The organism is Microbacterium sp. C5A9, assembly GCF_022627955.1.
Classification (GTDB): domain Bacteria; phylum Actinomycetota; class Actinomycetes; order Actinomycetales; family Microbacteriaceae; genus Microbacterium.
Genome location: NZ_JABXGD010000002.1, coordinates 1 through 112,840, shown reverse-complemented (window position 1 = coordinate 112,840; position 112,840 = coordinate 1). Strand labels below are relative to the sequence as shown.

Genomic DNA, 112,840 nt, shown 5'->3' with positions numbered 1-112,840 from the left:
GATCGACCTTTCGTGTGATGCCGTGGATGGTGTGTGCGTGCATGCGCGTCTGCGCGCGGGGAACAGCACACGCGCCTCGGGCGCTCCTCAGTATTCGCCTCTCCGAAACGGCATGATTCACCTCATCGGGGTGAACTTCGTGCGGCGCCCTCGACAGGCTGACTCCGCGGACGCGGAGGCATGAGAAAGCCCCCCTCGCGGAGCGCGAATCGCCCTGTTACCCTGGCGGCACTCGGGGGAGATCCGGTGCGCGCTATTCCAAAGGGGCATGCTGTGACCACGATCGAACAGCCGATGAGCGCGAGGCGCACGCGGGGACTCATTCCCGAGCTCATGATCCACCATCTCCGCAGACCGAGACTCGACATCTCGTTGGCTCTGCTGCGCGACGGCGGTGCCCGCATCCTGACCGTCTGGAGCGCGGCGGGATCCGGCAAGACGGCACTCCTCACCGAATGGGCGCAGCGGCTCGACTCCGCGCACCATGCGGTCCGCTGGCTCGACAGCCGCGGTTCCTTCGACGAGGAGCACCCCGTCCTCGACGACGAGTGGGTCTTCGTCGACGACGCGCATCTCGTGGACCCCGGCGTCCTCACCCGCCTGCTGGACAGCGCTGTGGGCACGGGGCGGCGGGTCATCGCGGCCGGACGGTTCCAGCCCGTGCACAGCCTGTCGTACCTGGCCGCCGCAGGAACCCTCGTGGAGGTGCGCGGCGATGAACTCGCCTTCACCCCCGAGGAGGCCTCGGAGCTGGCAGGCCTGCACGGCGTGCATCTCGGCAGAGCCACCTCGACGGCTCTGGTCACTCGCACCGCGGGGTGGGCCACGGGCATCGCGCTGGCGGTGCCGAAGCTGCTCCACGGCGATGTCGACGACGTCATCGAGCGGTTCGTCGCCGATTCGCGCGCAGTGGGCGACTTCCTCTCGGCCGAGATCCTCGACCACAGCAGCTACGACGAGGTGGAGACACTCATCGCGGGAGCGGTGTCGGAGTCGCTTCCGGGCGAGCTTCTCGTCGAGCTGACCGGGCGCGCGGACGCGCAGGTGATCGCCGGCAGGTTCGCCTCGGAGAACTCCCTGCTGACCGTGCGCGACGAACGGGTGTCGTTCCATCCCGTGCTGTTCGCGTTCCTCCAAGCCGAGGGACGACGACGGGATCCGGCCGCTCACCGCGACAGTCACGGCCGTGCCGCGCTGTGGTACGCGGCGCGGGAGCATCCTGTGGAGGCACTCGGACACGCCCTGCAGAGCGAGAGCGCGTCGCTGATCCGGGGGATGGTGGAACGCTTCGGCCTCGACCTGGTGCTCGGGGGCCACGGTGCGCTCGTCGGCCAGGCTCTGCGAGCGCTCCCCCGCGGCACCGAGACCCTGGGCGTGATCGTGGCGCGTCTGCTCCTGCAGATCCCGTTCTCGACGGACCCGCTGCTCTGGGCGCGACTGATCGAGGATGCCCGCCAACACGACCATCCGAGCTATCAGCGCACCCCCTGGCCGACCGCGCTCGAGGCCATCGAGTGCTTCCCGCCCGACGGCGTGTGTCGCACGGCCGAGCTGCCCGACCTCCGGGCTCCGCGCCATCTCGCGGCCCGGGCGACGTCGCTGCCGCTGGATCTGCTCTGCACTCTCGCCGAAGCGCAGATGCTGAGAGTCGCAGGCGAGACCCGCGATGCGCTGGCCGCGGCGGGACGAGTGGTCGAGTCCGCCGGCACGACCGGATATCAATGGCTGCAGCTGCACGCCGCCGAGCTGTACTCGAACTGCGCGATCGAGCTCGAGGAGTGGGAGAAGAGCTCGTCGATGGAGGAGCGCGTGGCCGAGCGAGGCATCACGCTCGCTCCGGGCATGACTGATCCGGTGCGCGCCGCGGCCGTCATCATCCGCGCCAGCCGCGACTACCAGCAGGGCGAGCCGCTCTCGCGCGAGCTCGACGACGTGGTCGCGTCGCGGGGTGGAACCGCCGATGCCATCGCCGTGCCCGCACGGGTGCTCCAGCTCCTCGAGACTCTCGACGCCGCCGACGACCCCCTCGACGCCGCCGACGAGCTGGAGAGCATCCTGCACGCGTCGGGCTCGCGGTTCCGGCGCCTGGTCGCCGCCGCCTCTCTGCAGATCGTGGCTCTGCGCGTCGCGCAGGACGAGCTGCCCGTGGCCGTCGCCTTCGCGGACTTCACCGAGGAGATGCTCGGCGACGACTGCCTCGAGCTCGCCAATCTGCGTTTCGTCCTCCGTGATCCGTCCCACCCCGAGCGCGAGGCGGAGCTCACCCACGCGATCGCCCGCGGTGCGCGCTGCTGGCATCCGAACGCGGTGGTGGGCGCATCCGTGCTCCTGGCCGAATCCGCCCACGCCGCCGGGCGCGACCACGTCTGCATCTCGCACCTGACGACGGCCCTCACACATGCCAAGCGATTCCGCACCGTGCGCCCGTTCCTCCTGCGCGGCGCGGCGGGAGCCCGACTGACCGGACTGTACGAGGGACGCTTCGGGCATCTCAACCCGCTGTCGTCCACCGTGGCACGCCTCGCACGCGTGGCACCGGCCGGCCCCGGCCTCACCGTGGCGCTCACGCCGAAGGAACACGACATCCTCGTCGAGCTCCCGGTTCATCAGAGCGTCGCCGACATCGCCGCCGGGCAGTACCTGAGCGTGAACACCGTGAAGACCCACCTGCGCAACATCTACCTCAAGCTCGGAGCCACCGGTCGCACCGAGGCGGTCAAGCGGGCGACCGAGCTCGGACTCCTCTGACCCGAGCGGTCCCGCCTGACCGCTCTCTCGAGCACATTCACCTGGGACGGGTGAAGTGCCCGGAGCCACGGTGCATGACGATGGGTCGCATGGGGGCCGCGGACTCACGCATCAAGCACTACGAGATACGCCTGCCGTACGCGCGCTCCGACACTCTCGCCGCCGCCTTCCCCGAGCTCGAGGCCGTGCAGATCGACCCGAGCACGACGCTCCTCTCCGGCCCGATCCGCGATCAGGCAGAGCTGCACGGCCTGCTCATGCGCATCGCGGGCATGGGCCTGGAGATCACCGAAGTGCGCCAGAAGCCCTGAGACTCCGCTATGCAGCCTGATTCCGGTGGGAGGACGACTCATCCTCGTCCCGCCGCTTCGCTGCTCCCGACCCGAGGGAGATCGTCGACAGGAGACCGAGGGAGAGGAATCCCGCGGCCGTCCACGCGGCGAATCGCGTGCCGTCCGAGAACGCCGCTTTGGCGTCGTCCGCGATGTCGGCGGTGTCGGGCTGAGCCTCGAGTCCGCTGATCGCCGCACCCGCGCTGTCGACGACGGAGGCCACGATCTGATCCCGCTGCTCGGCGGGCAGGCCGCGCGCGTCGAGGGAGGACGAGAGGATGCCGGCCGTGCTGGTGAACAGCACCGTGCCGAGCACGGCGACACCCAGCGCGGCTCCGAGCTGCCGAGAGGTCGACTGCGTGCCCGATGCCGCACCGCTGTCCGCCACCGGGACGTCGGCGAGAACGACTCCGGTCAGCTGCGCCGTGGCAAGCCCGACACCGAGACCGTAGACGAAGAGGAACGGGATGAGCGGCACCCAGGACGCATCCGGAGCGATGACGAATCCGACTCCGGCGACTCCGATGATCTCGGCGAGGAGACCCGCGCGCACGACCCAGACCGGTGCGATCTTGCCGCTCGCCGCACCGGCGGCGCCACTGGCGACGAACGACCCGCCGGCCAGGGCCAGCAGCAGCAGCCCCGTCTGCAGGGCGTCGAAGCCGAGCACGAACTGCAGCCACAGGGGCAGCGCCAGAATGATGCCGAACTCGCCGAGCGACACGACCGTGGCGGCGATGTTCCCGTTGCGGAACGACGGGATGGAGAAGAGACGCAGCGCGAGAAGCGTCGACGCTCCCCGGCGCTCGCGATGCACGCCCCAGCCGATGAAGGCGATGAGCGCGACGACGGCGAGAGCGAAGGCGAGCGGGATGGGCGACAGATCGAACGGCCAGGACCAGTCGCCGATCTGGGGGCGCTGGTCGACGAGCCACCACCCGTAGGTGCGCCCCTCGATGAGCGCGAAGACGAGACTGCCCATCGTGATCACGGACAGGACGGCCCCCACCACGTCGATCTTCGAGGTGCGATCGCTGCGCGACTCGGCGACCGTGAGCAGGACTCCGATCACGATGATGATCCCGAGCGGGATGTTGATGCCGAATGCCCACCGCCACGAGAAGGCGGTCGTCAGCCATCCGCCGAGCAGCGGACCGACGGCGGCCATACCGCCGATCGTCGAGCCCCACACCGCGAAGGCGATGCCCCGCTCGCGCCCGCGGAACGTGGCGTTGATGATCGACAGCGTGGTGGGAAGGATCATCGCCCCGCCGACGCCCTGGGCGAGACGGGCGAGGATGAGCATCCCCCCGTCGGGGGCCAGTGCGGCGAGGACCGACGATGCTGCGAACACGACGACGCCGATGACCATGACGCGCCGTCGGCCGAACCTGTCGGCAAGACTTCCGAACACCAGCAGCAGCGCGGCGAACACGAGGGTGTACGCCTCCTGCACCCACTGCACCTCGGTCGAGGTGATGCCGAGATCGTCGACGATCGCGGGGATGGCGACGTTGACGATCGTCGAATCGACGATGATCAGCGAGACCGCGATGCTGATGAAGACCAGACCGACCCAGCGCAGACGTTCGTACCGTTCCATGACTTCTAGCTTAGCTAGCTAAATCGTCGGAGGGGTCGAGATCGCGCACGATTCGTCCTTCTCGCAGCCGAACCGTGCGATCGGCATCCCCGAGCAGGGCCGCATCGTGCGACACGCAGACGACCGCGACCCCGCGACCCGCCTCCTCGCGCAGCACCGAGCGGATCCGCAGCGCGCTCTCGGCATCGAGTCCCGTCGTCGGCTCGTCGAGGAGGAGGAGATCGGCTCCCCTCGCCAGACCCTGCGCGAGCAGAGCCCGCTGCTGCTGCCCGCCGGAGAGCGCGGTGAAAGGGGCCGATGCGAGACCCTCGACCCCCAGCCGCTCGAGGGACCGATCGATGAGCCGGCCCGCGTCGGCGTCGATGCGACGCCACCAGCCGAGGCGCCCCCACGCCCCCACGCTCACGACGTCGCGCACTGTCACGGGCAGGCGGGGCGGGATGTCGGCGCGCTGCGGGACGAAGGCGACGGCGCCCGAGACCGACCGATCACCGAACCTCTGCTCACGGGTTCCCGCCACCACCTCCAGAAGCGTGGATTTGCCCGCACCGTTCGGCCCCGCGATCACCGTCAGCACGCCCGGCGAGATCTCGAGGTCGACGCCGCAGAGCGCGTCTCGTCCGTCGAAGGCGACATGGATGTTCGTCAGCCGCGCGAGCGGGCCGGCAGCGACAGGCGTGGAAGGCATACGTCAAACATACGAGTTTGATAATCATTATCAAAAACATCTAGGGTCGGTGATCGTGACCGTCTCCCCCTCCTCCGTCGTCGCTCCGTTCGACCTCGACTTCGTCCAGCGCGGCATGATCGGCGGCGCTCTCGTCGCGATCCTGTGCGGAGTGGTCGGCACCTGGGTGGTGATCCGCGGCATGGCCTTCCTCGGGGAGGCGCTCGCGCACGGCATGCTTCCCGGAGTCGCCCTCGCGACCGTCTCCGGTCTGCCGGTCCTCGTCGGCGGTGCCGCCAGCGCGATCGCGATGAGCCTGGGAATCGGTGCACTCCAGCGACGCGCCCGGCTCTCGTACGACACCAGCATCGGGCTGCTCTTCGTCTCGATGCTCGCGCTCGGGGTCATCGTCATCTCCCATTCCGGGAGCTTCGCCACGGATGCCACCGCCATCCTCTTCGGTGACATCCTGGCCATCACCGAGACCGACCTGCTGCTGCTCGCCGCCGCAGCGGCCGCGGGCCTCGCCGTGGCCGTCGCGTGCCACCGCTCGTTCGTCGCGCTCGCTCTCGACACCCGCATCGCCTCCGTGCTCGACCTTCGCCCTCGGCTCGCCCAGGGCGCGCTCGTGGGCCTGGTCACTCTCGCGGTCGTCGCGTCGTATCAGGCTGTCGGCTCGATGCTCGTCGTCGGGCTGCTGCTGGCGCCCGCGGTCGCCGCCGGCCACTGGACGACGCGTATCCCGAGTCGGATGCTCCTCGCCGCACTCTTCGGCATCGCCGCGGTCGTCCTCGGCCTCCTCGCCTCCTGGTATCTCGCCACCGCCGCCGGTGCATCCGTCGCCGCGACGGCGATCGTGCTCGCCGGAGCGTCCTGGGCGGTGAGGGCCACGGTGCGTGGCGTCCGCCCGCCGGCCCACACCGCCGAGCCTGCACTGTCCCGATGACCCTGCACTGTCCCGATGATTCCGTGCCCCTCCCCCGTCGAAAGGCTCCTGTGAGTTCCCGCAACACCCGTATGACTCATCGAATCACCGTCGGCACCGTTCTCGGCGTCCTCATCCTCACCCTCGTCTCGTGCGCCGAGCAGCCGCCCTCCGCGCAGCAGACCGAGTCGAGCGCCGATCCCACCGGTGCAGGTCACGGCGCGATCGCCGGGGCCGAGGAGGTCGCCGAGCCCCCACTCGCACTCACCACGATCGACCCGGACGGCACGGTCGCGCACCTCGATCTCCTCGATGAGAGCATCACGGAGATCGGCGAGGTCTCGCAGGCGTCGGCGATGACGACCGACGGCCGCTACCTCTTCGCCGACACGGGCGCCGGCGTCGAGATCGTCGACAGCGGCGTGTGGACGTGGGATCACGTCGACCACTTCCACTACTACCGCGCCGCACCGGCGCTGCTCGGCGCGGTCGAGGGCGAGGGGCGAGCAGCGATCGCCACCACGAACAGCTCGACGTCGGGCGGCACGGGCATCTCGTTCGCCGCGTCGGGTGACGCCGTGCTGCTCGACACCGAGGCGCTGTCGAAGGGCGAGGTGCGCGAGCTCTTCCGGCTCGACCGCGACCCGCACGACGGGCTCGTGGTTCCGGTGGGTTCGTTCGCACTCGTGACCGACGCCGAAGGCGGAGCAGCGACCACGGTGGTCGGCTACGACTCCACCGGTGAACGGGTGGGTCTCGAGCAGCCGTGCATCGCCCCCGCGGGCACCATCACGACGCGTGTCGGCGCCGTCATCGGGTGTGCCGACGGCGCACTGCTGGCCTCTGTCGATGACGGCGCCCTGAGCATCGAGCGCATCCCCTTCCCCGACGGCGCAGCCCCCTCATCGATCGGCGCCTTCGCCAACCGAGAAGGTCGCCCCACCGTCGCCGCACTCGCCGCGCCGACCGACATCCGCCTGCTCGACACCCGCGAGCGCGCGTGGACGCTGCTCACGGCGCCTGCACCCCTCACGCAGGTCACGGCCGTCGACGACGAGGGCGGCCACCTGCTCGCCCTCGCTCAGGACGGCCGGATGCTGGTGCTCAGCGCCGACGACGGAACCCTGCTCGCCGAGACCGCACCGCTCGTGGCCGAGTCGTTGGCGAGCGGCAGAGCTCCGACCCTCATCGCCGACCAGCACCGCGCCTACCTCAGCGCACCGGCCGAGCGACGGCTGTACGAGATCGACTACGCCGACGACGCACGCATCGCTCGCACGTTCGACACCGCCACCGAACCGGCCTTCGTCGCCGAGACAGGACGCTGACGCATGCGCACCATCCGATTCCTCGCCGCCGCCGCGACGCTCGGCCTCGCCGCCCTCGCGCTGACGGCGTGCGCCCCCGATGCGGACGACCGTCCCCTGGTCGTGGTCTCCACGAACATCCTCGGCGATGTCGTCGGCGAGATCGTCGGCGACCAGGCGCAGGTGGTGACCCTCATGAAGCCGAACGCCGACCCGCATTCCTTCGAGATCTCCGCGCAGGAGGCGGCCACCCTGCGCGGAGCAGATCTCATCGTCTCGAACGGCCTGGGACTCGAAGAGGGCCTGCAGCAGCATCTCGATGCCGCCGCCGCGACGGATGTCCCGCTGTTCGTGGCCGGCGACGCGATAGAGGTCCTCGACTACAGCGTGGGCGATGCCGCGGGCATGCCGGACTCCCACTTCTGGACGGACCCGGCCCGTATGGTCGACGTCGTCGACGCCCTCGAACCCGCCCTGGCCGCGATCGGCGGCATCGACGAGTCCGCGCTCGCGACGAGTGCGGCCGGGTATCGCTCCGAGCTGACGGCGCTCGACGACGACATGGCGGATGCGTTCGCGAGCATCCCGGAGTCCCGGCGTGCGCTCGTGACCAACCATCACGTCTTCGGGTATCTCGCCGAGCGCTTCGACTTCACGATCGTCGGCGCCGTGATCCCCGGCGGCACCACGCTCGCGGCGCCCTCGGCATCAGACCTGTCCGATCTCGTCGATGCGATCGAGCAGACCGGCGTCCCGGCCGTCTTCGCCGAATCCTCCTCACCCGACCGGCTCGTGCAGGCGCTGGCCGCCGAGGCCGACATCCACGTCGACGTGATCGAGCTGTTCACCGAGTCGCTGACCGACGCTGACGGCGGCGCCCCCGACTACCTGACCATGATGCGCGTCAACACCGAGCGCATCACCTCCGGTCTCACGCGCTGAGACCTCCACCACGAAGAAGGAAACACCGAATGAAGACATCCTCTTTCCGGCGCGCGGCCCTCGGCGTGCTCGCCGTCGGCACCGTCGTCGCCCTCGCCTCGTGCTCCTCGCCGACCGGCACCGAACCGGCCGCGGGCGAGGCCCCGGAGCAGGAGGCCGGCCCCCGCGTCGCGGTCTCGTACGACGGCGGCATCCTCGTGCTCGACGGCGAGACGCTCGAGACCGTGGCCGACTTCGAGTCCGAGCCGTTCACCCGGCTGAACCCCGCCGGTGACGACCGCCACGTCATGGTCACGATGAGCGAGGGATTCCAGGTGCTCGACACCGCGGCGGGCTCGAGCGACGAGGCGGAGCTCACCGACTCGATCTTCGCCGCCGACACCCCGGGACACGTGGTCCGCCACGGAGGGAAGACGATCCTGTACGCCGACGGGACGAGCGACACCACGATCTTCGACACCGCCGATCTCGCGGGCTCCGACGGGCTGCCCGACACGCGCACGATCGAGGGCGTCGAGGCGCACCACGGAGTGTCGGTCCTGCTCGAGGACGGCACGTTCCTCACGACGGTCGGCAACGCCGACGGCCGCAACGGCATCGTCGTCCGCGACGCCGACGGCGCCGAGATCGCGGCGTCCGATCAGTGCCCCGGCGTGCACGGCGAGGGCACGGCCGCACACGAGGCCGTGGTGTTCGGCTGCGAGAACGGCGCCCTCCTCTACACCGACGGCGAGATCACCAAGCTCGCCGCACCCGACCAGCCGTACGGCCGCATGGGCAACGCCTGGGTCAGCGAGACCAGCCCGATCATCGTCGGCGACTACAAGAACGACGCCGACGCCGAGGGCTACCTGCTGAGCGCCGTGACGCTCATCGACACGGAGGCCGAGACCTACGAGGTCGTCGAGCTGCCCGAGGGCGTGGAGTACACCTTCCGCGATGTGGTGCGCGGGCCCGACGACCTCGCGTACATCCTCGCCTCCGACGGCTCGATCCACGTGCTCGACCCGGAGACCGGCGAGGTCACCGAGAGCTTCCCGATCGTCGACGCGTGGGAGGGCCCGGCCGAATGGCAGGACCCGCACCCCGCCATCGTCGTCGCCGGCGACATCGCCTACGTGACCGAGCCCGCGGCGAACAGCGTGCACGCCGTCGACCTGACGACGGGCGAGGTGCTCGCCAGCGCCGAGCTGGACGTCACCCCGAACGAGCTCGCCCCCGCGGCGGGCTGACACTCGTCGAGATCCCCCGACGCGAACGACGACGGAGGGTGGGGCGCATGCGCCCCACCCTCCGTCTGCTGCGGGAGCGACCGTCACTGCCGAGAGGTGTGGTCACTCTCTCGAGGCACCCAGATCATGCGCACACCGCCTCGCGCCAGCATGAGCACGATGATCAGCCCCGTCACGGCGAAGAACCCGCCGAGGTACACGGCGTCTCCGAAGAGCACGTCGACGAGCTCCAGCACCACGAACTTGCTGCCCGGCATGAGGACGAGGAGCGACGCGATGTTGACGACGCGCACCCAGACCGAGCGGGCGTCGCGGATGCGCGCGACGATCCGCTTCTTCACCGTCGTCACCACCTCGAGCACGACCTTGAGCAGCACAGCGGTCAGGAGCGACAGGGCGAACGATTCGGCGATCACCTCGGGGAAGAACTGCACGAACACGCCGAGCACGACGAGGTAGACGAAGACGTCGACGAGGTCGATCGGGCGGATGCGCACGGCTCTCAGGCTAGCGCCGAGAGCCCGCTCCCGGAGGGCATCCTCACTTAGATTGTGCACAACTTAATCGCGTGCAATACTTAGGTTATGGCCGTGACTGATGAGATGGTGTGCTTCTCGCTGTACTCCGCCGCCCGCGCGACGACGCAGGCGTACCGCACCCTGCTCGCGCCCTGGGGGCTCACCTATCCGCAGTACCTCGTCCTCGCGATCCTGTGGATCGAGGGAGACCAGACGATCGGGTCGCTGGGCGAGGCGATGCAGCTCGACTCCGGCACGCTGTCGCCGCTGGTGCGGCGCCTCGAACAGGCCGGCTATGTGACCAAGACCCGCCGCACCGACGACGAGCGAGTCGTCGTCGTCACGCTCACCGAGGCGGGTCGTGCACTGCGCACCGACGTCGCTCCCGTGCACGTGCGGGTGGCGGAGCTGGCGGGAGTGCAGGACGACGCCGACCGCCACCGCCTGATCGCGGAACTGAGAGAACTCACCGCGCGACTGCAGGGCACCGAGAACGCAGCGAGCTCGCAATCGGACCGGCGCGCCACGGCCGCCGCTGTCACCCACGACCACTGACCACCCACCCGGAAGGAATCCACACGATGGACGCTCTCTACACCGCTGAAGCACTCGCCACCGGAGCAGGCCGAAACGGCCGCGTCGCCACGAGCGACGCGCGACTCGACTTCGAGCTCGCGATCCCGAAGGAGATGGGCGGCAGCGGCGACGGCGCCAACCCCGAGCAGCTCTTCGCCGCCGGCTATGCCGCGTGCTTCCACTCCGCCCTGCAGTCCGTCGCACGAGCCCAGAAGGTCACGCTCACCGACACCTCGGTCGGCGCCCGCGTGCAGATCGGCTCGAACGGCGAGGGCGGGTTCGGCCTCGCCGTGCAGCTCGAGGTCGTGATCCCCGAGCTGCCCCACGAGCAGGCTCAGGCTCTCGCGGATGCCGCTCACCAGGTCTGCCCCTACTCCAACGCGACCCGGGGCAACATCGACGTCCAGATCACCGTCACCGACGACTGACCCCTCTTCGCCCGCCTCACCGATCCCACAAGGAGACCCCCATGCGCGCACTCATCCACGAGACCTTCGGCACCCCGGAAGACGTCCTGAAGGTCGAAGAACGACCCACGCCCCAGCCCGGCCCGGGCCAGGTCCGTCTGAAGATCGTGCTGTCGCCGATCCACAATCACGACCTGTGGACGATCCGCGGCACGTACGGCTTCAAGCCCGAACTGCCCGCAGCATCCGGCACCGAGGCGCTCGGCATCGTCGACGCACTCGGCGAGGGCGTCGACACGCTCACGGTCGGCCAGCGGGTCGCGACCGGCGGCACGTTCGGCGCCTGGGCGGAGTACGTCGTCGCGAACGCCGCCGGACTCATCCCCGTGCCCGAGTCGCTGGATGACGAGAGCGCCGCACAGCTGGTCTCGATGCCGTTCAGCACCATCAGCCTGCTGCAGTTCCTCGATGCGAAGCAGGGAGACTGGATCGTGCAGAACGCGGCGAACGGCGCCGTCGGACGCATGCTGGCACAGCTCGGTGCCGCCCGCGGCGTCAACGTCGTCGGCCTCGTCCGTCGCACCGCGGGTGTCGACGAACTGCGCGAGCAGGGCATCGACAACGTCGTCGCCACCGATCAGGACGACTGGCGCGACCAGGTCAGCGCGATCACCGGCGGCGCGCACATCGCGTTCGGCATCGACTCGGTCGGCGGGTCGTCGGCGGGCGACGTGCTCTCGCTCCTCGGCGAGGGTGGCACTCTCGTGGCATTCGGCGCGATGAACTCCCCCACCATGGAGATCGCATCCGGCGACGTCATCTTCAAGCAGGCGACGGTGAAGGGATTCTGGGGCAGCAAGGTCATCCAGACCATGGACGCCGCCACGCGCGGCGCACTGTTCGGAGAGCTGATCCAGCGGGTCACCGAGGGCACTCTGACGCTCCCGGTCGCCGGTGTCTTCGACGCGGCGGATGCCGCAGACGCGGTCCGCGCGAGCAACACGGCCGGCCGAGTCGGCAAGGTCCTCCTCCGGTTCTGATCGTGTCGGGGCGGGCAGCAGCCCGCCCCGAGACTCCCCGGTGCCGATGTCCGTGGTCACGCCCATACTCGGCGTCATGGAGATCACACTCACGCAACCGGCGGGACTGGTCGTCAGTCCTGCATTCAGCCATGTGGCCGTCGTCCCGCCCGGCGCGACCACCGTCTACGTCGGCGGCCAGAACGGCGTCGACGAGAGCGGCGCCCTCGTCTCGACGAATGCCGCGGAGCAATCGCTCCGAGCCGTCCAGAACGCCCGCGTCGCCCTCGAGTCCGCGGGCGCCGGTCTCGACGACGTCATCAGCTGGACCATCCTGATCCACCAGGATGCCGACCTGCGCGCCGCGTACGGCGCCGTCGCCTCGACCCTTGCACGAGACGGCGCTCCTCCCCTGGTCACGGCTGCTCTCGTCGCAGGGCTGGGCGTGCCCGGGGCTCTGATCGAGGTGAGTGCCGTCGCCGCGGTCATCCGCGACTGATCAGGTCGGCGCGCGGCTCAGATCCTCCCCCTCACCGGTGTCCGCTCGGTCGCCGCACCGCCCTCGGGCACCGACATCTCGGCGCGGACGCCGAGCAGCCGCACCTCGCGCTGGCGGTCCAGGGTGGCGCCGAGCGCGAGCGCAGTCTCGATGACCTCGCCGCGGTCCGTCGTCGGCCTGGACAGCGTGCGACCGAACGTCCTGGTCTCGAACGGCGCATAACGCACCTTCACGTGCACGCGCACCACGGGGCGGCCATCCGCGGCGCAGTCGTCGAACGCATGACCGGCCAGCTCCGACAGCGCGGCCTCCACCTGCTCAGACGTGGTCAGGTTGTGCGCGAAGGTCGTCTCTCGGCTGTGGCTGCGCGCCACCCAGGGTGCGTCATCGACCGTGGCCGGCCCGACCCCCGATCCGAGTCCGTGGTACCAGACGCCCATGCGCGGGCCGAACTCGGCGGTGAGCAGCTCGCGATCGGCATCCGCGAGCTCACGCACCGTGGCGATGCCGTGTGCGGCGAGTCGCTTCTGCACCTTCGGCCCGACACCCCACAGATCGCGCGTCGATCGGTCCCCCATCACCGCGAACCAGTTCTCCTCCGTGAGACGAAACACACCGCGAGGCTTGCCGAATCCGGTGGCGATCTTCGCCCTGACCTTGTTGTCGCCGATGCCGACGGAGCAGTGGAGCCCGGTCGCATCGAGAACCGCGACCTGAGCGGCACGCGCCACCGCATCCGGGTCATCGGTCTCGACACCGAGGAAGCACTCGTCCCAGCCGATGATCTCGAGCACCACGCCGGGCAGGGCGCGCAGCGCCGACATCACCTCGGCGGACGCGGATTCGTACGCCGCGTGATCGACGGGGAGGAACACGGCGTCCTCCGGAGCCTTCCGCGCGGCCACCTTCAGCGGCATGCCGGAGCCGATGCCGAACGCGCGTGCTTCGTACGAGGCTGTCGACACGACTGCACGCTCGGTGGGATCGCCCCGCCCGCCGACGATCACCGGCACACCCGCGAGCTCGGGTCTGCGCAGCACCTCGACCGCGGCGATGAACTGATCCATGTCCACGTGCAGCACCCAAGAGGCCATGCATCGAGTGTGGGGGCTGCCAGCCGGCTTGTCACCCCACGAGAGCGCAGAGGGAGGTCAGGCGACCGCGACGCCGATGGCGGTGGCGATCACGGCCAGCAGAGGCAGCGTGCCCTGCATCGCTGCGGCACGCACCTTCGTACGGTCGGAGAGCACGAGCACCAGGGCGGCGGCGAGCATCATCCCGGTACCCGCGAAGACGAGGGTCAGTCCGACGGTCGAGAGTCCGATGATGACGAATCCGACGCCGAGCAGCGCGGTGAGAGCCAGGAACAGGTTGTAGAAGCCCTGGTTGAAGGCGAGCGCCTTCATCGTGATGGCATCCGCCTCGGTCGGGACGCCGAAGATCTTCCTCGTCTCGGGCTCGGTCCACTTGAGGGACTCCAGCGCGAAGATGAAGACGTGGAAGGCCGCCGCGGCGGCGGCGAGGACGAGTCCGACGATGAGCATGATCCGATCGTATCGGCCGCGCGGCCGCGTCACTCGTCAGACGAGGAAGATGGGCAGGAGTCCGGGATTGTGGGCGTGCACCAGCACCGCGAAGACGACGGCGTCGAACAGGAGGTGCACCGTCACGACGTACGCGAGCGAATGCGTGCGCAGGAAGATGAACCCCTGGAGCAGCGCGAACGGGATCGTGAGCAGAGGGCCCCATTCCCGGTATCCCAGCTCCCAGAGGAACGAGACGAACACGATCGCCTGCAGGACGTTGGCCAGCACATCGGGGAAGTGCCGCCGCAGCAGCGCGAACACCGTGCAGATGAAGAAGAGCTCGTCCCAGATCCCCACCGCTCCCACCCCGACGAAGAGCCGGGCGATGAGATCGGGAGTGTCGACGACGGGCCAGTTCTGATAGACCCCGCTCGTGATGAAGTAGAACGGCAGGATCAGCCACCCGAGCACCAGCACCGCCACCAGCCAGCCCCACTGCAGACGACCCCAGCGTCTGTGGGTGCGCCACGGGAAGCTGATCGCCCGGTCGCGGAACACGAAACGCGACACGATGTACGGCACCGCGACGGCGCCGCCGAGCGCGAGCGTGAACCGGAGCATCGCGAGGTTGTCGAGTTCGGCGGCGAGCGGGATGACGCTCACGATGAGCATTCCCAGAGCGATGAGCGACAGGTCACGGGTGAGCGAGGGCTCGCGTCGGGTGCCGTCGATCGGGCCCGTCCAAACGGGACGACCTCTCTCGACGAGCCACGCTCCGCCGACGCCCAGCGCGAGCAGCGCCCAGCCGAGCCATGGCACCTGCACCACGAAGAACGCGGGCGCCGCAGCGCACACGAGCAGCGCAGGGACGACGTCGGGCCAGGTCGTCGTGCGCCGCACGTCGGTCACGCGCGCGACTTCCGCCGATACGCGAGATCGCGGATGTCGCGCCCCTTGGCGATCCCCTTGCGCTCGAACGCGGTCATCACCCGTCCGTCGAACCGATCCGCCCACTCCCCCTCGAACGCGCGCTCGAACAGCGGGTCGGCGTCGAGCACCTCGCGCATCTGCAGCGCGTAGTCCTCCCAGTCGGTGGCGAGTCGGAGCAGCCCGCCGTCACGCAGCGCGCGCGCCGCGGTGACGCCGAATCCCTGGCGCACGAGTCGGCGCTTGGTGTGCTTCTTCTTGTGCCACGGGTCGGGGAAGAAGATCCACACCTCTGCGGCCGCCGCTTCGGGGAGGTACGACGAGAGGACCTCCGGTGCGTTCGCCTCGACGACGCGGATGTTGCGCGCGCCCTCACGATCGGCGTCGAGCATCGTGCGGGCGAGGCCCGCACGGAAGACCTCGACGGCGAGGAAGTCGTCGCCCGGCCGCGACGAGGCCGCGGCGACGATCGCGTGCCCCTGTCCCGAGCCGATCTCCACGTACAGATCCGCCTCTCGTCCGTACTCGGCGGCCGGATCCAGGCGGGCCTCGGGGTGCACCGACGTCCACGCCACGTCCCTCGGGACGTCGAGCAGGTAGTGCGGGCCGAGCTCGTCGAAGGCGCGCTCCTGCGCGTCGGACATCCGGCCGCTGCGGCGCACGAAGGACACCGGTTCGTCGCGGAAGGTGCGGGGTTCGGGCATGTGTCCAGGGTAGTCGGCGCCGCCTCGCGTCACCGACCGGCCGTCACTCGGGCGGAGCCGTCACGAAGTCGATGAGCTCCTCGACTCGGCCGAGCAGCGCCGGTTCGAGGTCGCGATACGTGTGCACCTTCGACAGGATGTGCTGCCAGGCGCGACCGGTGTCGCCCTGCGTCTCGTGGGGCCACCCGAGAGCGCGGCAGATCCCGGTCTTCCAGTCGGTCCCCCGAGGCACCTCCGGCCATTTCGCGATCCCCAGCGCACGCGGCGTGACGCACTGCCAGACGTCGACGAAGGGATGCCCGACGATGCGCACGTGCCGTCCGTGGCGCCCACGGGAGACCGCCTCGGCGATACGCGACTCCTTGGACCCCGCGACGAGGTGGTCGACGAGCACCCCGTACCGTCGAGACGCGCTGGGAGGCTCCGCCTCGAGCAGTTCGTCGAGCAGGTCCACTCCCTGCAGGAACTCGACGACCACGCCCTCGACGCGCAGATCCGCCCCCCACACCTTCTCCACCAGCTCGGCGTCGTGCTTGCCCTCGACGAGGATGCGACTGGGCAGGGCGATCCTCGCCCGCTGGTCGGCGACCGCGAACGAGCCGGACGCCGTGCGCCGGGCGCCCTGCTCCTTCGGAGCAGGGACCGTGAGTCGCACCGGTGAGCCGTCGATCAGGAATCCTCTGCCGAGGGGGAAGAGCCGCTTGCGCCCGAGCCGATCCTCGAGCTCGACGTTCCCGCCCTGCACGCGCGTGACCGCGCCGCAGTAACCGTCCTCCGCGACCTCGACGACGAGATCGGCCTCGGCTGGCACCTGGGGCACGGGCTTCGTCGCCCGCTCCCGCCATCCCGCAGCGAGCACATCCGATCCATACCTGTCGTCCATGCCCTCCAGCGTATGTGCCTCCGCTGAGGGCGAACGGCGATCGCCCCTCGGATGCTGTCGCGTGTCGGGCTGTGTGCATAGACTCGTGACATGGGGCTCGGCTGCCGGTCGGAGGGAACACGATGAAGACACGGTGGCTGGCGCTGGCCGCACTCACGGCGGCGATCGCGGCCGGAGCACTGTCGGCCTCTGCGGCATCCGCGACTGATCCCGTCACCCTCGATTCCGGCTTCGTCACCGACGATGCCGGCGTCTTGACCACAGCCGACGAGCAGGCCGTCGAAGAGCGGCTGCAGACCCTGAGCGAGAACTCCTCGGCCGATCTGTTCGTGGTCCTCGTCGATGATTTCACGTCCCCCTCCGACAGCATCGAGTGGGCGGACACGGTCGCCGAGAACAACAATCTGGGCCCGGAGCAGTACCTGCTCGCCATCGCGGTCGACGGACGCAGCTACTACATCTCGGCCGCCGCCGAGGGCCCGCTGAGCGACGGCAAGCTCGACGACGTCGAGCAGAAGATCCAGCAGCTCGCCTCGCAGGAGGACTACGCCGGGGCGATCGTCCTCGCCGCCGACGAGATCCAGGGAGACGGCGGGGCCGGAGCCCTCCGCGTGACCCTGATCGTGGTCGCCGTGATCGCCCTGGCCCTCGTCGTGTGGCTCGTCATCGCGCTCGTCCGCCGGTCGCGACGCAACGCCGAGATCCGCCGGCGCGGAGCGATGCCGGAGACGCCCGACCCGAACGATCCGTTCTCCACCCTCACGGACGAGCAGGTGCAGACTCAGGCCGGCACCGCACTGGTGCAGGCCGACGACGCGATCACCTCCAGTCGTGAGGAGCTCGGCTTCGCCGTGGCGCAGTTCGGCGAGGCGGCGACCGTCGAGTTCAGCGGAGCGGTCGAGACCGCGAAGGCGAAGATGTCCGAGGCGTTCGACCTGAAGCAGAAGCTCGACGACGAGATCGAGGACACGGTCCACGATCGCCGAGCCTGGCACATCCGCATCATCGAGCTGTGCGACGAGATCGACGACGTGCTCGACGAGAACACGGAGGCGTTCGACGCGCTCCGCAAGCTGGAGCAGAATGCTCCTCAGGAGCTCGAGCGCGTTCGCGCCGAACGCGCATCGCTCGACGCCGTGCTCGCGACCGCCGAGCCGTCTCTGCGCGCTCTCGCCGCCACGTTCGACGCCTCCGCCCTCGTCACCGTCGCAGACAACCCTGTCCAGGCACGGGAACGCACAGCTCTCGCCGATCGCTCGATCGAGGCCGCGGCACACGCGATCGCAGCCGGCCGCACCGGTGAGGCGGCGTTCGCGATCCGCACCGCCGAGCAGTCCATCGCCCAGGCGACCCAGTTGGTGCAGGCGATCACGACGCTGGGCACGGAGCTGGCCGACATCGATGCGCAGGCGCAGGCGCTCATCGCCGAGCTGCAGGGCGACATCGCGACCGCGCAGCAGCTGCCCGACACCGGCGGCGCGATCTCGTCGGTCGCTGCGGCCACGGCGCAGCAGCTGCAGCAGGCGCAGACTGCTCTGACGGGAGCGCAGCGCAGCCCGCACCGGGTGCTCGAGGCTCTCACCGCGGCGAACGCGCAGATCGACGCAGCCATCGCTCAGGGCGCGCAGGCCGCCGAGCGGGCGCGACGTACGCAGCAGATGCTCGAGCAGACGCTCTCCCAGGCGGGCTCCGAGATCCGCGCGGCGCGCGAGTACATCGAGACCCGACGAGGCACGGTGGGATCCACCGCGCGGACGAGACTGTCGCAGGCCGACGCGAGTCTGACCCAGGCGCTGAACCTCCGCCCCTCCGACCCCGAGGCCGCGCTCGCCGAGGCCGGGCGAGCGCTCGACCTCGCGCGACAGGCGACCGCCTCTGCCCAGTCGGACGTCGCGTCGATGAACCCGAGCCGCTACGAGAACGACGGGTGGGGCGGCGGGAGCGTCTTCGGCGGAGGAAGCAGCTCCGGCGGCTCCGGTCTCGGCGGTGACATCCTCGGCGGGATCATCGGCGGTCTGCTGTCGGGCGGCGGCGGCGGAAGATCCTCGCGCAGCAGCGGCTGGCGCTCCAGCGGCGGCGGCGGGTTCCGCAGCTCCGGCTTCGGTGGCGGAGGCGGTCGATCCAGTGGCCGCAGCGGCCGCTCGGGAGGACGACGCTTCTGAACCGCACACCCGCATCCACCCCCAGGCATCGATACCGACCCTCTGAAAGGAACACAGCATGACCAAGCAGTCCATCTTCGGACGAATCTCGACCCTCGTCCGCGCGAACATCAACTCGCTGCTCGACTCCGCGGAAGACCCGCAGAAGATGATCGACCAGCTCGTCCGCGACTACACCAACAGCATCGCCGACGCCGAGTCGGCGATCGCCGAGACGATCGGCAACCTCCGTCTGCTCGAGCGCGACCACGAAGAGGACGTCCAGTCGGCGACCGAGTGGGGCAACAAGGCACTCGCTGCGAGCCGCAAGGCCGACGAGATGCGCTCCAGCGGCAACGCGGCCGACGCCGACAAGTTCGACAGCCTCGCGAAGATCGCGCTCCAGCGTCAGATCAGCGCGGAGCGCGAGGCGACCGGCGCCGAGCCGCAGATCGCGGCGCAGACCGAGATCGTCGACAAGCTCAAGTCCGGCCTCAACGGCATGAAGGACAAGCTCGGCGAGCTGAAGAACAAGCGCAGCGAACTGCTCGCCCGCGCCAAGGTCGCGGAGGCGCAGACCAAGGTGCAGGACGCGGTCTCGTCGATCAACGTCCTCGACCCGACCAGCGAGCTGGGCCGTTTCGAAGACAAGGTCCGCCGCCAGGAGGCGCTCGCGCAGGGCAAGATCGAGCTCGCGGCGTCCAGCCTCGACGCGCAGTTCGAGAGCCTCGAGGACCTCGGCGAGCTCACCGAGGTCGAGGCCCGGCTCGCCGAGCTGAAGGCCGGCGGCTCCGCTCCCCGCGGAGCGATCGAAGGTTCCTGACTCATCGCGCGGATGCCCCGGAAGCCGAGTGCTCCGGGGCATCCGCTCTTTCACAGCTGGAGGCACTCCATGGTGCGATTCCTCGTCGTCCCGCAGTGGCAGGGGTCACCCGCCGCACGCGCGATGCTCCTCGTCGACGGCGCATCCGCGATCGCGGGCGACCTGCCTCGAGCCGCCACGACCGTGCTCGACGTGCCGGTCGAGGCCGGTGAGTCGCTCGGCACCGGTGTCCGGCGGCTGAGTTCACTGCTGCGCACGCGCGACCAGGTCGCCGAGGCCGCGGCCGCCGACACGGTCGTGATCGGCGGCGACTGCAGCGTGACCGTCGCCGCTCTCGCCGCTCTGCCCGGCGGGACCGACGACCTCGCGGTCGTGTGGTTCGATGCCCACGGCGACCTGCACACACCTGACACGTCACCGTCCGGCGCGTTCTCGGGCATGGCGCTGCGGGCCGTGCTCGGCGACGGCGAGCCACAGCTCGCGCTGTCCCCCGGGCTGTCGCGCGATCGGGTCGTCACGGTCGGCGTTCGCAACCTCGACGACGCCGAGGTCGAGGTGTTCGACGATCTCGTTCACCTGTCCGTCGAGGATCTGACCCGCGTCGACGCGCTCGCCGATGCGGTCGACGCCACCGGCGCGCGCCGGGTCTGGGTGCACATCGATGTCGATGTTCTCGATCCCGCGGAGCTCTCAGGGGTCTCCTCCGCGGTGCCCTTCGGCCTCTCTCCGGCCGCCGTGGCCGCGTCGATCCGATCGCTGCGCGAACGGGTGCCCCTCGCGGGTGCGACGATCGCAGGGTTCGCACCCCGCTCCCCCGCAGATGCCGTCGATGATCTCGGTGCCCTGCTGCGTCTCGTCGGGGCCGTGGCATGAGCGACGACTGGCGTCCGACCGCCGAGCGCATCCTTGCGGAGGGCCGACGATTCGACCGCCGCATTCCGGCCTTCCTGCTGCGTTCCCCCGTCAGTCGTGTCGGCTACTGGTGGGGCACCGCCGTCGGCTGGATCTGGGGGTCGCTGTGGAGCACAGGGCCCGTCGAACGGCGGGCGGGCCTGTGGATCTTCCGTGGGATGCCGCAGTGGACGTTCAACCGCGGCGGTGTGTGCGTGGGAGGATGCTTCCTCACCGGCGATGCGCGCCCGACCGACGCCGTGCTTCGCCACGAGGCGGTGCACAAGGCGCAGTGGCTGCGCTACGGCGCTCTCCTGCCGGTGCTCTACCTGTTCGCAGGCCGCGATCCGCTGCGGAATCGCTTCGAGATCGAGGCCGGGCTGGAAGACGGCAACTACGTGCGCCGCCCCCGGGCTCAGCGGTCTGCGGAGAGAAGCCCGAAGCGCTCCGGAGCATAGATCGCCGCAGGGGCGATGCCGAGAGATCCCGTGAGGTGCTCGACGATGTCGGCCGTGCCGAGGTACCCGCCGAGCAGCGTGACGTGCGTCTCGAGCTCATCGTCGCAGAGCATCTCATCGGCCCACGCGCAGGTCGCTCGCGCCAGGGCCTGGCCCTGCGAGCAGGAGCGTCCGGTGCCGGGGGCTCCCGATCGATCGCCCCGCGCGAGCCACGTCACGGTCATGCGCGCCGGCGCGTCGATGGTGCGGATGTCGGCAGCCTCGGGGACCTCGATGAACACCCGACCTGACGCGCAGAGCGGGAGCGTCGCGAGGAAAGCCTCGAGTTCGAGCAGCGAGTTCTCGTCGGCCGTCACCAGGTGATGCGCACGCCGACGTGCGGCACGGCGCTCTGCGCGCGTGCTGCGGGTATCGAGGGAGGTGCTCATGATGCCTCTATCGTACACCAGGAGAAGGGTTGCCTAACCTTTGTCAGCCCATCCCGTCGACACGGGTTCACACGGGCTCGACGAGAGCCTCGCGCAGCGCATCGAGTTCGGCGTCCGTCATGCCGTTGGCCCGAAGGTAGTCGGCCGCTGAACCCCATCGCGCATCGATGCCCTCGAGAAGCGCACGCATCACGGAAGCGGGCGACTCGGTCGCGAGCGCGATGGCGTGCACGGCCTCGGGGTGCTGGGAGCGGAGGTAGGCGACGATCCGCCGCGACCGCTCCGGCGGCAGCTGCGACTCGGTGAGCGCGTAATCGGCGACGATGGCGTCCCGGTCCGCCTCCACGGCCGAGAGAGCGAGCGCGACGGTGACACCCGTGCGGTCTTTGCCGACGGTGCAGTGCACCAGGGTCGGATCACCCTGGGCGATGATGCGGATCGCCGCGACGAGTCGATCGCCGCTCTCCTCGAGCAGGTGCAGATACAGCTCCTCGAGACTCGTGTCGTCCTCGAAGAACGACCGGACCGAGCCGAGGAACAGCGGGAGATGGGTCGTCTCCGGACCGGGGATCTCGGTCGGTTCGACGGCGACCTCTTCGCCGTCACGCAGATCGACGATGTGCGCGACGCGTTGCCGGAGCGCCTCGGCCCCCGCCGTGGTCGCGCCGGAGAGCTGCCCGGAGCGCATCAGGACGCCGGACCGGATCCGGCCGCCTCGCGCCGGCATGCCGCCGACGTCCCGGACGTTGTTGACACCGTCGACGTGGAGGACGGTCACGCCTGGGCCTGCCGCTCACGCGGGGGAACGGGATAGCGACCGGCGATCACGATGCGGTTGAACGCGTTGATCGACACGCACGCCCAGCTCAGCGCCGCGTACTCCTTCTCGGTGAGCACGCTTCCGACCCGGTTGTACACCTCATCGGAGATGCCGTCCTCCGAGATGAAGGTGAAGGCTTCGGCGAGCTCGAGCGCCGCCCGTTCGCGGTCGCTGAACACCCCGCTCTCCCGCCAGGTGGCGATCTGCATGAGGGTGTCCGTGTCGAGCCCTGCGGCGAGCGCGCGGTCGACGTGCAGGCGCGCGCAGAAGCTGCATCCGTTGAGCTGAGAGCAGTGGATCATGACGATCTCCTTGAGCCGATCGTCGATGCCGTTGTCGGCGCAGATCGTGCCGACCGTCCGCGCGAAGGCGTCGAGCGCCTGGTAGGCGGCGGGCTCGGTCTTGGAGAGGTGCACTCGCGTCTCGCTCATGCCTCAATGATATTCCGTCATGTGCACTCGTCGTCGATGACGCGGTTCATCGCGCGAGATCATAAACACAATCACAGAGAGCCACACAGCAGCAAAATCGCAACCATGTGACGCCGTATGCCACGCATTCTGCTCCGGCATTTCCCGCGGACCCCATCCCCAGAGCAGAATATCCAGGTGGCGATCGACATCTCCGAGTTCAGCTATCTTCCCTCGCAGGCCGAGCGCCTAGGCGTGACCCCTCCCCACGCCGAACGCGTGACGCACCGGCTCCCCGACGGACGTCAGCTCAGCGCGATCCGCTACGGCGCAGAACCACCGCGCATCACGCTCCTCCACGGCGCGGGCCTCAACGCCCACACCTGGGACACGACGATCCTCGCCCTCGGCCTGCCCGTGCTCGCCGTCGACCTGACCGGGCACGGAGACTCCTCGTGGCGGGACGACGCGGACTACTCCCCTCGCACCCTCGCCGTCGACGTGGCCGATGCTCTGGACGAGTGGACCGACGCCCCCCAGCTCGTCGTGGGGCAGTCTCTCGGCGGCCTCACCGGGGCCGCGCTCGCAGCTCGCCGCCCCGATCTCGTCGCCGCGCTCATCGTCGTCGACATCACCCCGGGGATCGACACGTCCGCGGGTCCCGCGGCGCTGCGCGAGTTCTACGCGGGTCCGACCGACTTCGCGTCGCGCGACGAACTCGTCGATCGTGCGATGTCGCTGGGTTTCGGCGGCACCCGGTCCGAGACCGAGCGCGGCGTCTTCCTGAACACGCGAGTGCGCGACGACGGTCGGATCGAGTGGAAGCATCACTTCGCCCACCTCGCCGCGCAGACGCTCGCGGCGCACCATGCCGGCGACGTCGCCGCGCCGTCGCCTCTGAGCTCGACCGGGTGGGAGGATCTGGCGCTGACTTCGGCCCCGGTGACCCTGGTGCGGGCGGAGCGCGGGTTCGTGAGCGCCGACGACGCACAGGACTTCTCGCGGCGACTGCCCCACACCGACGTCGTCAGCGTCGATGCGACGCACAACGTGCAGGAAACCGCTCCGGTCGAGCTCGCCGCGCTGATCGCCGCCGCCGCATCCTCATTGTGACGATTCTTTCCGGACCGACCCTCCCCTGCTCCGTCCTTCCCTAGGCTCGACCCAACGGCACACAGCAACTGCCGCACCGAGAGGAAACACCCCATGTTCCGACGCACGAGACGTCTCGCGCTGATCTCCGCGATCGCGGCGAGCGCCGTCATCCTCAGCGCCTGCACCGGCACGGCCGAACCGGAGGCCACGGCCCCGGTCGGCGATCCCGACCCCGATGCCACCCTCCAGGTGGGTCTCGTGCTCGAGCCGACCAATCTCGACATCCGCCACACGAGCGGAGCGGCGCTGGAGCAGATCCTGATCGACAACATCTACGAGGGTCTGGTCAGCCGCGACGAGTCGAACGAGATCGTCCCGCGCCTCGCGAGCGACTACGAAGTCTCCGCCGACGGACTGACATACACGTTCACGCTGAACGACGGCATCGCCTTCCACAGCGGCACGCCGCTCACCTCGGCCGACGTCGTCTCCTCCTACGAGGCCGTCCGCACGGACGCCACGCTTCAGGGCAACGCCGAGTTCGCATCGATCGCGTCGATCACCGCACCGGATCCGGCGACCGTGCAGATCGTGCTGTCGGCCCCGAACCAGAACTTCCTGTTCTCCCTCACCGGTCCCGCGGGCCTGGTGTTCCAGACGGGAGACACCACCGATCTCAAGACCGCCGAGAACGGCACCGGCCCCTTCACCCTGAGCCGGTGGAGCAAGGGCAGCGCCATCACCTTCGCGCGCAACGACGCCTACTGGGGCGAGCCTGCCGGCGTCGCAGAGGTCGAGTTCCAGTACATCCCCGACTTCTCCGCCGGAGTGAACGCCGCACTCGACGGCGGCGTCCAGGTGCTCACCGCGGTGGATCCCAACCTGGCATCGCAGCTGGAGGACTCGTTCACGCTCACGACGGGACGCACGACCGACAAGGCCACCCTCGCGTTCAACAACGCCAAGGCGCCGCTCGACGACGTCCGCGTGCGGGAGGCCCTGCGGCTCGCGATCGATCATGACGCGCTCGTCGAGGCTGTGGGCTCCGGCACGACCCTCTACGGTCCGATTCCGGAGCTCGATCCCGGGTACGAGGATCTCTCCGACGTGATCTCGTACGACCCGGAGAAGGCCAAGGAGCTCCTCGCCGAAGCGGGCCAGGAGGACCTCGAGCTGACGCTCACGATCCCCACCTTCTACGGAACCACCGTGCCGAAGGTGCTCATCTCGGACTTCCAGAAGGTCGGCGTGACCCTGAAGGTCGATTCCGTCGAGTTCCCGGCCTGGCTGGAAGACGTCTACACCAACCACGACTACGACCTGAGCTTCGTGCTCCACGTCGAGCCGCGGGACTTCGGCAACTTCGCGAACCCCGAGTACTACTTCGGCTACGACAACGCCGAGGTGCAGGGACTCTACGCCGACGCACTCGCCGAGGTCGACCCCGACAAGTCGGCAGAGCTGCTCGCCGAGGCGGCGCGCATCGTCTCGGAAGACCATGCGGCCGACTGGCTGTACAACGGCGCGACGATCACGGCGGTGAGCCCTCTCGTCTCGGGCTTCCCGCAGGACTCGATCAACTCGCGCATCGATCTCGCCGGCGTCACCGTCGCCGCGGAGTGACGGCGATCCACCCCTCGTGATCCGCTATGTGCTCGTCCGAGGAGCCCTGCTCATCGCAGGGCTCCTCGTATCGAGCCTGCTGATCTTCCTGACACTCCGGGTCTTCCCCGGTGACGTCGCACAGCTGATCGCGGGAACGCAGGCGTCACGCGCCGAAGTGCAGGCACTGCGGGAATCCCTCGGGCTGGACCGCCCGCTGCCTGCGCAGTACCTCGAATGGATCGGCGGCCTCCTGCGCGGCGATCTCGGAACCTCGCTGCTGTCGGGAGCGTCGGTGGGCGAAGAGCTCCTGCTCAAGGCGCAGGTGACCGTGCCGCTCGGGATCATGTCGCTCGTGATCGCCGTCCTGATCGCCGTGCCGTTCGGAATCCTCGCCGCCGTGCAGCGGGGTCGCCGCGGCGGCGCAGCTCTCAGCTTCGGCGCCCAGGCCCTCGCCGCCGTCCCCGTCGTCTGGGCGGGCATGATGCTGATCGTCGTCTTCTCCGTGTGGCTCGGCTGGCTGCCCCCTCAGGGCTTCCCGCGCACCGGATGGAGCACTCCCGGCAAGGCCATCGAATCCCTGCTGCTGCCGGCGCTCACGATCGGGATCGTCGAGGGCGCGATGCTGATGCGCTTCGTCCGCAGCGCCACCCTGCAGGCGGCGACCCAGGACTTCGTCCGCACCGCGGCAGCGAAGGGGCTGACCCGCACCCGCGCGCTGGTCTCGCACGGCATCCCCGCGGTCGGTCTGTCGATCATCACGGTGCTGGGCCTGCAGGTGGCGGGGATCATCGTCGGGTCCGTCGTGATCGAGCAGCTCTTCACCCTTCCCGGCATCGGTCGCATGCTGGTCGCCGATGTCGGCACCCGCGATCTCGTGAAGGTGCAGAGCGAGCTCCTCGTCCTCACGGGCTTCGTCCTGATCGTCGGGTTCCTCGTCGACCTCCTGCACCGGACGATCGACCCGCGACAGAGGGAGTCATGATGCCCCGCTGGCTCCCTCGGCTCTGGCAGACACCCACGGGCCGCTTCGGACTGATCGTGGTCGCGGTCGTCGCCGCCACGGCGCTCGTCTCGGTGTTCTGGACGCCGTTCGACCCCCAGTTCTCCGACGTGCGCGCGCGGTGGTCGCCTCCCGGATGGCCGCATCTGCTCGGCACCGACGACACGGGTCGCGACATCCTGAGCGTCCTCATGGCGGGGGCCAGGACGACGGTCTTCGTCAGCGTGGGCGCGGGCGTCATCGCCACGCTCGTGGGCATCGCGTTGTCCGCGCTCGGGGCGCTCACCGCGCGGTGGATGCGCGAGACCGTGGCGGTGCTCGTCGACATCCTCATCGCCTTCCCGGTGCTGCTGATCGCCATGATGATCTCCTCGGTCTGGGGCGGGTCGCTGTGGGTGGTGATCTGGTCGGTGGGAATCGGATTCGGCGTCAACATCGCGCGCGTCACCCGCCCCGAGCTCCGCCGCGTCCAGCAGAGCGACTTCGTGCTGGCGGCCCGCGCGTCGGGACTCACGAGCGGCCAGAGCCTGGTGCGCCATCTGCTGCCGAACGTCGCCCCCGTGTTCATCGTGCAGCTGTCGTGGTCGATGGCCGTCGCCGTGCTCGCCGAGGCAGGACTGTCGTATCTCGGCTTCGGGGCGTCCGTGGTCGACCCGAGCTGGGGGCTGCTGCTGTCGGACCTGCAGCGCTACATCGGAGTCCATCCGCTGTCGGTCATCTGGCCGGGACTCGCGATCACGATCACCGTCCTCGCCCTCAACCTTCTCGGCGACGGGCTCCGCGAGGCGACCGACCCCACGCTCCGGCACCGCGCCGCCCAGACTCACACCCCGGCGGTGGTCGCATGACCGGCGCGGTCCGCGCCGCCGGTCTCGAGGTGCGCGACCTCATCGTGGAGATCGACGGACGACGAGTGGTCGACGGAGTGTCCTTCGACGTCCCCGACGGCAGTCGCCTCGGGCTCATCGGCGAATCCGGGTCGGGCAAGTCCCTCACCGCGCTCGCGATCCTCGGCCTGCTCCCCGAGGGAGCCCGCGCCTCGGGGAGCATCCGCTGGGAGGGAACCGAGCTGATCGGCCTCCCCGACCGCGAGCTCGCGAGGCTTCGCGGCGACGAGATCGGCATCGTGTTCCAGGAGCCGCGCACCGCGCTGAACCCGATCCGCACGGTGGGCAGGCAGATCGCCGAATCGATCCGGATCCACGAGGGCATGGGCCGCCGCGAAGCCCGTGCTCGGGCGATCCAGGAGGCGGCGCGCGTGCGTCTGCCCGACCCCGAATCGATCGTCGACCGCTATCCGCACCAGCTCTCCGGAGGTCAGCGCCAGCGGGTCGCGATCGCCATGGCCCTCGCCTGCCGTCCTCGCCTCCTGATCGCCGACGAGCCCACCACCGCTCTCGACGTCACGATCCAGGCCGAGATCCTCTCGCTGCTGCTGCGCCTGGTCGACGACGAAGGGATGTCGCTCGCGTTCATCACCCACGATCTCGCCGTACTGGCGCAGGTGGCCACCGACGGCGTTGTCCTCGAGCACGGACGCGTCGTCGAGCACGCGCCCGTGAGTGCGCTCCTCAGCGCGCCCGCGTCACCCGTCACGCAGGGCCTGCTGCGCGACGCCACCGCCACGCTGTGGCGCCCTCAGGGAGAAGCACGATGAGCCTGGTCGAGGCACGGGGGCTCCGTCGCGACTTCGTCGTGCCGAAGAGATCGGTCTTCGAGCGCACCCGCACACAGACCGCGCTCGCCTCCACCGACCTCGACATCGTCGAAGGGTCGTCGGTGGGCATCATCGGCGAGTCCGGGTCGGGCAAGTCCACGCTCATCCGACTGCTGCTCGGCCTCGATCGCCCGACGGCCGGACGTGTGAGCGTCGACGGCAGGACGGTGGAGGCATCCGCACCCGCGCGCTCGCTGCACTGGTTGCGTCGCCAGACCGGCCTGGTGTTCCAGGATCCCTACGCGTCTCTCGACCCGCGCATGACCGCCGCGCAGATCATCGCCGAACCGCTGTGGGCTCTCGGCATCGATGCAGACCACCCTGCCCGAGTGCGCGAGGTGCTCGCGCAGGTCGGGCTCGAGCAGGACATGGCCGACCGCTACCCGCACGAGTTCTCCGGCGGGCAGCGCCAGCGCATCGCCCTCGCCAGGGCCATCGTGCATCGTCCGCGCATCCTCGTCGGCGACGAGCCGCTGTCCGCCCTCGACGTGACGGTGCGAGCCCAGATCCTCGAACTGCTCATCGAGCTGCGACGCACGACCGACCTGACCCTCGTTCTGGTGTCGCACGACATCGGGGTGGTGCAGAACCTGTGCGACACCGTCGTGGTGATGAAGGACGGGAGCATCGTCGAGCGCGGAGCGACGACCGACGTGCTGCTGCGTCCGACACACGACTACACGAAGACGCTCCTCGCGGCGATCCCCGTCATCCCCGCCGCCGAGGACTGACCACACACGACGGGTCGGTCAGCGCCCCGAGCCCACTCCGAACAGGCGGCGTCGCCGGGCCGGACGCAGCGCCCGTCGCATGTACACCGTGCCCAGGTCACGGCCGAACTTGTGTCCGACTCGTCCCATCCGCCCCGCTTCGACGAAGCCGAGCTTGGCGTGCAGACGGATCGACGCCTCGGCCTTGGTGTCGCTGATGACAGCGACCATCTCCCGGATGCCGAGCTGCTCGCACGCATCGATCAGGGCCTGGAGCAGGGCGACTCCGAGCCCCTTCCCGCCCGCGCCCGGACCGAGATAGATCGAATCCTCGACGGTGAAGCGGTAGGCGTTCTTCCCCGCCCACGGCTGCGCGAGCGCATAGCCGATGACCACCCCGGTCGGCGAGACCGCGACGAGGAAAGGCAGGTCGAGCTTGCTCAACAGGGCGAACTTGTCGCGCCAGTAGGGGATGCTGCTGCGCCGCTCGTCCAGCGTGACCACCGAGTTGCTGACGAAGTGGTTGTAGATCTCACGGATGTGCGGAAGATCAGCCGATCGCGCCGCGCGGATCGTGTACGAGAAGATCTCGGGCGCGGACTGAGGGCGCAGATGGCGCGGCAGCACACGGCGGCGATCACCGGGCTCGAACTGCATGCGATCAGCTTAGGGGCAGCTCCCCGTCGACGCGCCAGTCCACGGGCGCCGCTCCGTGTTCCTCCAGAAGCGCGTTGACGCGCGAGAACGGACGCGAGCCGAAGAATCCCCGGCTCGCCGACAGCGGAGACGGATGCGCTGAGGCGATCACCGGGCTGGACCCGAGCATCGGCTGCAGCTTGGCGGCGTCTCGCCCCCAGAGGACGGCGACCAACGGCTGCTCCCGCGCGACGAGGGCGCGGATGGCGAGCTCGGTGACGGTCTCCCACCCCCAGCCCCGATGCGATGCCGCCTCTCCGGGGCGCACCGTCAGCACCCTGTTGAGGAGGAGCACACCCTGGTCGCTCCAGGCCGTGAGGTCGCCATGGGGCGCAGGTGGGATGCCGAGATCGCTCTCCCGCTCCCGGTAGATGTTCGCGAGGCTGCGGGGCAGCGGGCGAACGTCGTGGTCGACCGCGAAGGACAGGCCGATCGGGTGCCCCGGGGTCGGATACGGGTCCTGCCCCGTGATCAGGACCCGGACATCGGCGAGCGGTCGCCGGAAGGCGCGGAGCACATGCTCCCCCGCAGGAAGATAGCCGCGCCCCGCGGCCTGCTCGCCGCGAAGGCGCTCACCCAACGCGGTGATGACATCCTGTGCCGGGGCGAGGGCCTCTGCCCAGCCCCGGTCGATCGCCCCCTCGTCGGCGAGCTCGGCCAGCGTTCGCGAGGTCATCGATCAGTCGACAGGTCGCACGCGCAGCGGACCACGGGCGAGCAGATGGTTCGCCGACTGCGCCACCGGGCGCATGGTGACCAGGTCGAGGTTCACGTGTCCCGGCGCGTCCAGCGCATACGCGATCACGTCGGCGACGTCCTCGGCGAGCAGCGGCGCCTCGACCCCCGAGTACACGGCTTCGGCAGCGACCGTGTCGCCGCCCAGACGGTTGAGGGTGAACTCCTCGGTGTGCACGAGCCCCGGCGCGATCTCCGAGACGCGGATCGGCTCGCCGTTGAGCTCGAGGCGCAGGGCGTGCACGAGCATCGACTGCGCGGCCTTGGCGGCGTTGTACCCACCACCGCCGGCATACGCCACCTGCGCCGCGGTCGAGGTCACGAAGAGCGTGTCGGCGTGGCCGTCCGCCGACGCCGCGAGCCGCAGCAGCGGCAGCAGGCCGGCGACCAGGCGCTGACTCGACAGCACGTTCGCGTCGTACATCCACTGCCAGTCGTCGATGGAGCCGTCCTCGATGCGATCCGTGCCACGTGCTCCTCCCGCGACCTGCACGAGAGCGTGCACGGGCCCCGAGGCGCGGAGCTCGTCGACGAGAGCGGCGACCGAGTCCGAATCCGTGAGGTCGCACGCGATGGTCGACGCACCCGTCTCGGCCGACAGCGCGGCGAGCCTCTCGGCCCGGCGTGCGACGCCGACGACCTCCCACCCGCGGGATCTCAACGCGCGAACCGTCGCCGCCCCGATCCCCGAGCTCGCACCTGTCACCACTGCACGCCTGATAGCCATGCCTCCACCGTACGATGTTCCGGCCGCGAACGCCGGTGCGCGCGGTCGGGTCGTGATTTCCGGTCATCGTCGTCTCTGCGGGCGTCGCCGATGAGCACGACGGCCACGCCGATCCCGCAGAGCAGGAATCCGACGACCGTGACGGCCGTGAGCGCTTCCCCCAGCAGAAGGCCTCCGGCGAGGGAGGTCGCCGGAGCGATCAGGAACAGCAGCGCCTGCAGCACGGTGATGCCCACGCGTCGCAGCAGCCACCAGTAGAGGCCGTAGGCCGCGAGAGTCGGGAACACCGCTGTGAGGATCACGGCGAGCCAGAACGACGCCGTCATCGGAGGAACCAGTGCGCCTGTGGCGGCGGCGATCACCAGCAGCAGCACCGCCGTCACCGCGACGTGGATCGTCAGCGTCAGGAGCGTCCCGGTCTGGACGGCCGATCTCCGCTGCAGGAGCGTGCCGACGATCAGGCACACCATCGCGACGACGGGCAGCAGATACGCGACGGGCGACGCCGACGACGATCCGAACTGGGAGCGCACGACCAGCAGTACCCCGATCGCGCCGATCCCCAACCCCACCCACTGCGCACCGCGCACGCGCAGCCCGAGGACAGGACCGACGAGCACGGCGACGACGAGCGGCTGCACGGCGTCGATGAGCGCGACCGTCCCCGTCGCGATTCCCGCCGCGACGGCGCCGTACACCGCGACGCAGTAGCCGAACTGCGCGAAGAGTCCGATCACGGCCTGGATGCCCAGGTCACGGCGTCGCACGCCCTTCGCCGCGCCGGTGAGCAGGGCGACCGCGACGAGGATCAGGGCGAGCGGCACGAAGCGCCAGACGAGGAGGGTCAGCGCGGACACCTCCACAGTGGCGAAGGCCGGGATGAGGAAGCCCGAGCTCCAGGTCACGACGAAGGCCGCTGCCGCCGAGACGGTCACGACCCCGTGAAGTACACCGATCTGTTTACTCATGTCTCGACTATACAGACTGGTATAGTCGAGACATGAGCACGCCCGTCCCCGAACTGGTTCCCCTCACCCCGGGAGGCCAGCGAGTCCTCGCTGCCGCATCACGCCTGTTCTACGAGCACGGCATCCATGCCGTCGGCGTCGACACGATCGCCGAGGCCGCCGGCGTCACGAAGAAGACGCTGTACGACCGCTTCGGATCGAAGGAGGCGCTCGTGGTCTCCTACCTGCAGCATCGTGACGCCCGGTGGCGCGACCACGTGGCCGCAGAGCTCGCGCGGGTGCCGGAGCCGGGGACGGACAGAGTGCTCGCGATCTTCGATGCCGCGATCTCCTGGTCGGACGAGAACAGCCCCAAGGGGTGCAGTGCGATCAACGCCCGCGCCGAGATCGGCGACGGCAACGACGACCACCCGGTGTTCCCCGAGGTGTCCCGCCAGAAGGTCTGGCTGCTCGACCTCTTCGACGAGCTGTGCGCCGAGGCCGGGGTGCCCGATCCCCGCGCGATGGCGCAGGCGATGATGCTGCTCTACGAGGGCGCGATCGTCACCGTGGGCATGGCGACGTTCGCCGAGCCGTTCGTGATCGCCCGCGGCTGGGCGGCGGCGCTGCTGGCTCGGGCCTGAGCGGTCGGGGCACTCACCCCCGTTCGGGGCCCGTTCATTACGTCACATTTCCCACTCGCTGTTGACAGCCGGCGATATTCCGTACTCTCGCTTGCAACGGCATCAGCCGAATCGACCGTCCAACAGTTCCAGGGGGAACACATGTCCGCACCCGAGACCTGGCGTTTCGAGACCAAGCAGATCCACTCCGGTGCTGCTCCCGACCCCGTGACCAAGGCCCGCGCCACGCCGATCTACCAGACCACGTCCTACGTGTTCGACAGCGCGGACCACGCGGCGAACCTGTTCGCCCTCGCCGAGTTCGGCAACATCTACACCCGCATCCAGAACCCGACCCAGGATGTCCTGGAGCAGCGTCTCGCCGCGCTCGAGGGGGGCACCGGCGCCCTCGTCCTCTCCAGCGGTCAGGCTGCGTCGACGTTCGCGGTCCTGAACATCGCCCAGGCCGGTGACCACATCGTGTCGTCCAGCTCGATCTACGGCGGCACGTACAACCTGTTCAAGTACACGCTCGCGAAGCTCGGCATCGAGGTCACGTTCGTCGAGAACCAGGATGACCCCGAAGAGTGGCGCCGCGCGCTCCGTCCGAACACGAAGCTGTTCTTCGCCGAGACCATCGGCAACCCGCAGATCAACATCCTCGACATCCGCACCGTCGCCGACGTGGCGCACGAGGGCGGCGTGCCGCTGATCGTCGACAACACGATCGCGACCCCGTACCTGATCCGCCCGTTCGAGCACGGCGCCGACATCGTCGTGCACTCGGTCACCAAATTCCTCGGCGGCCACGGCACCACGATCGGCGGCGTGATCATCGACGGCGGAACCTTCGAGTGGTCGAAGAACGTCGAGCGCTTCCCCGGACTCACCGAGCCCGACCCCTCGTACCACGGTGCCAGCTACACGGCCGCCGTCGGCGATCCGCTCGCCTACATCATCAAGGCCCGCGTCCAGCTGCTCCGCGACCTCGGATCGGCCATCGCACCGCAGAGCGCCTGGAACCTCATCCAGGGCATCGAGACGCTCTCGCTGCGCATCGAGCGCCACGTGCAGAACGCGCAGGAGATCGCCGAGTGGCTCGACGGTCGCGACGACGTCGCGTCGGTCAACTACTCGGGCCTGCCGTCGTCCCCCTGGTACGCAAAGGCCAACGAGTACGCCCCCAAGGGCGTCGGCGCGGTCCTCTCGTTCGAGCTCAAGGGCGGCGTCGAGGCCGGTCGCGAGTTCGTGAACAGCCTGTCGCTGTTCAGCCACCTCGCCAACATCGGCGACGTGCGATCTCTCGTGATCCACCCGGCATCGACCACGCATGCGCAGCTCACGCCCGAGCAGCAGCTCACCGCCGGCGTCACGCCGGGCCTGGTGCGCCTGTCGGTCGGCATCGAGAACATCGACGACCTGAAGGCCGATCTCGACGAGGCCCTCGCCGCGGCACGCCGCGTGTCGGAGGCGGCTCGCGCCTGATCCGACCTGCAGACGACGGAAGTGCCCCGGGCTTCGGCCCGGGGCACTTCCGCGTTCACGGGTGACGTGAGAGACCGATCTGCTGGGCTGTCACACAGACGCCCCCGACGAGAATGGAGAGCCTGCCCGGAGGAGCCATGATCGACACTGCACCGAATCCGACCACCCGTCGGCGCTCGTCCGCTCGTGCGGGGCGCGTCATCGCCGTGGCCGGCCTCGTCGTCGTCGCTCTGGTCGTGTGCTCCTGGATCCCCGGAGTCGTCGGCACCGCCGCGGCCGCCGCGCTGCCGTGGTGCGGGCTCATCCTCGGCGTGCTCGTCGTCCTCGCGCTGATCCTGGCGCGCCGTGTGACGCTGATACTGCTCGCCCCCATCCTCATCTGGGCTCTCGCCCTGCTGCCGTCCGCACCCGGCCTCGCGGCGGCCGCCCCCGCGCAGAGCACCCCGATCCAGATCGTCAGCCAGAACGTGCGCGCCCACTCCGGCGGGGCTGCGGCCTCGGCGACGGGGATCGCCGACTTGTCGGCCGACGTCGTCGCCCTGACCGAGCTCGACGCCGACAGTCTCCAGGCCGCGCGGGAGATCCTCGCCCCCGACTACCCGCACTCGTACGCGATCGGCACCGTCGCCGTCTGGAGCCGCTATCCGATCGCCGAGGCCGAGGGGCTGACTCTCGGCCTCGACTGGAAGCGCGCCCTGCGCGTGGTCGTGAACACACCCGACGGCGACGTCGCCGTGTACGTCATGCACGCCGCGTCCGTACGCCCGGGCGTGCAGCAGGAGCGCGACACCATGCTCTCCGGCATCGCCGACGCGGTCGCCGTCGACGAGGCAGAATCGATCGTGGTCGTGGGCGACTTCAACGCCGCATCGGCCGACCCCGCCCTCCGCGCCGCCCGCTCGCAGCTCGACTGGGTCCGACCGACCGACGGGACCCTCGGTCTCACCTGGCCTGCCGCACTGCCCCTCGCCCGCATCGATCACGTCTTCGTCCGAGGGATGACCGTTCTCGCGTCGACGACGGCGCGGGTCGGCAACAGCGATCACCTCGCAACGGTCACGACCCTCAGTCCGTGACGCCGTCCGAGAGGACTCTCGCCCCACGGCACACCCGGGAACCGTAACGTTCGTCCGAGCGGCCGCGCGCCACGCGAGAATGGGAGCATGGACTGGCAGACGACCTCTGAAGACACGGTGCCCTCGGCGCCCGTGACGGAGGCCGACGTCCGTCTGCTCCGTGCACGACCACCCGCGACCGGCGCCTGGCGCGACGGAGACCCCGTCGGCGCACGCCGTTTCGCCTCCTTCGGCCCCTTCGACACCGAGAACGGCTCCGAGCTCCCGGGGATCCGACTCGCCTACGAGACGTGGGGCGAGCTGAACGCCGCACGAGACAACGCGGTGCTGGTTCTGCACGCGCTCACCGGTGACAGCCATGTCCGAGGCGATGCCGGCGCCGGGCACCCCACCGCGGGCTGGTGGGAGGACATCGTCGGACCGGGCGCTCCGGTGGACACCGACCGCTGGTTCGTCATCGCGCCCAACATGCTGGGCGGATGCCAGGGCTCCACGGGGCCGGCGAGCATCGCGCCGTCCGGTTACGAGTGGGCATCGCGCTTCCCCTACCTGACGATCCGCGATCAGGTCGCGGCGCAGGTCCGGCTCGCCGACGCCCTCGGCATCGACACCTGGGCGGCCGTGATCGGCGGCTCGATGGGGGGGATGCATGCGCTGGAGTGGGCCGTGACGCATCCGCAGCGCGTCGAACGACTCGCCGTGCTCTCCTCTCCCCCTGTCACCACCGCCGATCAGATCGCGCTCAATACCGTGCAGCTCGAGACCATCCGCATGGATCCGCGCTTCCAGGGCGGCGAGTACTACGACCTCGCCGACGGTGACGGACCTCATCGCGGCCTCGCACTCGCTCGCCGCATGGCGCTGCTGAGCTACCGCAGTCCCATCGAGCTCAATCAGCGGTTCCAGCGCTCGTGGCAGTCCGGGGTGTCGCCGCTCGGCCACGGAGGACGGTTCGCCGTCGAGTCGTACCTCGACTTCCACGGCAACAAGTTCACCCGACGCTTCGATGCGAACAGCTACATCACCGTCGTCGAGGCGATGAACTCGCACGATGTGGGTCGCGATCGGGGCGGCGTCGAAGAGGCGCTGCGCACCGTCACGGCGACCACCCTGGTGCTCGGCATCGACAGCGACCGGCTGTTCCCCGTCGACGGACAGCATCGCATCGCCCGGAGCATCCCGAACACCCTCGACGGCGCCGAGGCCGTCGTGCTCACCAGCGACTTCGGGCACGACGGGTTCCTCATCGAGACCGAGGCCGTCGGCGGTCATCTGCGCAGGCTGCTGGCCGCCTAGCTCGCTCCGTGCTCCCGCCCGCCCGGGTCTTCCCGGTCGGTATCGACGAGCCGCCACGGCAGCACGCCCGTCTCGAGCCGCAGCGAATCCCAGACGAATGCCGTGCCGGCGTCGCTCCGCTCGGCGCGGGTCGCGAACGACCGCACCGTGCCGGCCGCGTCGAGAGCAGCGCGAGCACTCGCGAACCGACTCAGTCCGTGCAGCGTCATCCACGTCGGAGGATAGAGCAGCAGCTCTCCCGCACCGTGACGCGCCAGTGCCTCGGCTGGGGTGACCCAGGCGGTGTCCGCCACCTCGTCGGGTGAGGGCGCGAGGGGCGCCTCCGGCGCCTCGGCGAGGAAGAACCACGTGCGGATCCGCGCCGGAGCCTCCGCCGGCGGTTGCCAGCGGGAGAGCGCCCGCACCGCTCCGGTGATCGTGAGCCCGACCTCCTCGAACGTCTCGCGGATGCCCGCGCGGCGGGCGTCGTCCTGCTCCGCCGCACCCGACCACCGGTCGACGGCTTCGACCCTGCCTCCGGGGAACACCCACGCTCCAGCGAACGATCCGCGGTCCGGGCGCCGGATGAGCAGCACCTCGACACCCACGGCCCGCGCACGCAACAGCACCACGGTGCCCGCGACGGGCAGCTCATCGGCGTCGCTCATCCCGTCACTCTACGGGTGGGCTCCGCTCAGACCGATGCCGGGGCGGCGCGCCGGGAGTCGACCCGGTACGACACGAGCGCGATGATCAGGCCTGCGACCGCGAGAAGCGCGCCGGTCCACGACGGAGCGGTGTACCCCCACCCGGCGGCGATCACGACGCCACCCAGGAACGCCCCCAGGCTGTTGCCGATGTTCAGGGCCGAGTGGTTGAGGGCGGCGGCGATCGACTGGTTGTCTCCCGCGACGTCCATCAGCCGCGTCTGGATCGTGGGGCTGAGCACCGAGCACACGAACCCGACGACGAACACCAGGATGCTGAGCGTGACGATCCAGAACGACAGCGCCCCGAGAAGCCCGAGAACGAGCGCCAGGACGGCGAGGCCGATCAGCAGCGTGCGCCGCAGATCGATGTCGGCGAGGTGGCCGCCCACGATGTTGCCCGCGGTCATGCCGAGCCCCATGAGCACGAGCACGATCGGCACGGCCCATGCCGGAGACCCGGCGACATCCGTGACGAGCGGTGCGATGTAGCTGTACACCGCGAAGAAGCCGCCGAATCCGATCGCTCCGATGCCGAGTGCGAACCAGACCTGCGGGATCCGGAACACCCCGAGTTCTTCTCGCATCGTCCGTCCCGGTGATCCCGGATGCTCCGGCACGAAGAACACGATGCACAGAGTCGCGAGCGCGAACACGAGCGCGACGACCGCGAACGCGGCGCGCCACCCCCACTGCTGACCGAGGAACGTGCCGAAGGGCACGCCGACCACGTTGGCGATCGTCAGGCCGGTGAGGATGAAGGCGACGCCCTTGGCGCGCTTGCCGGGGCCCATCACGTCGGCTGCCACCAGCGCGCCGATGCCGAAGTAGGCGCCGTGCGGCAGACCGGCGAGGAATCGCGATGCGCCGACCAGCTCGAAGGTCGGCAGCACCACTGTGAGGGCGTTGAACAGCGTCAGCGCGAGTGCGAGACCGATCATGACGCGATGCCGCGGGAACCGCGCGACGAAGCCCGCGATCGTCGGAGCACCGACCACGACGCCCAGTGCATACAGCGAGATCAGCCAGCCGGCCTGGCTCAGAGCGTCCTCAGGGCTGGCGGCCCATTGGGTGGGAAGCAGCTCGGTCGCGATGTCGGGCAGCAGGCCCATGATCACGAACTCTGTCATGCCGATGCCGAAACTGCCGATGGCGAGGGAGAGGAGCGCCCACTTCGCCGCACCCCTCGATTCAGTCGAGGGATTCACCCGTCGATTCTACCGGCCGTCGGACTCCTCGATCGCCGACTCCAGACGATCGATCTTCGCGTCCAGCTCGCCCGAGTACCCCGGGCGGATGTCCGCCTTCAGCACGAGCGAGACCCGCGAGCCGAAGGGCAGCACCGCCTCGGTCGCCCGCTTGACGACGTCCATGACCGAATCCCAGTCGGGTCCCTCGATCTCGGTGAACATGCTCGTGGTGCGATGAGGTAGACCAGACTCGCGCACGACCTTCACCGCAGCGGCGACGGCGTCGTGCACGGAGGCGTCCGAGCGGTCGGAGCCGTCGGCGGGGGTGCCGCTCGGTGCGACGGAGAAGGCGATCAGCATGGTGTCATTCCTTGTTTCGGGTGGGGCGGGTGTCCAGGGCGGGTCTGTGGGCTCAGGCGGGGCTGTCGTGTCGAGCGGGGCTGTCCTCTCGCGCGTGGCGCGGCGACGGCACGGCGACGAGGGCACGGATGCCGACGACGAGTCCGACCACGAGCAGGATGTTGCGGACGGTCAGCGTCGCGATGGCGATGACGTCCGCGCGCAGGAGTGCGTCGTAGGTCAGCGGATACACCAGGCAGGTCAGCGCGCACAGCCCCAGCACGATCACGGCCGGCGCCGTCGCCCTCGTCCGGTCCCACACGAACCACAGGATCACGGGTGCGATCAGCCACGTCTGGAACTGCGGTGACCCGACCTTGTTCATCACGATCAGGACGAGCACGAGGCTCAGGGCGAGAGGAGGGAAGAGGCGCGAGAACGAGGCTCCTCGCATCGTCTTCAGCGCGCCCACCACCGCCACCGCTGCGACGAGCACGACCATGAGCGGGGTGAGCACCGCCGCGACGGCGTCTGCTCCCGGGGCGACGATCTGGAAGGTCAGGATGTCGAAGCTGTACTCGATGCGGGCGGCGCCGCCGGGCACGAGCCAGAGGAAGGGTGTCGCCGCGACGGCTTCGATCTGCAGGCCGCGGCCGGTCTGCGCTGTGAGGAAGCCGAAGAGCTCGGTGTCCGCGCCGAGAAGGACGAGCACGCCGATGACCCCCGCCGTCACCGCCGCCGCGGTCAGGACGATCCGCAGACGACGCCGCGAGGCCACGACCGCGGCGAGGACGAGAGCGGCCGGCCAGATCTTGATCCAGGCGCCGACGGTGAGCAGCGCGGCCACGACACCGGGACGACGCGTCAGCCAGAGCCCGCCGACGACCGCCACCGGCACGGCGATCGCATCGATGCGGTACAGCGCGATCGGTCCCAGCAGGAGCAGTCCCGCGGTCCAGAACCACGCGGCCGTCCGTCGCGGCGGAGACGGCGCGCGCCCGACGAGCGCGGCGAAGGCGAGCGCGTCGAGCACGGTGACCAGCACCGCCCAGGCGATCAGATAGGCGCCTGACGCTCCCAGTGAGGTGACGAGCGGAAGGGAGATGGCCTTCGCGATCAGCATCGGGACGAGCGCGAGCTGAGGATAGACCCAGGTCTCGGTGATGCCGACGATCGGGCCACCGCTCAGCGCCGATGTCGCCCACGGCTCGTAGACGAGCACCACATCCCCCATCGGCTGGCTGGGGTAGAGCCATCCCGCGACGGCGACCGCGACATGCACGGCGACGAAGGCGGTCCACAGGGCGACGACCTGCGTCGTCGTTCGACGGGTCACGCGAGGAGATCCGCGAGGGCACGAGGAAGCGCCTCGGCCACGTCGAGGGCGACGATCGGACGGCCGGGTCCCGCCCCCTCGTCGGCGGTGCCGGAGGCGATACGGGCCGCGTGGCCGTGCAGCCAGGCCCCGGCCGCGGCGACCTCGACGACAGGCGAGTCCGGGTTCGCGGCGAGCAGTGCGCCCAGGACTCCGCCGAGCACGTCGCCGGTTCCCGCGGTCGCCAGCCACCCGGTCCCCGCCACGACCCGGATGACGGTCCCGTCGGCGGCGGCGACGAGCGTCTCCGCGCCCTTGAGCAGCACGGTCGACTCGAGGGCTGCGGCCATGCCCCCGGCGGCTGCCTCCCTGTCCGCGTCGTCGGGGAGGCCGAGCCGCTCGCGCAGCCGGTCGAACTCGCGTGCGTGCGGCGTCAGCAGCAGCGGCGCCGCAGACCCGGGCGCGAGGTCCAGCGCACCGGCGTCCACGACCACCGGAACCCCGCCGTCGAGGATGACGCGCAGCTCGCGCTCCTCACCCTCGGTCCGCGCCCCTGGGTCGATCCCCGATCCGATCACCCACGCGCCGACTCGCGCGCCCTCGGCATGGCGGGCGACGACGGTCTCCGGGCGCCGCGCGATCACCGCATCCGCCGCACGCCCCGCACCGATGTAGCGGACGAACCCGGCGCCCGCACGCCAGGCGGCCTCGACGCCGAGCACCGCGGCACCCGGGTACGCGGGCGATCCGGTGCGCAGGCCGACGACTCCGCGGGAGTACTTGTCGTCCGCTGCCCCCGGTACCCGCACGAATCGCGCGGCATCGTCTCGGGACCAGTCGCGCACGTCGGGCATGACTCCACGTTAGTCGGACGGCCCTCGCTCCCCCACCGCGCCGGTAACGTCGGGGTGGTGAGCATCCTCTTCTCTCCCCTGAGCATCCGATCGATCACCTTCCGAAACCGCCTGTGGGTCTCGCCGATGTGCATGTACAGCGCCGTCGACGGGGTCGTGCAGGAGTGGCATCACACGCATCTCGCGCAGTTCGCATCCGGCGGAGCCGGCCTGGTCGTCGCGGAAGCGACCGCGGTGGTGCCCGAGGGGCGGATCTCGCCTCGAGATGTCGGGCTCTGGAACGACGAGCAGCGGGACGCCTGGGTGCCGATCGTCGAAGCGATCCATGCCCGCGGAGCGGCCGCCGGAATCCAGCTCGCGCATGCCGGGCGCAAAGCCTCGACGTGGTGGCCGTGGGCTGAGCACCGTGGTTCCGTCCCCCTCTCCGACGGCGGCTGGACGACGTCCGCGCCGTCGGCCGTGGCGTTCGACGGCTTCGCGCCGCCGGAGGAGCTGGATGCCGACGGCATCGACCGTGTCGTGGAGGCATTCGCCTCGTCGGCCCGTCGCGCCCTCGACGCCGGCTTCGACGTGCTGGAGATCCATGGTGCGCACGGATACCTGCTGCACCAGTTCCTCTCTCCGCTGTCCAACCTGCGCGAGGACGAGTACGGCGGCCCGCTGGAGAACCGCGCACGTCTGCTGCTGCGCGTGGTCGACGCGGTGCGGACGGCAGCCGGCGATGACGTGCCCGTCCTCGTGCGCATCTCGGCGACCGACCACGCGGACGGCGGGTTCACCGAGCAGGAGGCGGCAGTGGTCGGAGGCTGGGCCACCGAGCGCGGGGCGGACCTGATCGACGTGTCGAGCGGCGGCCTGGTCGCACATCAGCAGATCAGTGTGTTCCCCGGCTACCAGGTCCCCCTCGCCGAGACCGTCCGCCAGGGCGGGCGCATCCCCGTGTCGGCCGTCGGACTCATCACCGCTGCAGAGCAGGCCGAAGAGGTCCTCGCCGACGGAGCCGCCGATGCGATCTTCGCGGGACGCGAATGGCTCCGCGACCCCCACTTCGCTCTGCGCGCCGCTCACGAGCTCGGCGCCGACATCGCCTGGCCGCCGCAGTACGAGCGGGCGCACTGGCACTGACGACGCTCACCGGGCAGACACGGCGAAGCCCTCCGATCCCCACCGGGGTCGGAGGGCTTCTCCGTGTCGTGCGTCGTGAGTCCGTGCGACGTCGGTCAGTGTCCGCGCACTCGTCGCGTCGCGTCCTGGACCTCGCCGACCAGCTCTTCGAGGATGTCCTCGAGGAAGAGCACGGCCGTGGTCGCTCCGCTCGCGTCACGCACCTTCGCCAGGTGACGTCCTGCTCGCCTCATCACGGCGAGGGCGTCTTCGAGGTCGGTGTCCTCCTGCACGGGAACCATGTGATGGATCCGCTTCGAGGGCAGCGGTTCGAAGAGCTTCGCCGCGGCGTCCGGGCCGTCCGAGGCACGGAGGATGTCCTTGAGGTGCACGTACCCGACCGGGACGCGCTCGTCGTCGACGATCACGTACCGCGAGAAGCCGTAGCGAGCGACGGCCTTCTCGATCTCATCGGGCGTCGTCGACTCGGGCAGCGTCACGAGATCGCTCAGCGGCACGGCGACGTCGCGCGCCTTCTTGTCCGTGAACTCGACCGCGGCGGCGACCGCGCCCACCGTGTCGGCGAGCACACCCTCACGCCGTGACTGGTCGACGATCGTCGCGACCTCCTCGAGCGTGAAGGTGGAGGCCGCCTCGTTCTTCGGCTCCACGCGGAACAGACGCAGCACGCCGTTGGCCGCGGCGTTCAGGACCCAGATCACGGGCATGAACGCCTTCGAGACCCACACGAGCGGCGGAGCCAGGAGCAGCACCGCGCGATCGGGCACCGAGAACGCGAGGTTTTTCGGCACCATCTCACCGAACACCACGTGCAGGAACGACACGACCAGAAGCGCGATCGCGAACGAGACGGCGTCGACGACGCCGTCCGACCATCCCAGGGCGTGCAGCGGGGCCGCCAGCAGGTGGTGGATCGCCGGCTCCGACACGTTCAGGATCAGCAGCGAGCAGATCGTGATGCCGAGCTGCGAGGTCGCGAGCATGAGAGTCGCGTGCTCCATGGCGTACAGCGCGGTCTTCGCCGCGCGCGAGCCCTCTTCGGCACGGGGCTCGATCTGCGAGCGACGCGCCGAGATCACGGCGAACTCGGCGCCGACGAAGAAGGCGTTCGCGACCAGGAGGACCACGAGCCAGGCGATGCCTGCCCAATCGTTCATCGGGTCACCTCCTCGCCAGCGTTGCGCTGACTCGACACGTATCGGACCCGGTCGACCCGGCGTCCGTCCATCCGCACGACCTGCAGCGTGCCGGTGTCGAGGGGTACCTCGTCGCCCACGACCGGAACTCGCTCGAGGACGCTCATGACGTAGCCACCCACGGTGTCGTACACATCGCCCTCCGGCACATCGACGCCGGCTCGGCGGCGCAGCTCATCGGGGCGCAGCTCGCCGGGAAAGGTCACACCGTCGCGCCCGACGACGACGCCGGCCCGCATGCGGTCGTGCTCGTCGGCGACCTCGCCGACGATCTCCTCCACCAGATCCTCGAGGGTGACGAGTCCGGCGGTTCCGCCGTACTCGTCCACCACCACCGCGAGCTGGTATCCACGTGCGCGCAGCTCGGTGATGAGGCTGTCGACGTGCGCCGTCTCCGGCACCCGCAGCGGCTCGGTCGACAGCGCGCCGACCGGCACCTCCGCCCGACGCTCACGAGGCACCGAGATGGCCGCCTTGAGATGCACCACACCGGTGATGTCGTCGAAGTCATCGTCGTACACGGGGAATCGGCTGTGGCCCGTGCGGCGGGCGAGCTGGATGACGTCGTCCGCAGAGTCGCCCGCGGCGATCGCGTGCATGCTCGGTCGGGCGGTCATCACATCGGCCGCCGACAGCCGCGAGAAGGTGAGGGTGCGATCGAGCAGGGTCGCGGTGTCGGCCTCCAGCACACCGGCGCTGGCGGAGCGACGCACCAACGACGACAGCTCCTCCGCGGTACGGGCGCCCGAGAGCTCTTCCTTCGGCTCGATGCCCATGCTGCGCAGCACGCCGTTCGCACTGCCGTTCAGCACGACCACGGCCGGCTTGAACACCGTCGTGAACGCGACCTGGAAGGGCACGACGAGCTTCGCCGTGGCGAGCGGGAGTGCGAGCGCGAAGTTCTTCGGCACCAGCTCGCCCAGGATCATCGACAGCGCGGTCGCGACCACCATCGCCACGACCGTCGCGATCGGAGCGACCGCGGCCTCGGGGATGCTCCAGGCGATCAGCGTCGGACGCAGCAGGTTCGAGAGCGCCGGCTCCATCGTGTATCCGGTGAGAAGCGTGGTCAGCGTGATACCCAGCTGAGCCGCGGAGAGATGCGTGGAGGTGTGGCGCAGTGCACCGATCGTCATCGCGAGGCGTGATTCCCCGCGGGCCTGACGGGCCTCGAGATCGGCACGGTCGAGATTGACCAGAGCGAACTCGCTCGCCACGAAGAGACCGGTGCCGATCGTGAGAAGGAGCCCCACGCCCAACAGGATGTAGTCCATCAGTGAGTCCCTCCGGAGATGAGGGGCGGGCGGTGGGGCGATCTACTGCAACTGGGAGGGTCGTCCATAGTGTCCCGATTCTACGGGATCGTCGCCCAGGGCGGGATGCTCGGTCACCAGCTGACCGGCAGCGCCTTCCCCTCCTCGTACCCCGCCGCCGACTGCAGACCCACGACCGCGCGGTCGTGGAACGCGGGCACCGAGTCCGCGCCCGCATACGTGAACGACGACCGCACCCCCGACGTGATCATGTCGAGCAGATCCTCGAGGCCGGGGCGCAGCGGGTCGAGGTAGATCTTCGACGAGGAGATCCCCTCGGCGAAGAGCTCCTTGCGGGCGCGCTCGTAGGCGTCGAGTCGCCCGAATCGCGCCTGCACGGCCTTCGTGGACGCCATCCCCCACGACTCCTTGAAGATGCGTCCCTCCGAGTCCGTCTGGAGCTCGCCGGGTGCCTCGATCGTGCCGGCGAACCAGGAGCCCACCATGACGGAGGCCGCGCCGGCGGCGAGGGCGAGGGCGACGTCGCGGGGGTACCGCACGCCTCCGTCCGCCCACACGTGTGCGCCGACCTCTCGGGCCGCCTCGGCGGTCTCGAGGACGGCGGAGAACTGCGGCCGCCCGACCGCGGTCATCATCCGGGTCGTGCACATGGCTCCCGGTCCGACGCCGACCTTGAGGATCGAGGCGCCGGCCTCGACGAGGTCCTTGACGCCGTCGGCCGTGACGATGTTCCCCGCGACGATCGGAATCCCCGGGTTCACGGCGGCGACCTCCGAGAGAGCGCGCAGCATGCCCTCCTGATGTCCGTGCGCGGTGTCGACCACCAGCACGTCGACGCCCGCCGAGACGAGCGCGCGGGCTTTGGCTGCGACGTCGCCGTTGATGCCGACGGCAGCGGCGACGGCCAGTCGCCCGTCACGGTCGACAGCAGGTCGGTAGAGCGTCGACCGCAGGGCGCTGCGCGCGCTCAGGGTGCCGACGAGGTGGCCGTGGTGCACGATCGTGACGATCTCGACACCGGCATCGGTGATGACGTCGAACGCATGGCGCTCCGACCCGATGTCCTCCGCGTCGAGGGACGGCGTTCCCGTGTGCACCAGATCGCCGAGCTGGGCGTCGGGCAGCGCCGTCGCCAGACGCGTCGCCGGGAGGACCCCGAGGATCCGCTCCGCCGAGTACGGCGCCTGCCCTGCCGCGACGACGACGCCGTGCCCGGGGGCGGCGGGAAGAAGGCGGAGCGCGTCGGCGACCGAGGCGTTCGGCGCCATGACCAGCGGCGTGTCCCACAGCACCGGCTGTGCCTTGACGTCGCGGATCGCCGCGTCGAGCTCCTGCAGCGGCATGTCCTGCGGCAGCACTCCGAGGCCGCCGCGCCGTGCGAGCACCGCCGCGAGGCGAGGGCCGGTGACCGAGTTCATGTTCGAGGCCACGAGCGGCAGCGTGGCCGGAGTGCCGTCCTGCGGCGCGAGGTCCACCTGCAGCCGGCTCGTCACGGCCGAGCGGCGCGGTACCAGGAACACGTCGGAATACGTCAGATCGACTGAGGGCGACTCACCGGAGAACTCCATACCCCCACGCTACTCAGATCGGCTCCGAGGCGGCACTCCGCCTGGACGATTGCACGAGGAAACACGTTAGGCTTGGTGCTCGAGAGTGTGCGGACCCGAAACGCATCCTGCGTCGCGGTGTGCACATGTGAGATTCAGCGATGAAAGAGGGCGATCGAGCGTGTCGAACCAGGTGACCGGCGTCGGGGGCGACGGGGGGTTCGGAGCCAATTCCTGGCTCGTCGAAGAGCTCTACGAGCAGTTCAAGGTGAACCGTGACTCCGTGGACAAGGAGTGGTGGCCGATCCTCGAGAAGTACCACTCGGATGCCGCCGCGGGCACGACCGCGAACGCTGCCGCCCCGTCGGCAGACCAGAACGCTCACCCGGTGACCGCACCCATCCCGGTGATCGGAGCCCAGCCGGTCGCTCGCACCACGACCAAGCCGGCCGTCGCCGCGCCGATTCCCGCCCAGGCCCCCAAGCCGGCGGCGAAAGAGGCCGAGGACTCCGCTGAAGAAGACAAGGTCACCCCGCTGCGCGGTCTCCCGAAGACCCTCGCCGCGAACATGGACGAGTCGCTGACGGTCCCCACCGCGACCAGCGTCCGCACGGTGCCCGCCAAGCTGATGATCGACAACCGCATCGTCATCAACAACCACATGGCGCGCACGCGCGGCGGGAAGATCAGCTTCACCCACCTCATCGGATGGGCGCTCATCCGCACGCTCGACGAGTTCCGCAGCCAGAACGTGTTCTACGCCGAGATCGACGGCAAGCCCTCCGTCGTGGCGCCCGCCCACGTCAACCTGGGCATCGCGATCGACCTGCCCAAGCCCGACGGCACCCGCGCACTGATGGTCCCGAGCATCAAGCGCGCCGACACCATGTCGTTCAGCGAGTACCTGGTCGCTTACGAAGATCTGGTGACGCGCGCCCGCAACAACAAGCTCACCGCCGCCGACTTCCAGGGCACCACGGTCTCGCTCACCAACCCCGGCGGAATCGGCACCGTGCACTCCGTCCCGCGCCTCATGAAGGGCCAGGGCTGCATCATCGGCGCCGGCGCCCTCGAGTACCCCGCCGAGTTCCAGGGCGCCAGCGAGCGGACTCTGAACGAGCTCGCGATCGGCAAGACGATCACCCTGACGAGCACCTATGACCACCGCGTCATCCAGGGAGCCGGTTCCGGCGAGTTCCTCAAGAAGGTGCACGAGCTGCTCATCGGGCAGCGCGGTTTCTACGACGACATCTTCGCCGCGCTCCGCATCCCCTACTCCCCGATCCGGTGGAACCCCGACATCGCCGTCGACCTCGCCGAGCGCGTCGACAAGCAGTCCCGGGTGCAGGAGCTGATCAACTCGTTCCGCGTGCGCGGCCACCTGATGGCCGACATCGACCCGCTCGAGTACGTGCAGCGTTCGCACCCCGACCTCGAGATCGAGAGTCACGGACTGACCTTCTGGGATCTCGACCGCGAGTTCGTCACGGGCGGCTTCGGCGGCCGTCGTGTCGCGAAGCTCCGTGACATCCTCGGCGTGCTCCGCGATTCCTACTGCCGCACGATGGGCATCGAGTACATGCACATCCAGGACCCCGAGCAGCGCCGGTGGTTCCAGGAGAAGGTCGAGGTCAAGTACCAGAAGCCCGGCCACGACGAGCAGCTCCGAGTCCTCCGCAAGCTCAACGAGGCCGAAGCGTTCGAGACCTTCCTGCAGACGAAGTTCGTCGGCCAGAAGCGCTTCTCGCTCGAGGGCGGAGAATCGCTCGTCCCGCTCCTCGACGAGATCCTGCAAGGCGCGGCGACCGCCGGCCTCGAAGGCGCCGCGATCGGCATGGCGCACCGCGGCCGCCTGAACGTCCTCACGAACATCGCCGGAAAAACCTACGGTCAGGTGTTCCAGGAGTTCGAGGGCATCCAGACCCCCGGAAACCAGCGCGGTTCCGGTGACGTCAAGTACCACCTCGGCACCGAGGGCACGTTCATCGCCGACGACGGGTCGGAGCTGCCGGTGTACCTCGCCGCCAACCCGTCCCATCTCGAGACGGTCGACGGAGTGCTCGAGGGAATCGTCCGCGCCAAGCAGGACCGCAAGCCGATCGGCACCTTCACGTGGCTCCCGATCCTCGTGCACGGCGACGCCGCGTTCGCGGGCCAGGGTGTGGTCGTCGAGACGCTGCAGATGTCGCAGCTGCGCGGATACCGCACGGGCGGCACGATCCACGTCGTCGTGAACAACCAGGTCGGATTCACGACCCTCCCGAACGACTCGCGCACCTCGGTCTACTCGACCGACGTCGCGAAGACGATCCAGGCACCGGTCTTCCATGTGAACGGCGACGACCCCGAGGCCGTCATCCACGTGGCTCAGCTCGCGTTCGAGTACCGCGAGCGGTTCCACCGCGATGTCGTCATCGATCTGGTCTGCTACCGCCGTCGTGGTCACAACGAGGGCGACGACCCGTCGATGACGCAGCCGCTGATGACCGACCTGATCCAGGCCAAGCGCTCGGTGCGCAAGCTCTACACCGAGTCGCTCGTCGGTCGCGGTGACATCACCGAGGAAGAGTACGACGAGGCGAAGGCCGACTTCCAGAACCGTCTGGAGATCGCGTTCGCCGAGACGCACGCCGCCGAGACGGGTGCGACGCCTCTCGCACAGGATCTGCCTCCCGTCGACGAGCAGGTCGGTGCGCCCGAGGTCACGGGCGTCTCGAACGAGGTCATCCAGCTGATCGGCGATGCCTTCGTCAACAAGCCCGAGGGCTTCACGGTGCACCCCAAGCTGCAGCAGCAGCTCGAGAAGCGCCTCGACATGAGCCGCAACGGCAACATCGACTGGGGTTTCGGAGAGCTTCTCGCCTTCGGCTCCCTGCTCGTCGAGGGCACACCCGTGCGCCTCGCCGGGCAGGACTCGCGACGCGGCACCTTCGTGCAGCGCCACGCGACCCTGCACGACCGCGCGAACGGCCAGGAGTGGCTGCCGCTGTCGAACCTCTCCGAGTCCCAGGGTCGCTTCTTCGTCTACGACTCGCTCCTGAGCGAGTACGCGGCGCTCGGCTTCGAGTACGGATACTCGGTCGAGGCCCCGGAGGCGCTCGTGCTGTGGGAGGCCCAGTTCGGCGACTTCGTCAACGGCGCCCAGTCGGTCATCGACGAGTACATCTCGGCGGCCGAGCAGAAGTGGGGACAGCAGTCGAGCGTCACGCTGCTCCTCCCCCACGGCTACGAGGGCCAGGGACCGGATCACTCCTCGTCGCGCATCGAGCGCTTCCTGCAGATGTGCGCGCAGGACAACATGATCGTCGCGCGGCCGTCGACCCCGGCGTCCTACTTCCACCTGCTGCGACGCCAGGCGTACGCGCGCCCGCGCAAGCCGCTCATCGTCTTCACCCCCAAGGCGATGCTGCGCCTTCGCGGTGCGACGAGCCCGGTCGAGGCGTTCACGCAGGGCCGCTTCGAGCCCGTGATCGATGACGGCCGCGGTCTCGACCGCAACGCCGTCAAGCGCGTGCTCGTGCACTCGGGCAAGGTCCACTGGGATCTCAAGGCTGAGCTCGAGAAGAACCCGAACCCCGAGGTCGCGCTGGTCCGGCTCGAGCAGCTGTACCCGACCCCGATCGACGGCTTGAAGGCGATCACCGACTCGTACCCGAACGCCGAGCTCGTGTGGGTGCAGGAGGAGCCGGAGAACCAGGGAGCATGGCCGTTCCTGGCACTCGCCTTCGCCGATGTCCCGGGCGACCGCACCTTCCGTCCCGTGTCGCGGCCGGCCTCCGCATCGCCAGCGACCGGTTCGTCGAAGGTGCACGCCGCCGAGCAGGCGAAGCTGCTCCGCGACGCGCTCACCATCGGCTGAACGACACCGCCAGACGAGAGAGGGAGCCTCGACGAGATCGTCGAGGCTCCCTCTCTCGTCTGTGCGCCGCGATGCCGGGGCGCAGACCGCTCAGTACCAGATGTCGAGCGCCGGCGCAGGGAACGAGACGAACGCGCGGTCCAGAGCCTCGACGACATCGGGGGCGGCGACGATGCGTCCTGCTCCATGCAGCGACGTGGCACGCACTCCCCCGGCATAGAGGATCGACAGGGCCGAGACATCGAGCTCGGCATCCACATCCGCGCCGTCTGCGATGTCCGCCGCCTCGAGCGTCGATGCGCCCTGAGCGTCCACGCGCAGACGCCAGTCGCCCGCGGTGAAGCCGAGCGGGTCGCCGACGCGGATGACCACGTCGAGCGGCGCGGAGTATCTCCTCGCGGTGAGCGCGGCCGAGATGTCGAGGATCCGCAGCCAGCCATGGTCGTGCACGGTCTGCGTCACACCTCGCGGGTCGCGCACGAGCCAGGGAAGAGCGTCGTCCAGCGGCCGGAGATCCGCGGTGACCTCGTCGACGAGGTCGTGCTGCAGAGCGAACCGCCAGAGCGCGGCCGTCGCCTCCGCGGTCTCCGCGACGAGGAGGCGGACGTCGAGGGTGAAGCGGAACGATCCGCTGGCGTCGCGCAGGGTGATCGCCATCGCGCCGCGCACTTCTCCGTCCCGATCGATGAAGCGGATGCCGCGCACCTTGGCGCCGTCCGTGCTCCCCGGCGCGAGCCCCGCAACCCCCGTCCACCGCGACGGCCAGCCGGGGATCTGCCCGGAACGGCTACTGCGCGCGCGCTCATGGACGGTTCCGAGTGCCGCGGCGAGGGCATCCCGATCGACGTACTCGACACGCCCGTCGACCGCGGGACCCGCCCATCCGGCACGTCGCGTGTCCACCGTGAACTTCGCCATGGGCAGTGCCGAGCCGAAGCCGTACCGGCCGTAGATCGTGGCCTCGGACACCGTGAGACCGGCGATGGGCACACCCGCGGCGACAGCGGAGCGCAGCTCGCCTTCGAGGAGGGCCCTGGCGATCCCCCGGCGCCGATGCGTCGCCGAGACGGTGACACCGCTGATCGCCCACATCGGCAGTTCTCCGCCGCCGGGAAGCGTCACCGGAGTCACCCACGAGTCGATGGTCGCGACCGGCATCGTGTCGGCTTCAGGGGTGTCGTAGACGCCCGTGTTCCTACGGGCGTCGAAGGTCTCCTGCCCGAACGCCAACTCCTCCGCCGACGGCTCCGCGCCGAGGAATCCTCGGGTGGTCGCGCGCTGGAAGAGCTCAGCCCGAGCGGCATCCGACCCGTCGACGACGCGATAGGTCAGCGATCCGGCGGCGAGACGCTCGGTTGACTCGGGGTCGGCAGGGATGTCGCGTGAATCGATGACCGTCATGCAACCACCCTACGGGCAGCTGCGAACCCCGGCTCGACCCTCAGTGCTGGGCGGCCTGGACTTCGCGCAGACGTGCGAACACCTGGTCGCGCAGCTCCTCCGGAGCGGTCTCCTTGCACGCACGTGCGACGACCTCCGTCAGAGTCGTCGCGACGAGAGCCTCGTCACGACACGACGGGCAGTTCTCCAGGTGCTCGCGGATCTCGGTGTGCTCGGTGTTGCACACTTCGTTGCGGAGGTACTCCTCCAGGTCCTTGCGGGCTTTGTCGCAGCCGCAGTCGGTCATTTCCTGCTCCTCGGGTCGGCCGCGGAGATTCCCCGCTCCGCGGCGTAGTCGGCCAGCAGCTCCCGCAGCATCCGCCTGCCTCGATGCAGGCGGCTCATCACGGTGCCGATGGGTGTCTTCATGATGTCCGCGATCTCCTGGTAAGCGAACCCCTCGACGTCGGCGAGGTAGACCGCGAGACGGAAGTCCTCCGGCACGGCCTGCAGCGCGTCCTTGACGACGGATGCGGGCATGTGATCGATCGCCTCGGCTTCGGCCGAACGTCCGTGCGAGGCCGTCGTCGACTCCGCACCGCCCAGCTGCCAGTCCTCGAGTTCGTCGATCGTCCCCTGGAAGGGCTCCCGCTGCTTCTTGCGGTAGATGTTGATGTACGTGTTGGTGAGGATCCGGTAGAGCCACGCCTTGAGGTTCGTGCCCTGCGCGAAGGTCGACCACGAGCCGTACGCCTTCACGAAGGTCTCCTGTACGAGATCCGCGGCGTCGGAGGGGTTTCGGGTCATGCGCATGGCGGCGGCGTACAGCTGATCCATGAAGGGGATCGCCTGCTCCTCGAATTCGCGTCGAGGGTCGCTGACCGTGTCTGCGGTTGCGGTGTCATCCATCACCGGCCAGTCTAGGCCGACGACGTCTGTGAACTCGCGTTCCAGCGTGCCGAGCATGCTCTCTCCTCCTCGTCGAGTCCGCGCCATTCGGTCAGGCGACGACTCGCGTTTACTAAGGTGGGAACCGATGAGCGCCAACAGGTATTCCCCCTCCCCTGTCCAGGGCGCCTACGTGGCGCCGACGACCTCCGTCGCCGTGCGCGCCACCGTGACGATTCCGGGGTCGAAGTCCCTCACCAATCGCGAACTCATCATCGCTGCCATCGCGGACGGACCGGGGCGTCTGATCGCGCCTCTGCACTCCGACGACTCGCGTCGTATGGTCGACGCGCTGCGGGCTCTCGGAGTGGCTGTCGAGGAGGTCGACGGCGAGGGCGAGTTCGGCCCCGACCTCGTCGTGACGCCCGCGCGACTCGAGGGTGGCACCACGGTCGACTGCGGCCAGGCCGGCACCGTGATGCGCTTCATCGCTCCGCTCGCGGGGCTGGCGCAGCGCGATGTCCATCTCACCGCACACGAGACCGCCCTGCATCGCCCGATGGGCGGCCTCATCAGCGCGCTGCGCGACCTCGGCGTCGACATCGACGACGAAGGGACGTGGGCGCTGCCCTTCACGATCCGGGGCCACGGTCGCATCCGTGGGGGACGTGTCGAGATCGACGCCTCCGCGTCGAGCCAGTTCGTCTCGGGACTGCTCCTCGCAGCACCTCGGTTCGATGTGGGGCTCCACCTCGTGCACACCGGAGAGCGGCTTCCGAGCCTCCCGCACATCGACATGACGATCGAGGCCCTGAGCCGTCGAGGCATCCGCATCGAGCGTCCGGCCGCCGGAGAGTGGCTCGTCGAGGCGGGGGTGCCGCGCGCGAAGGAGATCCACATCGAGCCTGATCTCTCGAACGCCGCGCCGTTCCTCGCCGCGGCACTGGTCACCGGGGGCTCCGTGTCGATCCCCGGCTGGCCCGTGCACTCGACGCAGCCCGGCGCGCTCCTGCCCGAGATCCTGCAGGCGATGGGCGCTCACGTCGGACGTCACAGCGGCATCCTCACCGTGAAGGCGGGAACCGAGATCCGCGGACTCGACCTCGATCTGTCCGCCGCGAGCGAGCTGACGCCGACCCTGGTCGGCCTGGCGGCATTCGCCTCCGGACCGACGACGATCCGCGGCATCGGACACATCCGCCTCCACGAGACCGACCGCATCGCAGCCCTCATCAGCGACATCCGTGCGCTCGGCGGCGAAGCCGAGGAGCTGCCGGACGGTCTGCGCATCATCCCGCGTCCGCTGCACGGCGGGTCCTGGGCGGCGTACCACGATCACCGCATGGCGACCACCGGAGCCCTGATCGGGCTCCGCGTCCCCGGCGTCGAGATCGACGACATCGGCACGACGGCGAAGACCCTCCCGGAGTTCACGCTGCTGTGGGAGCGCATGCTGCGGGGCGAATCCGCGTGAGCTGGCTCGACGACTCCGACGACCTCGACGACGACTTCGAGTCCTACGACGAGAGCAGCTTCCGCACCCGCCCCAACCCCAAGGCCAATCGGCCGAGGACCAAGCGACGCCCGGCGCACGAGGATGCTCAGATCGGAAGGGTCCTCGGGGTCGACCGAGGTCGGTACTCGGTGCTGCTCGACGAGGACACCCCCGAGGAGCACGCGATCACCACGACCCGTGCACGCGAACTCCGCCGTACCCCGATCGTCACCGGCGATCGCGCGCGGGTGGTCGGTGACACCTCCGGCGACGAGGGCACGTTGGCGCGCATCGTCGGGATCGTCGAGCGCACGTCGCTGCTGCGACGCAGCGCCGACGACACCGATCAGGTCGAGCGTGTCATCGTCGCGAACGCCGATCAGATGCTGGTCGTGGTCGCCGCAGCCGATCCCGAACCGCGCGCGCGGCTCGTGGACCGCTATCTGGTCGCCGCGCTGGATGCCGGCATCCGTCCGCTCCTCGTGGTCACGAAGACCGACCTGGCCGATCCGAGCGAGTTCCTCTCACACTTCGACGGACTCGATCTCCGCGTCTTCACGAGCGCGCAGGACGAGATGCCGGTCGACGAGATCGGTGCCGCGCTCGTGGGACATTCGACCGTGTTCGTCGGACACTCCGGCGTGGGCAAGTCGACGCTCGTCAATGCGCTCGTGCCGAGCGCACTTCGCGCCACGGGACACGTGAACCAGGTGACGGGGCGCGGCCGACACACGTCATCGTCGACCGTCTCACTGCGCTACGAGGGCCCTGAGGGCGCCGGATGGGTGATCGACACGCCTGGCGTGCGTTCGTTCGGGCTCGGCCACGTGCAGCCCGAGAACATCCTCGCGGCGTTCACCGAGCTCGCCGAGATCGCCGAGGACTGCCCGCGCGGATGCACGCATCTGTCGGATGCTCCCGACTGCGCCCTGATCGAGGCCGCCGAACGGGGCGAGCTGAGCGAGACCGCGCTCGCCCGTCTCGACTCACTCCAGAGGCTGCTGCAGACCTTCGCCGACAAGGCGGAGCAGTCCCCCGGCCGATAAGCTGAAGGCGTGACTGTGCGCCTGGAACCCGGAACCGCTGCCCCTGATTTCTCCCTGCAGGATCAGGACGGCGAAACCGTCCGCCTGTCGGACCTGCGCGGGCAGAAGACCGTTCTCTACTTCTACCCCGCGGCCATGACGCCCGGATGCACGACGCAGGCCTGCGACTTCCGCGACAGCATCTCCTCCCTCCAGGGCGCAGGGTATCGAGTCATCGGCGTCTCACGCGACGAGCCCTCGAAGCTCGCGGAGTTCCGCGAGCGTGACGGACTCACCTTCACCCTTCTCAGCGATCCCGACCACGCGGTGCACCTCGCGTACGGAGCATGGGGCGAGAAGATGAACTACGGCAAGGTGGTCGAGGGCGTGCTGCGTTCGACCTTCGTTCTCGACGAAGACGGCACGATCAGCCTCGCGCAGTACAACGTCAAGGCCACCGGGCACGTCGCGCGTCTGCGCAAGCTGCTCGGCATCGATTCCTGACGATCCCGCCGCTCGTCAGTCGACGGCGCGCTCGTTCTCGGCCCTGGTGCTCGCGATCAGGAGGCCGAAGCAGACGACCGCCGGCACGCCGACAGCGACCGTGAACAGCCAGGGGATCGGCTGCAGAGTCAGCGAGGCCAGTGCCAGCGCGACCGCGAGCACCTGGAACACGACCCCACCTGAACGCGCCCAGGAGTGCCCTCCCCTCGTCCCGATCGCGAACGCGACGAGCGCGACCGCGCCGATCAACGTCAGCACGATGAGAGCGAGTGCGGTGGGAAGAGACGCCGCGTCGCCGGCACCGAGGCCCACCAGCTCGATCAGCGCGAACACGATGAGTGCCGCGCCTTCCGCGGCGAGGACCGCCGCTGCCGCGAGCGCAAGGCCTGGTGAACGCACGATGTCTCCTGAGAATCGAATGAGAACGAGCGAAACCCTTGATTTCGCCGGTTTCATGTAACAGAATAGACAGCGTCATGTGCTCCCACAGCGGCGTGGGGCGGGCTTCGAGCCTGCATCACAAATGCGGGCATCCGTCCGTATCTCATACAGGGTAGCTGAACCCGATCTGCACCCGAAATCCGAGTACGTCGCGATGCGACATCTCTTGAAATCCACACCGAGGAGCCCCCATGGACTGGCGCGATAAGGCCGCCTGCTTGACTGTCGACCCCGAGCTGTTCTTCCCCGTAGGGAACACCGGTCCGGCTGTCGACCAGATCGAGAAGGCGAAGACCGTCTGCGCCACCTGCACCGTCACCGAGATCTGCCTGCAGTACGCCCTCGAGACCAGCCAGGACTCGGGCGTGTGGGGCGGCCTCTCCGAAGACGAGCGCCGCGCTCTCAAGCGCCGCGCAGCGCGCGCCCGCCGCGCCTCCTGACTCAGCGACGAAGCGGCCCGAGACATCGTCTCGGGCCGCTTCGTCGTATCCCGGCCATACCTGCCGGGCTGACTACGTCGTGATCCAGCGGAGCGGGATGTCGATGACGACCTCGGTGCCTTCACCTTCACTGCCGTGCCATTCGATCGACCCGCTGAGCTCTCCCTGGATCAAGGTGCGGATGATCTGCGTCCCGAGCCCCTGGCCGATGCGCCCCTCAGGAAGACCATGGCCCGTGTCGCGAACGGTGACGCGCAGGTTCTCCTCGGTGCGAGCCGCATCGATCGTGACGATGCCCTCCTGACCGGCGAGCCCGTGCTCGACGGCGTTCGTGACGACCTCGGTCAGCGCCAGCGCCAGCGGAGTCGCGTACTCGCTGGGCAGCACGCCGAAGCGACCCGTCGACTGGGTGCGCGCGCGGGTGTTCGGCGCCGATGCGACCTCGGCGACCAGTTTGAGGACGCGGTGGAAGACCTCGTCGAAGTCGACCTTCTGCGTCAGCCCCTGGGCGAGTGTGTCGTGCACGACGGCGATCGAGTCCACCCGTCGCATGGCCTGGGTGAGCGCGTCGCGCGCCTCGTCGGAGTGCGTGCGTCGAGCTTGGATGCGCAGCAGCGAAGCGACCGTCTGGAGGTTGTTCTTGACGCGGTGATGGATCTCGCGGATCGTCGCGTCCTTGGTGATGAGCTCCTGCTCCTGATGGCGCAGCTCCGACACATCCCTGCACAGGAGGATCGCACCGATGCGGGTGCCGTGATCCTTCAGCGGGATCGCCCGCAGCGACACGGTCACCCCGCGTGCCTCGATGTCGGTGCGCCAGGGCGCACGCCCGGTGACGACGACCGGCAGAGATTCGTCGACCTGGCGAGACGGGGGCACCAGGCGCGTCGTCACCTCGGCGAGCGACTCGCCCTCGAGCTCGTCGTCGAAACCCATCCGGTTGAAGGCGGAGAGGGCGTTGGGACTCGCGAACGTCGTGATCCCGTCGACATCGATGCGGATCAGGCCGTCGGAGGCACGCGGCGCACCACGACGCGGAGAGGTCGGGGCGGCGAGATCGGGGAAACTCCCGTCAGCGATCATCCGGAACAGGTCGTTGGCGCATTCGTCGAACGTGATCTGCTGGCGAGACGGGGTGCGAGCCTCGCCGAGGTTCGTGTGACGCGTGACCACCCCGATGACCGACGGCGACTGGCCGCTCGGACGCGCGTTGACGATCGGGACCGCCCGCACGCGCGTCGGCGTCTCCTCGAACCAGTCCGGCGACGATGAGTCGACGATCTCCGCGGACTCGAACGCTCCCTGCACCTGGGTCCGCCATTGAGGGCGCACACGCTCGCCGACGATGTCGCGATAGAACAGCGTCGCCGCGCCGCTCGGTCGGGCGTGCGCTACTGCGACGAACGAGCCGTCCTCGGTCTCGATCCAGACGACGATGTCCGCCGACGCGAGGTCTGCGAGGAGTTGGCCATCGCCGGCGAGTCGATGGAGCCACTCGACGTCGTTGTCGGCCAGGAGGCCCTGGGCATGGGCGAGATCACTGAGGGTTGACACCCCTCCAGCCTAGAGCGACTCCGCTCAGAGGATCGCCAGCGACGTGGTCCGCCAGCGGCGGTCGAGCCCCTCGAGGCGGATCGCGACCGCGCGGGTCCGCCCAGGGCCCGCGACGACGACGACGGCTTCGATCTTGCCGTCGACGGGCTCCGTGACGCGGATGGAGAGGATCGCGAAAGTCGGGCGCGCAGGCGAGACCCCCCTCGCGCTGCGCGCCCTCGCCGACAGGTTCGCCCTCGTCACAAGACTGCGGTACGCATCTTCGCTGAACCACCGGGCGAGCTGATCGACTTCTCGTACCCCCGCGAGCACCTCGAGCACGCCCTGAGTGAGACTTCGCAGGATCGGGAGCGGATCCGGAAGCTCGGCTCGGGGCGTCGGCTGCGGTGCGAAATACTCATGAAGCGTCATCGGTAGCACTCTCGATCGGGGTGGACAGCGCCCAGTAGAGCACCCGGCTCAGGGCCGAATCCGAGGTTCCGCGAACGAATGTGGATAACTCGTACACCCCGGTGCGAGGTGGCCTACGGTGGGCGGGTGCACTGGGATCGACTGTTCGAGAACCTCGAAGGCCAGTTGGCCGCCGAATGGGAGAGCGAGCGAGCGGCGCTCGACGCCGAATCCGAACGGCTGCGCATCTCACGACTCGAGCTGCGCAGCCGCCTCCGAATCCTCTGCGCGGCTGCGGCGCCGGCGACAGTCGATCTTCCGGGCCACCGCCTGCGCCTCCGACTGCAGTCGTTGGGCGCCGACTGGGTGGCAGCGACGATGACCGACGGCGAGGCATCGTCATCACGCGCTGTACGCATCATCCCGCTGCACGCGATCCTCGGTGTGAGCACCGATCATGGGCTGCTCCTCTCGAGCCTCGACGAGAACGAGCCCCTGATGCCGTCATTGAGAGAGCGCATGACGCTGGGGTTTCTGCTGCGCGACTTCGCCCGGCGCCGTGTGCCCGTCAGGATCATCGGCATCGATGGCGCAGACCTGCATGGGACGGTCGATCGCGCGGGGGCCGATCACCTCGATCTGGCGCTCCACGATCCCGGCACCGCGAGGCTGGCGGGCGCCGTGCAGAGCTTCCGCCTGATCCCGTTCGCGGCCGTGGCCTCGGTGCAGACGGCGGGCGGTCAGATGCCGTGAGCGTGCGAGGTGCCCCACACCTCAGGGAAGCTCGCCTCGTCGGCCTGTCGCCACAGCGCCATACGTCGCGCTTCCTCCGACTGCTCAGCGAGGTACTCGGTGAGACTCGACTCCTCCACACGCCATCGCGCGGGCACTCCGAGTTTCGACCCGCGCAGGCGGCCCGCGTACACGAGCTCGATGACCTCGTCGACGTCGATGCTCAGCAGCTCGGCGACCTGCGCGGGAGCGAGGAAGCGCGGGGCGGATGTGGAGGCATCGGGCATGCCCCCATTGTCTCGCGGCCTCGCGACCACGCTCGACGCGTGGTCGCGCTGTGGATAACTCCCGCGGGCATCGCGCGATTTCTGTGAGCATGTCGGCATGGACATGAAGGCTCGCTCTCGTCGTGCGTTCTGGGGCGACTTCCGCTTCGTGATCGGGATCGTGCTGGTGGTCGCATCGATAGCAGGGGTCTGGCTCGTCGTCTCCTCGTCGACCGCCATGACCCCGGTGCTCCAGGCGAACACGACGATCGTCCCGGGCGAGCCGCTCGTCTCCGCCGATTTCCAGGTCGTCGAGGTGAACCTCGGCACCGTCGGCGACAGGTATCTCGCACCGCAGGACCTCTCTCCCGGTCAGGTCGCCGGACGAACCATCGCGAAAGGCGAGCTCCTGCCGCGGAGCGCCGCCGCCGATGCGGACTCGACGAGGACGACCACGATCGTGATCGACAGCAGCACGGGGCTCCCGGCGGACCTCGCGGCCGGCGCGGTCGTGGAGATCTGGCACGCTCCCCCGCTCGACGAACGCAGGACCAGCTATGACGCACCTCGCCTGCTCGTCTCCGATGTGGTCGTCGCCGCCATCACCAAGCCCGAGAGCATGCTGGCGTCGAGCGGAGCAGTCGCCGAAGTGGTGATCGATCGCACAGACGTCGCCGCCGTCCTCGCGGCGATCACGGGAGGGTCCGTCCTGTCCGTCGTGCCCGTCGGGGAAGCCGGATGATCTCGGTGATCGTCGCACTGCCCGAGCCGAGGGCGTCTGCTCTCGCCGCCGAGCTCAGGATCGAGGGCATCGACGTGGTCGCCGTCGTGGGCCCGAACTCGCTGCTCCCCCTCCCCGACGGCGCGGAGGCGGTGATCACCACGGCGACACGAGCGGTTCTCACTCCGATGCTCGTCGCGGCGTGCGATCGAGCCGGCGTGCGGATACTGCCGCTGGGTGACGGCGAGAGCAGGCTGCTGGGACGATACGGGCTGACGAGTGCACTTCCCTCCGACGCCGCAGGGTGGGAAGTCGCCTCCGTGCTGGTGGCCGATGGGCCCCGTGCGTCGCGGCGTCAGATGTCCGCTCCGCACAGGGTGCTGGCGGTGTGGGGACCGGCCGGGGCGCCCGGACGGTCGACGCTCGCGATCCAGCTCGCCGTCGAGCTCACGCGTGCGGGACGGCGGACCGCGCTCGTCGATGCGGACACGGTCGCGCCGTCGCTGGCGCTCCTGCTCGGACTCAGCGACGACGACCCGGGAATCGCGGCAGCCTGTCGCCGAGCAGAACTCGGTTCGCTCGATGGCGCCGAGCTCACCCGTCTCGCGACCACCCTCGAGACGGGAGTAGGGCACCTCGACGTTCTCGGCGGGATCAATCGTCCGAGTCGGTGGCCCGAGCTCTCAGCGGGCAGGCTGCAGACGGCGCTGCGGGTGTGCAGGGTGTGGGCCGAAGAGACGGTCGTCGACGTATCGAGCGCGTTCGACGCCGACGACGAAGCCACCTACGACCTCACCGGTCCCCGCCGTCACGCGGCGACCTCCGCCGCGCTGTCCGAGGCGGATGAGATCATCGCCCTCGCCTCGGCAGATCCGCTCGGCATCAGCCGCTTCATCCGAGAGCACGCGGAGCTCCGGCGGCTGACCGCTCCGACACCGATCCGCGTCGTGGTGAACCGACTGCGACCGGGCCCGCTGGGGCTCGACGCGCGCGGACAGATCAGGCGAACGCTCGATCGCTTCGCCGGGATCACCGACGTGACGTTCCTGCCGTTCGACCAGCGAGCAGCCGACACCGCGCTGCTGCATGCGCGACCGATGACCGATGTCGCGCCACGATCATCCTTCGTGGCAGCGGTTCGAAGCCCCACCCCGTCCCGCTCCGCGACTGCGGCGACCGCTACTGACGGTAGCTCGAGAGGAAGTTCCCGAGGCGCTCGACGGCTTCGGCGAGCACACGCGGCTCCGGGAGCGTGACGAGTCGCAGGTGGTCGGGGGCGGGCCAGTTGAACCCCGTCCCCTGGACGAGCAGGATGTGCTCGGACACCAGGAGGTCGTACACGAGCTTCGCGTCGTCCCGGATCTCGTGGACGTTCGGATCGAGTCGGGGGAAGGCGTACAGCGCGCCCATCGGCTTCACGCAGGAGACCCCGGGGATGGATTCGAGCCCCTCCCAGGCGACATCGCGTTGTTCGTGCAGTCTGCCGGTGGGGGCGATCAGCGCGTCGATCGACTGCACTCCCCCGAGCGCCGCCTGCACGGCGTGCTGTGCGGGCACATTCGGGCACAGTCGCGTCGAGGCGAGCAGGTTGATCCCCTCGAGGAAGCCCTTCGCATGCGACTGCGGGCCGGTGATCACGAGCCAGCCGGACCGGTACCCCGCCACCCGGTAGGTCTTGGACAGACCGTTGAAGGTGAGGCAGAGAAGATCCGGTGCCAGCGTCGCCGTGGGGATGTGGGTCGCCTCATCGAACAGGATGCGGTCGTAGATCTCATCCGACAGCAGCAGGAGCTCGTGCTCCCGCGCGATCTGCACCATGCCCGCGAGAACCTCGCGGGAGTACACCACGCCAGTCGGGTTGTTGGGGTTGATGATCACCATCGCCTTCGTGCGCGGGGTGATCTTCGAGCGGATGTCCTCGAGGTCGGGCTGCCAGCCGTTGTCCTCGTCGCAGAGGTAGTGCACGGGGGTGCCGTCGGCCAGACTCGTCATGGCCGTCCACAGCGGGTAGTCGGGCGCGGGGATGAGCACCTCGTCGCCCTCGTCGAGCAGTGCCTGCATGGTCATGGTGATGAGCTCGGAGACGCCGTTGCCGAGGAACACGTCCTCGGGGTCGAACCGCGGGAATCCCTCGATCTCCTCGTACCGGCTTACGACGGCACGGCGTGCCGAGACGATGCCCTTGCTGTCGCTGTACCCGTGGGCGCTCGGCATCGCGGCGAGCATGTCGTGAACGATCTGATGCGGAGCTTCGAAGCCGAAGATGGCAGGGTTGCCCGTGTTCAGCTTGAGGATCCGATGGCCCTCCGCCTCGAGCCGCGCCGCCTCGACGAGCGTGTTTCCACGGATCTCGTACAGGACGTTCTTGAGCTTCGACGACTGGTCGAAGTGGCGCGTTGGTGTCATTGAGCAAGCCTACAATGACGCGAAGAGGGGCTGATCCCACGGATCAGCCCCTCTTCGCGATGCGCTGCTACTTCTTCTTCTTGCCCTGCGCGCGACGCTGCTCACGGTTGCCGGCGGGTGCCGCCGGCGCATCCGTGCGCTGGCCGAAGGCGCCGCGCGGTCCGTCGGCGGGCTCAGCCTGTGCCTCATCATCCGTGGCTGTGCGCGCCGCGGCGGCCTGACGAAGACGCTCGGTCGCCGCCTGCTGGACCTGACCGCGATCGTTGCGAACCTCGACCTCGCCGGCGTCGTTCGCGGCGGAGTACTCGAGTCGCTGCTCGACGCCGCCGTCCGACAGCCCCTTGGCCTCGACCTCGGCGGTCTGCGAGTCGGCAGCCCGCCGCACCTCGACCTCGAGGTTGTAGAGGTATCCGACCGACTCCTCCTTGATCTGCCCCATCATCGACTGGAACATCGCATAACCCTCACGCTGATACTCGATGAGGGGGTCGCGCTGAGCCATCGCACGCAGACCGATGCCGTCCTTGAGGTAGTCCATCTCATAGAGGTGATCGCGCCAGCGGCGGTCGAGCACCTGCAGCACCACGCGACGCTCGAGCTCGCGGGTCGCCGCCTCTCCGAGAGACTGCTCGCGCGTCTCGTAGGCGATCTTGGCGTCGGACAGCAGTTCGCGCGTGAGCCCTTCGGCCGTGATCCCGCCCTTGCGGTCGGCTGCTTCCGAAACGACCTCGTCGATCGTCACGCTGACGGGATACAGCGTCTTCAGCTCGGTCCAGAGAGCGTCGAAGTCCCAGCTCTCGTTGTGGCCCTCGCCCGTGTGGTCGCGGACGACTCCGCTGATCGCATCCTCGATGAAGTGCTGGACTCGATCGGCGATGTCGTCACCCTGCAGGATGTGGCGGCGGTCGGCATAGATCGCCTCACGCTGACGGTTCAGCACGTCGTCGTACTTGAGCACGTTCTTGCGCATCTCGGCGTTGCGCGACTCGACCTGAGACTGGGCGCTGCGGATCGCGCGCGACACCAGGCCCGATTCGATCGGAACATCGTCCGGGAAGTTCGTGCGGGCGAGGATGGCCTCGGCGGCTCCCGACTGGAACAGCCGCATGAGGTCGTCGGTGAGGCTCAGGTAGAACCGGCTTTCGCCGGGGTCACCCTGACGGCCGGAGCGACCGCGCAGCTGGTTGTCGATGCGTCGCGACTCGTGGCGTTCGGTGCCGAGGACGTACAGTCCCCCGGCCTCCTGTACCTTCGCCGCCTCTTCGGCGACCACGGCCTTCATGGATTCGTAGGTCTCGTCCCACGCGACCTCGTACTCCTCCGGAGTCTCCACCGGGTCGAGACCCTTGCCCTTGAGCTCCTGAACCGCGAGGAACTCGGCGTTGCCGCCGAGCATGATGTCGGTGCCTCGTCCGGCCATGTTGGTCGCGACGGTCACCGCGCCGAGTCGACCCGCGCGGGCGACGATCTCGGCCTCACGGGCGTGGTTCTTGGCGTTCAGCACCTCGTGCTTGACGCCCTTCTTGGCCAGCAGCCGCGACAGGTACTCGCTCTTCTCGACGCTGACGGTGCCGACCAGCACGGGCTGCCCCGCTGCGTGACGCTCGGCGATGTCCTCGACGACCTGGGCGAACTTCGCCGTCTCGTTCTTGTAGACCAGATCCGACTGGTCCTTGCGGACCATCGGCCGGTTGGTCGGGATCGGGATGACTCCGAGCTTGTAGGTCGACATGAACTCCGCCGCCTCGGTCTCGGCGGTACCCGTCATGCCGGCGAGCTTGTCGTACAGGCGGAAGTAGTTCTGCAGGGTGACGGTAGCGAGAGTCTGGTTCTCCGCCTTGACCGGCACGGCCTCCTTGGCTTCGATCGCCTGGTGGATGCCCTCGTTGTACCGACGCCCGACGAGGATTCGTCCCGTGTGCTCGTCGACGATCATGACCTCGTCGTTCATCACGACGTAGTCGGTGTCCTTCTTGAACAGCGCGAGCGCCTTGATCGAGTTGTTGAGGAAGGAGATCAACGGGGTGTTCGCCGACTCGTAGAGATTCTCGATGCCGAGGTAGTCCTCGACCTTCTCGATACCGGGTTCCAGCACGCCGACGGTGCGCTTCTTCTCGTCGACTTCGTAGTCCACGCCGACCTCGAGCGTACGAGCGATCTTCGCGAACTCGGCGAACCACCGGTTGGCCTCGCCGGACGACGGCCCGGAGATGATCAGCGGGGTGCGCGCCTCGTCGATGAGGATCGAGTCGACCTCGTCGACGATCGCGAAGTAGTGCTCGCGCTGGACGAGGTCCTCCTTGCGCCAGGCCATGTTGTCGCGGAGGTAGTCGAACCCGAACTCGTTGTTGGTTCCGTAGGTGATGTCTGCGGCGTACTGCTCGCGACGGACCGCGGGGGTCTGACCCGACACGATGATGCCGGTGGTCATGCCGAGTGCACGATAGACGCGCCCCATCAGCTCGGCCTGGTAGCTCGCGAGGAAGTCGTTGACCGTGATGACGTGGACGCCTTCACCGGCGATCGCGTTGAGGTACGCAGGGAACGTGGCGACGAGAGTCTTACCCTCACCGGTCTTCATCTCCGCGATGTTGCCGAGGTGGAGAGCCGCTCCACCCATGATCTGCACGTCATACGCCCGCATGCCGAGCGTGCGCTTGGCCGCCTCTCGCACAGCAGCGAACGCCTCGGGCATGAGCTGGTCGAGGGTCTCTCCCGCGGCGTAGCGCGCACGGAGTTCGACCGTCTCGTTGCGGAGCTCGTCGTCCGTGAGCTTGGAGATGTCCTCTTCCAGCGCGTTGACGGCCTTCACCACCTGGTTCAGGCGACGGATGACCCGCCCTTCGCCGGCGCGCAGCAGCTTCTCAAGAGGATTGGCCACAGATGTCATCTCCCTGTCGATGGTTCCGGCGGCACCGCAGTTCGGGCGCGCACCAGGCATACCTTGTCATGTTACCGGGCCGTGACCTCCACGTCGCCTGCATGGCGCTCACGGCGAACTTTTCCCGGTATGTATATATTGATCGACGACACAGGAGGTCGACATGTCGGTGCGTCAGAGTCTGCTCTCGATCCTCGCGCAGGGTCCCTGCTACGGGTATCAGCTGCGCCACGAGTTCGACCGCCGCACCGGATCGGTCTGGCCGCTCAACGTGGGGCAGATCTACAACACGCTCGAACGTCTCGAACGCGACGCTCTGGTCGCGCGCGGCGCGGCGGACGCACAGGGGCACGTGTACTGGGAGATCACCGACTCCGGTCGGATCGAGGTGGAACGGTGGATGTCGTCTCCCGTGGAGCGGGGGCAGGCCACGCGCGATGAGCTCGCCATCAAGGTGACCATCGCGGCCACCCTTCCGGGGTCCGACGCCGCAGCCGTGATCGCCTCCCAGCGCGACGCGTCGCGCTCTCATCTGGAATCCCTCCACCGTCTGCGATCTTCGCGGGAAGACAGCACACCCGAGGGCCTCGCCTGGTCGCTCGTCGTCGATTCGATGCTCGCCAGCGCCGATGCCGAACTGCGATGGCTCGACCACGTCGAGGCCCGGCTCGCGGAGCATCCCCAGCATGCACTCGCGCTGGGCCTCACCCCGGACCGCCCCAAGCGCGGGCGGCCCACGCGAACCGGAAGCGCTGCGCTCGTCTGATCCGTTCGCCTGAAGCGGATGCACAGCCAGCGCACCCCGCCGGGAAACTAGGATCGGTGCTATGGCAGGCATATGGGGCAGACGCAAGCGTGAACAGGAAGCACTGGCGGCACAGGACGCCGATCTGGCACGCCGAGCCGAGCAGTCCCTGGTCGCCGCCGACGAACGGATCCGATCGACGTCGGACGAGCTCGTCTTCGCAGAAGCCGAGCTCGGCGAATCCCTCACGGGCGACCTCAAGAAGGCGCTCGCCGCCGTCCGCACGCATCTGCGGGAAGCCTTCCAGCTGCACCAGCTCAACCACGATGAGATCCCGGACACTCCCGAAGAGCTGCGAACCCGCAACGCGCGCATCATCCAGCTCTGCGATTGGGCTCAGGACCTTCTCGACGAGAAGACGTCGGACCTCGCCGAATCGGTCTCGAAGGTACGCCGGGCTCCGGAGATCATCGCGCAGGTCAGGGCCGAGGCGGCGGCGCTGAGCGAGCGCATCCCCCACACGAACGAGACAGTGGCTCGACTGTCGGACCGGTACTCCGCCTCGGCGATGCACCAGATCACGGCGAGCGCAGCCGAGGCCGAGCAGCTCATCGCCTTCGCCACTCACGGCGCCGATGTCTCGGAGCGGCGCCGCGCAGCCAAGCAGAACGAGGAGGCGAACCTCGCCCTCGAGACGGCGACCGAGGCGACCCGACGAGCATCAGCCCTGCTCGACGCCGTCGAGGACTTCGAGATCGAGGCCCTCCGCGCCGAATCGACGCTGGCCGAGGTCGTGGCCGACTCTCGCGGCGACCTGATCGCCGCGAGGACGGCACCGCAGGTTCCCGCCGTCACCTCGGCCGTGACGGCGCTGCAGCAGGCGCTCACCGCGCTGACGCCCGCGGGGACTCCGGGCGATCCGTTCGCGGAGCTCTCCCAGCTGCGGACGGCCAACACCGCGCTCGACGACGCCATCGCGAAGGCTCGGCACCGCGCGGAGAATCCGCTGCCGAGCATCCAGCAGGTGCAGCACGCCATCGACGACGCCGACCGTCAGCTGGGCGTCGCACGCGGGCTCATCGCCGGTCATCGCGGTTGGATCGGCGCAGACGCCCGGACGCGCCTTGCCGAGGCGGAGCGCCTGCGCGTCGACCTCTCTGACCTGCTTCCCGCAGAGGACACCCGTGAGCAGGCGCTCTCGAGCGCACGCCGCGTGGCGCACCTCGCGTCGGAGGCGCTGCAGCTCGCCCAGCGCGACATCGATTCCTCCCGCCCGCAGGACGACGGCTGGGGCGGCGGCGGCAACGGCTGGGGAGGCGGCGGCTGGGGTGGCGGCGGTCGACGCGGGGGCGGCGGCGACATCGCCTCGGGAATCCTCGGAGGCCTCGTCATCGGCAGCCTTCTCGACGGCATGTTCGACTGACGGAACGCTGACATACGTGCGGCCCGGCCCCTCAGGGGGCCGGGCCGTACGGTCGTTCCCGGTCTCAGGAGGCGAGTGCCTCGGACGGCGGAGCCTGGGTGCTCAGGGCGATGACGCCGTAGTCCCATCCCTTGCGCCGGTAGACCACGCTCGGGTGATCGGAGCGGACGTCGACGAACAGGAAGAAGTCGTGCCCGACGAGCTCCATCCGGTCGACCGCCTCTTCGACGGTCATCCATTCTGCGTCGAAGCTCTTCGTGCGGATCACGACGGGCGAGTAGACCTCTTCCTCGTCGTTCTGGATCGGCACGCTTCCGGTCGCGACCGCGTGCAGGATGTCGGCCGACGCCGGCTCGACATCGATTCCCTCGAGAGCCCCACTGCCCTTCTCGAAGTGTGCGCCGCGGGGATGCTGCCGACCGTCGACCCGCTTCTCCTTCGCCCGGCGCAGCTGCTCGGACATCTTGTCGACCGCGAGGTCGAGCGCGACGAACTTGTCGCCGTCCGTTGCTTCCGCGCGAACGACCGGACCTTTGCCGATCAGCGTGAGCTCGACGGTCTCATCGGGAACCCGACCGTTGCGGTACGCCCTGTGAGTGACCTTCACGTCAAGCCGCTGCGCCCGCGACGCAAGCGTCTGGACCTTGGCGATCTTCTCCTCGACAACGGTTCGGAAGCGATCGGTGATACCCACTCCGACGCCAACGATGCTTGTTTCCATTGCTGCCTCCTTGTCCCGGTCCTCCCGGCCAAGGGCGGACCGTGGTCGCCTTGAACCCCCACCGTAGTCCGCCTGGGTACGGATGTCACGGGTCATTTGCTCCGTGTCCCCGATGTGTTCACGATGCGTTCGCTGTGTCGTGGTGTGGCGGCCAGGACGGCGGCCGCGATCACGATATAACCGGCGCGGCGCAGCACGGCCGCCGCCTCGTCGAGGGTGGCTCCCGTGGTCATGACGTCGTCGACCAGCACGACCCGCCGCCCCTCGTCCGGGCGTCTGACGCGCATCGTTCCGCGAACGTTCGACACGCGTTCTGCGGCGGCCAGGCCGCGCTGATCTCCCCGTGCACGCTGCAGGAGCACCCGGCGGGGCACCGCGCCCGCGTGCCGGATCAGCAGCTCCGGCACCCGGTACCCTCGGCGACGGAAGGCGGCGCGCGATGTCGGCACGGGCACCACGGTCTGGGGCCTGCCGCCTCCCGGCTCCAGCGCGGCATCGATCGCCGCGGCGAGCGCGATGCCGAGGGGGCGTGCGAGCATCGTCTCTCCGCCGTCCTTGAGGCGTCGGATGCATCGCGCCGCCACGGAGTCGAACGAGAGCGCCGCGTGCACCACCAGCCCTCCTGGCGTGGTCAGCTCGACGGGAGTCGCGTGGAGACTCTGTCGGCACGCCGCGCAGAGCGTCGTCTCGGGAGAACCGCACCCGGGGCACACGGCGGCGAGCACGAACGCGAGGATCTCGGATCCCAGGGCGCGCAGGCGGGAGGAGGTCATCCCCCGAGCCTCCCGCAGCAGCCGTGGGCGTGCGTCCCGAATCCGTGCAGACCCCGGCAGGGGTGGGCATCCTGCAAACGGGCGCGACCGTGCAGAACGATGCGGGTCAGCGACCCGCGCGCGTGGCCAGCACGATCACGCCGTCCGTGAACTCACTCCACGCCGATCCGCTGCGCGCATACACCGCTCCCTCCGCGCCGAGCACCCGGATGCCCGCCGCGGATCGCGAGCCGGCGATCGACACTGCACCGCTGGGAGCGGACTCCGTGGTTCCACTGCCTCCGACGATCTGAGTCAGGACGGTCCGATCCTCGCCGTCGACCAGGAGCCCGACCCTGTCTGACCCCAGCCACACCAGGCCGGCCACGGGCGCATCGAGCTGAGCCACGCGCTCGGTCTCGCCCAGTCTCGTCGGTATGCCGGAGTCGTCGCGTACGACGGCGGAGACGACGACCCACCGCTGCCCTCCGACCATCACGACGGCCGCCACCCGTGCACCGTCCGCCGACACCCGAATGGCGGAGACCTCCGACGCCTCGGGCCATGCATCCGCGATCGGATGCGACACCACATCGTCACCGATGGCCAGCAGCGCCGACGGAGCGTTCGACGGCACCGACCAGGTGTAGTCATACGGATCCAGGGAGGGTCGCACGAGGAAAGAACGCGGATCGAGCTCGTCGACGCGCCCGTCGCCCGCGATGTAGACGTGGCCGTTCCCCAGCTGCATCGCCGCGTGCGAGTCGTCCCCGGCGACGTCGATCGCCAGGATGGGTTGCGTGATGCCGAGGATCTCCTCGGAGACTCCGGGAATCGGGGTGATCTGGTTCCCCACGACGGTCCCGAAAGCTCCCTCCTTGAGGACGATTCCTCCTCCGTCGGACGGAACGTCGACGATCTCGACCACGCCCGCCTCCAGCGCCCGACCATCCACGGTGAAGCGCACCTGGTTGATCTGGACGCCGGCCGCGGCCAGAGTCTCCTGCAGCTGGGTGCGCATGCGTGCGAGGGTCGTCGCGTCGAGGCTGAGCGCCTCGCGGTTGAGCGCCACGTCGGCGACCTGGTCGGCATCGATGGGCACCGCGTCACGCGCCATCTGCACATCGGGCGGGAACGCGCTCTGTACGGCGGGGTCGAGCCACGGGCTCGGTGCGCCCCCGATCAGCGACTGGGTGATCGTCGTCGCGATGGTGACGCGGCGGGGGAACCACCGCACATCCGGGACCAGCCGCTCCCACGTCTGGTCGTAGTACTGCAGGGCATAGTCGCCGTACACGCGCGGGAATCGCGACTCGTCGATGACGATCCCGTCCGGCGCCTCGGAGATCCGCCACTGGCCGTCGGTGCGGGTCACGACGAACGCGGAGTTCGACGCGCTGACCGCCTGGGAGAACGCTCCCGTGCCGTCGACGCTCGCGACCTGCTCGAACTGCACACGCACGTCGGCGGTCTCGCCGTCTGCCGCCTCGTCGTCGGTCTCGTCGTCGATCGACGAGGTGAAGGATCTGCTGTCCGCGCTGACGTCGATGGACACGCCGGTGTTCGGTCGCCACGACGCCGCCATCTCAGGCGTCAGGAACTTGCGGGCCGTATCCCAGTTGTCGGCCGGCGTGATCGCGGCCTCCATGAAGCCCTCCACGATCGCCGACGGACCCGCCCCCTCGATCGGACCGGAGGCCAGTGGCAGGAAATCCGGATCCTCCGGCGAGGCGCCGAGCGCCAGCCCCGACTGCACGTCGCCCGTCGTCGGCAGACCGGTGCATGCGGTCACCACGAGCAGCGCGGCCGTGACCATCACGGCGCCGAGCGCGCGTCGAGCTCGAGAGGTCATTCGAGACTCCGTTCGTCGAACAGCTCGGCGGGGAGGTCTGCGAGCCGGATGGGCTGGGTGGCGTCACCGAGCTCGCCCAGCGGCTCCTGCGGCTCCAGCGACACCGGCGACGGCCCGTCGATCGCGCCTCCGCGCCGCGGAAGAGTCAGCACGAAGTTCGTCCCCACCCCGAGCTCGGACCACACCGCGAGCGTTCCTCCGTGCAGCGTCGCGTCGCCGAGAGCGATCGACAGGCCGAGCCCGGTGCCCCCGATCGTGCGCTGCCGCGAAGGGTCTGCGCGCCAGAAGCGATCGAACACGCGTTCCGCATCCGCCGGGTTCATGCCGAGCCCGAAGTCGTGCACGCCCGCGGCGACCGCGTGCTGATTGCTGTCGACCGTCACGACGATGGGGCGCCCCTCGCCGTGCTCGATGGCGTTGCCGATGAGGTTGCGCAGGACGCGACGGACCCGGCGCGGATCCATGTCGACCGGAGAATAGCCGCCGGGGGCCACCAGCCGCAGCTCGCTGCCCCGCTCGTCTGCGAGCGGCTTCATCTGCTCGATGATGTCCTCGGCGAGGTGCGCCAGGCTCGTCGCCTCGAGTTCGAGCTGCACCGAACCGGCGTCGTACCTGCTGATCTCCAGCAGGTCGGAGAGCAGAGTCTCGAACCGCTGTACCTGCGTGTGCAGAAGCTCGGTCGTGCGGGAGGTCGTCGGATCGAACTCGCCACGCTGGTCGTTCAGCATGTCGGCGGCGAGCCGGATCGTGGTGAGGGGTGTGCGCAGCTCGTGCGAGACGTCGGAGACGAAGCGCTGTTGCACGAGCGACAGCTCACCGAGCTCCTTGATCTGCGCCTCGATGCTGTCGGCCATCGCATTGAACGATCGGCCGAGCGTCGCGATCTCGTCTTCGCCGTGCACGTCGATGCGCACGCCGAGATCACCGGACGCCAGACGCGCACTGGTCTCGGCGGCTTCGACGATCGGCGTCGAGACCGAGCGCACCACGATGAACGAGATGACCGCGACGATCGCGACGAGGCCGATTCCGGCGATCCAGAGCGTGCGCTGCACGAAGGTGAGCGTGTTGTCGGCATCCGCGAGGTCGTAGGCGAAGTACACCTCGAACGGCCCGGCTTCGGGTACCTGCAGCTGCTGTCCGACGATGATGCCCGGCACGGCGCGTCCGCCGACCTCGAGCGACACCGACTGCCAGGACTGCCGGTCGTCGAACTGCACGACCCGGTTGCGGAGCGCCGGGCTGATGCTGTTCAGGCTCAGCCCGGCGGTGAAGCCGTTCAGCGAGACCGCGTCGGCGTCCGCATCCTCGACGCGGATGCCGGCGAACCCCTCGGCGGTCGAGTAGCGCCGCAGATCGGCCTGAACACTGTCCCAGAGCTCCTGCAGAGCGACCGGATCGTCGCTCAGCGCCGCCGAGTCGAGAGTCATCTGAGCGAGGTTGACCGATCTCACGGCATCTTCGAGCGCTTCGTTCTTGCGGGACTCGAACAGATCGTTCTGGATGACGAGAGCCATCGTCACGCAGGTGATCAGGATGGCGGTGGACGTGAGGAGAAGAGTGATCGTCAGAGTCCGGAAGCGCAACGATCGCCGCCACAGCGCCCCCAAGACGGTCGGCCAGCCCCGCCAGTCGCGAAGGACCGCGACCGCCGTGGTCGTCGCCGTCGTCGCGACCATCGAACGCCTAGCCCGCGCTGCCGGCGCGATAGCCGACGCCACGGACCGTCATGACGATCTTCGGATTGTCCGGGTCGAGCTCGACCTTCGCGCGCAGACGCTGCACGTGCACGTTCACGAGCCTCGTATCGGCCTTGTAGTGGTAGCCCCAGACCTGCTCCAGGAGCATCTCGCGGGAGAAGACCTGCTGCGGCTTCGAGGCCAGGGCGACGAGCAACTGGAACTCCAGCGGCGTGAGGGCGATCGGGGCCCCCTCGCGGCGCACCTCGTGTGCATCGACGTCGACGGTGAGGTCTCCGACACGCAGCTGTTCGCCGACCGTCTGGGGTGTCGGGCGGAGACGGGTGCGGATGCGCGCCACGAGCTCTTTGGGATTGAACGGCTTGACGATGTAGTCGTCAGCGCCGACCTCGAGCCCCCTGACCACGTCGGCCGTGTCGCTGCGGGCCGTGAGCATGATGACGGGGACGCCCGACTCCGCGCGGATCCGCGTGCAGATCTCGATGCCGTCCATGCCGGGGAGCATGAGGTCGAGCAGCACGAGATCGGGGCGCTGGGTGCGCCACTCATCGACGGCCCGCGCACCGTCGGCGCAGAACACCGGCTCGAAGCCCTCCGTACGGAGCACGATGCCGATCATCTCGGCAAGCGCGATGTCGTCGTCGACCACGAGAATGCGTGAGGTCATAACTGTTACCTTATGGCACTCAGTACCACCGGCCCCATGTCTGCGCTCCGCCCGAGTGTTATGACACGATGGGAGCGCACGACGGAGGGAGTGCCGGTGACCGGCCAGACGTGGACCCCTGCCCCGAAGAAGGGCATCATCCCCCTGCATCCGCTGACCTTCGGGATGCTGCTGGGCAGGTCGTTCGCCGCCCTGCGCCACAACCCCAAGGTGCTCTTCGGCTTCGGGGTCGTGATCCAGTTGGCGGTCGTCGTGCTCAGCGCGACCGTGATGGGCTTCGTCTTCCTCACGACGTTCACCCGGCTCGAGTCCCTCTCCCCCGCATCCGCCGACTTCGAAGCGGTGTTCGCCGGCACCATCGCGATGAACATCGTGGCGGGCCTCGCCGTCGGCCTCGCGTCGATCGCGTTCACCGCACTCATGCAGGGCGTGGTCGCGGCGGAGATCGGATTCGCCGCGATCGGCGTGAAGGCGTCGCTCGGAACTCTCTGGCGCAAGATGATCCCGTCGTTCTGGCGGCTCGCCGCGTTCGCGTCGCTGTCCATCATCTTCATCTTCGGCGTGATCGTGATCGTCTTCCTGGTCATCGCGGGCTTCGTCGCGGGCGGCCTGGGCGGCTCAGGCGAGGCGATCGTGGGCGTGGTGATCCTCGTGGCGCTGATCGTGGTCGCCACCATCCCTCTCGTCGTGTGGCTGACGACCAAGCTCCTGCTGGTCCCCTCGATCCTCGTGCTGGAGCGCGCGAAATTCCGCGACGCGATCGTGCGCTCGTGGCGCCTGACCCGAGGCCGGTTCTGGGTCGCCTGGGGTGTGACGTTCCTGATCGGCGCGATCATGGGTGTCGCGATGCAGCTCGTGAACCTCCCTGCGTCGATTCTCGGTTCGATGCTCGGAAACGTGCTCGCACCGACCGGATCGATGGACTCGTCCGAGATCATCGGCTTCGTGTTCGCGCTGCTGGCCCCGCAGATCCTGCTGCTGGTGCTGCAGGCGATCACGCTCGTCGTCCAGAGCACGGCGGGGACCCTCGTGTACCTCGACAGTCGCATGAGGTACGAGGGCCTCGACCAGGCGCTCATCAGCCATGTCGAGCGCCGGGATCTCGGCTGGACGGAGGAACAGCTCGGCGACCCGTTCGTGGTCGACCCCGAGCGCGCAGTCAGCAGCGCTCCCCCTCCTGCGCAGATCCCCGAGTGGGCGCTCGCCACGCAGGCACAGCCGTACCCCGGACAGGCATATCCGGAGCAGCCATATCCTGGGCAGGCCTATCCGGCACAGCCATACGCTGCGCAGCCGTACCCCGGCCAGGCATATCCCGCGCAGCCCTACCCGGGGCAGCCATACCCGGCGCAGGCGTATCCCGCCCAGACATATCCGGCGCAGCCGCCCTCCCTGGCGCAGCCTTCGTATCCCGCGCAGCCTCCGTATCCCGCGCAGCCTCCGTATGCCTTCCCCGCCCCGACGCCGCAGAGCGCGAGCGCGCCCGCGCCACCGCCCTACGCCGCGCCGCCGGCGGACGCGGAGTCGCAGGCGCGATCGTGGGAGGAACCCGACCCCGACCGTGACAGGTCGGCATGATCCGCCGCCTGGACGACGGACTGATCCCGGACGGAGACGACGCGCGCCGGTGGGCGGAGGAGGAACTGTCGAATCCGCGGTACGCGGATGCCAAGCCGACATGGTTCGATCTGCTCGCCCGCGACATCGGCCGTTTCCTCGCCGACCTCTTCTCTTCCGACAACAGCGCCGGCGTGGGCCCCTCTGCGCTCATCGTCGTGTGCATCATCATCGTCGCCGCGCTCATCGCGGCGCTGATCATCTGGGGTCGTCCTCGTCGGTCCCGAGCGATCCGCCGCACCGGAGGCGCTCTGCTCGGTGCGGAGGACGACCGGACGGCCGCCCAGCTTCGGGCGGACTCCGAGCGCAGTGCGCGCAACGGCGACTGGGACGAGGCGACGATCCTCCGCTTCCGAGCGCTCGCCCGGGGTCTGCTCGAACGCGATCTCATCGACCCCGCGCCCGGGGCCACTGCCCAGTCGATCGCGCGCGAGGTCTCCACGGTCTTCCCCCTCGAGTCGGCTGCGGTGCGATCGGCCGCCGCCTCCTTCGACGACGTCCGTTATCTGCGTCACCCCGCCACCGAGCGGAGCTACTCCGAGCTCGCCGCGACGGATGATCGCCTCGTCTCGGTCAGACCGGAGCTCGTCGGCGCATGACGATCATCGAGGAGCACGAGACGCCGACGTCCACCGCGGAACGTCCCGCGCATCGCCGCCGCCTCACGAAGCTGGGCGGCTGGGCTGCCGTGGTCGCACTCGTGCTGGGTGGGGTCTTCGTCGCCACCCAGGTCGGCGTGCAGATGCCGGATCGACGCGGCGCGCTCGATCCCGAGAGCGTCGCGGACTCGGGCACCATGGCGCTCGCCGAGATCCTCCGGGACCAGGGCGTCGAGGTGGATGTGCACCGATCCCGAGCCGACGCGCGCGCCGCACTCGACGATGACGCGACCCTCGTCATGGCCAATCCGTTCTCGCTCAGCGACGACGCGATCATGCAGCTGGTCGAGCCGGCCGACCGCGTGGTCTTCCTCTCCTCGAGCACGCATCTGCTCTCGATGTTCGACCTCGGAACCAACGCCTCGCCGGATTCCGCTCCGGTGTCGGCGCAGTGCGACATCCCGGAGTTCGCGAACGTCGGCAGCATCCGTCCCGACAGGCTGTTCGCCCCGGCCGACGGGGTGGACGCGTGCTTCGGCAGCGACGAGGCGGCGGCGGTGCTCGTCGACGCAGACGACGACACGACGCGCATCGTCGTCGAGGGAGCCCGCCTGTTCTCCAACGCCGCTCTCGCCGAAGACGGGAACGCCGCGCTCGGGCTCGCACTGCTCGGCCAGTCGGATCGCGTGGTCTGGTACGTGCCCAGCTTCGCCGACTCCGACATCGAGGGCGACATGCCGGATTCTCTCGGCTCGCTCACACCCGGCTGGGTGACCCCCGCGATCCTGCTGCTCATGCTGTCGGGCGTCGCCGCCGCACTGTGGCGTGGCCAGCGATTCGGCCCCCTCGTGGCGGAGACCCTCCCGGTGACCGTCCGCGCCTCGGAGACCATGCACGGACGGGCGAGACTGACCGCCAAAGCCGCAGACGCCGGCCATGCGGCGGAGGCGCTCCGCGACGGCAGCCTGCGCCGTGTCGCCCGTCGACTCGGTCTCGCCGAGCGGGCGAGACCCGATGAGGTGGCGGATGCCGCCGCCGACCGTCTGCGCATACCCCGAGGCTCGCTGCACGAACTGCTCGCCGGACGGCTGCCGAATGACGACGCCGATCTCGTCGCGTTCGCGCGACGACTGAGCGAACTCGAAGACGCCGTCGACGCGACGACCCATGAGTTGCGGGGGCGCGAATGATCACCGTCGTCCGCCTCGCGCGCCCGTCCTCATGGACGGTGCGCACGTACACACTGACCACCGACGTCCACGTCACAACGGAAACCGAGGACATCACGTGACCGCTGAGAACTTCACCGACGCCGAGCTGCGTCAGGCCATGCACCGGGTGCGCACGGAGGTCGACAAGGCCGTCGTCGGCCAGGCGGGGACGGTGACGGGGCTTCTCGTCTCGCTCCTCGCCCGCGGCCATGTGCTCCTCGAGGGCGTCCCCGGCGTCGCCAAGACCCTCGTCGTGCGCTCGTTCGCACGGGCTCTCGGCCTCGACACCAAGCGCGTCCAGTTCACCCCCGACCTCATGCCGGGCGACGTCACGGGGTCGCTCGTGTACGACGCCCGCACCGGCGAGTTCGACTTCCGCGCGGGGCCGGTGTTCACGAACATCCTCCTGGCCGACGAGATCAACCGCACGCCGCCGAAGACGCAGGCCGCCCTGCTCGAGGCCATGGAGGAACGTCAGGTCTCGGCCGACGGGATGAGCCGGGCGCTGCCCGACCCGTTCCTCGTCGCGGCGACGCAGAACCCGATCGAGCACGAAGGCACGTACTCGCTCCCCGAGGCACAGCTCGATCGCTTCCTGATGAAGCTGGTCGTGGGGATGCCCGAGCGCGATGCCGAGGTCTCCGTGCTCCGCAAGCACGCATCCGGATTCTCTCCCCGTGAGCTCACCGGAGTGGAAGCCGCCGTCACCGCCGACGAGATCCGGGCCGCGCAGGCCGCGGCCGCCGCCGTCGAGGTCACCGACGACGTGCTCGGGTATGTCGTCGATCTCGCCAGGGCCACCAGGCAGTCCCCCTCGGTCGAGCTCGGCGCGAGCCCGCGCGCCTCGACGGGCCTCCTCGCCGCGGCCAAGGCCTGGGCATGGCTCAACGCCTCATCGGCGGTGACGCCCGACCATGTGCAGACCATGCTGGTCCCGGTCTGGCGGCACCGCTTGCAGCTGCGACCGGACGCGCAGATGGAGGGTGTGTCGGCCGATGCCGTGCTCACGTCGGTGGTGCAGCAGACCCGGGTGCCGATCTAGGTGTTCGTCACCGGCCGTCTCGCCGTCGCGCTCGCCGTCGGCGTCGTCCCGCTGGTCCTCACCGGACTCGCGGGCTATCCCCCGTACCTGATCCTCGTCGCGTGGATCGGGCTGTGCGCCGTGCTCGTCGCCCTCGACGTGCTGCTCGCACCGAGTCCGCGCACCGTCGCGGTCAGCCGCCGGGTGCCGGCGCGCGTGCGCCTCGGAGAGATCGCGCCGGTCAGCGTCGCGCTGCACAACCAGGGAACGCGCACCTTGCACGCGCTGATCCGCGACGCATGGCAGCCCACCGCCGGAGCGAGCGGGGAGCGTCACCGCCTCAGCGTCCCGCCCGGCGAGCGTCGGCGGGTGTCGCATCCCCTGCAGCCCCGCAGGCGAGGCGAGCTCGTGAGCGAGTTCGTGGTGATCCGCTCACGGGGTCCGCTCGGCCTCGCCGGCCGCCAGGCGCGCCACCGGGTGCGCGGTGCGATCCGCGTGCTTCCTGCGTTCTCCTCCCGCAAGCACCTGCCTTCGAGACTCGCCCGCCTGCGCGAGCTCGACGGCAACACGAGCATCCAGGTACGCGGTCAGGGCACGGAGTTCGACTCGCTGCGAGAGTACGTGCGCGGCGACGATGTGCGCTCCATCGACTGGCGGGCCACGGCCAGAGCCGGCACCACGATGCTCCGCACCTGGCGCCCCGAGCGCGACCGCCACGTGGTCATCATCATCGACACCGGTCGCACCGCCGCCGCTCGCGTGGGCGACGGCACGCGGGTCGACGCCTCGCTGGAGGCCGCTCTGCTGCTCGCCGCACTCGCCGCGAGAGCGGGCGATCATGTGCATCTGCTCATGGTCGACAGGGTCGTGCGCGCCAGGGTGACCGGTGTCGAGGGCGCGGCGCTCCTGCCGGCGCTGACCGACGCGATGGCTCCCGTGCACGCCCGCCTCGTCGACACGGACTGGCCGAGCGCGTTCGCGGCGGTGCGGACTCTCACGACTCGACCCGCGCTGATCGTGGTGCTCACCGCGCAGGATGCCGCGGAGTCGGCGCGCGGGTTCCTCGGCGCGTTCCCGGACGCGTCCAGGGCGACGTCGATCCTGGTCGGCTCGGTCACCGACGACGGAATCGCCTCCCTCGCCCGCCAGCGAGGGTCGCGCGAAGAGGTGTACCTGGCGGCCGCGGCGGAGCGGACGATGCGCGATGCCGAGAACGTGGCCGACGCGGTCCGACGCGCAGGCGGCGAGGCGATCGCCGCCGACCCCGATTCGCTGCCGCCTCGCATCGCCGACCGGTATCTGGAGCTCAAGGCCGCAGGGCGGCTCTGACGCGCTCGAGGGCGACGCCGAGGCGCTCGACGCGTGTCAGCCGGCGACGAGGCGCGGTGTGCCGGCCTCGTACTCGGTGAGGTCCCCCGTCTCGCCACGTCGATGGGCACGCCCGCCGACGACGATCATGTAGATGAGGAACACGGCCAGCGCCGCAGCGCCGATCCCGATCTTGATCGGCCACGGAAGCGACCAACCGGTGACGAATCCCTCGACGAGGCCTGCGAGGAAGAGCGCGAAGACGAGTCCGATCGCGACCGTGGCGAGCGAACGTCCCTCTGCGGCGAGCGAGTCCCCGCGCGATCGGTCGCCGGGAGCCACCCATGACCAGAACAGATGCAGACCGCCTGCCGCCGCGACGAAGATGCACGTCATCTCGAGCATGCCGTGCGGGAGGATGTAGAGGATCATGACGTCGGCCTTGTCATGCGCGGCCATCACGGCTCCTGAGGTGCCCAGCCCGATCGCGTTCTGCACCAGGGCGTTGATCGGCCAGATCCCGGTGATGCCGAAGAGGACGCACTGGAGCGCGATCCATGCGTTGTTCGTCCACACCATGCCCATGAAGACCGCAGCGGGGTTCTCGGTGTAGTAGCTGGTGAAGCTCTCGTCGGCGTACTGGGCGAGCGCATCGGGCGGACCGAGCGTCGCGACGAGTGCCGGGTCGGAGGAGATCCAGGCGGCGGTGCCGACGGCGACGGCGATGAACGCGACCGCGATGATGAGGGTCGTCCACCGCAGACGGTAGAGGGCGGCAGGCAGCTGCTGGGAGAAGAACCGGGCCGTCTGGGTGAGGATGCTGTCGGAGGCGCCGGTGAGTCGCAGTCGTGCTCGGACCAGGATCGTCGAGAGATAGGCGCCCTGCGGCGACTCCCCCACCGAGGTCTTGATCTCTGCCAGGTCCGCCGACGCGGCGCGGTATCTCACGATCAGCTCGTCGACACCCGCACCGTCGAGCCGGGCTCGGCTGAGCTGATCGAGCCGCTCCCACTCAGCGCGGCGTGCATCGGTCAACGCATCGGCATCCACCTGATTTACTGTACTCATGTCTGCGCCGCTCGATACGTCCGACGAGGTGCTGTCCGGCGAGGCCGTCGCGATCGACGTGCAGCCGATCGGCTTCGTCCTCCGCGCGGCGGGGGCGATCATCGACCTGCTCGTCGGTCTCGGCGTGTTCCTGCTGACGCTGTTCCTGCGCGTCTGGCTGGCCGACATCGGAGTGCTCGACGAGACCACGGACAGGATCGCGCTGGTCGTGTCGATCGTGGTCAGCTTCGTCGTCCTGCCGATCACGATGGAGGTCGCGCTCAAGGGACGCAGCCTCGGCAAGCTCGCGGTCGGCGGCCGCATCGTACGCGTCGACGGCGGAGCGACGGGCTTCCGCCATGCCTTCATCCGCGCGCTGCTCGGAGTGCTCGAGATCTACATGACACTCGGCAGCGTGGCCGTGCTCGCCGGCGCGTTCAGCGCCCGCTCCCAGCGCCTGGGCGACATGGTCGCCGGCACCTACAGCCAGCGTGTGCGGACGCCGCGACTCGCGTCGAGCGTGCCCGTGATGCCGCCCGGTCTCGTCGGATGGGCGCAGATCGCCGACGTCGCGAGACTGCCGGATCGGCTCGCTCGACGGATCTCGCAGTTCCTGCAGAGCGCACCCCGCATGGTCCCGGGCGCACGCGACCGCGTGGCGCGCGATCTGCTCGGCGAAGCATCCCCCTTCGTGTCGCCTCTCCCTCCCGCGCCCCCGGAGCAGGTGCTCGTGGGCATCACGGTGCTGCGGCGCGAGCGCGAACGACGGGCTCTCCACCTCGCCGATCGCCGCGCGGAGAAGCTCAGCGGACGCCGCATCGGGGTCTGAACGGCGCCCGGATCGCGCTCGTCCGCCGAGCTCGACGGACGCGTCAGGCCCGCAGCGCCTCGTGTCTGACGACCAACCATCCCGCGGGGACGGAGAGACGCTCCGCGTGCGGGGCGCACAGATCATGGGCATGCGGGTGATGCGCGATCCCGAGCGGGCCGAGCGCGGCCATCTGGTCGCCGTAGTCGTACGTGAGCGTCGCCACGGCCTCGCGGGCGCAGCCCACCTTCGAGCAGAGTCTTCCGTCCATCCCCGCCAGGTTACGTCCGCGCCGTCGCCGTGCGCGCACGCCGCGCCGCCGGTTCTCGGGGACAGCCCCTAGACTTTCGCTATGCCCCGCCGCCCCCGCGCCTCCGCCGCACCGCGTCGCGGCGCGCGTCACGGGCGACACGGCCGACTCGGACGCAGCGAGGTCGTACGGCCGCCCCTCGCGCCGCTCGACGGGCGCATCGACCGGTTCGACCTCACGGTCGGCACCGCGGTCGAGTTCCTCCGCGGAACCTGGCCTGAGCTGCAGGATGTGCGCTTCGAGATCGGAGCGATGCCGTCGTTCGACGCCACGGACGATGTGCCCCGCTGGTATCTCGACCGTGAACAGCGCAGGATCGTGCTCTTCCGACTGCCGATCGAACGCCTGCTGCCTCCGGGCCACGACGACGGGGCGCACAGACGCATGGCGATCGAGAGCGCCGTCTTCCGAGCAGCAGCCGAGTTCGTCGGGCGCGAGCCATGGGATTTCGGCGGCCACGACCACTGAGGGTCCCATCGCGACGCCGGATGTTCGCGGTCGAAGACGACCTGACAGAGCTGTTGTTCAGGGGTAGACGGTGATGCTCTGCTGCGCCCCCGCTGCCGGCCAGACCGGCCACGCGACCAGAGCACCGGGCGCCGTCATCGCGACCTCGGCGTGCACCGGGCCGGACGTCGTCAGGGAGTAGACGGTCTCCGTCTCGACATCGACCGAGGCCGAGGACCCGGCGGGAACCGTGATCTCGACAGGCTCTCCCCCGCCCACGGGCTCGAGCTGCACGGTCGCGTCGGACTCCTCGTCATTGACGACCACCACGGATGCAGCGGGCCCCGCCGGCACGGCGACGAGCAGGTCGTCGTCGAACTCCGGCGCCGGCATCACCCAGGTGAAGTCGGACTGGGGACCGGCACCGTCCTGCACCCGGACGCCCGTGAGCACAGGCTCATCGGCATCCACGCCGACCGTGTACCGGCCGGGCGGAAGGTCAGACAGGGACATCTCGAGGGGCTGCTCTGCGGTCAGCTCGACCGTGAAGTCGCGCACCACCGCCGATCCGCCCACCGCACGCACGGTGACCGTCGCCTGGGAATCGCGTTCCGGGGACAGCAGGCGGAGGACAGCCATCCGCGAGTTGTCGCCATCGCTCTCGAACACCTGCACGCCCGGGATGACCGGATGCTGCTGCGGTGCGGCGACCGCGTCCTGCAGGTCGACTCCGACCGGATCGAGCGTCTGGGTCTGCGAGGACTGGAGCACGGCACGGACGGGGGATCCGGTCGCCGTCACGTGCACCACCGGGAGGTCAGATCCGGATGCGAGGGAGGTCAGCGGCAGCGCGACCTGGGACTCCGCGGGGACGATCACGGACGTCGAGCCGCGCACGGACCCGTAGGCGACCAGCGAGACCGTCGAGGGCACGGCGCCGGGGTTCGTGAGGACGATGAGATCTTCGGAACCGGTCTCGACCGTGCCTCCGACGAGCCACGACTCGGTGCTCGCCGGGCGGCAGGGCGCGGCAGCGAACCCGGAGAGGTCCGCCTCGGCGAGGCTCACCGACTCGGTGGCGCCGATCAGGGGCGCGGTGCGTCCCTCGACCTGTCCGATGAGCACCGGCACTCCGCCGCTCCCCGCGAGGTCGTCGACACTCAGCAACGATGACTGCGGCGGCTCGGAGGCGCCGTCGACGGTCAACTGAGGGGAGGCGGCAGGCACCATCTGGAGCGAATCCGCGGTGTTCCTGCCGATCGCCCGGAAGTCGCCGTTGCACACGAGCACGGTGTCGCCGGGAAGGGGGGTGACCTCGGCCTGCGCGGCATCGTGAGTGACCGTCGGCCACGGCGAGGGAATGGCCACCACGACACCGACGACGCACGCGGCCGCGACGACGGCCCCCGTGAGGACGCGCGCGCTCGTCGCTGCGACGCGGAATGCACGAGTGGTGCTCATCGGGTGTCCTCCTCCGCGCCGTCGGCGGGTCTTTCCCCGCCTGCCGTCGCATCGTCCCCGGTCGCCTCGACGGCTGCGGGGTCGCTCTCCGTCTGTCGCCCCTCGACGGCCTCGACAGGCTCACCGGTCTCACCGGTCTCGACGCTCGGGTCCGACTCCACACCTGCACCGACCGGCACCGACGCCACGCCGGAATGCTCGTCATCGAACTCATCGACGTGACGGGGAAGCACGAGTGGCTCGTCGGCAGCCCTGCCGACGATGCGTGACCGTCCACGTGCGGCACGGCGCGAGGCCCTCGTGGGCATCGACAGCAGCAGCGCGGCGAAGACGAGGACCAGCTGCAGCGTGACGACGAGACGGGCGGTCGCCTGCTGTCCCGGAGTCAGCGGCGCGCGATCGGCCGGGTCTGCCTCGAGCCGATACAGCACTCCGCGGTCGGTCGTCCCGGCCTGCACGAAGCCCGCGCGCTGATCGAGCGAGGTCACGGCCGCGGTGTGCAGTGTGCGCGCGCGATCGGACACGTCCTCGGGGAGTTCGGCCAGGAGCACGTAGCCCACGCCGAGCTCTCCCAGCTCGGCAGCTCCGTCGAAGTCGCGGGCCGAGAGCAGATCGACCGCGAGGGTCGTGATATCGGTTCCGCGGATCTCCGTGGCCGTCGAGAGGATGGTGGTCTGGGCGCTCAGCGTCTCGCTGGCCCCCCATGCGACCTCGGCGGAGAGTCCGCCGTCGTTCTGCGGCGTGAGCACGAGCGTTCCGACAGGACGGTCATCGACAGCCTGCGCGGCGATGTACGCGGGCAGCGAGGACTCGGGGCCCTCAGTCAGCGCCGAACGTCCGAGATGGAACGCGGCCAGGGCCGGAACGGCGCACGCTGCGACGGCCACTGCGGCGATCGCCGCGCTCAGGAGTCGAGCACGGGGCAGCGTCAGCGCGGTGTCGAGCGTCACCAGCGCGGCGCCGGTCACCCCGATCCACGCGAGGCTGAGCCCCGCTCCCGGCCAGATCGCGATCCCGGTGCCCTGAGCGAAGGACACGGTGATGCCGACGGCGAGGAAAGCCGTGGCGAAGCCGCTGAGCGCGACGACGAGAAGGGTGATGCCCGCACGCCAGCGCGGGGCGACCGTGGCGATGAGAGCGAGCACGGCGAGGGGCGCGAGCAGCACGCCCGCCCACGGAGCAAGCACGGGACCGACGATCGCGGTCCATCCGGCCAGATCTCCCGAGGGGAACCCGGTGGCGAGGGCGAGCCGTCCGGCGGCATCGGCGGTCGCCTGAGGGCCGGCCCAGATGAGGCCCGGATCGGCCAGAACGGCGATGAGGCTGCCGTGCGAGAGCTGCCAGACCACCAGGGGCGCGAAGAGAGCCACGGCGGGCACCGGCACCCAGAGGAGGCGCGCTGCACCACGGAAGCGGGCGCCGCCGAGCGTGATGCCGAGCGCGACGATCCAGAGCAGGAGCAGCGCGGGCGCGAGGGACGGCGCGCACGCGGTCACAGCGGCGAACAGCAGGGATGCGGCCCCCGCTGCGCCCCAGGATCGGTGCGCGACAACGGCGGCGTGGAACAACCACGGCAGCAGCAGGTGTACGAGGACACCCGTGGGGCGGCCGTCGACGAGCGCCGTGAGGAACGTCGGCGCGAGCGCCCACACGATGCCGGCGAAGATCCGCAGACCCGACCTGTCGGTCACCCTGGTCGCCGCGAACCATCCGCCGAGCACGGCGAGCGGCAGGGCGAGGATCCAGAGGAGGACGAGGGAGAACGACGGACCCGCCGGCCAGAGGGAGCCGAGAACGGCGAGGACCGATGCGAACGGATCAGCCGGGCCCACGACGTCGGCGCCGAGCCCGCGGAGGCCCCATGCAGCGTCGCTCCACAGGGCCGCGACCGTGGTGCGGAGCGGGAGCAGGCCGCCGCCGCCGATGACGGGCCAAGCCAGCAGGCTCGTGAACGTCGCGATGCTCACCACGAGGGCCCCGAGGACCACCCAGGCCCCGCCGCCGGAGAAGAAGTGCAGCTCGCTGGCGACGCCGCCCTCGCTGCCATGCCCGTCGTCGAGACGACGGTGCAGGTCGCGATTGCTGACGCGCAGCGGCGCGATGCTCGACCAACTCGACGCACGGAAGGCTGCTATCGCTCGGCGAGACCGGGCCACCGCCCCCACGCGGAGCATGACGGTGAGCGCGGCGGCCCACTCGGGGAAGACCGCTTCCGGGCGCTTGCCGATGAGATGCGTGATGGATCGCCACAGAGCGAGCGGCAGCAGGCTGAGCCAGTGCAGGGGAACGGCGACCGTGGGAGCGTACGAGAGGCGCCGGTGGAGCTGAGCCACGCGCGCGACGTAGGCGCGGCGCCCACGGCCGGAGGGAAGAGCGGCAGGTCCGTCCGGCGACACGGAGACCCTCGCCGACGGGACGAGCACGACGCGGCCTCCGCCGAGACGTGCGCGGACCCCCAGATCGAGGCCCTCGTCCGCCCCGGCGAGAGCAGGATCGGGGCGTAGCCGATCGCGTACCTCGCCACGGATCAGGAGGCCACGGATGTCGGCGGCCAGGGCATCGTCGCTGCCGTCGTGCTGCCCCTGATCGAGTTCACCCGAGGCGAGCTCGACCGAGCGTCCGAGCGCGGTCATACTGACCCCGAGGGACACGATCTCGCGATCGTTGTCGCTCTGCACCAGCTTGGGTGCGACGATCGCGGCAGAGGGTGAGCGCTCGAGCGTGCCGACGAGCCGCTCGAGAGCGCGCTGGTGAGGTGCGGTGTCGTGAGCGAGGAGCCAGACGGCGCTACCCTGCGTCACCCGCGGCAGGGCGAGGCCGACGGCTTCCGCGAACGAGGTGCCGCTTCGTGCCTCGATGACCCCTTCGACGGTCGTCGCGACGGTCTCGCTCTCGCGGATCGTCGTCGCGTCCCCGCACATCACCAGGGTGATGGACGAGGGTGGCGCGGTCTGGGAACGCAGTGCGTCCAGAGTGCGAAGGAGTTGCGCGCGAGCGGACGAACCGGGGCGCGCCACGATGATGGCATGAACTCGGGCTGGCATGACGTCGTCAGCCTATGCTCGGTATGCCTGGGGCCGGGGCAGCGGATGCGGCGTGGCCGCGAAGCTCTGCGATCGGCGGTCAGCTCGCGCGACGCTTGAGCTTGCGGCGCTCGCGCTCGGAGAGACCGCCCCAGATGCCGAATCGCTCATCGTTGTTGAGCGCGTACTCGAGGCACTCGCCGCGGACGTCGCACGAGGTGCAGATCCGCTTGGCGTCACGAGTCGATCCGCCCTTCTCGGGGAAGAAGGCCTCGGGGTCGGTCTGCGAGCACAGTGCGTCGCTCTGCCAGGCGAGAGCGTTCTCGTCATCAGCCTCTGTCTTGCGAACCCCGGGAACGCCGAGGTTGATGGGATCGACGAACCAGTTCTCCGGTACGTCAGAACGGTAACCCGTCATCTCGATCTCCAACCCTTGTTCCGCCCCCTCGGCGGGCCGTGCATGACTAATTACACCCGTGTCATTCGCATCGGTCAAGTCGCGGATCGTAAACCCTCAATCGTGTCTTGAAGGTTCTTGACCCTCGCACGGCGTGTCGCGGCGACCTCAGACGGTCGCCTCAGCCAGCGTCCGCGGCGCCCGGAGCGGCCACGAACGCTTCGCCCGTTCCGGACAGCACGAGCTCTGCCTCGTCGTCGCTCGCGAACGCCGCAGTGCCGACCGCGATCTCGAGCGGATCCGACTCCGCGCCGCGCACGCTCACCCGCCCCGCCGTCGCGAGGACCATGGTGGGTCCGGACACGGGCACGACGACCTCGTCGCCCGTGAGCTCCACCCGCCGCAGCGAGAAGTCGGCGATCGGCACGGCGTAATCGGTGACGGGCCCGGAGTCCTGCGGTCGCAGCACGGGCACCTCGCCGGGCGTCGCGTCGACGATCGAGAGCAGCTCGACCACGTCGATGCGCTTCGGGGTGAGACCGCCCCGGAGCACGTTGTCGCTCGCCGCCATGATCTCGACGCCCAGCCCTGAGATGTACGCGTGCAGGAGGCCGGCGCGCAGGAAGATCCCCTCGCCGCGGCGGAGCACCACATGGTTCATCAGCAGCGCGACGACCACGCCCGGATCGCCCGGGTAGGAGTCCGCGATCGCGGCGACGGCGTGGATCGTGGAACTCCACTCCCCCGTGTCCGAGGCTGCCGCGTCGCGCACGGCGGCGATGACGTCGTCCACCTCGGCCTGCGCATCGCCGGAGAGGAGCCAGCCGAGAGTGTCGCGCAGCGCTGCGTCACCGCCGGCGAGACGGTCCGCGAGCGCCGTGACCCCGGGGCGCTCGCCCAGCGCGCCGAGCAGGCCCCGCGTGTCGGCCACCGGCCGCAGACCGCTCAGCGACTCGAATCTGTCACTCAGCGCCACGATCAGCTCGGGCTTGTGGTTGTCGTCGCGGTAGTTCCGGGTGGGGTCGTCGGCGGCGAGCCCCGCCTCCTTCGCCCAGCCGGAGCGCGCCTGCTCGATCGTCGGATGCACCTGGATCGACAGCGGAGAGGCCGCGGCGAGCAGCTTCAGCAGGTATGGCAGGGAACCTCCCGTCACCGCATCGAGGGTGCGTCCGTCGGCCACGTCGCTGGGATCGCCGGGGTGGTCTCCGAACCACACCTCCGCCTCGGGCACCGCCGCAGGAGCGCGCCCTTCCAGCTCGGCGAGGAGGGTCTGCGACCCCCAGGCGTAGTCACGGGGCGCGTTCGAGAGGCGGAGCAGCATGCACCCAGCGTATGGGCAGTCGACGGATCGCCGCCGCTGAGCCGCCGATCAGCTGCACCATCGGCCGCGCGCGGTAGCCTGAACGCGATGGCGCAGTACACGAAGCACCCGGTGTCAGCCCCTCCTCGCGCACCCGAGCGCGAGTCGACGGGGCATCTCATGCTGCGCGGGTACATCGTCCTCGCGCTGTTCACGACGTTCGCGCACTCCGCCGTGTACAACCTCGTCGGCGAGGTCGGAGCGGTGATCGCACTCGCCGCGTTCCTCATCGCCACCGTGGCCATCGGCGTGCCGATGATCGCGCGCGGCAGACCGCATCCGTTCGCCTGGCGCAGACTCCCCTGGGCAGCGACCGCCTACACGGCCCTCGCGCTCGTCTCCGTCGCCTGGTCGCAGTGGCGCGGGGCCACCCTGCTCACGTGGGCGCTTCTCGCGACGGTCACGATCACCGCCCTCTTCATCGTGCATGTGCTCACCTGGCAGGAGATCGTGCGAGCGCTCGCGTCCGCATTCAAGTGGATCCTGGGCCTGTCGCTCGCCCTCGAGCTCTGGGTCGCGCTGGTCGTGCACGGGCCGATCCTGCCGAACTTCTTCGAGCGGCCGGAGGGCGAGATCGACCCGCACTGGTACTGGGTGCGCGGCAACCTGTTCGACGGGGACCGCATCCAGGGCATCGTGGGCAACTCCAACCTGCTCGCGATCATCAGTCTGTTCGCGATGATCACGTTCGGCGTCCTCTTCGCAGCCCGAGCGCGGTGGCGCACCACCCTGGCGCTCTGGACCCTGCTCGCCGCGTTCTTCTTCGTCCGCGCAGGCTCCGCCACCGCTTTCGCCTGCGCCGCGGCCGCCGCTCTGGTCCTCCTCGTCGCACTGCTGATGCGGCGTACGACCACGCCGGGCGCGCGCACCCGCCTCTACGTGATCTTCATCGGGGGCTCGGCTGTTCTCGGCATCGCGGTGTGGCTTCTGCAGAAGCCCCTCCTCGGGCTCCTGGGCCGCAGCAGCGACCTCACCGGGCGTTCCGACAAGATCTGGGAGAGCGTGCTCGAGCGCGCGGCTGAGCATCCGCTGTTCGGCAACGGCTTCTCGAGTCCCTGGGTCCCGTTCGACCCGGCATTCGCAGGGTGGATCGAAGATCACGGCATCACGGTGTTCCACGCCCACAACATGTGGTTGGACGTGCTGATGCAGCTCGGGGTGCTGGGCGTCGTTCTGATGGCCGTCGCCTACCTCAGCCTGCTGTGGCGGTCGTGGTTCTTCGCCGTCGACCGGCCGAGGTGGGATCTGCGTTCCGACCGCAGCTACTCCCCCCTGACACTGCTCCCGAGCCTGTTCACCGTCGTGCTCCTCGTGCAGGGACTCACCGAATCGACGCCGATCATGCTGTGGGGGTGGATGCTCCTGGTCCTGCTCTCGTTCAAGATCAAGGCCGTGCCTCTCGTCGGCATCGGCGAACGGGAGCGAGTGATCGAGCGCGGCGAGCGAGTGCGGCGGGTTCCGTGACACCGGGACGTCGTCTCGCGCGGCTGCTCGGTTCGGCGGAGTTCGCCCGCGCCTTCACCATCACCGTCCTCGCCGCAGTGTTCGGATCCTTCCTCATCGAGAGGATGACCTCGCCCGTCACGCTCGCCACGATCATCGCCGGTCTCTGCGTGCTCGGCCTCGGCATCCTGTGGGTCCGTCGCGACGAGCTGTCGCTGCTTCGGATCGCCCCCTCGTCGCTGCTCGCCTTCCTCGCCTGGGCGCTGGTGAGCATCGTGTGGACGACCGACAAGAGCGACACGCTGCTCGGCTGGCTCGAGCTCTTCGGCTTCGCCTTCCTGGCGATCACCGTCGGCCACATCCGCGACACGCTGCAGACCGTGCGCGCCCTCGGCGACACGCTGCGCGCGCTTCTCGCCCTCTCCCTCGGGCTCGAGATCCTCTCGGGGATCCTGCTCGATCTGCCGTTCGTCTTCCTCGGAATCCAGGGAGACCTCGCCGTCGGCGGGCCCGTCCAGGGCATCTTCGGCAGCCGCAACATGCTCGGCTTCGTCACGGTCATCGCCCTCATCACGTTCTTCATCGAGTGGCGATCGCAATCGCTCAGCGCTCGCATCGCCGTGCCGTCGATGGGCGTGGCGCTCCTGCTGGCGTTCCTCTCCGCGTCTCCGACGGTGCTCGTGCTCGCGGCCGCGGTGACCACCGTCGCGGTCGCCCTGATGATCGTGCGGCATGCGCCTGCGGAACGGCGCTCACTGGTGCAGTGGGTCCTCGGCGTGCTGGTGACCCTGGCGCTCGCGGCGGCCTTCGTGCTGCGGCACTCGATCATCGCGCTCATGAACGCGGGGTCGGACTTCTCGATCCGCGCGACGCTCTGGAACAAGATCCTCGACTTCGTGGCGTTGAAGCCGATCGAGGGCTGGGGATGGTTCGGCTCCTGGGCGCGCGGGGAGTACCCGTTCACGTTCATCAACTTCCAGCTCGGCGATCGCCACCAGAGCGCTCTCAACGCCTACTTCGACGTCCTGCTCCAGCTCGGAGCCGCGGGCCTCGTGCTGTTCCTGCTCCTCGGCGGGGTGGCGCTCGTGCGGTCCTGGCTCGTCGCGAGTGTGCGTCGCTCGGTGGTCTACGCGTGGACGCCGCTGATGCTCGTGACCCTCGCGGTCGAGTCGATGTTCGAGAGTTTCACGATCGTGGGCGCGGGGTGGTTCATGCTCGTGCTGTGCGCACTGCGAGCGGGGCAGTCGCGATCCTGGCGAGAGAACATCGACGCCGCGCACACCGGCGCGATCCCCACGCTGCGCTCCGAGTACTAGTCCGCCCTCGCGTCCTCGGGGGATTCCGAACTCCGCCAGGTAGGCTGGTGTCTGCTCGCGGCGACCCGCGGGGCCCACAGCTTCCGGAGATCTCACCTCGTGACACACGTCCCCTTCGAACCGGCGTCCGCGACGATCGTCATCGTCACCTTCAACCGTTCGCATCTCCTGACCGGACTCCTCGAGAGCATCACGGCCATGGAGCCGAAGCCGGGGCATGTCGTGGTCATCGACAACGCCTCGTCCGACGACACCACCGAGGTCGTCGACTCGTTCCGTCCACGCCTGGGCACCGAGCTCGTCTATCGTCGACTCGAGACGAACACCGGCGGCTCGGGCGGTTTCAGCGAGGGCATGCGCACCGCCTACGAACTCGGGTCCGAGTGGATCTGGATGATGGACGACGATGTCGAGGTCGTCCCCGACGGACTCGCGAAGATGGGGGCGTGGGCGCCGCGCTTCAAGAGCATCCAGGGCCGCAGGTACGACTACGACGGCAGCGAGTTCTACTGGCAGTACCGCATCGCGGAGCGCATGGGCATCCCGATCCCGTTCGCGCCCTCCGGCTTCGACGCGTCGGGCTACAAGGAGATGAACAGCGGATGCTTCGAGGGCATGTTCATCCATCGCTCGATCGTCCAGCAGATCGGCCTGCCCGACCCGCGGTTCTTCATCTACTGGGACGACCAGATGTACGGGTGGCTCGCCTCGCGCAGGACGACCGCCGTCATCGTGGACGAGTTCGTGCTTCGGCGCACACGTGAGATCAAGCAGTGGGACATGGGCATCCGCCACATGAACGCGTCGAGCAACGCGTACCGCTTCTACATCATGCGCAACCGGGCGTACATCAAGAACTACTACCGGGTGCACGGGGTCTACAACCCGGTGCTCTTCGGCCTCGGCACCGCGATGACCTTCGCCAAGGAGCTCATCCGACTGGTGTTCGTCGAGCGTACGGTGCGAGGCACCAGCAACCTGTTCCGCGGCCTCAAGGAAGGCGGCCGACTGGGCCGCGACCGCTCCTGGCAGCCGATGGCTCCCCTGGAGGACTGACGACCATGACGGATGAGCCGCAGCCCGAACTGCGATGGGCGCCCCTGCCTCCGAAGCCGAGCAACCGCGGCCGGATCTGGTTGATCGTCGGCCTCTCGGTCGCCGCTTTCCTGGTCGCAGCCGTGCTGCTGCTGTTCCTCCTGCCTCGGGGCGGAGACCCCGAGCCGTCCGCGAGCGGCACGCCGTCGCCGTCGGCTTCGCCGACCGCCAGCGCGACGCCGACCGAGACCCCGTCGGCCACGCCCTCTCCCACCGAGACCGCGACCACGGAGCCCACTCCCGCGCCGGATCCGAGCATGACGCCGATCACGACTCCCCCGCCGCAGGTCGACCCCAGCATCGGCGTGTTCCGCGACACGGTGCAGGGATGGCTCGATGATGCTCTGACCGGGCTCGACATCGTCGCTGAGAGCAGCGGCCAGGATGCCGTCGATGTCGTCGACACGCTGCAGAACGACGCGCAGCGCCTGTCGGAGGCGGTGCCGCCCGCGTCGATCGACTCCGACTGGCACGCCACCGTCGGGGCGTACGCGCAGGCTCTCAGCGATCTCAGGTCGGCGGTCGCAGCCGGCGGCGACGCCTCGGGCGCGACCTCCGCAGCCCTCTCCGCCGCCGACGCAGTACGGGACGTCGTCGGTCTCTGACGCCCCCTGCCGGTCAGGCGGGTCCGCGGATCAGGCGGGTCTGCCGATCAGGAGTTGTAGTCCGCGTTGTAGCGGTCGAGCACGTCGGCGATGGGGCCGTCCAGCACGAGAGCACCCTTGTCGAGGTAGAGGCCGCGCGTGCAGAAGCGGCGAAGATCGCGCTCGTTGTGACTGACGAAGAACAGCGTGCGCCCCTCGGCGAGCAGCTCGTCGATCCGCTTGTAGCACTTGTCGCGGAAGGCCTTGTCTCCCACCGCCAGCACCTCGTCGACCAGCAGGATCGGCTCGTCGAGCTGAGACACCACTGAGAAGGCCAGTCGCACCTTCATGCCGTTGGACAGGTGCTTGTAGGGAGTGTCCTCGAAACCGGCGAGCTCGGCGAAGCCGATGATGCCGTCGTATCGTCGCGAGATCTCCTCGCGGCCCATCCCGTGAAGCCCGGCCGTCAGCCGGACGTTCTCGCGCACCGTGAGGTCTCCGACGAACCCGCCGGTGATCTCGATCAGGGGGGCGACTCCCCCGTTGACCGTGACGGTGCCCTCGTCGGCGAGCAGCACGCCGGCGACCAGGCGCAGGAGGGTCGACTTGCCCTGCCCGTTGCGGCCGACGACCCCGATCGACTCGCCGGGCTCGACCGCGAAGCTCACGTCGCGCAGCGCCCAGAACTCACCCGGTCGCGAGCGACGGGACGCCCCCGCGAAGAGATCCTTGAAGCTCCGGCTGCCCCGACGATTGCGACGGAAGCGCACGCCGAGTCCTGACACCTCGATGGCGGCCGACATCACAGCTCCTTCAGGACGGGACGCTCGAGCGCACGGAACGTCCACAGGCCGAGCGCGAGGATGGCGACGCACATCACGGCGCTGATCAGAACGGGGACGGGATCCCACAGCTCCGGGAAGAATCCGACGCGGTAGAGGGTGAAGATGCCCGCGAGCGGGTTGAACGCACCGATAGTGTGGAACGGTGCGGGCAGGTCGCCGAAGCTGTAGATGACCGGCGATGCATAGAACAGCGCACGAAGCACGAGGGCGGTGGTGCGCTCGAGATCGGCATAGAGCACGCACAGAGGCGCCACGAGGAGCCCCAGGCCGACGAGCAGCACGGTCTGCATGATCATCGCGACCGGGAACCACAGCAGAGACCAGCTCACCGTCGCGCCAGTGAACACCGCGAACAGCACGAGCACCGGCAGCGAGAACAGGAACTCGATCCCCTTGCTGAGGACGATGCGGTTGACCCAGATCGATCGCGGGATCGCCGTGGACTTCACGAGCCGCGAATCCTTGCGGAACGCTCTCGTGAAGTCGCCCACGGACGAGTTGAACCACACCCACGGGAGCAGCGCGACGATGAGGAACACGATGTACGGGTCCTCCCCCACGCTCCGATGGAAGACCTGCGTGAAGACGAACCAGTAGATCGCGCTCATCACCAGCGGATCGAGGACCGACCACAGGTAGCCGAGGAAGCTCGTCGCGTAGCGGACCTTGAGGTCGCGCGCCGACAGCAGCCACAGCGAATGCGCATAGCGCCGGGGCGTGCCTGGTGCCCCGACTGTCGAACCGCTCATGTGACTCCTGTGATCAGACCGCGCGAACCGTCCGCGGACGACGTTCAGCCGTTCTGGACGCTCTCGAAGGTCGCGCGCCACTGCTCCGGCGACGTGATCTTCGGCGTGCCGTCGGCATACTCCGCTGCGAGGGTCTTCCAGCTGCGTGCGAGCCCGAGGTTCAGACGGATGCTCCTCCACAGGAAGCGGTGCATCGTCGCCCGGTCGCGCTGGTACCAGGCGACGCCGAGGCCGTCGGGAGAGGTCACCAGCGCGGAGTCGATGTCGGCGAAGCGCCACCAGTTGATGTCCTGCGCCGAGATGATCCGCTCGGGGTTGCGTCGGCTTCCCGGCGACTGCTTGATGACGAGCTGCCGCACGCCCACGCGCGCGGCCAGGATGAGCGCCGCGATCGGGTTCGTGGGCTTGCGCACCCCACCGAGGATCGCGACGGACGACCGACGGACCGGCGGCAGAGCCGACAGATCCTCGACGACCTCGGAATCGATGTATGCGGTCCGCATCTGGCGGATCTCCGCCTGCTTACCGGGCAGCAGCTCGGGCAGGACGGCGGGTCCGCGCATGACGTCCCGCAGAGCCTCGTGCCGCAGCCGGACGGCGGAGTACTGCAGCATGAAGAGCAGCTTGATGTCGCCGAGGAACGAGTGCAGCGGGAGGATGCCGCCCTTGGCGACATGCGAGTGCAGGAGGCCGGTGATCACCCGGTTGCGGTGGATGAAGTACTCCTCCCACGTCCGCGTGGGGTCCTTGTCGTGCCAGGCCATGTGCCATACCGCGACGCCGGGCAGGCAGACCGTCGGGTAGCCGTGCTCACGCGCGCGGAGGGAGTACTCGATGTCGTCGAACTTGAGGAACACCGGCAGCGAGAGGCCGATCTCGCGCAGGATCGCGGTCGGGATGAGGCACATCCACCACCCGTTGAAGTCCGCTCCCAGGTAGCGGTGCAGCTCGGGGGTCTCGCGCAGCGGCTCCTCGGCGAAGTCGTGGTCGTACTCGCTCGCACCCGACGGGCGCATCCAGGACTTCCGCTGGTCCCACACCTCGCCCTGCGTGTACAGGACAGAGCGGTCGTCGAGATGGAGCATCCCGCCGCCGACGATCGTGGGCGTCACCGCGAAGTCGCCGAAGCGCACGGCTCGGACGATCGCCTCGGGCTCCGAGATCGCGTCGTCGTCGAGGAGCAGCACGTAGCGGCTGTCCTCCGACGAGAGCGACTCGAGCATCGCCCGCGAGAAGCCGCCCGACCCGCCGAGGTTCGGCTGGCGGAGGATCTCGAGCTTGTCGCCGAGCTGCGCTGCGGCTTCGGCGAAGCCGGGCTGGTCCGAGACGAGGTCCGTACCCTGATCCACCACGATCACGCGGTCGAGCACGTCGTGGACGTGCTCGTTCTGACCGACCGCGATGATCTGGTTCAGGCAGTACGAGGGCCGGTTGAAGGTCGTGATGCCGACGGTCGTCTTGCCCGGCGTCCAGCCCTCAGGGACCGCGACCTGCCATTCGGCGCTGACCAGGGTCGCGTCCGAGTTGCCCGCCGCGATGTCGAACCAGTACGAGCCGCCGTCGATGAACGACGTGATCGGAAGGTCGAAGGCGACCGTCTCATCGGAGAAGGACTTCGATGCGAGCGCCGAGGCGCGCCCGCGGGCGCTCGACTTGTAGACCGAGATGAGGCCCTTGCCCTCGACGGTGGCGACGAGGCGCACCGAGCGCACCTTGGTGCCGTGCTGCCAGTAGCTCGCCGGGAACGCGTTGAAGTAGGTGCTCAGCGAGATGCGGCGGTGCGCATAGACCTTGATGCTGCGACGGCCGACGATCTCGTAGGCCTCTCCCGGCTGGGAGCCGTCACCCGACCCGGTGTCGACGTACAGCGCCGAGACCTCGGCGACGCCCTCGGTGGGGAAGACGGTGTGGTTGACGGCGACGAATTCGGTGCTCGTGTTGTCTGTCATTGCGCTTCCCGTCAGGCGAGGTCGTTGTTCCACATCGACAGTGCGGAGCCGATGGCCATGTGCATGTCGAGGTACTGGTAGGTGCCCAGGCGTCCACCGAAGTGCACGTCCTGCTCGCCCTTGGTCAGTTCCCGGTACGCGAGCAGACCGGAACGGTCTGCCGGGGTGTTGACGGGATAGTACGGCTCATCCTCGCGCGTGGCGAAGCGCGAAAACTCGCGCATGATCACGGTCTTGTCCTTCGGGTAGCGGTCCTCGCGCTCCGGGTGGAAGTGGCGGAACTCGTGGATGCGCGTGTACGGGACGCCCGCATCGGCGTAATTCATGACCGGCGTGCCCTGGAAGTCACCGGTGTGCAGCACCTCTTCTTCGAAGTCGAGCGTGCGCCACGACAGCTCGCCCTCGGCGTAGTCGAAGTAGCGGTCCACAGGACCGGTGTAGACGACCGGCACCTGACCGACGGTGGCCTTTTTGTTCAGGGGCTGCGACTCGTCGAAGAAGTCGACGTCGAGCTTGACCTCGATGTTCTCGTGGTCGGCCATCCGCTCGATCCAGGCGGTGTAGCCGTCGGTCGGAAGCCCCTCCCAGCGATCGTTGAAGTAGCGGTTGTCGTACGTGTAGCGCACGGGGAGCCGGCTGATGATCTCCGCCGGCAGGTCCTTGGGGTCGGTCTGCCACTGCTTCGCCGTGTAATCCCGGATGAAGGCCTCGTACAGCGGGCGTCCGATCAGGCCGATCCCGCGCTCCTCGAGGTTCTGGGCGCTCTTCGGGTCGAACTCGCCCGCGAGCTCCGTGATGAGAGCGCGCGCTTCGTCCGGCGAGTGCGCGGCGTTGAAGAACTGGTTGATCGTCCCGAGGTTGATCGGCAGCGGGAAGACGATGCCGTTGTGGTTCGTGTACACCCGGTGCACGTAGTTCGTGAAGCTCGTGAAGCGGTTCACGTACTCCCAGACCGTGGGGTTGGACGTGTGGAACAGGTGCGCGCCGTAGCGGTGCACCTCGATCCCGGTCTCCGGCTCGTTCTCGCTGTAGGCGTTGCCACCGATGTGATGACGGCGGTCGATGACCGTCACCTTGCGGCCTGCGGCAGCTGCGCGTTCAGCGATGGTGAGGCCGAAGAAGCCCGACCCGACGACGAGGAGATCCATTGATGCAACTTTCCTGAGCTGACCGACAAGACGTGCGGCGCACCTGCAGAGGCACGCGCCTCCACATTTTAGCTGGCGCGAGTTGCGATCACGCTGAGGGCAGGGCCACCTGCGCGGATTCGGCGAGAATTCGGTCGAGGAACGGGGCGAGAGTGCGGGCGTAGGTGCGCGAGAGATGGTTGTCGTCGATGTACACCGCGATGTTGCCGATCGTGGCCTGGCACACGTCCCACGGGCAGAGCCACGGAGTGAAGTCGACCACCGTGATCGTGTCGGAGAAGATCGCGGCGGGATTCTCCTCCGCGAGCACGGCCTCCCTCGGCACCTCGCAGGCCCGCGTGTCGTCGGTCGCGCACTCGTACATGTCGAACGAGAATCTCGGGTTGTCCCGCACGCCGATCACCGGGATGTCGGCCTCGCGCAGGGACTCGACGGCCTCGTCGATCCCGTCGAGCAGCCGCTCGGGTTCATCGGCGTCCGCCCGGGTGAGCACGAGGTAGACGGCATCCGGTTCGATCTCCGCCGCGTAGTCGAGCGCGGCGCGCACCCAGGGCTCGCAGGAGGTCTGCGAGGCATTGCGGGATTCCTCGAACAACCCCGCCGTGCATCCCCCTCGCAGCAGTGTGATCACGGCGAGGTCGCGCTCCTCGGAGAGCGCGATCAGCGGCGCCGAGAGCTGCTGCGCGTGCGAGTCGCCGATCACGAGGACGTGCGCTCCCGCAGCCTCGGCGTCGTCGCTCTGGTTGCACGACCCCTCGAGCACGGTGGCCGACGGGGCGAAGCGGCCGTCGCAGGTCGGCCCGACCGCCGCCCATTCGGAGTCGAGCTGCGTCGGCACGGGAATCATCGGGGCGTCGCTGCTCGCGATGTCGAGCGACACCTCCACCTGCGTCGCGCCGGGATAGTCGGAATCGGCGGCCGACGCGGCGAACTCGGCCGCTCGGTTCTGCTCGCTCCAGCGCCAGCCCCCGGTCGCGCCGGCGACGAGGACCACGGATGCCGCGACGACTGCGATACCTCGCAGCGCCGTGGTGCGATCGGTCCGCGACGGTCCGCGCAGGGGCCGTTCCACGCCCCACGAGAGCAGCCGCGCGGCGACCAGCGACATCGCGATGATCATGAGCCCCTCGCCGGCGCCGATGCGATCGGTCTCGGTGACGACCATCCACATCACGAGGATCGGCCAGTGCACGAGGTACAGCGCGTACGCGTCGCCCGACAGCGCCGTGACGGGCTTCGACGCGAGCAGCGCCGCCGGGCCGCCGCGTGCCGGCGCAGCGCCCGAGATGATGACGGCCGCGGTGCACAGGACAGGCCAGAGCGCGAGGTAGCCGGGGAAACCGCCGCGCACGTCGAGGACGATCCCGCACAGGACGATGCCCACGAGGCCCGCCCATCCGATGACGGCCCGCACGACGGCGTGCGGACGGATGAACGGGAGCAGGAGGGCGAGGAGGGATCCCGCCGCGAACTCCCACAGCCGGGTGCGAGTGTCGAAGTAGGCGAACGCCTGCGCATCGCGCGTCTCGACGATCGAGAACCAGAGCGACCAGACGAAGACGACCAGGAAGACCGCGATCAGGGCGCCGCGCACGAGATGGCGCTTCTTCCGGAGGACGAGAGCGACGAGGCCGATCAGCAGCGGCCACAGGAGGAACACCTGCCCCTGGATCGACAGCGACCAGAAGTGCTGCAGCGGACTCGTCTCGGCGCTGTCCCTGGCGTAGTAGTCGACCTCCGAGAACGCGAGCTGCCAGTTCTCCACGTACAGGAGGCTCGCCAGCGTCTCGGTCCAGATCCGCGGCCACTGCGTCGGAGGCATGAACGCATAGGCCGCCCCGAGCACGGCGAGCAGCGTCACCGCCGCCGCGGGGACGAGGCGACGGAACCGGCGGCTCCAGAAGGATCCGAGTGTCAGCGGTGCACCCTCGATCGCCCGCCGGGCGAGCGAGCCGGTCAGCAGGAACGCCGAGATCATCAGGAAGACGTCGACTCCGCCCGAGACCCGGCCGAGCCACACGTGATAGATCACCACGAGCACGATCGCGAGCGTCCGCAGGCCGTCGATGTCCGCGCGATAGGACGTCGACGTCGATGCCGGCGTGGCGGCTGTTCCTGTCGTGGGCACTCCGAACACCTCGTTCAGACGTCGTCGGGGATCAGGCCTCCGCCGATTCGGGTGGGCGAAGGCTCCGCTTCGAGACTATCCCAGGAGTCCGGCGCTCCGTCGGCTCACGGTGTCGACGCGGCGTCTCCGCGCAGCGCCAGATCCACGACGTCTCGCAATCCCCCGCTGAGCGTCTCGGCGTAGGCGCTGCTGAGATGATCGGCGTCGTAGTAGACCGGCTCGCCGCCGACCGCGGCGAAGCAGTGCTTCTCGTCGCACAGGAGCGAGGTCAGATCGGCGGCCCACAGGCCCGGCATCGGCCGCTGCCCGGCGAGCACCACCGGATCGGGCGGCATCGCCGTCGTCCGGGGAACAGCGCACTCCTGTGGCTCCTCGGGGTTCAAGACGACGCAGTCCAGGTCGCGGACGTCACCGTTCAACGGCGTGTCGGCGATGGCGACGACCGCGATGCCCGCGCCGGTCCACCGACTCCAGGTGCTCCGGAGGCCGTCGACGAACTGCTCGTCATGCGCGCGACCGCTCCCGTCGTCGACCAGCTGCTGCCGCGCCGCCATCGAGGTCACGATGAGATCGGGCTTCTCGGCCACGAGCGTGTCTGTGAGCCTCGCCGCCCACTCACGGCAGCGCAGGTAGTCGCCAGGGCCCCACGCGGCGTCGAAGCCGACGAACGCCACGTCGGCGGGCGGGCATCCGGGGAACGAGCTGATCGTGAGCTGCCAGCCCTCGTCCCGCGCGATCGGGAACAGCGCCGCCTGCCACTGCTCGGCGTGCGAATCTCCGACCAACCAGACACGTGTGCCTCGTCCGTCGTCCGAGAAGTCGCACTCGCGCGTGGTCTCGCGCCCGTCGATCACGAGACGGGAGGTCAGATCGCCGCACTCCGGAGCGAGGCCGAAGTACGCGTCCCGCTCGGTCACCACCGGGTCAGCCACCTCGACGGACGGATCGCACTCGACAGGATCCGCGAGCGCGGCGGCGGCATGGCACGCTCCGCCGTCCGGGTGCGCCTCGTCGGCGAGCGCGGTGCGGGCAGAGGCCGCCCCGAGCAGCAGCCCAGCGGCCAGGGCGACGACCGCCATCATCACTCCGGCGCCGAGATACGCCCGGCGCGCCGGCCGCCACCAGGCCGCCCGCTGCGCCGGGACCTCGATCCAGCGCCGACTCCCCCAGGCGAGCACGAGCGCGAGCGCGAGGATGCCGAGGCGAGACCACCACGACAGCGGAGCGCCGATCGCGAAAGGAGTGAGCACGATGAGGGGCCAGTGCCACAGGTACAGCGAGTACGACACGTCGCCGAGCCATTGCACCGGTCGGGCGTCGGTGAGGGCGGACACCCCCAGCAGAGGTGCGCGTCGCCCCGTGCCCGCGACGATGACTGCGGCGGTCGCGAGCACGGGCACGAGCGCGGCGACACCGGGATACGGCGTCTGCGGCCCGAAGACGAACGCGGCCACGGCGATGCCGACGAACCCCGCGGTGGCGAGCATCGATGCGGCGAGCGCGTTGAGACGACCCGGCAGCGCCACGGGCACCAGTGCGATCGCCGCGCCGACCGCGAACTGCCATGCCCGGGTGAATGTCACGAAGTAGGCCTGGGCGGGCGCCGCGGCCGTGTAGATCACCGCTGCGACGAACGACACCAGCGCCACCGCGGAGACGACGATGAGCACGATGCGCCGTCGTTCGCCGTGCCTCCCCCACCGGGCCGCCGCGGCGGCAGCGGCCAGCACGATCAGCGGCCACACGAGATAGAACTGCTCCTCGACCGACAGCGACCAGTAGTGCTGCACGGCGCTGGCCGCCGCGTTGTGGGCGGAGTAGTTCACCGACAGAGAGGCGAGCGCCCAGTTCTCGATGTAGAAGACGCTCGCCAGCGCCTGCATCGCGTTGTCGGCCCACCGGGTGAACGGAAGCAGCGCCCATACGCCGATCAGGGTCACGAGGACCACGAGGAGTGCTGCGGGCAGGAGCCGCCGGATCCGCCTCGCGTAGAACGACGAGAGGCGGACCCGGCCGGAGCGATCGAGCTCCGAGAGCAGATGCCCCGTGATCAGGAAGCCGGAGATCACGAAGAAGACATCGACGCCCACATAGCCGCCGGTGATCTGCTCCGGCCACAGGTGGTTGAGCACCACGAGAGCGATCGCGACCGCTCTCAGCGCTTGGATGTCGGTGCGGAACCTGCCGGTGCGCGCCGACACGCGGGAGACCGCGACCGCCGGAGCGGGCGCGGTCACGGCGTCAGATACTCCTGGAGCTGCTCGCCCGCGTCGCGGACCACGAAGCCGGTCGCCTCGAGCTTCGACAGGTCGAGCACGCTGTTCGACGGGCGGGGCGCCACAGGACCCTCCGCATTCGCGAAGTACTCGGCGGTGCTCACGCCCGACACCCGTGATCTCTCCGCACCGGTGATGGCGAAGATGTCGCTCGCGATGTCCTTCCAGGTCCGCTCCGCGCCGCCGCCGCTCACGTTGTATGTGCCGTACGGAGCGTTCGTGTCGAGAAGGTGTACGATCGCGCGGGCGATCTCGGAGGCGAACGTGAGCCGGCCGCGCTGATCGTCGACGACCTTCGGATCGATGCCGCGCTCCGCGAGTGACGCCATGGTGCGGACGAAGTTCTTTCCGTCTCCGATCACCCAGGACGTGCGCAGGATGTAATGACGCGGTGCCGTGCTCACGGCGAGATCGCCCGCCGCCTTCGACTGTCCGTAGACGCCCAGGGGGCAGACGGCGTCGTCCTCGCGGTACGGCCGATCGGCCGTCCCGTCGAACACGTAGTCGCTCGACACATGCACCAGGGTGACACCGAACTCCGTGGCGATCGCCGCCAGTCGAGCGGGACCCGCGGCGTTCGCGGCCCAGGCGTCGCGACGCCCGTCTCCGGTCTCCGCGTGATCGACCGCGGTATACGCGCCGGCGTTGATGATCGCCTCGTAATCGCGCCAGCGCCGAGCCGTCCGGATCTCGGGGTCCTCGAGGTCGAAGTCCGCACGCGTCGTCCACTCGACGTGCGCGGCATCGCCGAGCTCGTCGCGCAGGGCACGTCCGAGCTGGCCGCCGGCACCGACGACGAGGATCTTCTTCGCGGCGATCGGCGTGACGTCGGCCAGGCGCGGGTGGGCGAGATCCTTCGCCGAGATCTCGACGTCGGAGAGCGGGATCGGCCAGGCGATCGCGCTGGTCTCGTCGGCGAGGTTCAGGAACGAGTACGACGCATCCGCCGACCAGTGGTCGTTGACGAGGTACGTGTACGCGGTGTCGGCCTCGAGCGTCTGGTACGAGTTGCCCACGCCCCGGGGGACGAAGATCGCCTTCGACGCATCGAGCTCCGTGGTGAAGACCGCACCGAACGTCGGCCCCTCCCTGAGGTCGACCCAGGCGCCGAAGATGCGTCCGGTCGCGACCGAGACCCACTTGTCCCAGGGCTCCGCGTGGATGCCGCGCGTCGTGCCGACGGCGTCGTTGAAGGAGATGTTGTTCTGCACCGGCCCGAAGTCGGGCAGACCCAGCGCGGTCATCTTCTCGCGCTGCCAGTTCTCCTTGAACCAGCCACGGGAGTCCCCGTGGACCGGGAGGTCGAACACCACGAGACCGGGGATGCCGGTCTCGGTCACGCCGAGCTGCTTGCCGAAGTCGATGTCTCCCACGGTCGCTTACTGACCCTTCGACGCGTAGAAAGCCTCGGTGGAGTCCTTCGAGGGCGCCCACCACGACTCGTTGTCCTTGTACCACTGGATCGTGGCGGCCAGGCCGGACTCGAAGTCCTCGAACTGCGGCGTCCATCCGAGCTCGGTCCGGAGCTTGGTCGAGTCGATCGCGTACCGGAGGTCGTGACCGGCACGGTCCGTCACGTGATCGTATGCGTCACGCGGCTGCCCCATGCCCTCGAGGATCAGCTCGACGACGTCCTTGTTGTTGCGCTCGCCGTCGGCGCCGATCAGGTACGTCTCGCCGATGCGCCCCTTCTCGAGGATCGTGAGAACAGCGGACGAGTGGTCGTTCGCGTGGATCCAGTCGCGCACGTTCTCCCCCGCGCCGTACAGCTTGGGGCGGATCCCGCGGATGACGTTGGTGATCTGACGCGGGATGAACTTCTCGACGTGCTGATACGGGCCGTAGTTGTTGGAGCAGTTCGAGATCGTCGCCTTGACGCCGAACGAGCGCACCCACGCGCGCACCAGCAGGTCGCTGCCCGCCTTGGTGGACGAGTACGGCGACGACGGGTTGTACGGCGTCTGCTCGGTGAACCGCTCGGGGTCGTCGAGCTCGAGGTCGCCGTACACCTCGTCGGTGGAGATGTGGTGGAACCGCCGGTCGTGACGACGCGCCGCCTCGAGCAGCGTGTACGTGCCGATGATGTTCGTGTCGAGGAAGGGACGCGGGCTGTGCAGCGAGTTGTCGTTGTGCGACTCGGCGGCGTAATGCACGACGGCATCCGCCTCGCCGGTGAGCCGGTCGACGAGCTCGGCGTCGGTGATGTCACCCTCCACGAACTGCACGCGGTCCTCCGGCAGCCCGGCGAGCGAGTCGCGGTTGCCGGCATAGGTGAGCGCATCGAGCACGGTCACGTCGTAATCGGTGTTCTCGACGACATAGTGCACGAAGTTGGATCCGATGAATCCGGCACCTCCCGTCACGAGCAGGCGGGTCATGCGTTTCCTCTCTTGAGAAGTTCCAGAAGGTAGGCGCCGTACCCGCTCTTCACGAGCTTCTCGGCACGCTCGCGCAACTCGTCGTCCGTCAGGAATCCCTGACGCCACGCGACCTCCTCGGGGACGCCGATCTTGAGCGAGGTGCGTCGCTCCATCGTGCGCACGTACTCCGCGGCATCCGTCATCTGGTCGAACGTCCCGGTGTCGAGCCAGGCCGTGCCGCGAGGCAGCACTTCGACCTGCAGGTTTCCGCGCTCGAGGTACGCGCGGTTGACGTCGGTGATCTCGTACTCGCCGCGCGCGGAGGGCGCGAGGTTGCGCGCGATCTCGACGACGTCGTTGTCGTAGAAGTAGAGACCGGGCACCGCGTAGTTGCTCTTCGGCTGTGCGGGCTTCTCCTCGAGCGACACCGCGGTGCCGTCGGCGTCGAACTCCACGACGCCGTAGGCCTCGGGCTCTGCGACCCAGTAGGCGAAGATGGCTCCACCGTCGATGTCCCCGAAGCGCTGCAGCTTGTTCCCGAGGCCGGGACCGTAGAGCAGGTTGTCACCCAGCACGAGAGCGACGCTGTCGTCGCCGATGAAGTCCGCACCGATGGTGAAGGCCTGGGCGAGACCGTCGGGAGACGGCTGCTGCGCGAAGGTGAGGTTGATCCCGAACTGCGAACCGTCGCCGAGCAGTCGTTCGAAGTGCGCCGCGTCGTGGGGGGTGGTGATCACCAGGATGTCCCGGATACCCGCCAGCATCAGCGTCGACAGCGGGTAGTAGACCATGGGCTTGTCGTAGACGGGGATCAGCTGCTTCGACACACCCAGGGTGATGGGGTGAAGTCGAGTTCCGGAGCCGCCCGCAAGAATGATGCCTTTCACCCCAACATCGTGCCACATCCCCGCTGGAAGAACCGCCCGCGGCGATTCTTGACTTGCTTCACATCAATCACAGTGGCATCATCTGTTCCTTTCCGTCACAATGGCAGGGTGACCCGCCCCACGTCCTCACGCTCACGCCTGCGCGCGCTCATCGCGAGCACCGCCGCCGTCACCTTCGCCGTCTCGCTCCTCATCGCGAGCCCGGCGAGCGCCTCGGCCCCCATGGCCGACGCGTCCGTGACCGCCGGTGTCTCGACCGCCGCCCCCGCCGCGCGCCTCGCCTCGCCCGTCAAGGCACTCATCACCGACGGCTTCCGCGCCGGCAAGATCATCTCCAACGAGGTGTTCTTCGACAGTTCGACGATGTCGGCGGCGAGCATCGACTCGTTCTTCCGGTCGAAGGTGGCATCGTGCCGCTCCGGGTACGTGTGCCTCAAGGACTATCGCCAGAACACGCCCAACCGGGCTGCGGACCAGTACTGCAACGGCTACCAGGGCGCCGGCAATGAATCCGCGGCGACGATCATCTACAAGGTGGCGCAGTCGTGCGGCATCAACCCGCAGGTCTTCATCGTGATGCTCCAGAAGGAGCAGAGTCTGGTGACGCACACCTGGCCCAGCGACTGGCGCTTCAGCATGGCCCTCGGCCAGGGGTGCCCCGACACCGCACCCTGCGACCCCGCGTTCTCGGGCTTCTTCTACCAGATCTACGGCGCCGGCCGGCAGATGAAGATCTACACCGAGGGGCGCTACTTCACGTACTACGCCCCGGGCAAGACCTGGAACATCATGTACAACCCGAACAGCGCGTGCGGGCGTGGTCCGGTCTACGTCGAGAACAGCGCCACCGCCGCGCTCTACTACTACACGCCGTACCAGCCGAACGCCGCGGCGCTGCGGGCCGGGTACGGATCGGGCGACAACTGCTCGGCCTACGGGAACCGCAACTTCCACAACTACTTCACCGACTGGTTCGGCAGCACGCAGGACCCCGCATCCTCTCTCGTCCGCGCGTCCGACACCGGTCAGATCTTCCTCACCTCCGGAGGGGTGAAGCACTACGTCACGACCCCGGCGGACCTCGCCGTGCTGACGACGCGCCTCGGAGCGGTGCGCACGGTCAGCCCGGGGTACATCAACTCGCTGACCTCGGGCAACCGGTTCATCCGCCTCGTGCGCGACGCCCGCGATGGGGCGATGTATCTGCTCCAGCCCGACGGCACCAAGCATCACTTCGCCTCCGCGGCGCTCATCACCCGATACGGCATGCGGGTGGACGACTACACCCCGCTGACCCCGAAGATCCTGGGTTCGTATCCCACCGGACAGCCCGTGGGCGACTACTTCCGGTCGGAGGACTCACCCGACTACTACAAGTGGGAGAACGGGCAGCGGAGGCACATCGCCAACGGCCTCGCCTGGCAGCTGGAGCGAGGGAAGGCGAAGGACTACGTCGCGGTCTTCCCCGCCGGCAACGCCGCCTTCCCGGCGCTCGGTCGAGCACTCCTCGCCCCGGGGACCCTTGTCAAGGAGAACTCGCGCGATGAGGTGTACATCGTCGGGAACGGTGCGGATCTCACGCACATCCCGAGCTGGGAGATGAGCGCCGACGCCGGGATCACCGCGTATCAGCCCGTCGCCAACGGCAGCTTCGCCGGCTACAACACCTCGTCGACGCTCGCCCCCGTCCTCACATGCAGCGGCAAGACCTTCGTGCTCGACGGAGGCCGTCTGACCGGCGTGACGAACTCCCTCCGCTCCGGCAAGGGCAACTCGATTCCGGCATCCGTGTGCGCGGTCATGCGCCGCACCGGCACGACCCTCCCGGGGCCGGTCTTCGTCAAGTCGCGGACGTCCGACCCCATCTACTCACTGGAGAAGAACCAGCTGCGCCACGTGCAGTCAGGACAGCGCCTGCTGGAACTGTCCGGAGGACGATCGCCCTATACGGTGACCTGGTCGACGGCCACGATCAACGCATATTCCAAGGGAGCGCCGTATCTCGCCGAGGGGACGTTCGTCTCCTTCGGCGATGACAAGGTCTACGTCGTGCGTGCGGGACAGCTGCGTCATCTCACGGCCCCGCAGTATCTGCTCAAGCTCGCGAACGGCGTGTGGCCCATCCCGATCGTGCGGTTGGAAGCGAAGCATCTCGCCTCCTACACCGTGGGCGCGCCGATCGGATGAGTCGCGGGTGCCGTCGATCGACCCCCGTAGAATGAGAGCATGAGTTCGTCGCTGGACCGGATCCTCGTCATCGTTCCCGCGTGGAACGAAGAGCGAAACGTCGGCAGGACCGTCGAGGAGATCCGGCTCGCGCTCCCCGCGACCGACATCCTGGTCGTCGATGACGGCTCCACGGACTCCACGGCCGACGTCGCGCGACAGGCGGGCGCCGACGTCCTCCAGCTGCCGTTCAACCTCGGCGTCGGCGGTGCGATGCGGGCAGGATACGTCCGTGCCCAGCGCGGCGGGTACGAGGCGGCCATCCAGGTGGACGCGGACGGACAGCACAACCCTGTCGACATCGAGCGCATCATCCAGGCCCTCGACCGCGCCGACATCGCGATCGGCGCACGCTTCGCGGAGGTCGGCGACTACAAGAGCCGTGGCCCCCGACGCTGGGCGATGGTCGTGCTCGCCAAGGTCCTCTCCCGCGTGGCCAAGACCCCGTTGACCGATGTGACGAGCGGATTCAGGGCGGGAAACCGCCGGGCCATCGATCAGTACGTGCAGTACTACCCCGCGGAGTACCTCGGGGACACGATCGACAGCCTGGTCGCCGCGGTGCACACCGGCCTCACCGTCACCCAGGTGCCCGTCGCCATGCGTCCGCGCATGCACGGTGTCCCGAGCCAGGGCTTCTTCGGCTCGACCGTGTACCTCATGCGCTCGGTGATGGCGCTGGGCCTCTCGATCATGAGGCGGCCCCAAGTCCGACGACACGACGGAGAACGTGCATGATGGTCACCGGAGCGATCGGCCTCGCCATCGTCATTCTCGGCGTCGTGCTGACGCTGCTGCTCAAGCGTCAGCTGCGTGAGAAGTATGCGATCATCTGGCTCGTCATCGGGCTCGCCGTGCTCGTTCTCGGCATCTTCCCGCAGGCGCTGCTGTTCTTCACGGCCACCCTGGGATTCCAGGTCCCGGCCAACCTCCTCTTCACGCTCGCGATCTTCCTGCTGCTCGCCGTCTCGCTGCATCTCTCGTGGGAGCTCTCGCAGGACGAGGAGGAGATCCGCCGTCTCGCCGAGGAGGCGGCGATCGGCCGTCTCGAGCGAGAGACCCACGGCAAGCGGATCGCCGAGCTCGAGAGCGCGCTCGAAGAGCTGCGCGCGAGAGACCGTCGCCAGAACGACTGATCTCAGCGCACGCGGCGCCGCACCAGAGCTCGCCCCCGGGTCAGCACGCCGGCGAACCAGCTCGCGAGGTATTCGACGCGGAAGCGTGCGACGACCTCTTCGTTCGCCACGGCCTCGCGGAGAAGACGGTTGAGGTCGGCGAACCGCCGATGAGCGGAGAAATACGGGATCAGCTCGGCCGCAGCCGCGTCCGTACCGCCGACGCGCGCGAGAAGCGTGTCGGTGATCAGCTGACGCCAGCCGACGTTGAGCCAGAACACCATGCGGACGAGCGCTGCGGGTGTGCGCGACCCCTCGTACTTCTGCGCGAGGGACAGCACCGTGCGGATCGACTGCAGCGGTCGCACGGGGCCCGTCATCTCGCTCGGATCGCCGAAGACGTTGCCGGAGTGCTGGACGTAGTCCTGCAGCACGTCCGGCAGCATCCGGGTGCCGCGCCCTGCGCCGGCGACGACGGCCAGCCAGTGGTCGTGCGCGGCGGTGCGCGTCGATGCGACGGGGAACGGAAGAGCCTTCGCGAGAATCTCGGAACGGAAGACGAAAGCCGATCCGCTGAACTGGTTGTTGAGGACGTTCGCGACCAGCCCGTGGTCCGCTCGCGAGGTCTCCCCCAGCACGCGCCCGGACGGCTGCTCGACCAGGCGGGCCTGACCGCTCACGAGGTCGACCTCCGCGAGGTGAGGCAGCAGTGTGGCGAGCTTGGCCGGATACCACTCGTCGTCCTGATCGCTCAACGCGATCCAGCGCGCACTCGGGTCCACCGCGCGAACGCCGTGCTCGAAGTTGAGGAAGAATCCGCGCCGGGTGCCGTCGCCGATCACCCGGAACCGAGGATCGTCGCCCGTGATCTCCGCGACGAGCGTGCGGATCGGCGCCGGATCGCCATCGACAGAGATCACGCACTCCCAGGCATCGACGGTCTGCGCGCGGAGCGATTCCAGCTGTCGGCGGAAGAGTTCGGGATCGGGCTGGTATGCCGCGAGGACGATCGATCCGAATTCCTGACTCACGCCGAATCTCCCTCTGCTGACGACGCCCCCAGTCTACGTGGCGGCACCTGTCAGCCCGAGCGGATAGGGTGTTTCAGTCGGGAGTGAACGAAGGGCGACGAGTGGAATCTGTCTGGGCGATCATCTCGACCTTCCGACCCGACGACGACCTCCTGTGGGCCTTCGATTCGATCGCGTCGCAGGTGTCCGGCGTCGTCGTCGTCGACGACGCGAGCGGACCCGGCTCCTCAGAGCTCCTCTCCGCGCTGACCGCGCGGGGGGCGGTCGTGGAGTCGCTCGCGGACAACTCCGGCATCGGCGCCGCGCTGAACCGCGGCTATGAGCTCGCCCTCGAAGCGGGCGCCTCGAAGGTGGTGTCCTTCGACCAGGACTCGCACATCGAGGCGGGATACGTGCAGTCGCTTCTCGACGCGCACGTCGCGGCGGCCGTGCGAGGACACCGGGTCGGACTCGTCGTGCCGGAGCACTTCGCCGACGTGCGACAGGCGTATGCCGAGCTGGGCGACGGAACGCTGCTCGCCAAGAACATCATCCAGTCGGGGATGCTCGTCGATGCCGAGGTGCTCCGACAGATCGGAACGATGCGCGAAGACTTCTTCATCGACCTGATCGACACGGAGTTCGAGCTTCGGACCCGCGCCGCGGGCTACCTCACGATCGCCGCCCCCGGAGCCGCGCTCGCCCACCAGCTCGGACGACAGTACGCACGGCTGCTGTTCGGCCGACCGGTGAGCATACCGGGCATCCTTCCTCCTGTGACCACCTTCAGCACGCCGTTCCGGTACTTCTATCGCGTGCGCAACCGCATCGTGCTGAACCGGCTTTACCTGCGCTCCGCTCCGGCGCAGATCACCCGAGACACCGTCATCGATCTGCTGCACTTCGTGAACGCTGCTCTCGTGGCACGGCCCCGGGGAGAGTTCGCACGGGTACTCCGCGCCGGCATCAACGCCGGCGTGAAGTCGCGGATGGGACGGATGCCGTCAGCCGTGGCCGAGCGCGCATCGCGCGTGGCCTGGAACGCACCCGTCGTCGATGCGGGAGTGCGCGGCGCGACGACGCAGGGCGATCGATGAGGGCTCCGCGTGGTCTGGTCGCGCTGCGGCGCCTGAGCGGCTTCACCGTCTCCGTCGCGATCACCGCGATCATCAGCGTGGCGGCGATCCCGACCCTCATCACGGCGCTCGGCGCCGTGACGTGGGCGCAGATCGGCGTGGCGCAGACGTTCGTGCAGTTCGCGGCGATCTTCGTCGGATTCGGCTGGGGTGCCACCGGACCGGCGTTGGTCGCGAGCACGGGTCTTCGCCGTCGACACGCGCTCTTCATCGAGTCCGTGCGCTCGCGTCTGATCCTCGCGCTGATCGTCGCGCCCGTGACGTTCGGCATCCTGACGATCATGCTGCGCGGCGACGCCCTGATAGCCGGGCTCGGCACGATCGCGTACCTGCTGCCCGCGCTCGGCGGCACGTGGTACTACGCCGGTGCCGCGAAGCCCGCGCGTCTGCTGCTGCAGAACACCCTTCCCACCACCCTGGGCACGATCGCCGGCATCATCGCAGCCCACGTGACCAACCAGGCGTGGTCGTTCCTGCTTCTGCAGGCCATCGGATCCCTCGTGGCCGCGATCTGCGACACCACCTACATCTGGCGGCACACCCACCGCGACGCGGACGGCACGGAGCCCCGGTCGACGCGGACCGTCCTGGCATCGCAGAAGCACGCCGTCATCACCTCCAGCACGAGCTCGCTGTACGTCACGCTTCCCGTGATCGCCATCAACTGGTTCCTCGGCGAAGGGCCTGCCCTCGCGACCTATCTGATCGCGGACCGCATGTTCCGCTTCGCCTCGATCGCCTTCCTGCCCGTCCAGCAGTTCTTCCAGGGTTGGGTCCCCGAGGTGCCGGCCGAGTTCGCCCGTCGCGCGCGCGTCGCGACCGTCGCCGGCATCGCGATCGGCGCCATCGGCGGCGCGTGCATCGCCTTCCTCTCCCCCGTCGTCGCCCCCATCCTCAGCCCCGGCGCCAGCGAGATCGATGTCTCGCTGAGCGTCAGCGGCCCTCTCGGAATCGCCTTCGTGGGGATCGGCACGACAGCCGTCGTCGGGTACGCATGCCTGGTCGCGGTGGGGCGCACGCGCGCACTGGCGGTGAGCACCGTCGTCGGCGCTCTCGTGGGCGCTCCGCTCATCCTGCTCGCGGCCTGGGCCGGATCGTTGTTCTTCGTCGCCTGCGCGGTCGCGGTGTCCGAGATCTGCGTGGCGGGATACCAGCTGCTCGCCCTGCGCTCCTCGCTGCGTTCCGGTGCGACTCTGGCGGTGTCGGATGACGCTGTCGCGCCCCTTCAGCCCCCGATCCCGCGATCAGAGGAGTCCGATGTCTGATCCCCGCACCGTCAGCGTCTGCATGGCGACGTACAACGGGTCTCGCTACATCGCCGAACAGCTCTCGTCGATCCTCGCCCAGATCGGAGACGACGACGAGGTCGTCGTCGTCGATGACGCGAGCTCCGACGCGACCGTCGAGATCATCCGGGCCGTGGACGATCCACGGATCGTGGTGCACCGCAATGAGAAGAACGCCGGATACGTGAGGTCGTTCCAGAGAGCGGTCTCTCTCGCGACCGGCGATGTGATCGTACTCTCCGACCAGGACGACATCTGGATCGAAGGCCGCCTCGACGCCCTTCTCGTCGCGACCGAGGCCCACGCCGTCGTCGCGTCCAACCTGAGACTGCTCGACTCGAATGAGCCGCTGCGCTCGCCTCTCAGCGGGCGTCCCTGGCTTCTCTCCTCGGCAGACGACGGGCGGCGCTGGCGCAACGAGCTCCGCATCCTCGCGGGTGACGCCCCCTATTTCGGCTGCGCCATGGCGTTGCGTCGCGACGCGCTCGCCCTGGTGATGCCGTTCCCCGCGTACCTGCGGGAGTCGCATGACCTCTGGATCGCGACGGCCGCCAACGCGGCGGGGATGCTCGGACATCTCGAGAAGGCCACCGTGCTTCGGCGTGTGCACGAGGAGAACGCGTCGACCTCGCGTCCTCGTGGCGTCATCGCGGCGCTGCGGTCCCGGATGCTTCTGCTCCGCCTGTGGTGGGAGGCACGTCGACGGGCGAGGCTCCTTCCGCGGATGCGGTGACGAGCGGAGCCGACGGCTTCTTCGCGCCTCGCGCCAACCGGATGAAGTGGCGTTCCACGAACATCCAGCTCGCCCAGCCGAGGAGGAACGTGACCACGGTCGTGATCACGAGGTAGACGCCCATGCCGAAGGCTGCGCCACCGAGGATCACGACGAGCTGCTGCACCGGCCACGCGTAGATGTAGAAGCCGTACGACACGTCGTTTCGCGCGATCCACGCCGGCTGCGGGATCACCGTCGACAGGTACAGGAGCGCATAGCCGATGAGCGGAGCGGCGATCGGGCCGCCCGCGACAGGGACGAACACCATCAGCACCGCCGCGACAGGGATGCTGATGATCCCGACGAGCGGGACGATCCCCCAGCGGTGCACGATCAGGTAGATGAGCGAGCCGCCGAGGAAGTACGGCAGCAGGCGGGTGAAGAGGCCGAAGTCCCCGTCGAGTCCCCCGGTGATCCCGTTCGCCACGGCGATCCTCACGAGCACCGAGGCGGCCCAGAGAGCGGCGACGACGGAGATCGACTTGCGATAGACGGCGAGACCCCCGAGAACCCAGACCGTCAGGTAGCAGAGGAACTCGAAGTACAGGGTCCAGAGCGAACCGTTCCACGTGTTCGGATACGGGACGTCCGACAGCGACCAACCGATCTGGTAGTAGTCGATGTGGAGGAAGAAGTTCCCCCAGATGTACTCGAGAGGCGTGGGATCGGTCGTGAGATACCCCGCGAGCGTGCCATGCGTCAGCAGCTGGGCGAGCGGACCGAATACGAAGGCCGTCACGAGCAGGCACACCACGAACGCCGGCATGATGCGGGCGATCCGATGGAGCAGGAACGTTCCGGGATCGCTGCGGAATCGCGAGCGCGTGATCAGGAATCCGCTGATCACGAAGAAGCCGATGACCGCCCACCCGCCGAGGTTCTCGCCGTTGAACCCCGGGCTGTCCGAGCGGCCCACGACGTAGTACCCGTGCGCGAACAGCACCAGGAACGCCAGGATCAGGCGGAACAGGTTGAGACTGTTCTCCCGGTAGGGGAACTCCGCGGCGCGGAGCAGCGGTCGTCTCACTTCAGAAGGT

At 69.1% G+C, this 112,840-nt stretch carries 106 protein-coding genes; 52 read left to right on the top strand and 54 right to left on the bottom strand.

The genetic code is table 11. The annotated features are described in order from the left end of the window. The first annotated feature begins 273 nt into the window (after nucleotides 1-273). Together HWD99_RS18650 and HWD99_RS03670 are read left to right on the top strand one after the other, a co-directional pair. Entirely contained in the window at nucleotides 274-2,748 is a 2,475-nt protein-coding gene (locus tag HWD99_RS18650) for a LuxR C-terminal-related transcriptional regulator (RefSeq protein WP_241794898.1), read from the top strand. A 74-nt stretch (nucleotides 2,749-2,822) separates the two neighbouring features. Beyond that, nucleotides 2,823-3,059 (top strand): hypothetical protein, encoded by a 237-nt coding sequence (locus HWD99_RS03670; RefSeq protein ID WP_241794897.1) that lies wholly within the window; start codon nucleotides 2,823-2,825, stop codon nucleotides 3,057-3,059. Nucleotides 3,060-3,066: 7 nt separating this feature from the next. Here the strand turns inward: HWD99_RS03670 and HWD99_RS03665 are convergent, their stop codons facing one another. Continuing rightward, on the bottom strand, nucleotides 3,067-4,683 hold the full coding sequence (locus HWD99_RS03665; RefSeq protein ID WP_241794896.1) for an MFS transporter: 1,617 nt from the start codon (nucleotides 4,681-4,683) through the stop codon (nucleotides 3,067-3,069). A 10-nt stretch (nucleotides 4,684-4,693) separates the two neighbouring features. Continuing rightward, nucleotides 4,694-5,371, bottom strand: coding sequence for a zinc ABC transporter ATP-binding protein AztA (aztA, locus tag HWD99_RS03660; protein ID WP_241794895.1), 678 nt, complete (start codon nucleotides 5,369-5,371; stop codon nucleotides 4,694-4,696). Between the two features lie 55 nt (nucleotides 5,372-5,426). Here aztA and aztB point away from each other — a divergent pair, with 55 nt between their 5' ends. The 4 genes from aztB (at nucleotide 5,427) to aztD (ending at nucleotide 9,756) form a co-directional block, all read left to right on the top strand. After that, entirely contained in the window at nucleotides 5,427-6,296 is an 870-nt protein-coding gene (aztB, locus tag HWD99_RS03655) for a zinc ABC transporter permease AztB (protein WP_308220676.1), read from the top strand. Between the two features lie 71 nt (nucleotides 6,297-6,367). Further along, entirely contained in the window at nucleotides 6,368-7,603 is a 1,236-nt protein-coding gene (locus HWD99_RS03650; RefSeq protein ID WP_241794894.1) for an ABC transporter, read from the top strand. Between the two features lie 3 nt (nucleotides 7,604-7,606). Continuing rightward, nucleotides 7,607-8,524: a zinc ABC transporter substrate-binding protein AztC gene (gene aztC / locus HWD99_RS03645; protein ID WP_241794893.1), complete on the top strand. Its 918-nt coding sequence runs from the start codon at nucleotides 7,607-7,609 to the stop codon at nucleotides 8,522-8,524. 29 nt (nucleotides 8,525-8,553) lie between these two features. Beyond that, nucleotides 8,554-9,756 carry a zinc metallochaperone AztD gene (gene aztD, locus HWD99_RS03640; RefSeq protein WP_241794892.1) on the top strand — a complete coding sequence of 401 codons (1,203 nt, stop codon included), beginning with the start codon at nucleotides 8,554-8,556 and terminating at the stop codon, nucleotides 9,754-9,756. 83 nt (nucleotides 9,757-9,839) lie between these two features. On the opposite strand, the gene HWD99_RS03635 is transcribed toward aztD, so the two are convergent. Next, nucleotides 9,840-10,253, bottom strand: coding sequence for a hypothetical protein (locus HWD99_RS03635; protein ID WP_241794891.1), 414 nt, complete (start codon nucleotides 10,251-10,253; stop codon nucleotides 9,840-9,842). Between the two features lie 87 nt (nucleotides 10,254-10,340). On the opposite strand from HWD99_RS03635, the gene HWD99_RS03630 reads away from it, so the two are divergent. From HWD99_RS03630 to HWD99_RS03615, 4 genes are all read left to right on the top strand, one after another. Continuing rightward, nucleotides 10,341-10,829 (top strand): MarR family winged helix-turn-helix transcriptional regulator, encoded by a 489-nt coding sequence (locus HWD99_RS03630; RefSeq protein WP_241794890.1) that lies wholly within the window; start codon nucleotides 10,341-10,343, stop codon nucleotides 10,827-10,829. A 26-nt stretch (nucleotides 10,830-10,855) separates the two neighbouring features. After that, nucleotides 10,856-11,278, top strand: coding sequence for an organic hydroperoxide resistance protein (locus tag HWD99_RS03625; RefSeq protein WP_274617970.1), 423 nt, complete (start codon nucleotides 10,856-10,858; stop codon nucleotides 11,276-11,278). 41 nt (nucleotides 11,279-11,319) lie between these two features. Further along, on the top strand, nucleotides 11,320-12,297 hold the full coding sequence (locus tag HWD99_RS03620; protein ID WP_241794889.1) for a zinc-binding dehydrogenase: 978 nt from the start codon (nucleotides 11,320-11,322) through the stop codon (nucleotides 12,295-12,297). Between the two features lie 76 nt (nucleotides 12,298-12,373). Next, nucleotides 12,374-12,775 (top strand): RidA family protein, encoded by a 402-nt coding sequence (locus tag HWD99_RS03615; protein WP_241794888.1) that lies wholly within the window; start codon nucleotides 12,374-12,376, stop codon nucleotides 12,773-12,775. A gap of 17 nt (nucleotides 12,776-12,792) precedes the next feature. Here the strand turns inward: HWD99_RS03615 and HWD99_RS03610 are convergent, their stop codons facing one another. The 5 genes from HWD99_RS03610 to HWD99_RS03590 are packed head-to-tail and all read right to left on the bottom strand — an operon-like array spanning nucleotide 12,793 to nucleotide 16,815. Then, entirely contained in the window at nucleotides 12,793-13,869 is a 1,077-nt protein-coding gene (locus HWD99_RS03610; protein WP_241794887.1) for a DNA polymerase IV, read from the bottom strand. A 57-nt stretch (nucleotides 13,870-13,926) separates the two neighbouring features. Continuing rightward, nucleotides 13,927-14,319, bottom strand: coding sequence for a DUF1304 domain-containing protein (locus HWD99_RS03605; protein ID WP_241794886.1), 393 nt, complete (start codon nucleotides 14,317-14,319; stop codon nucleotides 13,927-13,929). Between the two features lie 36 nt (nucleotides 14,320-14,355). Beyond that, complete coding sequence (locus HWD99_RS03600; protein ID WP_241794885.1) at nucleotides 14,356-15,210, bottom strand: CPBP family intramembrane glutamic endopeptidase; 855 nt, start codon at nucleotides 15,208-15,210, stop codon at nucleotides 14,356-14,358. Next, nucleotides 15,207-15,932 (bottom strand): tRNA (guanosine(46)-N7)-methyltransferase TrmB, encoded by a 726-nt coding sequence (gene trmB, locus HWD99_RS03595; RefSeq protein ID WP_241794884.1) that lies wholly within the window; start codon nucleotides 15,930-15,932, stop codon nucleotides 15,207-15,209. The genes HWD99_RS03600 and trmB overlap by 4 nt, the downstream gene beginning before the upstream one ends. Before the next feature lie 43 nt (nucleotides 15,933-15,975). Further along, nucleotides 15,976-16,815 carry a DUF3097 domain-containing protein gene (locus HWD99_RS03590; protein WP_241794883.1) on the bottom strand — a complete coding sequence of 280 codons (840 nt, stop codon included), beginning with the start codon at nucleotides 16,813-16,815 and terminating at the stop codon, nucleotides 15,976-15,978. A gap of 122 nt (nucleotides 16,816-16,937) precedes the next feature. On the opposite strand from HWD99_RS03590, the gene HWD99_RS03585 reads away from it, so the two are divergent. The 4 genes from HWD99_RS03585 to HWD99_RS03570 all read left to right on the top strand — a co-directional run bounded on the left by HWD99_RS03585 (nucleotide 16,938) and on the right by HWD99_RS03570 (nucleotide 21,128). Continuing rightward, nucleotides 16,938-18,977 (top strand): TPM domain-containing protein, encoded by a 2,040-nt coding sequence (locus tag HWD99_RS03585; protein WP_241794882.1) that lies wholly within the window; start codon nucleotides 16,938-16,940, stop codon nucleotides 18,975-18,977. Nucleotides 18,978-19,035: 58 nt separating this feature from the next. Continuing rightward, nucleotides 19,036-19,779, top strand: a complete 744-nt coding sequence (locus tag HWD99_RS03580) for a PspA/IM30 family protein (protein ID WP_201469425.1) — start codon at nucleotides 19,036-19,038, stop codon at nucleotides 19,777-19,779. 69 nt (nucleotides 19,780-19,848) lie between these two features. Continuing rightward, nucleotides 19,849-20,652 carry an arginase family protein gene (locus HWD99_RS03575; RefSeq protein ID WP_241794881.1) on the top strand — a complete coding sequence of 268 codons (804 nt, stop codon included), beginning with the start codon at nucleotides 19,849-19,851 and terminating at the stop codon, nucleotides 20,650-20,652. Next, a complete protein-coding gene (locus HWD99_RS03570) occupies nucleotides 20,649-21,128 on the top strand; it encodes a Fe-S oxidoreductase (protein WP_241794880.1) in 480 nt (159 codons plus the stop codon). The genes HWD99_RS03575 and HWD99_RS03570 overlap by 4 nt, the downstream gene beginning before the upstream one ends. Here the strand turns inward: HWD99_RS03570 and HWD99_RS03565 are convergent. The 3 genes from HWD99_RS03565 to HWD99_RS03555 form a co-directional block, all read right to left on the bottom strand. Beyond that, nucleotides 21,086-21,556, bottom strand: coding sequence for an SIP domain-containing protein (locus HWD99_RS03565; RefSeq protein ID WP_241794879.1), 471 nt, complete (start codon nucleotides 21,554-21,556; stop codon nucleotides 21,086-21,088). The genes HWD99_RS03570 and HWD99_RS03565 overlap by 43 nt on opposite strands. A gap of 67 nt (nucleotides 21,557-21,623) precedes the next feature. Further along, the gene (locus tag HWD99_RS03560) at nucleotides 21,624-22,334 is read right to left on the bottom strand and encodes a tyrosine-protein phosphatase (protein ID WP_241794878.1); all 711 of its coding nucleotides are present in this window, start codon (nucleotides 22,332-22,334) and stop codon (nucleotides 21,624-21,626) included. Continuing rightward, nucleotides 22,331-22,807, bottom strand: a complete 477-nt coding sequence (locus HWD99_RS03555; protein ID WP_241794877.1) for a carboxymuconolactone decarboxylase family protein — start codon at nucleotides 22,805-22,807, stop codon at nucleotides 22,331-22,333. Before HWD99_RS03555 ends, HWD99_RS03560 begins: the two co-directional genes overlap by 4 nt. 171 nt (nucleotides 22,808-22,978) lie before the next feature. Here HWD99_RS03555 and HWD99_RS03550 point away from each other — a divergent pair, with 171 nt between their 5' ends. The 6 genes from HWD99_RS03550 (at nucleotide 22,979) to HWD99_RS03525 (ending at nucleotide 28,934) form a co-directional block, all read left to right on the top strand. Further along, entirely contained in the window at nucleotides 22,979-23,899 is a 921-nt protein-coding gene (locus tag HWD99_RS03550; protein WP_241795425.1) for an alpha/beta fold hydrolase, read from the top strand. A 93-nt stretch (nucleotides 23,900-23,992) separates the two neighbouring features. Continuing rightward, nucleotides 23,993-25,504, top strand: coding sequence for an ABC transporter substrate-binding protein (locus HWD99_RS03545; protein ID WP_241794876.1), 1,512 nt, complete (start codon nucleotides 23,993-23,995; stop codon nucleotides 25,502-25,504). A 16-nt stretch (nucleotides 25,505-25,520) separates the two neighbouring features. After that, a complete protein-coding gene (locus tag HWD99_RS03540; protein WP_241794875.1) occupies nucleotides 25,521-26,468 on the top strand; it encodes an ABC transporter permease in 948 nt (315 codons plus the stop codon). Continuing rightward, nucleotides 26,465-27,334, top strand: a complete 870-nt coding sequence (locus tag HWD99_RS03535) for an ABC transporter permease (RefSeq protein WP_374205447.1) — start codon at nucleotides 26,465-26,467, stop codon at nucleotides 27,332-27,334. Before HWD99_RS03540 ends, HWD99_RS03535 begins: the two co-directional genes overlap by 4 nt. After that, on the top strand, nucleotides 27,331-28,143 hold the full coding sequence (locus tag HWD99_RS03530; protein WP_241794873.1) for an ABC transporter ATP-binding protein: 813 nt from the start codon (nucleotides 27,331-27,333) through the stop codon (nucleotides 28,141-28,143). The genes HWD99_RS03535 and HWD99_RS03530 overlap by 4 nt, the downstream gene beginning before the upstream one ends. After that, nucleotides 28,140-28,934, top strand: coding sequence for an ABC transporter ATP-binding protein (locus HWD99_RS03525; protein ID WP_241794872.1), 795 nt, complete (start codon nucleotides 28,140-28,142; stop codon nucleotides 28,932-28,934). Before HWD99_RS03530 ends, HWD99_RS03525 begins: the two co-directional genes overlap by 4 nt. An 18-nt stretch (nucleotides 28,935-28,952) precedes the next feature. Here the strand turns inward: HWD99_RS03525 and HWD99_RS03520 are convergent, their stop codons facing one another. The 4 genes from HWD99_RS03520 to HWD99_RS03505 are packed head-to-tail and all read right to left on the bottom strand — an operon-like array spanning nucleotide 28,953 to nucleotide 32,039. Next, entirely contained in the window at nucleotides 28,953-29,570 is a 618-nt protein-coding gene (locus HWD99_RS03520; RefSeq protein ID WP_241794871.1) for a GNAT family N-acetyltransferase, read from the bottom strand. 4 nt (nucleotides 29,571-29,574) lie between these two features. Then, nucleotides 29,575-30,285, bottom strand: coding sequence for a uracil-DNA glycosylase (locus HWD99_RS03515; protein ID WP_241794870.1), 711 nt, complete (start codon nucleotides 30,283-30,285; stop codon nucleotides 29,575-29,577). 3 nt (nucleotides 30,286-30,288) lie between these two features. After that, entirely contained in the window at nucleotides 30,289-31,071 is a 783-nt protein-coding gene (locus HWD99_RS03510; protein WP_241794869.1) for an SDR family oxidoreductase, read from the bottom strand. Continuing rightward, complete coding sequence (locus HWD99_RS03505; protein ID WP_241794868.1) at nucleotides 31,047-32,039, bottom strand: DMT family transporter; 993 nt, start codon at nucleotides 32,037-32,039, stop codon at nucleotides 31,047-31,049. The genes HWD99_RS03510 and HWD99_RS03505 overlap by 25 nt, the downstream gene beginning before the upstream one ends. 32 nt (nucleotides 32,040-32,071) lie before the next feature. On the opposite strand from HWD99_RS03505, the gene HWD99_RS03500 reads away from it, so the two are divergent. The 4 genes from HWD99_RS03500 (at nucleotide 32,072) to HWD99_RS03485 (ending at nucleotide 36,498) form a co-directional block, all read left to right on the top strand. Next, nucleotides 32,072-32,662: a TetR/AcrR family transcriptional regulator gene (locus tag HWD99_RS03500; protein WP_241794867.1), complete on the top strand. Its 591-nt coding sequence runs from the start codon at nucleotides 32,072-32,074 to the stop codon at nucleotides 32,660-32,662. 141 nt (nucleotides 32,663-32,803) lie between these two features. Next, nucleotides 32,804-34,126 (top strand): bifunctional o-acetylhomoserine/o-acetylserine sulfhydrylase, encoded by a 1,323-nt coding sequence (locus HWD99_RS03495; RefSeq protein ID WP_241794866.1) that lies wholly within the window; start codon nucleotides 32,804-32,806, stop codon nucleotides 34,124-34,126. 137 nt (nucleotides 34,127-34,263) lie between these two features. Beyond that, nucleotides 34,264-35,202 carry an endonuclease/exonuclease/phosphatase family protein gene (locus HWD99_RS03490; protein WP_241794865.1) on the top strand — a complete coding sequence of 313 codons (939 nt, stop codon included), beginning with the start codon at nucleotides 34,264-34,266 and terminating at the stop codon, nucleotides 35,200-35,202. An 87-nt stretch (nucleotides 35,203-35,289) separates the two neighbouring features. After that, nucleotides 35,290-36,498, top strand: coding sequence for a homoserine O-acetyltransferase (locus HWD99_RS03485; protein ID WP_241794864.1), 1,209 nt, complete (start codon nucleotides 35,290-35,292; stop codon nucleotides 36,496-36,498). On the opposite strand, the gene HWD99_RS03480 is transcribed toward HWD99_RS03485, so the two are convergent. Genes HWD99_RS03480 through HWD99_RS03460 form a run of 5 tightly spaced genes read right to left on the bottom strand, consistent with a single transcriptional unit; the run spans nucleotide 36,495 to nucleotide 40,882 of the window. Then, the gene (locus HWD99_RS03480; protein WP_241794863.1) at nucleotides 36,495-37,145 is read right to left on the bottom strand and encodes an NUDIX domain-containing protein; all 651 of its coding nucleotides are present in this window, start codon (nucleotides 37,143-37,145) and stop codon (nucleotides 36,495-36,497) included. The genes HWD99_RS03485 and HWD99_RS03480 overlap by 4 nt on opposite strands. 26 nt (nucleotides 37,146-37,171) lie before the next feature. Next, on the bottom strand, nucleotides 37,172-38,392 hold the full coding sequence (locus tag HWD99_RS03475; RefSeq protein WP_241794862.1) for an MFS transporter: 1,221 nt from the start codon (nucleotides 38,390-38,392) through the stop codon (nucleotides 37,172-37,174). A gap of 9 nt (nucleotides 38,393-38,401) precedes the next feature. Continuing rightward, nucleotides 38,402-38,734 (bottom strand): thiamine-binding protein, encoded by a 333-nt coding sequence (locus HWD99_RS03470; protein ID WP_241794861.1) that lies wholly within the window; start codon nucleotides 38,732-38,734, stop codon nucleotides 38,402-38,404. 52 nt (nucleotides 38,735-38,786) lie between these two features. Beyond that, nucleotides 38,787-40,049: a hypothetical protein gene (locus tag HWD99_RS03465; protein ID WP_241794860.1), complete on the bottom strand. Its 1,263-nt coding sequence runs from the start codon at nucleotides 40,047-40,049 to the stop codon at nucleotides 38,787-38,789. Further along, nucleotides 40,046-40,882 carry an ADP/ATP-dependent (S)-NAD(P)H-hydrate dehydratase gene (locus HWD99_RS03460; RefSeq protein WP_241794859.1) on the bottom strand — a complete coding sequence of 279 codons (837 nt, stop codon included), beginning with the start codon at nucleotides 40,880-40,882 and terminating at the stop codon, nucleotides 40,046-40,048. The genes HWD99_RS03465 and HWD99_RS03460 overlap by 4 nt, the downstream gene beginning before the upstream one ends. A 57-nt stretch (nucleotides 40,883-40,939) precedes the next feature. On the opposite strand from HWD99_RS03460, the gene HWD99_RS03455 reads away from it, so the two are divergent. Then, entirely contained in the window at nucleotides 40,940-42,007 is a 1,068-nt protein-coding gene (locus HWD99_RS03455) for an NADH:flavin oxidoreductase/NADH oxidase (RefSeq protein ID WP_241794858.1), read from the top strand. A 95-nt stretch (nucleotides 42,008-42,102) separates the two neighbouring features. On the opposite strand, the gene HWD99_RS03450 is transcribed toward HWD99_RS03455, so the two are convergent. From HWD99_RS03450 to HWD99_RS03440, 3 genes are all read right to left on the bottom strand, one after another. Continuing rightward, nucleotides 42,103-43,164 carry a hemolysin family protein gene (locus tag HWD99_RS03450; RefSeq protein WP_241794857.1) on the bottom strand — a complete coding sequence of 354 codons (1,062 nt, stop codon included), beginning with the start codon at nucleotides 43,162-43,164 and terminating at the stop codon, nucleotides 42,103-42,105. Continuing rightward, nucleotides 43,161-44,477 carry a hemolysin family protein gene (locus HWD99_RS03445; RefSeq protein WP_241794856.1) on the bottom strand — a complete coding sequence of 439 codons (1,317 nt, stop codon included), beginning with the start codon at nucleotides 44,475-44,477 and terminating at the stop codon, nucleotides 43,161-43,163. The genes HWD99_RS03450 and HWD99_RS03445 overlap by 4 nt, the downstream gene beginning before the upstream one ends. Before the next feature lie 113 nt (nucleotides 44,478-44,590). Beyond that, nucleotides 44,591-46,045 carry a GuaB1 family IMP dehydrogenase-related protein gene (locus tag HWD99_RS03440; RefSeq protein WP_241794855.1) on the bottom strand — a complete coding sequence of 485 codons (1,455 nt, stop codon included), beginning with the start codon at nucleotides 46,043-46,045 and terminating at the stop codon, nucleotides 44,591-44,593. A gap of 160 nt (nucleotides 46,046-46,205) precedes the next feature. On the opposite strand from HWD99_RS03440, the gene HWD99_RS03435 reads away from it, so the two are divergent. Continuing rightward, complete coding sequence (locus HWD99_RS03435) at nucleotides 46,206-49,883, top strand: multifunctional oxoglutarate decarboxylase/oxoglutarate dehydrogenase thiamine pyrophosphate-binding subunit/dihydrolipoyllysine-residue succinyltransferase subunit (RefSeq protein ID WP_241794854.1); 3,678 nt, start codon at nucleotides 46,206-46,208, stop codon at nucleotides 49,881-49,883. Nucleotides 49,884-49,973: 90 nt separating this feature from the next. On the opposite strand, the gene HWD99_RS03430 is transcribed toward HWD99_RS03435, so the two are convergent. The 3 genes from HWD99_RS03430 to HWD99_RS03420 are packed head-to-tail and all read right to left on the bottom strand — an operon-like array spanning nucleotide 49,974 to nucleotide 52,229. Continuing rightward, entirely contained in the window at nucleotides 49,974-51,284 is a 1,311-nt protein-coding gene (locus HWD99_RS03430; protein WP_241794853.1) for a GNAT family N-acetyltransferase, read from the bottom strand. Between the two features lie 40 nt (nucleotides 51,285-51,324). After that, nucleotides 51,325-51,570 (bottom strand): zf-HC2 domain-containing protein, encoded by a 246-nt coding sequence (locus HWD99_RS03425; RefSeq protein WP_042541911.1) that lies wholly within the window; start codon nucleotides 51,568-51,570, stop codon nucleotides 51,325-51,327. After that, a complete protein-coding gene (locus HWD99_RS03420) occupies nucleotides 51,567-52,229 on the bottom strand; it encodes a sigma-70 family RNA polymerase sigma factor (RefSeq protein WP_374205446.1) in 663 nt (220 codons plus the stop codon). Before HWD99_RS03420 ends, HWD99_RS03425 begins: the two co-directional genes overlap by 4 nt. Before the next feature lie 70 nt (nucleotides 52,230-52,299). On the opposite strand from HWD99_RS03420, the gene aroA reads away from it, so the two are divergent. Genes aroA through bcp form a run of 3 tightly spaced genes read left to right on the top strand, consistent with a single transcriptional unit; the run spans nucleotide 52,300 to nucleotide 55,175 of the window. Beyond that, the gene (gene aroA / locus HWD99_RS03415; protein WP_241794852.1) at nucleotides 52,300-53,625 is read left to right on the top strand and encodes a 3-phosphoshikimate 1-carboxyvinyltransferase; all 1,326 of its coding nucleotides are present in this window, start codon (nucleotides 52,300-52,302) and stop codon (nucleotides 53,623-53,625) included. Further along, nucleotides 53,622-54,692, top strand: coding sequence for a ribosome small subunit-dependent GTPase A (gene rsgA / locus HWD99_RS03410; protein ID WP_241794851.1), 1,071 nt, complete (start codon nucleotides 53,622-53,624; stop codon nucleotides 54,690-54,692). The genes aroA and rsgA overlap by 4 nt, the downstream gene beginning before the upstream one ends. A 9-nt stretch (nucleotides 54,693-54,701) precedes the next feature. After that, nucleotides 54,702-55,175 carry a thioredoxin-dependent thiol peroxidase gene (bcp, locus tag HWD99_RS03405; protein ID WP_241794850.1) on the top strand — a complete coding sequence of 158 codons (474 nt, stop codon included), beginning with the start codon at nucleotides 54,702-54,704 and terminating at the stop codon, nucleotides 55,173-55,175. A gap of 15 nt (nucleotides 55,176-55,190) precedes the next feature. Here bcp and HWD99_RS03400 read toward each other — a convergent pair whose 3' ends face one another. Then, the gene (locus HWD99_RS03400) at nucleotides 55,191-55,574 is read right to left on the bottom strand and encodes a hypothetical protein (protein WP_241794849.1); all 384 of its coding nucleotides are present in this window, start codon (nucleotides 55,572-55,574) and stop codon (nucleotides 55,191-55,193) included. 233 nt (nucleotides 55,575-55,807) lie between these two features. Here HWD99_RS03400 and HWD99_RS03395 point away from each other — a divergent pair, with 233 nt between their 5' ends. After that, nucleotides 55,808-56,056: a WhiB family transcriptional regulator gene (locus HWD99_RS03395; RefSeq protein WP_017203224.1), complete on the top strand. Its 249-nt coding sequence runs from the start codon at nucleotides 55,808-55,810 to the stop codon at nucleotides 56,054-56,056. Between the two features lie 72 nt (nucleotides 56,057-56,128). Here HWD99_RS03395 and HWD99_RS03390 read toward each other — a convergent pair whose 3' ends face one another. Together HWD99_RS03390 and HWD99_RS03385 are read right to left on the bottom strand one after the other, a co-directional pair. Then, complete coding sequence (locus HWD99_RS03390; protein WP_241794848.1) at nucleotides 56,129-57,610, bottom strand: sensor histidine kinase; 1,482 nt, start codon at nucleotides 57,608-57,610, stop codon at nucleotides 56,129-56,131. Between the two features lie 24 nt (nucleotides 57,611-57,634). Further along, a complete protein-coding gene (locus tag HWD99_RS03385) occupies nucleotides 57,635-58,021 on the bottom strand; it encodes an Rv3235 family protein (RefSeq protein WP_241794847.1) in 387 nt (128 codons plus the stop codon). Nucleotides 58,022-58,147: 126 nt separating this feature from the next. On the opposite strand from HWD99_RS03385, the gene HWD99_RS03380 reads away from it, so the two are divergent. Continuing rightward, nucleotides 58,148-58,753 (top strand): hypothetical protein, encoded by a 606-nt coding sequence (locus HWD99_RS03380; protein ID WP_241794846.1) that lies wholly within the window; start codon nucleotides 58,148-58,150, stop codon nucleotides 58,751-58,753. On the opposite strand, the gene HWD99_RS03375 is transcribed toward HWD99_RS03380, so the two are convergent. Continuing rightward, on the bottom strand, nucleotides 58,741-59,019 hold the full coding sequence (locus tag HWD99_RS03375) for a helix-turn-helix domain-containing protein (protein WP_241794845.1): 279 nt from the start codon (nucleotides 59,017-59,019) through the stop codon (nucleotides 58,741-58,743). The two genes, HWD99_RS03380 and HWD99_RS03375, sit on opposite strands and share 13 nt — an antisense overlap. A gap of 97 nt (nucleotides 59,020-59,116) precedes the next feature. On the opposite strand from HWD99_RS03375, the gene HWD99_RS03370 reads away from it, so the two are divergent. Both HWD99_RS03370 and HWD99_RS03365 read left to right on the top strand, forming a co-directional pair. Beyond that, on the top strand, nucleotides 59,117-59,740 hold the full coding sequence (locus tag HWD99_RS03370; protein WP_241794844.1) for an SAF domain-containing protein: 624 nt from the start codon (nucleotides 59,117-59,119) through the stop codon (nucleotides 59,738-59,740). After that, nucleotides 59,737-60,975 (top strand): P-loop NTPase, encoded by a 1,239-nt coding sequence (locus HWD99_RS03365; protein WP_241794843.1) that lies wholly within the window; start codon nucleotides 59,737-59,739, stop codon nucleotides 60,973-60,975. Before HWD99_RS03370 ends, HWD99_RS03365 begins: the two co-directional genes overlap by 4 nt. Here the strand turns inward: HWD99_RS03365 and HWD99_RS03360 are convergent. Both HWD99_RS03360 and secA read right to left on the bottom strand, forming a co-directional pair. Continuing rightward, nucleotides 60,899-62,125 carry a pyridoxal phosphate-dependent aminotransferase gene (locus HWD99_RS03360; RefSeq protein ID WP_241794842.1) on the bottom strand — a complete coding sequence of 409 codons (1,227 nt, stop codon included), beginning with the start codon at nucleotides 62,123-62,125 and terminating at the stop codon, nucleotides 60,899-60,901. The genes HWD99_RS03365 and HWD99_RS03360 overlap by 77 nt on opposite strands. Before the next feature lie 67 nt (nucleotides 62,126-62,192). Continuing rightward, nucleotides 62,193-65,006, bottom strand: a complete 2,814-nt coding sequence (gene secA, locus HWD99_RS03355) for a preprotein translocase subunit SecA (RefSeq protein ID WP_241794841.1) — start codon at nucleotides 65,004-65,006, stop codon at nucleotides 62,193-62,195. Between the two features lie 163 nt (nucleotides 65,007-65,169). Between secA and HWD99_RS03350 the strand changes: the two genes are divergently transcribed. After that, nucleotides 65,170-65,772, top strand: a complete 603-nt coding sequence (locus HWD99_RS03350; RefSeq protein WP_241794840.1) for a PadR family transcriptional regulator — start codon at nucleotides 65,170-65,172, stop codon at nucleotides 65,770-65,772. Nucleotides 65,773-65,833: 61 nt separating this feature from the next. After that, the gene (locus HWD99_RS03345) at nucleotides 65,834-67,174 is read left to right on the top strand and encodes a hypothetical protein (RefSeq protein ID WP_241794839.1); all 1,341 of its coding nucleotides are present in this window, start codon (nucleotides 65,834-65,836) and stop codon (nucleotides 67,172-67,174) included. A gap of 64 nt (nucleotides 67,175-67,238) precedes the next feature. Here the strand turns inward: HWD99_RS03345 and hpf are convergent, their stop codons facing one another. The 5 genes from hpf to mtrA all read right to left on the bottom strand — a co-directional run bounded on the left by hpf (nucleotide 67,239) and on the right by mtrA (nucleotide 72,866). Next, nucleotides 67,239-67,895 (bottom strand): ribosome hibernation-promoting factor, HPF/YfiA family, encoded by a 657-nt coding sequence (hpf, locus tag HWD99_RS03340; protein ID WP_241794838.1) that lies wholly within the window; start codon nucleotides 67,893-67,895, stop codon nucleotides 67,239-67,241. Between the two features lie 92 nt (nucleotides 67,896-67,987). Continuing rightward, nucleotides 67,988-68,668, bottom strand: a complete 681-nt coding sequence (locus HWD99_RS03335) for a ComF family protein (RefSeq protein WP_241794837.1) — start codon at nucleotides 68,666-68,668, stop codon at nucleotides 67,988-67,990. 106 nt (nucleotides 68,669-68,774) lie between these two features. Further along, entirely contained in the window at nucleotides 68,775-70,499 is a 1,725-nt protein-coding gene (locus HWD99_RS03330; RefSeq protein ID WP_241794836.1) for an LpqB family beta-propeller domain-containing protein, read from the bottom strand. Then, the gene (mtrB, locus tag HWD99_RS03325; RefSeq protein WP_241794835.1) at nucleotides 70,496-72,178 is read right to left on the bottom strand and encodes an MtrAB system histidine kinase MtrB; all 1,683 of its coding nucleotides are present in this window, start codon (nucleotides 72,176-72,178) and stop codon (nucleotides 70,496-70,498) included. The genes HWD99_RS03330 and mtrB overlap by 4 nt, the downstream gene beginning before the upstream one ends. Nucleotides 72,179-72,185: 7 nt before the next feature. Then, nucleotides 72,186-72,866, bottom strand: coding sequence for an MtrAB system response regulator MtrA (gene mtrA / locus HWD99_RS03320; RefSeq protein WP_241794834.1), 681 nt, complete (start codon nucleotides 72,864-72,866; stop codon nucleotides 72,186-72,188). A gap of 96 nt (nucleotides 72,867-72,962) precedes the next feature. Between mtrA and HWD99_RS03315 the strand changes: the two genes are divergently transcribed. The 5 genes from HWD99_RS03315 to HWD99_RS03295 all read left to right on the top strand — a co-directional run bounded on the left by HWD99_RS03315 (nucleotide 72,963) and on the right by HWD99_RS03295 (nucleotide 78,643). Then, nucleotides 72,963-74,444: a hypothetical protein gene (locus HWD99_RS03315; RefSeq protein WP_241794833.1), complete on the top strand. Its 1,482-nt coding sequence runs from the start codon at nucleotides 72,963-72,965 to the stop codon at nucleotides 74,442-74,444. Further along, on the top strand, nucleotides 74,441-75,082 hold the full coding sequence (locus HWD99_RS03310) for a DUF4129 domain-containing protein (RefSeq protein ID WP_241794832.1): 642 nt from the start codon (nucleotides 74,441-74,443) through the stop codon (nucleotides 75,080-75,082). Before HWD99_RS03315 ends, HWD99_RS03310 begins: the two co-directional genes overlap by 4 nt. Beyond that, nucleotides 75,079-76,272 carry a DUF4350 domain-containing protein gene (locus tag HWD99_RS03305; RefSeq protein WP_241794831.1) on the top strand — a complete coding sequence of 398 codons (1,194 nt, stop codon included), beginning with the start codon at nucleotides 75,079-75,081 and terminating at the stop codon, nucleotides 76,270-76,272. The genes HWD99_RS03310 and HWD99_RS03305 overlap by 4 nt, the downstream gene beginning before the upstream one ends. 139 nt (nucleotides 76,273-76,411) lie before the next feature. Next, a complete protein-coding gene (locus HWD99_RS03300) occupies nucleotides 76,412-77,335 on the top strand; it encodes a MoxR family ATPase (RefSeq protein ID WP_241795424.1) in 924 nt (307 codons plus the stop codon). Next, entirely contained in the window at nucleotides 77,336-78,643 is a 1,308-nt protein-coding gene (locus HWD99_RS03295) for a DUF58 domain-containing protein (RefSeq protein ID WP_241794830.1), read from the top strand. It begins immediately after the preceding gene. A gap of 36 nt (nucleotides 78,644-78,679) precedes the next feature. Here HWD99_RS03295 and HWD99_RS03290 read toward each other — a convergent pair whose 3' ends face one another. Further along, on the bottom strand, nucleotides 78,680-79,672 hold the full coding sequence (locus HWD99_RS03290; protein ID WP_241795423.1) for a stage II sporulation protein M: 993 nt from the start codon (nucleotides 79,670-79,672) through the stop codon (nucleotides 78,680-78,682). A gap of 16 nt (nucleotides 79,673-79,688) precedes the next feature. On the opposite strand from HWD99_RS03290, the gene HWD99_RS03285 reads away from it, so the two are divergent. Then, nucleotides 79,689-80,498, top strand: coding sequence for an RDD family protein (locus tag HWD99_RS03285; protein WP_241794829.1), 810 nt, complete (start codon nucleotides 79,689-79,691; stop codon nucleotides 80,496-80,498). A gap of 43 nt (nucleotides 80,499-80,541) precedes the next feature. Here the strand turns inward: HWD99_RS03285 and HWD99_RS03280 are convergent, their stop codons facing one another. Next, nucleotides 80,542-80,748, bottom strand: coding sequence for a DUF3499 family protein (locus tag HWD99_RS03280; protein WP_067117206.1), 207 nt, complete (start codon nucleotides 80,746-80,748; stop codon nucleotides 80,542-80,544). Between the two features lie 81 nt (nucleotides 80,749-80,829). Here HWD99_RS03280 and HWD99_RS03275 point away from each other — a divergent pair, with 81 nt between their 5' ends. Next, complete coding sequence (locus HWD99_RS03275) at nucleotides 80,830-81,255, top strand: hypothetical protein (RefSeq protein ID WP_241794828.1); 426 nt, start codon at nucleotides 80,830-80,832, stop codon at nucleotides 81,253-81,255. A 57-nt stretch (nucleotides 81,256-81,312) separates the two neighbouring features. Here HWD99_RS03275 and HWD99_RS03270 read toward each other — a convergent pair whose 3' ends face one another. The 4 genes from HWD99_RS03270 to manA form a co-directional block, all read right to left on the bottom strand. Continuing rightward, nucleotides 81,313-82,695 (bottom strand): DUF5719 family protein, encoded by a 1,383-nt coding sequence (locus tag HWD99_RS03270; RefSeq protein ID WP_241794827.1) that lies wholly within the window; start codon nucleotides 82,693-82,695, stop codon nucleotides 81,313-81,315. Then, entirely contained in the window at nucleotides 82,692-85,739 is a 3,048-nt protein-coding gene (locus HWD99_RS03265) for a glycosyltransferase (protein WP_241794826.1), read from the bottom strand. The genes HWD99_RS03270 and HWD99_RS03265 overlap by 4 nt, the downstream gene beginning before the upstream one ends. Before the next feature lie 79 nt (nucleotides 85,740-85,818). After that, entirely contained in the window at nucleotides 85,819-86,136 is a 318-nt protein-coding gene (locus HWD99_RS18455; RefSeq protein ID WP_274617986.1) for a WhiB family transcriptional regulator, read from the bottom strand. Nucleotides 86,137-86,296: 160 nt separating this feature from the next. After that, complete coding sequence (gene manA, locus HWD99_RS03255; protein ID WP_241794825.1) at nucleotides 86,297-87,436, bottom strand: mannose-6-phosphate isomerase, class I; 1,140 nt, start codon at nucleotides 87,434-87,436, stop codon at nucleotides 86,297-86,299. A gap of 87 nt (nucleotides 87,437-87,523) precedes the next feature. On the opposite strand from manA, the gene HWD99_RS03250 reads away from it, so the two are divergent. From HWD99_RS03250 to HWD99_RS03235, 4 genes are all read left to right on the top strand, one after another. Next, nucleotides 87,524-88,939 (top strand): O-antigen ligase, encoded by a 1,416-nt coding sequence (locus HWD99_RS03250; RefSeq protein WP_241794824.1) that lies wholly within the window; start codon nucleotides 87,524-87,526, stop codon nucleotides 88,937-88,939. Next, a complete protein-coding gene (locus tag HWD99_RS03245; protein ID WP_241794823.1) occupies nucleotides 88,936-90,234 on the top strand; it encodes an O-antigen ligase family protein in 1,299 nt (432 codons plus the stop codon). Before HWD99_RS03250 ends, HWD99_RS03245 begins: the two co-directional genes overlap by 4 nt. Nucleotides 90,235-90,333: 99 nt before the next feature. Next, complete coding sequence (locus HWD99_RS03240; protein ID WP_241794822.1) at nucleotides 90,334-91,290, top strand: glycosyltransferase family 2 protein; 957 nt, start codon at nucleotides 90,334-90,336, stop codon at nucleotides 91,288-91,290. Nucleotides 91,291-91,295: 5 nt separating this feature from the next. Beyond that, entirely contained in the window at nucleotides 91,296-91,934 is a 639-nt protein-coding gene (locus HWD99_RS03235; RefSeq protein ID WP_241794821.1) for a hypothetical protein, read from the top strand. A gap of 47 nt (nucleotides 91,935-91,981) precedes the next feature. Here the strand turns inward: HWD99_RS03235 and HWD99_RS03230 are convergent, their stop codons facing one another. The 9 genes from HWD99_RS03230 to rfbA form a co-directional block, all read right to left on the bottom strand. Then, nucleotides 91,982-92,716, bottom strand: a complete 735-nt coding sequence (locus HWD99_RS03230; RefSeq protein ID WP_241794820.1) for an ABC transporter ATP-binding protein — start codon at nucleotides 92,714-92,716, stop codon at nucleotides 91,982-91,984. After that, nucleotides 92,716-93,507: an ABC transporter permease gene (locus HWD99_RS03225; protein ID WP_241794819.1), complete on the bottom strand. Its 792-nt coding sequence runs from the start codon at nucleotides 93,505-93,507 to the stop codon at nucleotides 92,716-92,718. The genes HWD99_RS03230 and HWD99_RS03225 overlap by 1 nt, the downstream gene beginning before the upstream one ends. Before the next feature lie 44 nt (nucleotides 93,508-93,551). Continuing rightward, nucleotides 93,552-95,456: a glycosyltransferase gene (locus HWD99_RS03220; protein ID WP_241794818.1), complete on the bottom strand. Its 1,905-nt coding sequence runs from the start codon at nucleotides 95,454-95,456 to the stop codon at nucleotides 93,552-93,554. Between the two features lie 11 nt (nucleotides 95,457-95,467). Continuing rightward, nucleotides 95,468-96,604 (bottom strand): UDP-galactopyranose mutase, encoded by a 1,137-nt coding sequence (glf, locus tag HWD99_RS03215; RefSeq protein ID WP_241794817.1) that lies wholly within the window; start codon nucleotides 96,602-96,604, stop codon nucleotides 95,468-95,470. An 88-nt stretch (nucleotides 96,605-96,692) separates the two neighbouring features. Continuing rightward, entirely contained in the window at nucleotides 96,693-98,732 is a 2,040-nt protein-coding gene (locus HWD99_RS03210; protein WP_241794816.1) for an acyltransferase family protein, read from the bottom strand. A gap of 104 nt (nucleotides 98,733-98,836) precedes the next feature. Then, nucleotides 98,837-100,969, bottom strand: a complete 2,133-nt coding sequence (locus HWD99_RS18645) for an acyltransferase family protein (RefSeq protein ID WP_241794815.1) — start codon at nucleotides 100,967-100,969, stop codon at nucleotides 98,837-98,839. Then, a complete protein-coding gene (gene rfbD, locus HWD99_RS03200; RefSeq protein ID WP_241794814.1) occupies nucleotides 100,966-102,381 on the bottom strand; it encodes a dTDP-4-dehydrorhamnose reductase in 1,416 nt (471 codons plus the stop codon). Before rfbD ends, HWD99_RS18645 begins: the two co-directional genes overlap by 4 nt. Nucleotides 102,382-102,387: 6 nt before the next feature. Then, nucleotides 102,388-103,386, bottom strand: a complete 999-nt coding sequence (gene rfbB / locus HWD99_RS03195) for a dTDP-glucose 4,6-dehydratase (protein ID WP_241794813.1) — start codon at nucleotides 103,384-103,386, stop codon at nucleotides 102,388-102,390. Then, entirely contained in the window at nucleotides 103,383-104,255 is an 873-nt protein-coding gene (rfbA, locus tag HWD99_RS03190) for a glucose-1-phosphate thymidylyltransferase RfbA (RefSeq protein ID WP_241794812.1), read from the bottom strand. The genes rfbB and rfbA overlap by 4 nt, the downstream gene beginning before the upstream one ends. Before the next feature lie 108 nt (nucleotides 104,256-104,363). Here rfbA and HWD99_RS03185 point away from each other — a divergent pair, with 108 nt between their 5' ends. Genes HWD99_RS03185 through HWD99_RS03175 form a run of 3 tightly spaced genes read left to right on the top strand, consistent with a single transcriptional unit; the run spans nucleotide 104,364 to nucleotide 107,617 of the window. Next, nucleotides 104,364-106,442, top strand: coding sequence for a hypothetical protein (locus HWD99_RS03185; protein WP_241794811.1), 2,079 nt, complete (start codon nucleotides 104,364-104,366; stop codon nucleotides 106,440-106,442). A 39-nt stretch (nucleotides 106,443-106,481) separates the two neighbouring features. Next, nucleotides 106,482-107,219, top strand: coding sequence for a glycosyltransferase family 2 protein (locus HWD99_RS03180; protein WP_241794810.1), 738 nt, complete (start codon nucleotides 106,482-106,484; stop codon nucleotides 107,217-107,219). Next, nucleotides 107,216-107,617: a DUF2304 domain-containing protein gene (locus tag HWD99_RS03175; protein WP_241794809.1), complete on the top strand. Its 402-nt coding sequence runs from the start codon at nucleotides 107,216-107,218 to the stop codon at nucleotides 107,615-107,617. The genes HWD99_RS03180 and HWD99_RS03175 overlap by 4 nt, the downstream gene beginning before the upstream one ends. A gap of 2 nt (nucleotides 107,618-107,619) precedes the next feature. On the opposite strand, the gene HWD99_RS03170 is transcribed toward HWD99_RS03175, so the two are convergent. After that, nucleotides 107,620-108,627 (bottom strand): glycosyltransferase, encoded by a 1,008-nt coding sequence (locus HWD99_RS03170; RefSeq protein WP_241794808.1) that lies wholly within the window; start codon nucleotides 108,625-108,627, stop codon nucleotides 107,620-107,622. A gap of 101 nt (nucleotides 108,628-108,728) precedes the next feature. Here HWD99_RS03170 and HWD99_RS03165 point away from each other — a divergent pair, with 101 nt between their 5' ends. From HWD99_RS03165 to HWD99_RS03155, 3 genes are read left to right on the top strand one after another with little or no spacing between them, the layout of a single operon-like run. After that, nucleotides 108,729-109,703 carry a glycosyltransferase gene (locus HWD99_RS03165; RefSeq protein ID WP_241794807.1) on the top strand — a complete coding sequence of 325 codons (975 nt, stop codon included), beginning with the start codon at nucleotides 108,729-108,731 and terminating at the stop codon, nucleotides 109,701-109,703. Beyond that, nucleotides 109,700-111,007: a lipopolysaccharide biosynthesis protein gene (locus HWD99_RS03160; RefSeq protein ID WP_241794806.1), complete on the top strand. Its 1,308-nt coding sequence runs from the start codon at nucleotides 109,700-109,702 to the stop codon at nucleotides 111,005-111,007. Before HWD99_RS03165 ends, HWD99_RS03160 begins: the two co-directional genes overlap by 4 nt. Next, entirely contained in the window at nucleotides 111,000-111,761 is a 762-nt protein-coding gene (locus HWD99_RS03155; RefSeq protein ID WP_241794805.1) for a glycosyltransferase, read from the top strand. The genes HWD99_RS03160 and HWD99_RS03155 overlap by 8 nt, the downstream gene beginning before the upstream one ends. On the opposite strand, the gene HWD99_RS03150 is transcribed toward HWD99_RS03155, so the two are convergent. After that, nucleotides 111,673-112,840 (bottom strand): acyltransferase (locus tag HWD99_RS03150; RefSeq protein ID WP_241794804.1); only part of this gene is annotated, 1,168 nt, incomplete at its 5' end. The two genes, HWD99_RS03155 and HWD99_RS03150, sit on opposite strands and share 89 nt — an antisense overlap.

Bases quoted from the DNA above. Each gene is read 5' to 3' on its own strand.
- HWD99_RS03670 (WP_241794897.1), top strand. From the start codon at position 2,823: ATGACGATGGGTCGCATGGGGGCCGCGGACTCACGCATCAAGCACTAC.
- HWD99_RS03665 (WP_241794896.1), bottom strand. From the start codon at position 4,683: ATGGAACGGTACGAACGTCTGCGCTGGGTCGGTCTGGTCTTCATCAGC.
- aztA (WP_241794895.1), bottom strand. From the start codon at position 5,371: ATGCCTTCCACGCCTGTCGCTGCCGGCCCGCTCGCGCGGCTGACGAAC.
- HWD99_RS03650 (WP_241794894.1), top strand. From the start codon at position 6,368: ATGACTCATCGAATCACCGTCGGCACCGTTCTCGGCGTCCTCATCCTC.
- aztC (WP_241794893.1), top strand. From the start codon at position 7,607: ATGCGCACCATCCGATTCCTCGCCGCCGCCGCGACGCTCGGCCTCGCC.
- aztD (WP_241794892.1), top strand. From the start codon at position 8,554: ATGAAGACATCCTCTTTCCGGCGCGCGGCCCTCGGCGTGCTCGCCGTC.
- HWD99_RS03630 (WP_241794890.1), top strand. From the start codon at position 10,341: ATGGCCGTGACTGATGAGATGGTGTGCTTCTCGCTGTACTCCGCCGCC.
- HWD99_RS03625 (WP_274617970.1), top strand. From the start codon at position 10,856: ATGGACGCTCTCTACACCGCTGAAGCACTCGCCACCGGAGCAGGCCGA.
- HWD99_RS03620 (WP_241794889.1), top strand. From the start codon at position 11,320: ATGCGCGCACTCATCCACGAGACCTTCGGCACCCCGGAAGACGTCCTG.
- HWD99_RS03615 (WP_241794888.1), top strand. From the start codon at position 12,374: ATGGAGATCACACTCACGCAACCGGCGGGACTGGTCGTCAGTCCTGCA.
- HWD99_RS03610 (WP_241794887.1), bottom strand. From the start codon at position 13,869: ATGGCCTCTTGGGTGCTGCACGTGGACATGGATCAGTTCATCGCCGCG.
- HWD99_RS03605 (WP_241794886.1), bottom strand. From the start codon at position 14,319: ATGCTCATCGTCGGACTCGTCCTCGCCGCCGCCGCGGCGGCCTTCCAC.
- trmB (WP_241794884.1), bottom strand. From the start codon at position 15,932: ATGCCCGAACCCCGCACCTTCCGCGACGAACCGGTGTCCTTCGTGCGC.
- HWD99_RS03590 (WP_241794883.1), bottom strand. From the start codon at position 16,815: ATGGACGACAGGTATGGATCGGATGTGCTCGCTGCGGGATGGCGGGAG.
- HWD99_RS03585 (WP_241794882.1), top strand. From the start codon at position 16,938: ATGAAGACACGGTGGCTGGCGCTGGCCGCACTCACGGCGGCGATCGCG.
- HWD99_RS03580 (WP_201469425.1), top strand. From the start codon at position 19,036: ATGACCAAGCAGTCCATCTTCGGACGAATCTCGACCCTCGTCCGCGCG.
- HWD99_RS03575 (WP_241794881.1), top strand. From the start codon at position 19,849: ATGGTGCGATTCCTCGTCGTCCCGCAGTGGCAGGGGTCACCCGCCGCA.
- HWD99_RS03570 (WP_241794880.1), top strand. From the start codon at position 20,649: ATGAGCGACGACTGGCGTCCGACCGCCGAGCGCATCCTTGCGGAGGGC.
- HWD99_RS03565 (WP_241794879.1), bottom strand. From the start codon at position 21,556: ATGAGCACCTCCCTCGATACCCGCAGCACGCGCGCAGAGCGCCGTGCC.
- HWD99_RS03555 (WP_241794877.1), bottom strand. From the start codon at position 22,807: ATGAGCGAGACGCGAGTGCACCTCTCCAAGACCGAGCCCGCCGCCTAC.
- HWD99_RS03545 (WP_241794876.1), top strand. From the start codon at position 23,993: ATGTTCCGACGCACGAGACGTCTCGCGCTGATCTCCGCGATCGCGGCG.
- HWD99_RS03535 (WP_374205447.1), top strand. From the start codon at position 26,465: ATGATGCCCCGCTGGCTCCCTCGGCTCTGGCAGACACCCACGGGCCGC.
- HWD99_RS03530 (WP_241794873.1), top strand. From the start codon at position 27,331: ATGACCGGCGCGGTCCGCGCCGCCGGTCTCGAGGTGCGCGACCTCATC.
- HWD99_RS03525 (WP_241794872.1), top strand. From the start codon at position 28,140: ATGAGCCTGGTCGAGGCACGGGGGCTCCGTCGCGACTTCGTCGTGCCG.
- HWD99_RS03520 (WP_241794871.1), bottom strand. From the start codon at position 29,570: ATGCAGTTCGAGCCCGGTGATCGCCGCCGTGTGCTGCCGCGCCATCTG.
- HWD99_RS03515 (WP_241794870.1), bottom strand. From the start codon at position 30,285: ATGACCTCGCGAACGCTGGCCGAGCTCGCCGACGAGGGGGCGATCGAC.
- HWD99_RS03510 (WP_241794869.1), bottom strand. From the start codon at position 31,071: ATGGCTATCAGGCGTGCAGTGGTGACAGGTGCGAGCTCGGGGATCGGG.
- HWD99_RS03505 (WP_241794868.1), bottom strand. From the start codon at position 32,039: ATGAGTAAACAGATCGGTGTACTTCACGGGGTCGTGACCGTCTCGGCG.
- HWD99_RS03500 (WP_241794867.1), top strand. From the start codon at position 32,072: ATGAGCACGCCCGTCCCCGAACTGGTTCCCCTCACCCCGGGAGGCCAG.
- HWD99_RS03495 (WP_241794866.1), top strand. From the start codon at position 32,804: ATGTCCGCACCCGAGACCTGGCGTTTCGAGACCAAGCAGATCCACTCC.
- HWD99_RS03490 (WP_241794865.1), top strand. From the start codon at position 34,264: ATGATCGACACTGCACCGAATCCGACCACCCGTCGGCGCTCGTCCGCT.
- HWD99_RS03485 (WP_241794864.1), top strand. From the start codon at position 35,290: ATGGACTGGCAGACGACCTCTGAAGACACGGTGCCCTCGGCGCCCGTG.
- HWD99_RS03480 (WP_241794863.1), bottom strand. From the start codon at position 37,145: ATGAGCGACGCCGATGAGCTGCCCGTCGCGGGCACCGTGGTGCTGTTG.
- HWD99_RS03470 (WP_241794861.1), bottom strand. From the start codon at position 38,734: ATGCTGATCGCCTTCTCCGTCGCACCGAGCGGCACCCCCGCCGACGGC.
- HWD99_RS03460 (WP_241794859.1), bottom strand. From the start codon at position 40,882: ATGCCCGACGTGCGCGACTGGTCCCGAGACGATGCCGCGCGATTCGTG.
- HWD99_RS03450 (WP_241794857.1), bottom strand. From the start codon at position 43,164: ATGAACGATTGGGCAGGCATCGCCTGGCTCGTGGTCCTCCTGGTCGCG.
- HWD99_RS03445 (WP_241794856.1), bottom strand. From the start codon at position 44,477: ATGGACTACATCCTGTTGGGCGTGGGGCTCCTTCTCACGATCGGCACC.
- HWD99_RS03440 (WP_241794855.1), bottom strand. From the start codon at position 46,045: ATGGAGTTCTCCGGTGAGTCGCCCTCAGTCGATCTGACGTATTCCGAC.
- HWD99_RS03430 (WP_241794853.1), bottom strand. From the start codon at position 51,284: ATGACGGTCATCGATTCACGCGACATCCCTGCCGACCCCGAGTCAACC.
- HWD99_RS03425 (WP_042541911.1), bottom strand. From the start codon at position 51,570: ATGACCGACTGCGGCTGCGACAAAGCCCGCAAGGACCTGGAGGAGTAC.
- HWD99_RS03420 (WP_374205446.1), bottom strand. From the start codon at position 52,229: ATGCTCGGCACGCTGGAACGCGAGTTCACAGACGTCGTCGGCCTAGAC.
- aroA (WP_241794852.1), top strand. From the start codon at position 52,300: ATGAGCGCCAACAGGTATTCCCCCTCCCCTGTCCAGGGCGCCTACGTG.
- HWD99_RS03395 (WP_017203224.1), top strand. From the start codon at position 55,808: ATGGACTGGCGCGATAAGGCCGCCTGCTTGACTGTCGACCCCGAGCTG.
- HWD99_RS03385 (WP_241794847.1), bottom strand. From the start codon at position 58,021: ATGACGCTTCATGAGTATTTCGCACCGCAGCCGACGCCCCGAGCCGAG.
- HWD99_RS03375 (WP_241794845.1), bottom strand. From the start codon at position 59,019: ATGCCCGATGCCTCCACATCCGCCCCGCGCTTCCTCGCTCCCGCGCAG.
- HWD99_RS03370 (WP_241794844.1), top strand. From the start codon at position 59,117: ATGGACATGAAGGCTCGCTCTCGTCGTGCGTTCTGGGGCGACTTCCGC.
- HWD99_RS03365 (WP_241794843.1), top strand. From the start codon at position 59,737: ATGATCTCGGTGATCGTCGCACTGCCCGAGCCGAGGGCGTCTGCTCTC.
- HWD99_RS03360 (WP_241794842.1), bottom strand. From the start codon at position 62,125: ATGACACCAACGCGCCACTTCGACCAGTCGTCGAAGCTCAAGAACGTC.
- HWD99_RS03350 (WP_241794840.1), top strand. From the start codon at position 65,170: ATGTCGGTGCGTCAGAGTCTGCTCTCGATCCTCGCGCAGGGTCCCTGC.
- HWD99_RS03345 (WP_241794839.1), top strand. From the start codon at position 65,834: ATGGCAGGCATATGGGGCAGACGCAAGCGTGAACAGGAAGCACTGGCG.
- hpf (WP_241794838.1), bottom strand. From the start codon at position 67,895: ATGGAAACAAGCATCGTTGGCGTCGGAGTGGGTATCACCGATCGCTTC.
- HWD99_RS03335 (WP_241794837.1), bottom strand. From the start codon at position 68,668: ATGACCTCCTCCCGCCTGCGCGCCCTGGGATCCGAGATCCTCGCGTTC.
- HWD99_RS03330 (WP_241794836.1), bottom strand. From the start codon at position 70,499: ATGACCTCTCGAGCTCGACGCGCGCTCGGCGCCGTGATGGTCACGGCC.
- mtrB (WP_241794835.1), bottom strand. From the start codon at position 72,178: ATGGTCGCGACGACGGCGACGACCACGGCGGTCGCGGTCCTTCGCGAC.
- mtrA (WP_241794834.1), bottom strand. From the start codon at position 72,866: ATGACCTCACGCATTCTCGTGGTCGACGACGACATCGCGCTTGCCGAG.
- HWD99_RS03310 (WP_241794832.1), top strand. From the start codon at position 74,441: ATGATCCGCCGCCTGGACGACGGACTGATCCCGGACGGAGACGACGCG.
- HWD99_RS03305 (WP_241794831.1), top strand. From the start codon at position 75,079: ATGACGATCATCGAGGAGCACGAGACGCCGACGTCCACCGCGGAACGT.
- HWD99_RS03300 (WP_241795424.1), top strand. From the start codon at position 76,412: ATGCACCGGGTGCGCACGGAGGTCGACAAGGCCGTCGTCGGCCAGGCG.
- HWD99_RS03285 (WP_241794829.1), top strand. From the start codon at position 79,689: ATGTCTGCGCCGCTCGATACGTCCGACGAGGTGCTGTCCGGCGAGGCC.
- HWD99_RS03280 (WP_067117206.1), bottom strand. From the start codon at position 80,748: ATGGACGGAAGACTCTGCTCGAAGGTGGGCTGCGCCCGCGAGGCCGTG.
- HWD99_RS03275 (WP_241794828.1), top strand. From the start codon at position 80,830: ATGCCCCGCCGCCCCCGCGCCTCCGCCGCACCGCGTCGCGGCGCGCGT.
- HWD99_RS03270 (WP_241794827.1), bottom strand. From the start codon at position 82,695: ATGAGCACCACTCGTGCATTCCGCGTCGCAGCGACGAGCGCGCGCGTC.
- HWD99_RS03265 (WP_241794826.1), bottom strand. From the start codon at position 85,739: ATGCCAGCCCGAGTTCATGCCATCATCGTGGCGCGCCCCGGTTCGTCC.
- HWD99_RS18455 (WP_274617986.1), bottom strand. From the start codon at position 86,136: ATGACGGGTTACCGTTCTGACGTACCGGAGAACTGGTTCGTCGATCCC.
- manA (WP_241794825.1), bottom strand. From the start codon at position 87,436: ATGCTGCTCCGCCTCTCGAACGCGCCCCGTGACTACGCCTGGGGGTCG.
- HWD99_RS03250 (WP_241794824.1), top strand. From the start codon at position 87,524: ATGGCGCAGTACACGAAGCACCCGGTGTCAGCCCCTCCTCGCGCACCC.
- HWD99_RS03235 (WP_241794821.1), top strand. From the start codon at position 91,296: ATGACGGATGAGCCGCAGCCCGAACTGCGATGGGCGCCCCTGCCTCCG.
- HWD99_RS03230 (WP_241794820.1), bottom strand. From the start codon at position 92,716: ATGTCGGCCGCCATCGAGGTGTCAGGACTCGGCGTGCGCTTCCGTCGC.
- HWD99_RS03225 (WP_241794819.1), bottom strand. From the start codon at position 93,507: ATGAGCGGTTCGACAGTCGGGGCACCAGGCACGCCCCGGCGCTATGCG.
- HWD99_RS03220 (WP_241794818.1), bottom strand. From the start codon at position 95,456: ATGACAGACAACACGAGCACCGAATTCGTCGCCGTCAACCACACCGTC.
- glf (WP_241794817.1), bottom strand. From the start codon at position 96,604: ATGGATCTCCTCGTCGTCGGGTCGGGCTTCTTCGGCCTCACCATCGCT.
- rfbB (WP_241794813.1), bottom strand. From the start codon at position 103,386: ATGACCCGCCTGCTCGTGACGGGAGGTGCCGGATTCATCGGATCCAAC.
- HWD99_RS03180 (WP_241794810.1), top strand. From the start codon at position 106,482: ATGAGTTCGTCGCTGGACCGGATCCTCGTCATCGTTCCCGCGTGGAAC.
- HWD99_RS03175 (WP_241794809.1), top strand. From the start codon at position 107,216: ATGATGGTCACCGGAGCGATCGGCCTCGCCATCGTCATTCTCGGCGTC.
- HWD99_RS03160 (WP_241794806.1), top strand. From the start codon at position 109,700: ATGAGGGCTCCGCGTGGTCTGGTCGCGCTGCGGCGCCTGAGCGGCTTC.
- HWD99_RS03155 (WP_241794805.1), top strand. From the start codon at position 111,000: ATGTCTGATCCCCGCACCGTCAGCGTCTGCATGGCGACGTACAACGGG.